The sequence below is a fragment of the Streptomyces sp. NPDC020884 genome, assembly GCF_044333935.1.
GTDB lineage: Bacteria > Actinomycetota > Actinomycetes > Streptomycetales > Streptomycetaceae > Streptomyces.
The window spans coordinates 167,133-280,255 of the sequence record NZ_JBIRRY010000001.1; the positions used below are offsets into that span (position 1 = coordinate 167,133).

Annotated in this window: 98 protein-coding genes, 1 tRNA gene and 2 pseudogenes (2 of these 101 cut by a window edge); 39 read left to right on the plus strand and 62 right to left on the minus strand. The window is 72.8% G+C overall.

All coding sequences use genetic code 11. The annotated features are described in order from the left end of the window. Together ACH4UK_RS00795 and ACH4UK_RS00800 are read left to right on the plus strand one after the other, a co-directional pair. Positions 1-389, plus strand: partial view of a methylated-DNA--[protein]-cysteine S-methyltransferase gene (locus ACH4UK_RS00795; RefSeq protein WP_398353933.1) — the 3' portion only. 169 nt of this gene lie to the left of the window's left edge; 389 of the gene's 558 nt are visible here — the last part of the coding sequence; its start codon lies off the left edge, out of view; the stop codon is at positions 387-389. A 225-nt stretch (positions 390-614) separates the two neighbouring features. Continuing rightward, the gene (locus ACH4UK_RS00800) at positions 615-1,817 is read left to right on the plus strand and encodes an MFS transporter (RefSeq protein WP_398354903.1); all 1,203 of its coding nucleotides are present in this window, start codon (positions 615-617) and stop codon (positions 1,815-1,817) included. Positions 1,818-1,861: 44 nt separating this feature from the next. Here the strand turns inward: ACH4UK_RS00800 and ACH4UK_RS00805 are convergent, their stop codons facing one another. Continuing rightward, positions 1,862-2,224, minus strand: coding sequence for a cupin domain-containing protein (locus tag ACH4UK_RS00805; RefSeq protein WP_398353934.1), 363 nt, complete (start codon positions 2,222-2,224; stop codon positions 1,862-1,864). A 104-nt stretch (positions 2,225-2,328) separates the two neighbouring features. On the opposite strand from ACH4UK_RS00805, the gene ACH4UK_RS00810 reads away from it, so the two are divergent. Then, on the plus strand, positions 2,329-3,300 hold the full coding sequence (locus ACH4UK_RS00810) for a pseudouridine-5'-phosphate glycosidase (protein WP_398353935.1): 972 nt from the start codon (positions 2,329-2,331) through the stop codon (positions 3,298-3,300). Then, positions 3,297-4,208, plus strand: a complete 912-nt coding sequence (locus ACH4UK_RS00815) for a carbohydrate kinase family protein (RefSeq protein WP_398353936.1) — start codon at positions 3,297-3,299, stop codon at positions 4,206-4,208. Before ACH4UK_RS00810 ends, ACH4UK_RS00815 begins: the two co-directional genes overlap by 4 nt. A 79-nt stretch (positions 4,209-4,287) precedes the next feature. On the opposite strand, the gene ACH4UK_RS00820 is transcribed toward ACH4UK_RS00815, so the two are convergent. Together ACH4UK_RS00820 and ACH4UK_RS00825 are read right to left on the minus strand one after the other, a co-directional pair. Further along, positions 4,288-4,935, minus strand: coding sequence for a uridine kinase (locus tag ACH4UK_RS00820; protein WP_398353937.1), 648 nt, complete (start codon positions 4,933-4,935; stop codon positions 4,288-4,290). A 65-nt stretch (positions 4,936-5,000) separates the two neighbouring features. Further along, positions 5,001-5,693 carry a winged helix-turn-helix transcriptional regulator gene (locus tag ACH4UK_RS00825; protein ID WP_398353938.1) on the minus strand — a complete coding sequence of 231 codons (693 nt, stop codon included), beginning with the start codon at positions 5,691-5,693 and terminating at the stop codon, positions 5,001-5,003. An 85-nt stretch (positions 5,694-5,778) separates the two neighbouring features. On the opposite strand from ACH4UK_RS00825, the gene ACH4UK_RS00830 reads away from it, so the two are divergent. Next, complete coding sequence (locus ACH4UK_RS00830) at positions 5,779-6,990, plus strand: pyridoxal phosphate-dependent aminotransferase (RefSeq protein ID WP_398353939.1); 1,212 nt, start codon at positions 5,779-5,781, stop codon at positions 6,988-6,990. Positions 6,991-7,434: 444 nt separating this feature from the next. Here ACH4UK_RS00830 and ACH4UK_RS00835 read toward each other — a convergent pair whose 3' ends face one another. From ACH4UK_RS00835 to ACH4UK_RS00850, 4 genes are all read right to left on the minus strand, one after another. Next, positions 7,435-8,166 carry a hypothetical protein gene (locus ACH4UK_RS00835; protein ID WP_398353940.1) on the minus strand — a complete coding sequence of 244 codons (732 nt, stop codon included), beginning with the start codon at positions 8,164-8,166 and terminating at the stop codon, positions 7,435-7,437. Between the two features lie 42 nt (positions 8,167-8,208). After that, positions 8,209-9,561: an SWIM zinc finger family protein gene (locus tag ACH4UK_RS00840; protein ID WP_398353941.1), complete on the minus strand. Its 1,353-nt coding sequence runs from the start codon at positions 9,559-9,561 to the stop codon at positions 8,209-8,211. Then, a complete protein-coding gene (locus tag ACH4UK_RS00845; RefSeq protein ID WP_398353942.1) occupies positions 9,558-12,581 on the minus strand; it encodes an SNF2-related protein in 3,024 nt (1,007 codons plus the stop codon). Before ACH4UK_RS00845 ends, ACH4UK_RS00840 begins: the two co-directional genes overlap by 4 nt. 169 nt (positions 12,582-12,750) lie before the next feature. Next, positions 12,751-13,638 (minus strand): slipin family protein, encoded by an 888-nt coding sequence (locus ACH4UK_RS00850; protein WP_398353943.1) that lies wholly within the window; start codon positions 13,636-13,638, stop codon positions 12,751-12,753. Between the two features lie 222 nt (positions 13,639-13,860). On the opposite strand from ACH4UK_RS00850, the gene ACH4UK_RS00855 reads away from it, so the two are divergent. Then, the gene (locus tag ACH4UK_RS00855; protein ID WP_398353944.1) at positions 13,861-14,217 is read left to right on the plus strand and encodes a hypothetical protein; all 357 of its coding nucleotides are present in this window, start codon (positions 13,861-13,863) and stop codon (positions 14,215-14,217) included. Between the two features lie 99 nt (positions 14,218-14,316). On the opposite strand, the gene ACH4UK_RS00860 is transcribed toward ACH4UK_RS00855, so the two are convergent. Continuing rightward, a complete protein-coding gene (locus ACH4UK_RS00860; protein WP_398353945.1) occupies positions 14,317-15,015 on the minus strand; it encodes a class I SAM-dependent methyltransferase in 699 nt (232 codons plus the stop codon). A 126-nt stretch (positions 15,016-15,141) separates the two neighbouring features. Here ACH4UK_RS00860 and ACH4UK_RS00865 point away from each other — a divergent pair, with 126 nt between their 5' ends. After that, on the plus strand, positions 15,142-15,507 hold the full coding sequence (locus ACH4UK_RS00865; RefSeq protein WP_398353946.1) for a DUF6343 family protein: 366 nt from the start codon (positions 15,142-15,144) through the stop codon (positions 15,505-15,507). A gap of 51 nt (positions 15,508-15,558) precedes the next feature. Here the strand turns inward: ACH4UK_RS00865 and ACH4UK_RS00870 are convergent, their stop codons facing one another. From ACH4UK_RS00870 to ACH4UK_RS00880, 3 genes are all read right to left on the minus strand, one after another. Beyond that, on the minus strand, positions 15,559-15,927 hold the full coding sequence (locus tag ACH4UK_RS00870) for a tetratricopeptide repeat protein (protein WP_398353947.1): 369 nt from the start codon (positions 15,925-15,927) through the stop codon (positions 15,559-15,561). A gap of 82 nt (positions 15,928-16,009) precedes the next feature. Further along, positions 16,010-16,612: a dephospho-CoA kinase gene (coaE, locus tag ACH4UK_RS00875; protein WP_398353948.1), complete on the minus strand. Its 603-nt coding sequence runs from the start codon at positions 16,610-16,612 to the stop codon at positions 16,010-16,012. A 31-nt stretch (positions 16,613-16,643) separates the two neighbouring features. Continuing rightward, positions 16,644-17,582 carry a PAC2 family protein gene (locus tag ACH4UK_RS00880; RefSeq protein WP_398353949.1) on the minus strand — a complete coding sequence of 313 codons (939 nt, stop codon included), beginning with the start codon at positions 17,580-17,582 and terminating at the stop codon, positions 16,644-16,646. Positions 17,583-17,857: 275 nt separating this feature from the next. Here ACH4UK_RS00880 and ACH4UK_RS00885 point away from each other — a divergent pair, with 275 nt between their 5' ends. After that, on the plus strand, positions 17,858-18,817 hold the full coding sequence (locus tag ACH4UK_RS00885; RefSeq protein WP_398353950.1) for a right-handed parallel beta-helix repeat-containing protein: 960 nt from the start codon (positions 17,858-17,860) through the stop codon (positions 18,815-18,817). Positions 18,818-18,926: 109 nt separating this feature from the next. On the opposite strand, the gene rpsA is transcribed toward ACH4UK_RS00885, so the two are convergent. Continuing rightward, positions 18,927-20,447, minus strand: coding sequence for a 30S ribosomal protein S1 (gene rpsA, locus ACH4UK_RS00890; RefSeq protein WP_398353951.1), 1,521 nt, complete (start codon positions 20,445-20,447; stop codon positions 18,927-18,929). Positions 20,448-20,855: 408 nt separating this feature from the next. Here rpsA and ACH4UK_RS00895 point away from each other — a divergent pair, with 408 nt between their 5' ends. Beyond that, positions 20,856-21,686 (plus strand): class I SAM-dependent methyltransferase, encoded by an 831-nt coding sequence (locus tag ACH4UK_RS00895; RefSeq protein ID WP_398353952.1) that lies wholly within the window; start codon positions 20,856-20,858, stop codon positions 21,684-21,686. A gap of 38 nt (positions 21,687-21,724) precedes the next feature. Then, complete coding sequence (gene hrpB / locus ACH4UK_RS00900) at positions 21,725-24,235, plus strand: ATP-dependent helicase HrpB (RefSeq protein ID WP_398353953.1); 2,511 nt, start codon at positions 21,725-21,727, stop codon at positions 24,233-24,235. Here hrpB and ACH4UK_RS00905 read toward each other — a convergent pair. The 3 genes from ACH4UK_RS00905 to ACH4UK_RS00915 all read right to left on the minus strand — a co-directional run bounded on the left by ACH4UK_RS00905 (position 24,222) and on the right by ACH4UK_RS00915 (position 27,232). Then, on the minus strand, positions 24,222-25,202 hold the full coding sequence (locus tag ACH4UK_RS00905) for a DUF3068 domain-containing protein (protein WP_398353954.1): 981 nt from the start codon (positions 25,200-25,202) through the stop codon (positions 24,222-24,224). The two genes, hrpB and ACH4UK_RS00905, sit on opposite strands and share 14 nt — an antisense overlap. 26 nt (positions 25,203-25,228) lie before the next feature. Then, a complete protein-coding gene (locus ACH4UK_RS00910) occupies positions 25,229-25,366 on the minus strand; it encodes an SPW_0924 family protein (protein WP_103537614.1) in 138 nt (45 codons plus the stop codon). 156 nt (positions 25,367-25,522) lie between these two features. Further along, entirely contained in the window at positions 25,523-27,232 is a 1,710-nt protein-coding gene (locus ACH4UK_RS00915; protein WP_398353955.1) for a lytic murein transglycosylase, read from the minus strand. Positions 27,233-27,420: 188 nt separating this feature from the next. Between ACH4UK_RS00915 and ACH4UK_RS00920 the strand changes: the two genes are divergently transcribed. Further along, positions 27,421-28,299 carry a DUF4184 family protein gene (locus tag ACH4UK_RS00920; RefSeq protein ID WP_398353956.1) on the plus strand — a complete coding sequence of 293 codons (879 nt, stop codon included), beginning with the start codon at positions 27,421-27,423 and terminating at the stop codon, positions 28,297-28,299. A 63-nt stretch (positions 28,300-28,362) separates the two neighbouring features. Here ACH4UK_RS00920 and polA read toward each other — a convergent pair whose 3' ends face one another. Then, complete coding sequence (gene polA / locus ACH4UK_RS00925) at positions 28,363-31,074, minus strand: DNA polymerase I (RefSeq protein ID WP_398353957.1); 2,712 nt, start codon at positions 31,072-31,074, stop codon at positions 28,363-28,365. 120 nt (positions 31,075-31,194) lie between these two features. On the opposite strand from polA, the gene ACH4UK_RS00930 reads away from it, so the two are divergent. From ACH4UK_RS00930 to ACH4UK_RS00960, 7 genes are all read left to right on the plus strand, one after another. After that, positions 31,195-33,477, plus strand: a complete 2,283-nt coding sequence (locus ACH4UK_RS00930) for an FdhF/YdeP family oxidoreductase (RefSeq protein ID WP_398354904.1) — start codon at positions 31,195-31,197, stop codon at positions 33,475-33,477. Positions 33,478-33,572: 95 nt separating this feature from the next. Continuing rightward, entirely contained in the window at positions 33,573-34,043 is a 471-nt protein-coding gene (locus ACH4UK_RS00935) for a PaaI family thioesterase (protein WP_398353958.1), read from the plus strand. 635 nt (positions 34,044-34,678) lie between these two features. Next, a complete protein-coding gene (locus ACH4UK_RS00940) occupies positions 34,679-35,893 on the plus strand; it encodes a branched-chain amino acid ABC transporter substrate-binding protein (RefSeq protein WP_398354905.1) in 1,215 nt (404 codons plus the stop codon). 117 nt (positions 35,894-36,010) lie between these two features. Continuing rightward, the gene (locus tag ACH4UK_RS00945) at positions 36,011-36,940 is read left to right on the plus strand and encodes a branched-chain amino acid ABC transporter permease (protein ID WP_398353959.1); all 930 of its coding nucleotides are present in this window, start codon (positions 36,011-36,013) and stop codon (positions 36,938-36,940) included. A 5-nt stretch (positions 36,941-36,945) separates the two neighbouring features. Next, the gene (locus tag ACH4UK_RS00950; RefSeq protein ID WP_398354906.1) at positions 36,946-38,730 is read left to right on the plus strand and encodes a branched-chain amino acid ABC transporter permease; all 1,785 of its coding nucleotides are present in this window, start codon (positions 36,946-36,948) and stop codon (positions 38,728-38,730) included. Positions 38,731-38,734: 4 nt separating this feature from the next. Then, entirely contained in the window at positions 38,735-39,667 is a 933-nt protein-coding gene (locus ACH4UK_RS00955; RefSeq protein ID WP_398353960.1) for an ABC transporter ATP-binding protein, read from the plus strand. Then, complete coding sequence (locus tag ACH4UK_RS00960) at positions 39,664-40,380, plus strand: ABC transporter ATP-binding protein (RefSeq protein WP_398353961.1); 717 nt, start codon at positions 39,664-39,666, stop codon at positions 40,378-40,380. The genes ACH4UK_RS00955 and ACH4UK_RS00960 overlap by 4 nt, the downstream gene beginning before the upstream one ends. 85 nt (positions 40,381-40,465) lie before the next feature. On the opposite strand, the gene ACH4UK_RS00965 is transcribed toward ACH4UK_RS00960, so the two are convergent. After that, positions 40,466-41,122 carry an ANTAR domain-containing response regulator gene (locus ACH4UK_RS00965; protein WP_398353962.1) on the minus strand — a complete coding sequence of 219 codons (657 nt, stop codon included), beginning with the start codon at positions 41,120-41,122 and terminating at the stop codon, positions 40,466-40,468. 97 nt (positions 41,123-41,219) lie between these two features. On the opposite strand from ACH4UK_RS00965, the gene ACH4UK_RS00970 reads away from it, so the two are divergent. Beyond that, a tRNA-Leu gene (locus ACH4UK_RS00970) sits at positions 41,220-41,294 on the plus strand. 137 nt (positions 41,295-41,431) lie between these two features. Further along, positions 41,432-41,566: pseudogene (locus tag ACH4UK_RS00975) on the plus strand (transcriptional regulator); the annotation flags it as partial. Between the two features lie 6 nt (positions 41,567-41,572). On the opposite strand, the gene pyk reads toward ACH4UK_RS00975, so the two are convergent. Together pyk and ACH4UK_RS00985 are read right to left on the minus strand one after the other, a co-directional pair. Further along, positions 41,573-43,012, minus strand: coding sequence for a pyruvate kinase (gene pyk, locus ACH4UK_RS00980; protein WP_398353963.1), 1,440 nt, complete (start codon positions 43,010-43,012; stop codon positions 41,573-41,575). 120 nt (positions 43,013-43,132) lie between these two features. Then, a complete protein-coding gene (locus ACH4UK_RS00985) occupies positions 43,133-43,852 on the minus strand; it encodes an SIMPL domain-containing protein (RefSeq protein WP_398353964.1) in 720 nt (239 codons plus the stop codon). A gap of 141 nt (positions 43,853-43,993) precedes the next feature. Between ACH4UK_RS00985 and ACH4UK_RS00990 the strand changes: the two genes are divergently transcribed. Further along, positions 43,994-45,814: a bifunctional metallophosphatase/5'-nucleotidase gene (locus tag ACH4UK_RS00990; RefSeq protein ID WP_398353965.1), complete on the plus strand. Its 1,821-nt coding sequence runs from the start codon at positions 43,994-43,996 to the stop codon at positions 45,812-45,814. A 72-nt stretch (positions 45,815-45,886) separates the two neighbouring features. Here the strand turns inward: ACH4UK_RS00990 and ACH4UK_RS00995 are convergent, their stop codons facing one another. Both ACH4UK_RS00995 and ACH4UK_RS01000 read right to left on the minus strand, forming a co-directional pair. After that, positions 45,887-47,314: a lysine N(6)-hydroxylase/L-ornithine N(5)-oxygenase family protein gene (locus ACH4UK_RS00995; protein ID WP_398353966.1), complete on the minus strand. Its 1,428-nt coding sequence runs from the start codon at positions 47,312-47,314 to the stop codon at positions 45,887-45,889. After that, a complete protein-coding gene (locus tag ACH4UK_RS01000) occupies positions 47,311-48,771 on the minus strand; it encodes a pyridoxal phosphate-dependent decarboxylase family protein (protein ID WP_398353967.1) in 1,461 nt (486 codons plus the stop codon). The genes ACH4UK_RS00995 and ACH4UK_RS01000 overlap by 4 nt, the downstream gene beginning before the upstream one ends. Before the next feature lie 376 nt (positions 48,772-49,147). Here ACH4UK_RS01000 and ACH4UK_RS01005 point away from each other — a divergent pair, with 376 nt between their 5' ends. Next, entirely contained in the window at positions 49,148-49,588 is a 441-nt protein-coding gene (locus ACH4UK_RS01005; RefSeq protein ID WP_398353968.1) for a hypothetical protein, read from the plus strand. 320 nt (positions 49,589-49,908) lie between these two features. Here the strand turns inward: ACH4UK_RS01005 and pepN are convergent, their stop codons facing one another. From pepN to ACH4UK_RS01020, 3 genes are all read right to left on the minus strand, one after another. Further along, positions 49,909-52,455 carry an aminopeptidase N gene (gene pepN, locus ACH4UK_RS01010; protein WP_398353969.1) on the minus strand — a complete coding sequence of 849 codons (2,547 nt, stop codon included), beginning with the start codon at positions 52,453-52,455 and terminating at the stop codon, positions 49,909-49,911. Between the two features lie 391 nt (positions 52,456-52,846). Further along, a complete protein-coding gene (locus tag ACH4UK_RS01015) occupies positions 52,847-53,197 on the minus strand; it encodes a chorismate mutase (protein ID WP_398353970.1) in 351 nt (116 codons plus the stop codon). 25 nt (positions 53,198-53,222) lie between these two features. Next, positions 53,223-54,107: an AraC family transcriptional regulator gene (locus ACH4UK_RS01020; RefSeq protein ID WP_398353971.1), complete on the minus strand. Its 885-nt coding sequence runs from the start codon at positions 54,105-54,107 to the stop codon at positions 53,223-53,225. Between the two features lie 154 nt (positions 54,108-54,261). Between ACH4UK_RS01020 and ACH4UK_RS01025 the strand changes: the two genes are divergently transcribed. After that, positions 54,262-56,115 carry a beta-galactosidase family protein gene (locus ACH4UK_RS01025; RefSeq protein ID WP_398353972.1) on the plus strand — a complete coding sequence of 618 codons (1,854 nt, stop codon included), beginning with the start codon at positions 54,262-54,264 and terminating at the stop codon, positions 56,113-56,115. A 70-nt stretch (positions 56,116-56,185) separates the two neighbouring features. Here ACH4UK_RS01025 and ACH4UK_RS01030 read toward each other — a convergent pair whose 3' ends face one another. After that, complete coding sequence (locus ACH4UK_RS01030) at positions 56,186-56,953, minus strand: S1 family peptidase (protein ID WP_398353973.1); 768 nt, start codon at positions 56,951-56,953, stop codon at positions 56,186-56,188. Positions 56,954-57,267: 314 nt separating this feature from the next. Here ACH4UK_RS01030 and ACH4UK_RS01035 point away from each other — a divergent pair, with 314 nt between their 5' ends. Both ACH4UK_RS01035 and ACH4UK_RS01040 read left to right on the plus strand, forming a co-directional pair. Continuing rightward, complete coding sequence (locus ACH4UK_RS01035; protein WP_398353974.1) at positions 57,268-58,170, plus strand: hypothetical protein; 903 nt, start codon at positions 57,268-57,270, stop codon at positions 58,168-58,170. Between the two features lie 38 nt (positions 58,171-58,208). After that, a complete protein-coding gene (locus ACH4UK_RS01040; protein WP_398353975.1) occupies positions 58,209-58,964 on the plus strand; it encodes an ankyrin repeat domain-containing protein in 756 nt (251 codons plus the stop codon). A gap of 19 nt (positions 58,965-58,983) precedes the next feature. Here the strand turns inward: ACH4UK_RS01040 and ACH4UK_RS01045 are convergent, their stop codons facing one another. The 3 genes and pseudogenes from ACH4UK_RS01045 to ACH4UK_RS01055 all read right to left on the minus strand — a co-directional run bounded on the left by ACH4UK_RS01045 (position 58,984) and on the right by ACH4UK_RS01055 (position 61,318). Then, complete coding sequence (locus tag ACH4UK_RS01045; RefSeq protein WP_398354907.1) at positions 58,984-59,562, minus strand: GNAT family N-acetyltransferase; 579 nt, start codon at positions 59,560-59,562, stop codon at positions 58,984-58,986. Positions 59,563-59,955: 393 nt separating this feature from the next. After that, positions 59,956-60,246, minus strand: a pseudogene (locus ACH4UK_RS01050) (VOC family protein); the annotation flags it as partial. 148 nt (positions 60,247-60,394) lie between these two features. Continuing rightward, positions 60,395-61,318: an SDR family oxidoreductase gene (locus ACH4UK_RS01055; protein WP_398353976.1), complete on the minus strand. Its 924-nt coding sequence runs from the start codon at positions 61,316-61,318 to the stop codon at positions 60,395-60,397. 116 nt (positions 61,319-61,434) lie between these two features. Between ACH4UK_RS01055 and ACH4UK_RS01060 the strand changes: the two genes are divergently transcribed. From ACH4UK_RS01060 to ACH4UK_RS01075, 4 genes are read left to right on the plus strand one after another with little or no spacing between them, the layout of a single operon-like run. After that, positions 61,435-62,178: an enoyl-CoA hydratase family protein gene (locus ACH4UK_RS01060; protein WP_398353977.1), complete on the plus strand. Its 744-nt coding sequence runs from the start codon at positions 61,435-61,437 to the stop codon at positions 62,176-62,178. A gap of 3 nt (positions 62,179-62,181) precedes the next feature. Then, complete coding sequence (locus ACH4UK_RS01065) at positions 62,182-63,072, plus strand: CoA transferase subunit A (RefSeq protein ID WP_398353978.1); 891 nt, start codon at positions 62,182-62,184, stop codon at positions 63,070-63,072. Beyond that, positions 63,069-63,818 (plus strand): CoA-transferase subunit beta, encoded by a 750-nt coding sequence (locus ACH4UK_RS01070; protein ID WP_398353979.1) that lies wholly within the window; start codon positions 63,069-63,071, stop codon positions 63,816-63,818. The genes ACH4UK_RS01065 and ACH4UK_RS01070 overlap by 4 nt, the downstream gene beginning before the upstream one ends. After that, positions 63,818-64,888, plus strand: coding sequence for an NAD(P)H-dependent flavin oxidoreductase (locus ACH4UK_RS01075; RefSeq protein ID WP_398353980.1), 1,071 nt, complete (start codon positions 63,818-63,820; stop codon positions 64,886-64,888). The genes ACH4UK_RS01070 and ACH4UK_RS01075 overlap by 1 nt, the downstream gene beginning before the upstream one ends. 380 nt (positions 64,889-65,268) lie before the next feature. Here the strand turns inward: ACH4UK_RS01075 and ACH4UK_RS01080 are convergent, their stop codons facing one another. From ACH4UK_RS01080 to ACH4UK_RS01100, 5 genes are all read right to left on the minus strand, one after another. Then, positions 65,269-66,879 (minus strand): DEAD/DEAH box helicase, encoded by a 1,611-nt coding sequence (locus ACH4UK_RS01080; RefSeq protein ID WP_398353981.1) that lies wholly within the window; start codon positions 66,877-66,879, stop codon positions 65,269-65,271. 185 nt (positions 66,880-67,064) lie between these two features. Further along, a complete protein-coding gene (locus ACH4UK_RS01085) occupies positions 67,065-67,268 on the minus strand; it encodes a cold-shock protein (RefSeq protein WP_003969786.1) in 204 nt (67 codons plus the stop codon). A 277-nt stretch (positions 67,269-67,545) separates the two neighbouring features. Continuing rightward, positions 67,546-68,703 carry an acetyl-CoA C-acetyltransferase gene (locus tag ACH4UK_RS01090; RefSeq protein WP_398353982.1) on the minus strand — a complete coding sequence of 386 codons (1,158 nt, stop codon included), beginning with the start codon at positions 68,701-68,703 and terminating at the stop codon, positions 67,546-67,548. 43 nt (positions 68,704-68,746) lie between these two features. Then, complete coding sequence (locus ACH4UK_RS01095; RefSeq protein ID WP_398353983.1) at positions 68,747-69,358, minus strand: TetR/AcrR family transcriptional regulator; 612 nt, start codon at positions 69,356-69,358, stop codon at positions 68,747-68,749. A 36-nt stretch (positions 69,359-69,394) separates the two neighbouring features. Beyond that, positions 69,395-70,177: an SDR family oxidoreductase gene (locus tag ACH4UK_RS01100; protein WP_398353984.1), complete on the minus strand. Its 783-nt coding sequence runs from the start codon at positions 70,175-70,177 to the stop codon at positions 69,395-69,397. 113 nt (positions 70,178-70,290) lie between these two features. On the opposite strand from ACH4UK_RS01100, the gene ACH4UK_RS01105 reads away from it, so the two are divergent. Both ACH4UK_RS01105 and ACH4UK_RS01110 read left to right on the plus strand, forming a co-directional pair. Then, positions 70,291-71,436 (plus strand): acyl-CoA dehydrogenase family protein, encoded by a 1,146-nt coding sequence (locus tag ACH4UK_RS01105; RefSeq protein ID WP_398353985.1) that lies wholly within the window; start codon positions 70,291-70,293, stop codon positions 71,434-71,436. After that, positions 71,436-72,422 carry an acyl-CoA dehydrogenase family protein gene (locus ACH4UK_RS01110; protein WP_398353986.1) on the plus strand — a complete coding sequence of 329 codons (987 nt, stop codon included), beginning with the start codon at positions 71,436-71,438 and terminating at the stop codon, positions 72,420-72,422. Before ACH4UK_RS01105 ends, ACH4UK_RS01110 begins: the two co-directional genes overlap by 1 nt. Before the next feature lie 25 nt (positions 72,423-72,447). Here ACH4UK_RS01110 and ACH4UK_RS01115 read toward each other — a convergent pair whose 3' ends face one another. From ACH4UK_RS01115 to ACH4UK_RS01140, 6 genes are all read right to left on the minus strand, one after another. Further along, positions 72,448-72,981 carry a pyridoxamine 5'-phosphate oxidase family protein gene (locus ACH4UK_RS01115; protein ID WP_398353987.1) on the minus strand — a complete coding sequence of 178 codons (534 nt, stop codon included), beginning with the start codon at positions 72,979-72,981 and terminating at the stop codon, positions 72,448-72,450. 45 nt (positions 72,982-73,026) lie between these two features. Next, a complete protein-coding gene (locus tag ACH4UK_RS01120; RefSeq protein ID WP_398353988.1) occupies positions 73,027-73,590 on the minus strand; it encodes a HutD family protein in 564 nt (187 codons plus the stop codon). Then, positions 73,587-74,336, minus strand: coding sequence for a vWA domain-containing protein (locus ACH4UK_RS01125; protein WP_398353989.1), 750 nt, complete (start codon positions 74,334-74,336; stop codon positions 73,587-73,589). The genes ACH4UK_RS01120 and ACH4UK_RS01125 overlap by 4 nt, the downstream gene beginning before the upstream one ends. Positions 74,337-74,797: 461 nt before the next feature. Then, a complete protein-coding gene (locus tag ACH4UK_RS01130) occupies positions 74,798-76,258 on the minus strand; it encodes a glutamate synthase subunit beta (RefSeq protein ID WP_398353990.1) in 1,461 nt (486 codons plus the stop codon). Beyond that, positions 76,251-80,819 carry a glutamate synthase large subunit gene (gene gltB, locus ACH4UK_RS01135; RefSeq protein ID WP_398353991.1) on the minus strand — a complete coding sequence of 1,523 codons (4,569 nt, stop codon included), beginning with the start codon at positions 80,817-80,819 and terminating at the stop codon, positions 76,251-76,253. Before gltB ends, ACH4UK_RS01130 begins: the two co-directional genes overlap by 8 nt. Positions 80,820-81,309: 490 nt before the next feature. Continuing rightward, on the minus strand, positions 81,310-82,041 hold the full coding sequence (locus tag ACH4UK_RS01140; protein ID WP_398353992.1) for a VIT1/CCC1 transporter family protein: 732 nt from the start codon (positions 82,039-82,041) through the stop codon (positions 81,310-81,312). Positions 82,042-82,336: 295 nt separating this feature from the next. Between ACH4UK_RS01140 and ACH4UK_RS01145 the strand changes: the two genes are divergently transcribed. From ACH4UK_RS01145 to ACH4UK_RS01175, 7 genes are all read left to right on the plus strand, one after another. Continuing rightward, positions 82,337-83,446 carry an ADP-ribosylglycohydrolase family protein gene (locus ACH4UK_RS01145; RefSeq protein ID WP_398353993.1) on the plus strand — a complete coding sequence of 370 codons (1,110 nt, stop codon included), beginning with the start codon at positions 82,337-82,339 and terminating at the stop codon, positions 83,444-83,446. 137 nt (positions 83,447-83,583) lie between these two features. After that, positions 83,584-85,101 (plus strand): ADP-ribosylglycohydrolase family protein, encoded by a 1,518-nt coding sequence (locus tag ACH4UK_RS01150; protein WP_398353994.1) that lies wholly within the window; start codon positions 83,584-83,586, stop codon positions 85,099-85,101. Next, entirely contained in the window at positions 85,022-86,221 is a 1,200-nt protein-coding gene (locus ACH4UK_RS01155; protein ID WP_398353995.1) for an ADP-ribosylglycohydrolase family protein, read from the plus strand. Before ACH4UK_RS01150 ends, ACH4UK_RS01155 begins: the two co-directional genes overlap by 80 nt. Next, positions 86,218-87,585 carry an ADP-ribosylglycohydrolase family protein gene (locus ACH4UK_RS01160; protein WP_398353996.1) on the plus strand — a complete coding sequence of 456 codons (1,368 nt, stop codon included), beginning with the start codon at positions 86,218-86,220 and terminating at the stop codon, positions 87,583-87,585. Before ACH4UK_RS01155 ends, ACH4UK_RS01160 begins: the two co-directional genes overlap by 4 nt. Next, on the plus strand, positions 87,582-88,466 hold the full coding sequence (rbsK, locus tag ACH4UK_RS01165) for a ribokinase (protein ID WP_398353997.1): 885 nt from the start codon (positions 87,582-87,584) through the stop codon (positions 88,464-88,466). Before ACH4UK_RS01160 ends, rbsK begins: the two co-directional genes overlap by 4 nt. Continuing rightward, positions 88,463-89,674: a CaiB/BaiF CoA transferase family protein gene (locus tag ACH4UK_RS01170; protein WP_398353998.1), complete on the plus strand. Its 1,212-nt coding sequence runs from the start codon at positions 88,463-88,465 to the stop codon at positions 89,672-89,674. The genes rbsK and ACH4UK_RS01170 overlap by 4 nt, the downstream gene beginning before the upstream one ends. Further along, the gene (locus ACH4UK_RS01175; RefSeq protein ID WP_398353999.1) at positions 89,671-90,537 is read left to right on the plus strand and encodes an HpcH/HpaI aldolase/citrate lyase family protein; all 867 of its coding nucleotides are present in this window, start codon (positions 89,671-89,673) and stop codon (positions 90,535-90,537) included. Before ACH4UK_RS01170 ends, ACH4UK_RS01175 begins: the two co-directional genes overlap by 4 nt. Before the next feature lie 56 nt (positions 90,538-90,593). On the opposite strand, the gene lgt is transcribed toward ACH4UK_RS01175, so the two are convergent. From lgt to hisI, 11 genes are all read right to left on the minus strand, one after another. Next, entirely contained in the window at positions 90,594-91,553 is a 960-nt protein-coding gene (gene lgt / locus ACH4UK_RS01180) for a prolipoprotein diacylglyceryl transferase (RefSeq protein WP_398354000.1), read from the minus strand. 98 nt (positions 91,554-91,651) lie between these two features. Then, positions 91,652-92,521 (minus strand): DsbA family protein, encoded by an 870-nt coding sequence (locus ACH4UK_RS01185; RefSeq protein WP_398354001.1) that lies wholly within the window; start codon positions 92,519-92,521, stop codon positions 91,652-91,654. Positions 92,522-92,596: 75 nt separating this feature from the next. Further along, complete coding sequence (gene trpA, locus ACH4UK_RS01190; RefSeq protein WP_398354002.1) at positions 92,597-93,409, minus strand: tryptophan synthase subunit alpha; 813 nt, start codon at positions 93,407-93,409, stop codon at positions 92,597-92,599. Next, a complete protein-coding gene (trpB, locus tag ACH4UK_RS01195) occupies positions 93,406-94,692 on the minus strand; it encodes a tryptophan synthase subunit beta (protein WP_398354003.1) in 1,287 nt (428 codons plus the stop codon). Before trpB ends, trpA begins: the two co-directional genes overlap by 4 nt. Positions 94,693-94,837: 145 nt before the next feature. Then, positions 94,838-95,044, minus strand: coding sequence for a tryptophan biosynthesis modulator TrpM (gene trpM, locus ACH4UK_RS01200; RefSeq protein WP_398354004.1), 207 nt, complete (start codon positions 95,042-95,044; stop codon positions 94,838-94,840). An 18-nt stretch (positions 95,045-95,062) separates the two neighbouring features. After that, entirely contained in the window at positions 95,063-95,872 is an 810-nt protein-coding gene (gene trpC, locus ACH4UK_RS01205; RefSeq protein ID WP_030805722.1) for an indole-3-glycerol phosphate synthase TrpC, read from the minus strand. A 162-nt stretch (positions 95,873-96,034) separates the two neighbouring features. After that, positions 96,035-96,424: a DUF2752 domain-containing protein gene (locus ACH4UK_RS01210; protein ID WP_398354908.1), complete on the minus strand. Its 390-nt coding sequence runs from the start codon at positions 96,422-96,424 to the stop codon at positions 96,035-96,037. 633 nt (positions 96,425-97,057) lie between these two features. Continuing rightward, complete coding sequence (locus ACH4UK_RS01215) at positions 97,058-97,309, minus strand: HGxxPAAW family protein (protein ID WP_398354005.1); 252 nt, start codon at positions 97,307-97,309, stop codon at positions 97,058-97,060. Positions 97,310-97,419: 110 nt separating this feature from the next. Beyond that, positions 97,420-98,106, minus strand: coding sequence for a TIGR02234 family membrane protein (locus ACH4UK_RS01220; protein WP_398354006.1), 687 nt, complete (start codon positions 98,104-98,106; stop codon positions 97,420-97,422). Between the two features lie 14 nt (positions 98,107-98,120). Continuing rightward, a complete protein-coding gene (locus ACH4UK_RS01225; RefSeq protein WP_398354007.1) occupies positions 98,121-99,614 on the minus strand; it encodes an anthranilate synthase component I in 1,494 nt (497 codons plus the stop codon). Between the two features lie 11 nt (positions 99,615-99,625). Then, on the minus strand, positions 99,626-100,003 hold the full coding sequence (gene hisI / locus ACH4UK_RS01230; RefSeq protein WP_398354008.1) for a phosphoribosyl-AMP cyclohydrolase: 378 nt from the start codon (positions 100,001-100,003) through the stop codon (positions 99,626-99,628). Between the two features lie 84 nt (positions 100,004-100,087). Here hisI and ACH4UK_RS01235 point away from each other — a divergent pair, with 84 nt between their 5' ends. Beyond that, positions 100,088-100,720 (plus strand): TIGR03085 family metal-binding protein, encoded by a 633-nt coding sequence (locus tag ACH4UK_RS01235; protein ID WP_398354009.1) that lies wholly within the window; start codon positions 100,088-100,090, stop codon positions 100,718-100,720. A gap of 191 nt (positions 100,721-100,911) precedes the next feature. On the opposite strand, the gene ACH4UK_RS01240 is transcribed toward ACH4UK_RS01235, so the two are convergent. The 12 genes from ACH4UK_RS01240 to ACH4UK_RS01295 all read right to left on the minus strand — a co-directional run. Further along, positions 100,912-102,318 (minus strand): MFS transporter, encoded by a 1,407-nt coding sequence (locus ACH4UK_RS01240; protein ID WP_398354010.1) that lies wholly within the window; start codon positions 102,316-102,318, stop codon positions 100,912-100,914. Positions 102,319-102,375: 57 nt separating this feature from the next. Further along, positions 102,376-102,963: an ArsR/SmtB family transcription factor gene (locus tag ACH4UK_RS01245; RefSeq protein ID WP_398354011.1), complete on the minus strand. Its 588-nt coding sequence runs from the start codon at positions 102,961-102,963 to the stop codon at positions 102,376-102,378. 67 nt (positions 102,964-103,030) lie between these two features. Beyond that, positions 103,031-104,314, minus strand: a complete 1,284-nt coding sequence (locus ACH4UK_RS01250; RefSeq protein ID WP_398354012.1) for a PucR family transcriptional regulator — start codon at positions 104,312-104,314, stop codon at positions 103,031-103,033. A gap of 232 nt (positions 104,315-104,546) precedes the next feature. After that, positions 104,547-107,732 (minus strand): AAA family ATPase, encoded by a 3,186-nt coding sequence (locus ACH4UK_RS01255; RefSeq protein WP_398354013.1) that lies wholly within the window; start codon positions 107,730-107,732, stop codon positions 104,547-104,549. Between the two features lie 145 nt (positions 107,733-107,877). After that, positions 107,878-108,798: an alpha/beta hydrolase gene (locus tag ACH4UK_RS01260; protein ID WP_398354014.1), complete on the minus strand. Its 921-nt coding sequence runs from the start codon at positions 108,796-108,798 to the stop codon at positions 107,878-107,880. A gap of 188 nt (positions 108,799-108,986) precedes the next feature. Then, entirely contained in the window at positions 108,987-109,742 is a 756-nt protein-coding gene (gene hisF, locus ACH4UK_RS01265) for an imidazole glycerol phosphate synthase subunit HisF (RefSeq protein WP_398354015.1), read from the minus strand. Then, positions 109,739-110,149, minus strand: coding sequence for a RidA family protein (locus tag ACH4UK_RS01270; protein ID WP_398354016.1), 411 nt, complete (start codon positions 110,147-110,149; stop codon positions 109,739-109,741). Before ACH4UK_RS01270 ends, hisF begins: the two co-directional genes overlap by 4 nt. Then, entirely contained in the window at positions 110,146-110,871 is a 726-nt protein-coding gene (gene priA / locus ACH4UK_RS01275) for a bifunctional 1-(5-phosphoribosyl)-5-((5-phosphoribosylamino)methylideneamino)imidazole-4-carboxamide isomerase/phosphoribosylanthranilate isomerase PriA (protein ID WP_274029554.1), read from the minus strand. The genes ACH4UK_RS01270 and priA overlap by 4 nt, the downstream gene beginning before the upstream one ends. Continuing rightward, positions 110,871-111,512 carry an imidazole glycerol phosphate synthase subunit HisH gene (gene hisH, locus ACH4UK_RS01280; protein WP_398354017.1) on the minus strand — a complete coding sequence of 214 codons (642 nt, stop codon included), beginning with the start codon at positions 111,510-111,512 and terminating at the stop codon, positions 110,871-110,873. The genes priA and hisH overlap by 1 nt, the downstream gene beginning before the upstream one ends. A 10-nt stretch (positions 111,513-111,522) precedes the next feature. Continuing rightward, positions 111,523-111,690: a hypothetical protein gene (locus tag ACH4UK_RS01285; RefSeq protein ID WP_003969742.1), complete on the minus strand. Its 168-nt coding sequence runs from the start codon at positions 111,688-111,690 to the stop codon at positions 111,523-111,525. Further along, positions 111,687-112,283 carry an imidazoleglycerol-phosphate dehydratase HisB gene (hisB, locus tag ACH4UK_RS01290; protein WP_031122041.1) on the minus strand — a complete coding sequence of 199 codons (597 nt, stop codon included), beginning with the start codon at positions 112,281-112,283 and terminating at the stop codon, positions 111,687-111,689. The genes ACH4UK_RS01285 and hisB overlap by 4 nt, the downstream gene beginning before the upstream one ends. Next, positions 112,280-113,123, minus strand: partial view of a histidinol-phosphate transaminase gene (locus ACH4UK_RS01295; protein ID WP_398354018.1) — the 3' portion only. It continues 284 nt past the right edge of the window; the window shows 844 of its 1,128 coding nt (coding positions 285-1,128); its start codon lies beyond the right edge, outside the window; its stop codon occupies positions 112,280-112,282. Before ACH4UK_RS01295 ends, hisB begins: the two co-directional genes overlap by 4 nt.

A 113,123-nucleotide genomic window follows, 5' to 3' on the forward strand; every position in this document is an offset into this window, starting at 1 on the left:
GCGCGGAGCCGGTGGAGGCGCCCGGCTCGGCCCGGCTCGCCGAGCCCCTGCGGAGACTCGCGGCGTATTTCGCGGGCGAGCGGCAGGATGTGGAGCTGGCGCTGGACTGGTCGCTGACGGCCGGGTTCCCCCGGGAGGTGCTCCGCGAGCTGGCGGCCACCGTGCCCTACGGGACGGTCGTCGGGTACGGGGAGCTGGCCGCGCGGGTCGGCCGCCCGGAGGGCGCGCAGGCGGTGGGGGCGGCCATGGGGTCCAACCCGCTGCCGGTGGTGGTGCCGTGCCACCGGGTGGTGGAGAGCGACGGCGGGCTGGGCGGGTTCGGGGGCGGTCTGGAGACCAAGCGGCAGTTGCTGGCACTGGAGGGGATCCTGCCGCAGCCGCTGTTCTAGGGCGTCGTGGGTTCTTGAGCGCCGTGTGTTCCCGGGCGTCCCCGGTGTTCCCGGGCGTCTCGCGTACGGGGGGGGAGCGTCTCGTTGATCATGCGCAAGGGTCCGGTCACCCACCCGGGTGCACGGCGGCCGGGCGGATGGCACACTGCGCCGGTGACGCGACCCCTCTCCTTCCCCCAGGTCACCGACGCCGACCTGCCCGCCCTGCAGCGCCGTACGTCGGCCGTGCTCATCGTGAGCCAGATACTCGGCGGCCTCGGTGTGGCCATCGGCATCGCCCTGGCGCCGATGCTGGCCGCCGAGGTCAGCGGGTCCGAGGCGCTGTCCGGGCTGGCGCCCACCGCGTCCGTCGTCGGCACAGCTCTGCTGTCGCTGCCGCTGGCCGCCCTGATGACCACCCGGGGCCGCCGGCCCGGCCTGGTGCTCGCCTATCTGATCGGTGCGCTGGGCGGGGGGCTGGTGGTCCTCGCCACGGTGCTGCCCAGCTTCCCGCTGCTGCTGCTCGGCATGGCCGCGTTCGGCGCGGGGTCCTCGGCCGGCCTCCAGGCCCGGTTCGCGGCGGCCGACCTGGTGGGGCCGGAGCGGCGGGGGCGGGCGATCTCCACCGTCGTCTGGGCCACCACGATCGGCTCGGTGCTGGGCCCCAACATCTCGGCCCCGGCCAGCAGGCTGTTCCGCGGTACGCCGGTGCCCGAGGCGGCCGGGCCCTATCTGTGCTCGGCCGCCGTGTTCCTGCTCGCCGGACTCGTCGTGGCGTTCGCGCTGCGCCCCGATCCGCTCCTCACCGCCCGCGCCCTGGCACCGGAGGGCCCGAAGGGGCCGCCGAAGCGGTCCCTGCGCGCCGGGGTCGAGGCCGTCCGGGAGTCGCCGATGGCGCAGCTGGCCCTGGTGACGGTCGCCGTGTCGCACACCGCCATGGTGTCGATCATGGTCATGACGCCGGTCGATCTGGGCCGGCACGGCGCCGATCTCCAGCTGATCGGGCTCGTCATCAGCGGGCACATCGCGGGCATGTACGCCTTCTCACCGGTGATGGGGCGGCTGGCCGACCGGTTCGGCCGGCTGGCCGTGATCGGGCTGGCCGTCGGGCTGATGAGCTTCGCCGCGCTGCTCGCGGGCACCGCGGGGCCCCGGCACGGGCAGACCGCGGTGGGCCTCTTCGTGCTGGGCCTCGGCTGGTCGGCGGGGATGATCGCCGGTTCCGCGCTGCTCACCGACGCGGTGCCGCAGTCCGCCCAGGCGGCCGTGCAGGGGCTGTCGGACCTGACCATGAACGCCGCGGCGGGCGTCGGCGGGGCGGCGGCCGGCGTGATCGTCGCCCAGTGGGGGTACGGCCCCCTGAACGCGATCGGCGCCGCGCTGCTGCTGCCGGTCGCCGCGCTCGCCCTGCGCCGGAGCCTGCGGCGGCCGGGCGCGGTCAGCGGCTGACGCGCGCCGCCGGCCCCGCGCTGCGGCTGCCACGGCCACGGCCGTCAGAGACTGATGTGGTACGCCTTGCGGAGCGTCTCGTGAACGGTCCAGGTCGTCCGGTCGCCCTCGCGCAGGACGCAGGCGTCCCCCGGGCCGATCTCCAGCGTGGCCCCGCCCTCGACCGCGACGGTCGCCCGGCCGCTGACGACCACGAACAGCTCGTTCGCCTCGGTGTCGGTGACCACGCCGGGCGTGATCTGCCAGATGCCCCGGAGCTGCCGGCCGTCGGCCGATTCCCACAGCACCCGGCCCGTCACCACGGGGTCGCCCGAGACGATCTGCGCCGGATCGAGGGGTTCCGGTACGAGCTCGGCATCCGGGATGTGCACGGCGAAGGAGGCGTTGACCTGGTCATGTGTCGTCATGGCCGGTCACCTTAGCGACCGCTTCCGTCCGGTGGGCGACCAGGACCCGCCACCGGACGTCCGCCCGTGGTTTGCGCCCCTCCCGCCCGCGACAGGGATGGGGCATGCCTCAGAACCCACCGGACCAGCGTCCCGCGGAGTCGAGAACCCCGGGACCGAACTCCTACGAGCCGGTGCTCTCGGCGGAGGTGCGCACCGCCCTGAGCGCCGGGCGGCCCGTCGTGGCGCTGGAGTCGACGATCATCGCGCACGGTCTGCCGCGCCCCCGCAATCTGTCCGTGGCCCTGGAGCTGGAGGGGCTGGTCCGGTCCGCCGGCGCCGTCCCGGCCACCGTCGCCGTTCTGGACGGGCGGGCCCATGTGGGCCTGGGGCCGGAACAGTTGGCGCGGATCGCCGGGGATCCGGCGGTGCGCAAGCTCGGGCACCGCGATCTCGCCCCGGCGCTCGCGGGCGGGGCGAGCGGGGCGACGACGGTGTCCGCGACGGCGTTCCTGGCGGCGCGGGCGGGCCTCGGCGTCTTCGCGACCGGCGGGCTCGGCGGCGTACACCGGGGGTGGGCCGAGAGCCAGGACGAGTCGGCCGATCTGCGGCTGCTCGCCCGCACCGGGATCACCGTGGTCTGCGCGGGGGTGAAGTCGATCCTCGACGTCCCGGCGACCCTCCAGCGGCTGGAGACCCTCGGCGTCGGCATCGTCGGCTACCGCACCGAGCACTTCCCCGGCTTCTATCTGAGCAGCTCCGGCGAACCGGTCGACTGGACGGTGCGCAGCCCCGAGGACGTGGTGGAGGTGATCCGGGCGAAGGCGGCGCTGGGCGGCCCGGAGGCCGCGCTGATCGTCGCCAACCCCGTACCGGAGCACGAGCAGTTGGACCCGGTACTGCACGACCGGGTACTCGCGGAGGCGCTGGACGCGTGCCGGGAGCGGGGCATCTCGGGGCAGGGCGTGACGCCGTTCCTGCTGGACCAGCTGATGCGGCGGACCGAGGGCGCGTCGCTGGAGGCGAACCTCGCGGCCGTACGCGGAAACGTGGCCCTCGCGGCGCGGATCGCCGTCGCGGCGGCGGGCGCCCGGTGAGCCGTCCGGCGGGGGGCGGCGGGCTCCTGGTGGTGGGGGACGTGGTCACGGACGTGGTGGCGCGGTACGGATCGGCGCTCGCGCACGGTACGGACACCTCGGCCCGGATCCGGACCCTGCCGGGCGGTGCGGGGGCCAACGTGGCCTGCTGGGCGGTGCGTTCGGGGTGTCCGGACGTCCGGCTGCTGGCCAGGGCGGGGGCGGAGTCCGCCGGCTGGCACCGGGAGGAGCTGGAGCGGGCGGGGGTGCGGGCGTTCCTCGCGGTGGACGACGAGTTTCCGACGGCGACCGTCATCGCCCTGGTCGACGCGGCGGCCGAGCGTACGTTCCTGACCGACGGCGGGGCGGTGCTGCGGCTCGCCGCAGAGGATTTCGCGCCGTCGATGCTGGAGGACGTCGGGCGGCTGCATCTCTCCGGCTATCTCCTGTTCGCCGCGATGAGCCGGGAAGCGGCGCTTCTCGCCCTGCGCACCGCCGTGGAGCGGGGCGTTCCGGTGAGTGTGGATCCGGCGTCGGCCGGTTTCCTCGGCGAGCTGGGGCCGAAGCGGTTCCTGGAGTTGGCGGAGGGGGCGGAGCTGCTGCTGCCGAACGCGGACGAGGCCCGGCTGCTCACCGGGCTGCCCGAACCCGCTGCCGCGGCGGCCGAGTTGAGCCGGTGGTTCCCGCGCGTCGCGGTCACCCTGGGTGCGCGGGGAGCCGTGGTGGCCGCCGGGGGCGAGGTCATCGGCCGCGTTCCCGGCCCGGCGGTGCGTGAGCCGGTCGACTCGACGGGGGCGGGCGACGCGTTCACCGGGGGGTTCCTCACGGCCCTGCTGGCCGGGGCGGACGACCTGGCGGCGGCGGCCGAGGGCTGCCGGGCGGGGGCGGCGGCCGTGGCCACGGTGGGCGGGCGGCCGCCGGTCCGCTGACTGCCGCCGGACGCCTGCGGCCGTGGCGGGACGCCGACAGCCGCCCGTCGGTGACGGCCGGTGTCGCACCGTGCGCGGTTCATCCGCTGCCGGGCAGTCCCGACCAGGCGGGGTGCGAGGGGTCGTCGGCCCGGACGACCACATCCGCCCGCTCCGTGGGCGACGCCTCGTCCTCGTACCGGGCGAAGGCGGGCAGGGTCCAGCGCTCCGACTCCTCGGTGCGCCGGCGCAGCGCACCCGGGGACAGTCGCAGGTGGACGCTGAGCGCGAACGGGAACCAGTGCCCCAGCAGGAACGGGCCGTGCACGACGACGACCCCGCCCTCGGGCAGGGAGTGGTAGGGGGTGCGGGTGGCCCGGTCGGTCGCGGGGTCCCACAGGTCGGGCAGCACCCGGCCGGTGCCGCCCGCCTCCAGCGGGCCGAACACCTCGCGCCACAGCGCCCCGGTGTCGAACCAGCCGTCGGCGTACGCGTCCGGGTCCTGTTTCCCGTACTCGAAGCGCAGGCTCGCCGGGCGCAGGAACCCTTCGGTGGACACCACGAGCACCGCACGCCCGAGCAGCCGCAGCTCCTGGGCCAGACGTTCGGCCGTCTCGCCGGTCCGGGCGGCCGGGGCGCCGTCGACGCCGAGGGCGAGCCAGGGCCCGCCGTCGGCGGCGGACAGCCCGTCGCTGTGCCGGGCCAGCTCACCGGCCAGCCGTTCCCAGGTGATCGCTTCGAGTCGCACGGCTCCATCATCGCCGGATCCGCGCGGAGCCGCTTCCTCGAGGACTCCGGCCGGCGGAACGTGGTTCAGGTCCCCCGCAGTTCGGCGGCGAGCGGGCCTTCGCCGAACACCTCGACGCGGCCGTCCTTCACCGCCTGGGCGAGGGTCGCCCCGCCCTGCGCGAGCTCCAGGCAGACCGCGGCGTCGAGGACGATCCGGGCGTCGGGGCGGTCGGCGGGACCGTACCCGTACACCTCGCCGTACGTCGCGGCGCCCGGCGGCACGGCCCCCGCTCCCCCACCCACATGGAGGTGGAACTCGCCCTCGTCGAGCCGGACTTCTATGACGCCCTCCTGGGTGAGTCCGCCGAGGGCGCCGAGCAGGGGCAGCGCGGACCAGTGGGCCCGCACCGCGTCGGTGGGGCGGCGCTCGGCGAGGGCGGGCGCTCCCCACTCGGCGAGAGCGGCGAGGACGGGCCGCAGGGCGTGGCCCCGCCCGGTCAGCTCGTAGACCGACGCCGCCGACGGGGGCGGCAGCTTGCGGCGCAGGGCCAGCCCGGTCTGTTCCATGTCCTTGAGACGCGAGGCCAGCACGTCCGTGCTGACGCCGGGCAGGTCGGCGTGCAGGTCCGTGTACCGGCGCGGCCCGCCCAGCAGTTCACGGACGATCAGCAGCGTCCACCGGTCGCCGACGGAGTCGAGGGCGCGGGCGGTGGCGTCGAACTGGTCGTAGCTCCGGCGGCGGACGGGGCGTGCTGCTGGCTGCTGCTGACGTGGCATGCGACGCAGTCTAGACATGTTGTTGGACTTTCCAAGCTGAAGCTTGGTAAAACCAAGTATCGCAATTCGGCTCGGGAGGCAGCGCATGGAGTTCCGGCAGTCCAGCAAGCTCAACGAGGTCTGCTACGAGATCCGGGGCCCGGTCATCGAGCACGCCAACGCCCTGGAGGAGGCGGGCCACAGCGTGCTCCGGCTCAACACGGGCAACCCCGCGCTCTTCGGCTTCGAGGCCCCCGAGGAGATCGTCCAGGACATGATCCGGATGCTGCCCCAGGCGCACGGCTACACCGATTCGCGCGGCATCCTCTCGGCCCGGCGCGCGGTGGTCCAGCGCTACCAGGCCATGGGGCTGACCGAGGTGGGCGTGGACGACGTGTTCCTCGGCAACGGGGTCTCCGAGCTGATCTCGATGGCGGTGCAGGCGCTGCTGGAGGACGGCGACGAGGTGCTGATCCCGGCTCCGGACTTCCCGCTGTGGACGGCGGTGACCACGCTCGCGGGCGGTAAGGCCGTGCACTACGTCTGCGACGAGGAGTCCGACTGGAACCCGGATCTCGCCGACATGGCCGCGAAGATCACCGACCGGACCAGGGCCGTCGTGATCATCAACCCGAACAACCCCACCGGCGCGGTCTATCCGCGCGAGATCCTCGAAGGGATTCTCGACCTGGCCAGGCGGCATGGGCTGATGGTGTTCGCCGACGAGATCTACGACCAGATCCTGTACGACGGAGCCGAGCACCACAGTGCGGCCGTCCTCGCCCCGGACCTGGTCTGCCTCACGTTCAGCGGCCTGTCGAAGACGTACCGGGTGGCGGGCTTCCGTTCCGGCTGGATGGTGGTGTCCGGTCCGCGGCAGCACGCCCGCAACTACCTGGAGGGCCTCACCATGCTGGCCTCCATGCGGCTGTGCCCCAACGCCCCGGCGCAGTACGCCATTCAGGCCGCGCTCGGCGGGCGGCAGTCCATCCGGGAGCTGGTCGCGCCGGGCGGCAGGCTGCACGAGCAGCGCGACCGGGCCTGGGAGCGGCTCAACGAGATCCCCGGCGTCTCGTGCGTGAAGCCGAAGGGCGCGCTGTACGCGTTCCCGCGCATCGATCCGAAGGTGCACCCCATCGTCGACGACGAGAAGTTCGTGCTGGACCTGCTGTTGCGGGAGAAGATCCAGGTGGTGCAGGGCACGGGCTTCAGCTGGCCGCGCCCGGACCACTTCCGCATCCTCACCCTCCCGTACGCCGACGACCTCGACGCGGCGATCAGCCGCATCGGCCGCTTCCTGGACGGGTACCGGCAGTGACCCGGGCGCCCGGTGCGGCCGGGGTCGGATCAGCCGGCCGGGAAACGGGAGCGGGCCCGGAGGCGTAGCCGGCCTCCGGGCCCTGAAGGTGCCGCCCATCGGGCACGCCGGCACGTTTAAGGGTTCGGGTCAGTCTGATGTCGTCGCGTCCTGCCTTTGGACCACCGCAGATCGGAGCTCTGCGGGCCGGACTTGAACCGGCATCTCGACGCGCGCGGGCCCGAGCCCGTTCGATCCGGCGATCGGCGGCGAATGCTGAGTCTGGAGCAAGAGTCTGAGATTGACGGCGGTCTGCCTCTGCCTGTTTGGGCTACTCCGGCTCGTGCCGGAGGGAGGAATCGAACCTCCACTGGAACCGCGCCTTCACGACGAACTTCAGTTTCAGCTTTGCGCTCCTCGCGCACCCCGGCCGCCTTGAACGGCGCCCGGGGATTCCATGGTCGGTCACCCGAAGAGGTAACCGAATACCGCATCACCCACCCGCTGGTCGTCGACGTCCACGCCGTTGGCCTCCTCGCGGGCGAACTTCACGGCCTGCTGGAGCTTCTCGATCCGGTCCAGCAGTTCGTTGACGCGCCGCGCGGGCAGCGCACCGGAGAACTTGACGGTCGTCCAGGACCCGATCGGGATGTCCTCGTAGTACACCTCGACCTGCGCCGGGTGCTTCTCGGTGGCCTCCGCCTTCACGTGGTTGCGGGGCACCTTCTTCGTGCGGAGCGTGCGGACCGGCTCGGTCTTCCAGGAGTCGGTCGACGGGTCCTGCACCCAGGCCTCGGCCGCGTCCAGCACCGGCAGCTTGCGGATGAAGGTGTTGAGGTCGGTCAACTGCTTCTCCAGGAAGAGCAGATACGACACCGGCACCTCGCTCACCAGCACCCGGCCGTCCACCTTGACGTCCGCTCGGGCCGAGCAGTTCGCCCAGTCCTTGGTGGCGGTCACATCGAAGAGCCGGGTCAGTGTGGCCGCGGTGTCCCGCAGCACGTCCTCGGCCTTGACCTGGACCAGCGTCGACTCGGGCGGAAGCTGTTCGCCCTCCTCGTCCTTGGGCTGGTAGGTACGGGAGATCCCGGCCAGCAGCCCGGCCTTCTGAAGGCCGTGATGTGCCGCCGTCAGGTCCTGGTGCGCCTTGGACTTGACGCCCTTCTCCACTGCGATGATCTGATTGAGTTTCGCCACGTCGAGGACGCTAGCAGCGGAAACTCCCCCATGGCCAAGGGTTTACCGCACATACAGAGGGTCGGCCCCGGCGGAGTCCGGGACGGCGTCACCGGCCAGCAGGGCTTCGAGGGCGGACACCGGGTCGGCGTCCGGGGCCGCGCGCGGCCACCAGTCGTCGGCGCCGGGGTCGGATTCGTAGCCGTACCAGCGGTGGTCGCGACCGAAGCGGAGCTGGAGCGAACCGACCGGGTGGGTGAGGTGGTTGCGCCAGGGCGTGAAGCGCGGGAAGCCGGCGGCCGCGAGCGCGGGGCGGGCCCGGTCGAACGGCCCGGCGGGCGGGTCCCAGGGCGTCTCCAGGACCGCGAGGCCCTCGGCTTCGCCCTGCCGCCAGGCGGCGACGGCGCGGGCGAGGTCGGTGGTGGTGCGGCCGGTGGCGTACGCCAGCTCCCGGTAGAGCGCGCGGGTGGTGGCGGTGAGCCCGGCGGTCGGCCGTGCGGCGGCGAGACGGACGGCGTCCTGCCACGGGGTGAGTCCGGCCAGCGGATCGCGGCCCGTGGTCAGCAGGGCGTGGGCGCGGACGGCCGCGTCGGTGGCGAGGTGGTCCAGGCCCAGCGGATCGCGGGCGCCGGGCAGATCCGGATAGGACGGCGGCTGGCCGGGGTGCGGCAGGACCGGCAGGGGCGCCGGGAGCGGGGGCAGGAAGCGGGCGGCGAGGGCCTCCGCCGCCGGAACCGAGGGGACCGCGGGGGCGGCGGGGCGCTCCCGGGCGGAGTGTTCGGCGTTGCGGCGGCCCAGTTCGCCCAGCAGTTCGCGCTCGCCCCGGCCGCGCATCAGCAGCAGGACGAACGGGTCGCTGTCGAGCAGCCGGGCCGTCTGGAAGCAGAGGGCGGCGACGTGCTTGCAGGGCCGCCCGTGGTCGGGGCAGGTGCAGCTGGGGTCGAGGTCGCCGGCGGCGGGCAGCAGCCGGACACCGGCCTCCTGGGCGGTGTCGGCCAGTGAGTGCGGCATCTCCTTGGCCAGCAGCGCGGACAGGTGTCCGGGGTGGGCGGCGACCGCGTCGAGCAGCGTGTTCCAGCCGGGGTCGGCGAAGGTGCGCAGCCGCAGTTCGGCGCGGTAGGGGCGGGCCCGGCTGCCGTGCACATAGGCGATCACGCGGCCGGGGGTGACGGTGATCGCGGCGACCTGGCCGCCGTCCGCGTACGTACGGCCGCGGGCGAGCCGGGACTCGTCCATCGACAGCGACTCCAGCGCGTCCACCCAGGCCCGGCCCCACCAGCTGTCCGCGAACGGCTCGCCCTCGGCGGAGGTGCGGGCCGGCACCGCCTCGAAGGTGCGCCGAAGATCGTCCGGGCCGGGCCGGGCGCGGGGGGCCGATCTCCGGGCGGCCGGGCCGGTGGTCGGGCGCGGGCTCATGCGGGCCTCCGCAGCGATACGAGGTCGGCGAGGTCACGGTCGCTGAGCTCGGTCAGCGCGCTCTCCCCGCTGCCGAGCACCGCGTCCGCCAGGGCCCGCTTGGACTCCAGCAGTTCACCGATCCGGTCCTCCACCGTGCCCTCGGCGATGATCCGGTGGACCTGCACGGGCTGGGTCTGGCCGATCCGGTACGCCCGGTCGGTGGCCTGCTCCTCCACGGCCGGGTTCCACCAGCGGTCGAAGTGGACGACATGGGCGGCGCGGGTGAGGTTCAGTCCGGTGCCGGCCGCCTTGAGGGAGAGCAGGAAGACGGGGACCTCGGCGGACTGGAAGCGGTCCACCATCCGCTCCCGCTCGGGCACCGGCGTGCCGCCGTGCAGCAGTTGGGAGGAGATCGCACGGGCGGCGAGGTGCGCGGAGAGGAGCTTCGCCATCGTCACGTACTGGGTGAAGATCAGGACCGAGCCGTCCTCGGAGAGGATCGTGTCGAGCAGTTCGTCGAGGAGGGCGAGCTTGCCGGAGCGGCCCGTGAGCCGGGTGGGCTCCTCCTTCAGATACTGGGCGGGGTGGTTGCAGATCTGCTTGAGCGAGGACAGCAGCTTCATGACGAGTCCGCGGCGGGCGATGCCCTCCGCCGCCTCGATCTGTGCCATCGTCTCGCGCACGGCCGCCTCGTAGAGCGTGGCCTGCTCGCGGGTGAGGGAGACGGGGTGGTCGGTCTCCGTCTTGGGCGGCAGCTCGGGGGCGATGCCGGGGTCGGACTTCTTGCGCCGCAGGAGGAAGGGGCGCACCAGCCGGGACAGCCGCTCCACCGCCTCCTCGTTGCCCAGCCCCGCGGCGGTGTCGGTGTTCTCCACGATGCGGGCGTGCCGGGCCCGGAACGCCTTGAGCGGGCCGAGCAGTCCGGGCGTGGTCCAGTCGAGCAGCGCCCAGAGCTCGGAGAGGTTGTTCTCGACGGGGGTGCCGGTGAGGGCGACCCGGGCCGGGGCGGGGATGGTGCGCAGTGCCCTGGCCGTGGAGGAGTGCGGATTCTTCACGTGCTGCGCCTCGTCGGCGACGACCAGGCCCCAGCGCTGGTCGGCCAGCTGGGCCGCGCTGGAGCGCATGGTCCCGTAGGTGGTGAGGACGAAGCCGGCGTCCGGATCGCTCAGGGTCCGGTCCGTGCCGTGGAAGCGGCGCACCGGGACGCCGGGGGCGAAGCGGTTGATCTCGCGGTGCCAGTTGCCGAGGAGGGAGGCGGGGCAGATCACCAGGGTGGGCGAGGAGTGCGCCCGGTGCAGGTGAAGGGCGATGAGGGTGATCGTCTTGCCGAGCCCCATGTCGTCGGCGAGGCAGCCGCCGAGCCCGAGCGAGGTCATCCGGTCCAGCCAGGCCAGTCCGCGCAGTTGGTAGTCGCGCAGGGTCGCGTCGAGGCCCGGCGGCGGCGCGATCGTCATGTCCTGACTGAGGATCCGCGTACGGAGGGCGGCCAGCGCCCCGGCGGGGACGGCGGCCACGCGCTCGCCGTCCACCTCCGCGCTGCCGGTGAGGGCGACGGCCAGCGCGTCCACCGGGTCCAGCAGCCCCAACTCCCGCTTGCGCGCCTTGCGTACGAGGTCGGGGTCGACGACCACCCACTGATCGCGCAGCCGCACCACCGGGCGGTGGGCCTCGGCCAGGGTGTCCATCTCGGCCTCGGTCAGCCGCTCGTCCCCCAGGGACAGCTGCCAGTCGAAGGCGAACAGCTGCTCGGCGTCGAAGAACGAGGTGCCGTCGGTGGCCGATCCGGGCGCGGGCCGCACGACGGCGGCAGCGGTGAGCGAACGGGCCAGCTCACGCGGCCAGTGCACACCGACTCCGGCGGCGGCCAGCCGGGATCCGGCGTCGCTCAGCAGCTCGTAGAGCTCGTCCTCGGTGATCGCGAGGACATCGGGGACGGGCTGATCCAGGAGTCGTTCCAGCGGAGCCCAGACGCGGGCCGCGCGGCGCAGCGCCAGCACCGCGTCGACCCGGGCGCGCGGCCCGAACGGCTCGCCCGCCCCGCCGTTCCACAGGGCGATCGCGTCCACGACATACGTCGGGTCGGCGAGGCTGTGCACCTGCACGACGGCCGCTGCGGCATGGCGGACCGCCGGGTCGTCGGGGTGCTCGGGCCGCGCGGGTCCGTCGGCGGCCTCGGCCTCCTCGCGGGCGGCCGTGACCGCGTAGGTGTCGGCGGTGTCGAACAGCTCGTACGCGGAGAGGTCCAGGCGCAGCGACACCCGCACGCCCGCGTCCTGGCCCGAGGCCACCTCCACGGCCCAGGCCGCGGCATGGGGCAGATGCTGGGCCTCGCGGGCGGCGAACGGCGCGCCCATCGCGAACGCGGCGGCGGGAGTGCGCGGCAAGGTGTCGGCGACGGCGTCCAGGAACGACCCGATCAGGGCCTCGGGGTCGGGCAGCCGGGGCGGCTCGGACGCCGGGACCGGCACCGCGTGCCCCTCGGGCGGCAGGGCGGCCGCGACCGCCCGCAGATGCGCGATGTCCTCGGCGTCCCGCGGGCCCGCCCGCCAGGCGTCGTGGCCGTCCGCCGTGAGTCCGGGCAGGAGCCTGCCGCGGGCGACGAGCTGGAGGGCGTGCAGCGCGGCCGCGCCCCAGCAGCGGGTGGCGGAGTGGGCGGGCGCGTGCTGACGCGCCCGGACGAGCACGGGCAGCGCGTCGGTCACGGACAGCAGGGCGGCGGGCGTCGCGGCGGTGCGGACGCCTCCGGGGCCCGCGGCCGGATCCGGCCGGACAACGGTGAGCCGGGCAGGGGTGTACGGGACGGAGTCGGGCGACGCGGGGACGTCCGCGTACACGAAGGACGTGCCGTCGCGTCCGGGCGCGCTCTCGTCGCGCCACGGGTCACCGTCCGCGTGCGGGTCCCAGAAGGCGATGCGGCCGTCCCTGGGCACCGGGCCCGGCAGGAAGACCGCCGCGCAGCGCAGCAGGCGGCCGACGTCGGCCGTCCGGGGCGCGCCCTCGGTGTCCCACGCCTCGCCCTCGCGCGTCCGTGCCGTCATCTCCGCTGCCCCCTCCCACCCGATCCACGGTCTCTTGCCCACGGAATGTGCTGACTCCGTGAGTCTAGGCGGGAGCTCTGACACTGCGGTCTCCGGTCGCATCACCGCAGCTCAGCGGCGGCGAGATCGGCCAGGCACCGGTCCCTTCCGGCGCGCGGACCCGCCACGCTCAGTGATGGGCGAACGGCTGCTCGGAGACGGCGGCGCCGTTCGCCGACGGCTGCTGTCCCGTCCGGCCCGGCCTCGTCTCCGCCGGCGGCTGCTGTCCCGCCCGGCCCGGCCCCGCCTCCACCGGCGGCTGCTGCGCGCGCTCCAGGAACCGGAGCAGTTCCACCGGGAAGGGCAGCACCAGGGTGGAGTTCTTCTCCGCCGCGACCGCGACCACCGTCTGCAACAGCCTCAGCTGGAGGGCCGCGGGCTGGGCAGACATCTCTCCGGCCGCCTGCGCCAGCTTCTTCGAGGCCTGGAGCTCCGCGTCGGCGTTGATCACCCTGGCGCGCCGCTCCCGGTCCGCCTCGGCCTGGCGGGCCATGGAACGCTTCATGGTCTCCGGCAGCGAGACGTCCTTGATCTCCACCCGGTCGATCTGCACGCCCCAGCTGACCGCCGGGCTGTCGATCATGACCTCCAGCCCCTGGTTCAGCTTCTCGCGGTTGGACAGCAGATCGTCCAGGTCGCTCTTGCCGATGATCGACCGGAGCGAGGTCTGGGCCATCTGCGAGACGGCGAACCGGTAGTCCTCCACCGCGATGACGGCGTTCGTCGGGTCGACCACCTTGAAGTAGATGACGGCGTCCACGCGGACGGTGACGTTGTCCCGGGTGATGCCGTCCTGGGCGGGCACCGGCATCGTGACGATCTGCATGTTGACCTTGCGCAGCCGGTCGATCCCCGGCACGACCATCGTGAAGCCCGGCCGCCGCACGTCCTCCCTCAGCCTGCCGAGCCGCAGCACGACGCCTCGCTCGTACTGCCGGATCACCCGCGCCGCCGAGGCCACGTACAGCGCTCCGGCGCAGAGCACCGCCACCAACGCGATCACTAGTTCCTGAGCCATCACGGCCCCCTGACGGGAAGGGGAACGGACACACGCGCATCCCATTAACACCTTTTACGATTTTATGCCCCATTTGGCCGCAGGGGGAACCTCCGTCGAACGGCGGCTCGCCCGGTCGGCCGCGTACGGGATGCCGGGGCGGTCCCGGGCGGGCAGGGTGGCCAGCGCCGGCACGTCCTCCCGACGTACCGATTCGCCGGACGAGCAGACGAGGACCCGACCATGTCCGTGACCGCTACCGCTCACCGCCGCCGACGCCGCCTCCGGATCGCCGCCGGAGCCTCGCTGCTCGCCCTCGCCGTCTCGGGCTGCTCCGGGCTCGGCCGCACCGCGGTCGGCCCGGTGACGTACACGACGGAGCGCGAGGCGGTGCTGCAGGTGAACAGCCCCTCCGTGCGCGGCTGCCACCGGATCGCTCCGGCGGGAGCCCACGAGGTGGAGAACGGGACGCTGGTCGACGTCATCCTCTACCGCACGCGCGACTGCACCGGCGGCGGCACGACCTATGTGGCCACCCGGTTCAGCGATGTGACGGCGCCGGGCAGCGAGCCGTGGCGCAGCTACAGCTTCGTGCACTGAGAGCGCTCGGGGCGCTGAGAGCACCGAGAGCACCGAGGGACGGGGAGCCGCGACCGGCGGCGGGGGCCACCGGGCAGCCGGTCGCCCGGCCCCGGCCGGTCAGAGCACCGGGCGGGCCAGCAACCAGGTGCCGTCGTCGGTGAGGGCCCGGTCCACCGCGAGTCCGGCCGCCGCGAGATACCGGGCGAGATCCTCGTCGGACAGCTCCCGCGACAGGAAGGTCTGCGTCCACCGCGCGTCGTCGAAGTGATACTCCGCGCGCACCGAACGCACGCCGTCACCCACCGGGTCCGCGGAGACGATCCGGATCAGGCCGCCGGACGGGTCGGTCCGCTCCCACGGCAGCTCCGAGCGGTGCGCCACGCCCTCGCGCTGGATCAGGACGATCCCGTCGTCCCGCACATGGGCGCGGCAGACGCGCAGCATCCCGTCGCGCACCCGGTGCTCGCCCGCGTGGACCAGGAACGAGCCGAGCAGCACCACGTCGAACCGCTCGTCGCCCAGGTCCAGCGACTCGATGGAGCCGCGCACCGTGCGCGCCCCGACGATGGCCTCCAGCATCTCCCGCGACTCGTCCACCGCCGTCACGGCGAACCCGCGCCGCACCAGCGGGTGCGTCACCCGGCCCGCCCCGCAGCCCAGTTCGAGGATGCTCGCACCGGCGCGGGCCGCGCCCGCGATCACGTCCGGCTCCTCGCCGACGGACAGCCGGCGATACAGCTCCACCGCGCAGCCGTCCGGAGTGATGGCTCCGGGACCGGTCCCCTCATACCCCTCGCGTACCAGTGATTCGCTCATGAAGGACGAACGAGCCGCCGCCGAACGCGGTTCCCCGCCCCTCACACCGGGTCAGCGCCGGGGCCCGCAGCGTAGTGGCCGCCCGCCGGGCACCGTGCCCCGTTCCGTCCGTCGCCGGGCGGGTCCATGCTGGTGAGTGAGGTGATCTCGATGCGTACCGGCAGTGAGCCCGCGACCGCCCGCAGTCCGCTGCGGATGCGGCTCTGGCTGAGCCTGTGGGGGATGCTCTGGGCCCTCTTCGGTCTGGTGGCCTTCTCGCTGACCGGACGGCCGGGGTGGGCGGCGGCCTGTGCGGTGGTGCTGCTGCTCGCGCTGGTGGACCTCGGCGTGGTCACGTACCGCATGCGCCAGGGGCCGCACTACCAGCCGGGGCGTGACGTCCCGCCGTACGAGCCGGACCACGGCGACGGCCGCCCCCGCCGGCCGAGGCCCGGCGCGGACGGCCGATGGAAGAACGGGGACCGGGCAGGCCCCTCGGCCGGGCCGCCCTAGCGGCCCGGCCGAGGGCCCCTCAGGCCCGCGCGTACGCCGCGTGCTCGGCCCTCAGTCCCGCTCGTCGAACTTCGCGGCCCGGAGGTACTCCGGCTTCGGGTCGAGCGCCGCCGCCAGCCGGAAGTGCCGGGTCGCCTGCTCCGGGCGGCCGGCCCGCTCGAAGGTGCGGGCCAGTGCGAAGTGGGCGAAGGCGTTGTCCGGCTCGCGCTCCAGCACCAGCTCGAATTCCAGCTCGGCGGGGCGCAGTTGCGCGGAGGCGAAGAAGGCGCGGGCCCGGAGCAGCCGGGCGGCGGTGTTCTCCGGGTGGGCGGCGATCACCGAGTCGAGGAGCTTGACGGCACCCCGGGGGTCCCGGGCGTCGAGCAGTTGCTCGGCCGCACGGAAGTCGATGACGTGGGTCTGCGGATTCCTCTCGGGCACGGTCGCATCCTTCCCTTCCCTCACGCGTTTCCAACATCCGCCCCGGCTCCGGCATTCCGGCCGGACCCTCCCGTGCGCGGGCTCAGCGGGCGGCGGCCCTGCGGACCAACTCGTCCCAGACCGTGCGGACCTGCGGCTCCAGCGCCTCCAGCGGCCCGTCGTTGTCCACGATCAGGTCGGCGATGGCCCGGCGCTGCTCGCGGGTCGCCTGGGCGGCCATCCTGGCGCGGGCGTCGGACTCCGCCATTCCCCGCAGCGTCACCAGCCGGTCGAGCTGGGTCTCGGCGGAGGCGTCGACGACCACGACGAGGTCGTAGAAGGGGGCGAGCCCGTTCTCCGTGAGGAGGGGGACGTCGTGGACGACGACGGCGTCCTCGGGGGCGGCCCGCTCCCGCTCGGCCGCGCGGGCGCCGACCAGCGGGTGGACGATCGCGTTGAGGGCGGCGAGGCGCTCGCCGTCGGCGAAGACCAGCGCGCCCAGCGCCGGACGGTCCAGGGTGCCTTCGGCGGTGAGGACGCCCGGCCCGAACTCCTCGACGACGGCCGCGAGTCCGGGCGTCCCGGGCTCGACGACCTCGCGGGAGATCCGGTCGGAGTCGATCAGGACCGCGCCGTACTGGACGAGCAGCCGCGACACTTCGCTCTTGCCGGCGCCGATGCCGCCGGTCAGGCCCACTTTCAGCATGGGCCGCAGCCTACGGGCCCGGCGTACGTCCTCAGCCTTCGCCCTCCCGCTCCGCGAGGAACCGCTCGAACTCGCGGCCGATCTCGTCGGCGGACGGCAGGTCGACCGGCTCGGCGACGAGGTTGCCGCGCGTCTCGGAGCCGGCGATGGCGTCGTACTGGTGCTCGAGGCCCTCGACGAGGGAGACCAGTTCCTCGTCGCCCTGGCCGATCTGCCGGTCGATCTCGGTCTGGGTGCGGTGCGCCTCGGTGCGCAGGGAGTGCGCGAGAGCGGGCAGCACCAGACCGGTCGCGGCGGTGATCGCCTCCAGCGCGGTCAGCGCCGCGTCCGGGTAGGAGGACCTGGCCACGTAGTGCGGGACGTGGGTGGCGACCCCGAGGACGTCGTGACCGGACTCCATCAGCCGGTACTCGACGAGGGCCTCGGCGGAACCGGGGACCTGGGCCTCGTCGAAGGGGCTGCGGTGGCCCGGCATCAGATCGGTGCGGTTGCCGTGCGGGGTGATACCGACGGGGCGGGTGTGCGGGACGCCCATCGGGATGCCGTGGAAGTTCACCGCGAGCCGGACGCCGAGGCGCTCGACGATCTGCTCGACGGCGGCGGCGAACCGCTCCCACTCCACGTCCGGCTCCGGGCCCGACAGCAGCAGGAAGGGGGCCCCGGTGGCGTCCTGGACCACGCGGACCTCCAGGGTCGGGGCCTCGAAGGACGACCAGCGGTCGCGCCGGAAGGTGAGCAGGGGCCGCCGTGCGCGGTAGTCGACGAGCCGATCGTGGTCGAAGCGCACGACGACCTGGTGGGGCAGCGTCTCGAGCAGACCGTCGACGATCTGCTCGCCGGTCTCGCCCGCGTCGATGTAGCCGTCGAAGTGGTAGAGCATGACCAGGCCGGCCGACTCCTGCGCCAGCGCCATGTCGACGACGGCCAGGCCCTTCGGCTCCCATTCGTACAAACTCTGCGGATCAGGCACGGTTACCGCTCCTCCTCGTGTTCCTCAGCAAGAACACGAGCGGCCGCACGAGCATTCCCCACGCCCTGATCTTTCCCGGGCGAGAGCGGGGCAAGGCACGTCAGTTGCCGGTGCCGGGGGGATGCTTCACCCCTTCCGGCACCACCCGCCGATCCTGGTCCAGACCTTGACGCGCCCCGCCGCCGTCCCTACCGTCACTGGGCAACACGTTCAGACACACGGCTCACGTTCATGTACGGGAACATCCTGGACCCCTACGACGGGAAGGCACCCCCATGCGCACCCGCTCCCCCCTCGCCGCCCTGCTCACCGCCGCCCTGGCCGCCGGTGGCCTCACCCTGGCCGGCGCAGGACCCGCGAACGCCGCGGTCATCGACGTGAGCACCGCGGCCCAGCTCAAGTCGGCGCTCACCACCGTCTCCCCCGGCGACACGATCCGGCTCGCCGACGGCACGTACACCGGGAACTTCAAGGCCACCCGGCCCGGCTCCTCCGGGGCCCGGATCACCCTCACCGGCTCCAGCGGGGCCGTGCTGACGGCGGGCGGCGGCTACGGGCTGCACCTGAACGGCGCCTCGTACTGGACCGTCCAGGGGATCACGATCAAGGGCGGCCAGAAGGGCATCATGGCCGACGCGGCGAACGGCGTCGTCATCGACGCGGTGACCGTGCACGACCTCGACATGGAGGGGGTCCACTTCCGCAAGTCCAGCAAGGACGGCGTCCTCAAGAACTCCCGGATCTACGACACCGGGCAGAACGGACGGGGCATGGGCGAGGGCGTGTACGTCGGTTCGGCGGGCGACCTCTCCGACCGCAGCGACAACGCGCAGATCATCGACAACACGATCGGCCCCGGTGTCGGCGGCGAGAGCATCGACATCAAGGAGGGCACGACCGGCGCGAGGATCATCGGCAACACCTTCGACGGCGACGGGCTGACCGGCGCCAACTACGACGACTCCTGGGTCGACGTGAAGGGCAACAACGTCCTGGTCGAGGGCAACAGGGGCTCGCGCACCACCAACAACGGCTACGAGACCCACACCCAGCAGAGCGGCTGGGGCTGCGGCACCGTCTTCCGCGGCAACTCCTCGAACCTCTCCGGGGCCACCGGCGACAAGCAGCTCGCCATCAACGTCACCAACAACAGCTCGGGTTGCCGCACCACCGTGTATGCGAGCAACACCGTCACCGGCGGCAAGGGCCTCACCAACATCGCCGTCACCCCGTAGGGGATGTCCGGCCGCCCCCGGACGCGAGTGAGGCCCGCCCCCCGAGGGGGACGGGCCTCACTTACCGCTCTACAGCAATCGCAGCCGATGAGCCGCCGGGGTCAGAGCGTCAGCTCTGGCCGCCCGCGAGCTTCTCGCGCAGCGCCGCCAGGGCCTCGTCCGACGCCAGGGCGCCGGAGTTGTCCGCCGACTCCGAGGAGTACGAACCGCCGCCACCGCCGCCACCGGTGCCACCGGAGGCAGCCGGAGCCGCGCCGGCCGGGGCAGCAGCGCCCTCGGCCGCAGCAGCCTCGTCGGCCTCGCGGGACTTGATGACCTGGGCCTGGTGCTGCTCGAAGCGCGTCTGCGCCTCGGCGTACTGGGTCTCCCAGACCTCGCGCTGCGCCTCGAAGCCCTCGAGCCAGTCGTTGGTCTCGGGGTCGAAGCCCTCGGGGTAGATGTAGTTGCCCTGGTCGTCGTACGACGCGGCCATGCCGTACAGCGTCGGGTCGAACTCGACCGAGGCCGGGTCGCCACCGAAGGACTCGTTGGCCTGCTTCAGCGAGAGGCTGATGCGACGGCGCTCGAGGTCGATGTCGATGACCTTGACGAAGATCTCGTCGTTGACCTGGACGACCTGCTCCGGGATCTCCACGTGGCGCTCGGCCAGCTCGGAGATGTGGACCAGACCCTCGATGCCCTCGTCGACGCGCACGAACGCACCGAAGGGAACGAGCTTGGTGACCTTACCCGGGACGACCTGACCGATCTGGTGCGTCCGGGCGAACTGCTGCCACGGGTCTTCCTGCGTCGCCTTGAGCGACAGGGAGACGCGCTCGCGGTCCATGTCGACGTCGAGGACCTCGACGGTGACTTCCTGGCCGACCTCGACAACCTCGGAGGGGTGGTCGATGTGCTTCCAGGACAGCTCGGAGACGTGCACGAGACCGTCGACGCCACCCAGGTCCACGAAGGCACCGAAGTTGACGATCGAGGAGACGACGCCGGAGCGGACCTGACCCTTCTGCAGGGTCGTGAGGAACGTCTGGCGAACCTCGGACTGGGTCTGCTCGAGCCAGGCACGGCGGGACAGGACCACGTTGTTGCGGTTCTTGTCCAGCTCGATGATCTTGGCCTCGAGCTCCTTGCCCACGTAGGGCTGGAGGTCGCGGACACGACGCATCTCGACGAGGGACGCCGGCAGGAAGCCACGGAGGCCGATGTCGAGGATGAGACCACCCTTGACGACCTCGATGACGGTACCGGTGACGATGCCGTCCTCTTCCTTGATCTTCTCGATGGTGCCCCAAGCACGCTCGTACTGAGCGCGCTTCTTCGAGAGGATCAGGCGGCCTTCCTTGTCCTCCTTCTGGAGAACCAGGGCCTCGATCTCGTCGCCGACCTTGACGACCTCGTTCGGGTCGACGTCGTGCTTGATCGAGAGCTCGCGGCTCGGGATGACACCTTCGGTCTTGTAACCGATGTCGAGGAGGACCTCGTCGCGGTCAACCTTGACGATGACGCCATCAACGATGTCGCCGTCGTTGAAGTACTTGATCGTCTCGTCGATCGCCGCGAGGAACGCGTCCGCGTCGCCGATGTCGTTGACCGCAACCTGCGGCGTGGTGGTGGTCTCGGTGCTGCTCGTCATGTGGGAAAGGGCTCCGGTACGGACAGAGAGTCGTAGGTACTGCCACGCCGAAAGCCCGTATCGCCTCTGCAGAAGCCGGACAGCCTGGAAAGCACGCAATCCGTTTCCGGAGAGACGCTCTCGACAACCGAGGGGACATGCAACAGACGCGAGCGCGGCCTGCTAGGTCTGAGGCGCGCAGGCTCGCAGCGCAACTTGTAGCATACGGGGGCAGCCGGACAGGGTCAATGCGCGAAGGCGCACACCCGGGGCACATCGCCCCGATCCCGGCACAACTCGTGTTCTCCGAGGCCATATCGGCCCGAACACACTACGGCACCGCGCCGCGGACACGTCCCTGTGCACACGACGTGCACCCGGGTACGGACCGCGTGCGGCGGGTGAAGGCAAACTACAACGACGGGCACAATGAGCCAAGAGATCCACGGGCCCCACTCCGCAGAACCGGCAGAACCCGAGGCCACACGGCGCGCGGCCGGCGTCGCGGAGAGCAGCCGGGCCAACCGCGGCTGGTGGGACCGGAACGCCGACGACTACCAGACGGACCACGGCAGCTTCCTCGGCGACGACCGCTTCGTCTGGGGTCCCGAGGGGCTGGACGAGGCGGAGGCCGCCCTGCTGGGGCCGGCCTCCTCCCTCCAGGGCCTCGACGTCCTGGAGATCGGGGCCGGGGCCGCCCAGTGCTCACGCTGGCTGGCCGGCCGGGGCGCCCGCCCGGTCGCGCTCGATCTCTCCCACCGCCAGCTCCAGCACGCCCTGCGGATCGGCGAGGGCGTCCCACTGGTCGAGGCGGACGCGGGCCGGCTCCCGTTCCGCGAGGGCGCCTTCGACCTGGCCTGTTCCGCGTACGGGGCGGTGCCGTTCGTCGCCGACCCCGTGCAGGTCTTCCGCGAGGTCCGCCGGGTGCTGCGGCCCGGCGGGCGCTGGGTGTTCTCCGTGACGCATCCGATCCGCTGGGCGTTCCCGGACGAGCCCGGACCCGAGGGGCTTTCCGTCGCCGCCTCCTATTTCGACCGTGTCCCCTATGTCGAGCAGGACGAGGACGGCGACGCCGTCTATGTGGAACACCACCGCACGCTGGGCGACCGGGTCCGGGACGTGGTCGCGGGCGGTTTCCGGCTGATCGATCTGGTCGAACCGGAATGGCCCGCCTGGAACAACCAGGAGTGGGGCGGCTGGTCCCCGCTGCGCGGCAACCTGATCCCGGGCACCGCGATCTTCGTCTGCGAGCGGGACTGACCGCTCGCCGACGGGAGCACCCGTACGACACTGGGGACGTGATCCGTACCGAAGCCCTGGAAAGCCTGCCCGTCCGCACCACCGTGCCCGCCCTGCGACGCGCGCTCGATGACCGGGGCGTCGCCGTGCTGTGCGCCCCTCCCGGCACCGGCAAGACGACGCTCGTCCCGCTGGTGCTGGCCGGGCTGACCGGCGAGGGCCCGGCCCGCCGGGTCGTGGTCGCCGAGCCGCGCCGGATCGCCGCGCGGGCGGCGGCCCGGCGGATGGCCTGGCTGCTCGGGGAGCGGCCGGGCGGCCGGATCGGGTTCACGGTGCGCGGCGAGCGCCTGGTGGGGCGGGACACGGTGGTGGAGGTCGTGACCACCGGGGTGCTGCTCCAGCGGCTCCAGCGGGACCAGGAGCTGGCCGGGGTGGACGTGGTGGTCATCGACGAGTGTCACGAGCGGCATCTGGACGCCGACACGGTCGCCGCCTTCCTCCTGGACGTACGCGAGACGATCCGGCCCGATCTGCGGCTGGTGGCGGCGTCCGCGACGACGGACGCGGAGGGCTGGGCGCGACTGCTCGGGGACGCCCCGGTGATCGAGGCGCAGGGCGTCTCGCATCCGGTGGAGGTGGTCTGGGCGCCGCCCGCCCGTCCGGTGAGGCCCCCGCACGGGATGCGCGTCGATCCGGCGCTGCTGACCCATGTGACGGCCACCGTGCGGCGGGCGCTCGCGGAGCGGGAGGGGGACGTGCTCTGCTTCCTGCCCGGCGTCGGGGAGATCGGCCGGGTGGCCGGGCAGCTCGCGGGGGTGGACGCGGAGGTGCTCCAGGTGCACGGGCGCGCTCCGGCGGCCGTGCAGGACGCGGTGCTGGCCGGCTCGTCGGGGGGCCGGCGGGTGGTGCTGGCGACCTCGGTGGCGGAGTCGTCCCTGACGGTGCCGGGCGTGCGGGTCGTCGTCGACTCGGGTCTCGCCCGGGAGCCGCGTACCGACCATGCCCGGGGCCTGAGCGCCCTGACGACCGTACGGGCCTCGCAGGCGGCCGGGCGGCAGCGCGCCGGGCGGGCGGGGAGGGAGGCCCCGGGGGCGGTGTACCGGTGCTGGGACCAGGCCGAGGACGGGCGGCTCGCGCGCTTCCCCTCCCCCGAGATCAAGGTCGCCGACCTCGCCGCCTTCGCGCTCCAGGCGGCGTGCTGGGGCGATCCGGACGCCTCATCGCTGGCGCTGCTGGACGCGCCGCCCGCCGGGGCGATGGGCGCGGCCCGGGAGGTACTGGAGGCGATCGGCGCGGTGGACGGCGGGGGCCGGGTCACCGAGCGCGGCGTACGGATGTCCCGGCTCGGGCTGCATCCCCGGCTGGCGCGGGCGCTGCTGGACGGCGCGCGGGAGGCCGGGGCGCGGCGGGCCGCGGAGGTGGTGGCGCTACTGAGCGAGGAGCCGCCGAGGGAGTACGGGGACGATCTCGCGGCCGCGCTGCGGACCGCCCGCCGGGGCCAGGACGGGTATGCGGCGCGCTGGAAGCAGGAGGTGCGGCGGCTGTCGTCGTCTCTGGGCGGCGGCTCGTCGGGCGGGAAGGACGGCGGCCGTTCCGATGACGCCGTCGTCGGCCTGGTCGCCGCGCTGGCGTTTCCGGAGCGGGTGGCGCGGGCCCGGGGCGACGGGGCCTTTCTGATGGCGTCGGGCACGGGCGCGGAGCTGCGGGACTCCTCGCGGCTGCGCAGCGCGCCCTGGCTGGCCGTGGCGGTCGCGGACCGGCCCTCGCACGCGGCTTCGGCGCGGGTGCGGCTGGCGGCGGTGGTCGACGAGTCCACCGCGCTGCTGGCCGCCGGGCATCTGCGGGTGCGGGGCGAGGAGGTCCGCTGGGTGGACGGTGCGGTGGTGGCCCGGTCCGTGGACCGGCTGGGGGCGGTGGAGCTGGCGGTACGCCCGCTGCGGCAGCCCGATCCGGCGCTGGTGCGCGGGGCCCTGCTGGAGGGGCTGCGGCGGGAGGGGCTCGGGCTGCTGCGGTGGAACCGGGACACCGGGCAGTTGCGGCTGCGGTTGGCGTTCCTGCACCGGGTGCTGGGGCCGCCGTGGCCGGACGTCGGGGACGAGGCGCTGCTGGCGGATCCGGACGCGTGGCTGGAGCCCGAGCTGTCGCGGGCGCGGCACCGTTCCGACCTGGGCCGGATCGACGCGGGCCAGGCGTTGCGGCGGCTGCTGCCCTGGACGACCGGGGAGGCGGCCCGGCTGGAGGAGCTGGCGCCGGAGCGGATCGAGGTGCCGAGCGGTTCGCGGATCCGGGTGGAGTACGGCGGGGAGCAGCCCGTACTGGCGGTGAAGGTCCAGGAGTTGTTCGGGCTGCGGGAGACGCCCCGGGTGGCCGGGGTGCCGGTGCTGGTCCATCTGCTCTCCCCCGCGGGGCGGCCCGCCGCGGTCACCGCCGACCTGGCGTCGTTCTGGCAGGACGGCTACCAGGCGGTGCGGGCGGAGCTGCGCGGCCGCTACCCGAAGCATCCGTGGCCGGAGGATCCGGCGACCGTAGCGGCGACGCGGTTCACCTCGGCGCGGCTCAAGCGTTCGTAGCGTCTGCCGGCCGCGGACTCGCCGGCTGCCGGGAGCGGGCCTCCAGCCACAGGGCGAGCGCGAGCAGTCCGACGCCCAGGCCCAGGAAGCCCCAGGGCAGGTACGAGGTGAGGAGGAGGACCAGGACGCGCTGGGACTTCACCAGGTCGACGGTGTCCACGATGTAGTCCTCGCGCATCTTCACATGGCCGGAGAACGCGGTGACGGTGTCCTTGGACATGCCCATCTTCTTGGCGTTGCGCAGCTCTTCCCGGTGGATCTCCTCGCCGTTGACGGGGGCTCCGGTGACGGGGTCGACCCAGAACATGCGCTGGGTGGTGTACCAGCGGGTCATGCCGGTCTGCGCGACCTGTTCGGCGGTGATGCCCTTGATGGGCATCTTCTTCGGCATCGGGACCTTGGTCCACGGGATGGTCTGCTCGAAGTAGTAGACCTCCAGGCCGCGGAAGGTGCGGGTGCCCCGGTAGTGGATGGGGGCGGTGGTGCGGCTCTGGGCGTCGAAGTACTCGTAGTCCCGTTTCTCGGTGAGGAAGGGCCACTTGAACTCGATGCCCTCGCGCCGGACCGGGTCGCCGTCGACCATCTCGCCGGTGGCGTTGACGGGGGCCTGGCTGTGGGCGTCGAAGATGTAGCGCTCGGGGATCTCGGAGACCATCTTGCCGTCGGGGCCCTCGATGTAGGAGAGCGCGTCCCAGACGACGACGTCGCGTCCGGCGCTGCGTTCGATCTTCTCGGACTCCTCCACGTTGCCCTTGAGCGTCTGGACGATGGTGACCTTCTCGACCTTTCTGGCCTTGAGGGTGGTGTAGTCGAGGAGGGTCGCCGGGGACGCCTCCAGGACGACTTCCTGGTACTGGCCGGGCGGGACCTTGGCCAGGCGCGGGAAGGCGTACCACCGCAGCAGCGGCGACAGGGCGGCGAAGAACACGGCGAAGGCCAGGAGTACGAGACCGGCTCGGCGGCGCATGGTGGTGACCTCTCCCTCTGCGGCGGCTATCTCTTCGGGCCCGGGACGGTGGTCAGCAGGGGTTCGGGCGAGGTCTCCCCGGCCGGGGAGCCGACGGCGGAGAGGGTGAACACGAGCGCGAGGGCGGCGGCCAGTCCGATGGCGGCGGCGACGAGGGCACGCATGCTCGGCCTCCCGGGACGGTGATCCGATGACGGCGACCTGATGGGTCGTCAGGGCTGGGGCACCGTAGCAACCGGGGCGCGAGATGAGAACACAGCGGACAGCCCCTCCGCCGGGTGGCGAAGGGGCTGTGCGGTGGCTGTGCGGTGCGGCGGGGGTCAGGCTTCGGGGGTTTCCGTCTCCTGCGGGGCCTTGACGGTGAGCTCGATGACGACCGCGGCGCCGCCCTCGGTGGTGAGGCGCAGCAGATAGGTGCCCTCGGCGTCGTCGGCGAAGATCTCCGGGAGCCGGAGCACGCCCTCGCCGTCGGTCGTCAGCGTGGTGAGGGTGCGGACCGGCTTGCCGTCCGCGTCCTTGAAGTACGGGCCCTTGTCGTTGTCGAAGAGCCCCAGGGGGTCCTTGACCATGGTGGCGGTGACCGCCACTCCGGCCGCGGGCGCGTCCTTGAAGGTGGTCTTGACGGTGACGGCGTCCGCGAACTTCTCGCCGGGTGCGGCGACGAGCTCCTTCTCGTCGGTCCGGGCGATCGCGTCGGCCTGGCGGGCGGTGACGGTCGCCGCGTAGGTCAGGGTGCGCGGCCGGCCGGTGCCGGCGACGGCGGTCACCGTGAACTCCCCGGCCTTCTCGCCCGCCTGGAGCTCCGGAGCGGTGGCGGTGCCGTCGGCCCCGGTCCGCACCGTGACGGTCTTCTTGCCGCCGGTGAAGAGCGTGCCGGTACTCCCGGTGACGGTGAACGTGACAGGCACCTTGGCCAGCGGGGCGCCGAGCGCGTTGCGGGCGCGGACGGAGACGCGCTCCTCGAACGCGTCGCCCGCGGTGGCGCGCAGCGGGCCGGTGCCCGCGTTCTCCAGGGAGCCGAAGGTCTCGGACGGCGTGGGCTTGGGCGTGGGCGGCTTCGGCGTCGGGCTGGTCGAACCGCCGTCACCGGGCTTCGAGGGGCCCGGGGTCGGCTTGCCGCCCGGCTTGGACGGGGAGGGCTTGGGGCTCGGGGTCCCGCTCGGGCTGGGCGTGGGGCTCGGGGAGGAGCCGGAGGGGATGCTCGGGGCGGTGGGCAGCGCGCCGGTGCCGTCGGGGATCTCGTGCGTACCGCGCTGGTAGTAGGAGTACCAGGAGCGGACCGTACGCAGATACTCCGTCGAGCGGTTGTAGCTCAGGACCGCCCGGTCGAGGTCGGCGCCGACGGCCAGGTCACGGTCGTTCGCGCAGAGGTAGCGGCCGGCGGCGAGCGCCGCGTCGTAGATGTTGTTGGGGTCCTTGCGTCCGTCGCCGTTCGCGTCCTGGCCCCAGGTGGCCCACGTCGACGGGATGAACTGCATGGGGCCGACCGCGCGGTCGTGGACCGCGTCGCTGTCGTACGCCCCGCCGTCGGTGTCCTTGATCAGCGCGAAGCCCTGGCCGTTGAGGGCCGGGCCGAGGATCGGGGGGCTGGCGGTGCCGTTGGCGTCGACGCGTCCGCCGCGGGCCTGGCCGGACTCGACCTTGCCGATGGCCGCGAGGAGTTGCCAGGGCAGCCGGCAGGCGGGGTCGGTGGTGCCGACGGTCTGCTCGGCCTGCTTGTACGCGGCCAGGATCGATGCCGGAATGCCCGCTTCCGCGCTCCCGGTCACCGGCAGATTGCTGGACGATCCGGGCTTGTCGGGCGTGACCAGGGGCGGGAGGTCCGTGTAATAGGGCGAGTTGCCGGTCGCGGCGCCGTCCTCGGCGCCCGCGGTGTCCTCACCCGCCGCCGCCTGGTCCCCGCCGCCGGCGGGTCCTTCGGCCAGGGTCGCCGCTGGTGCCTGCGAGGCCGCGAGCGCCGCCACGGCGGCCGCCGCCACCGCGGTGGTCGTGGCCCCCTTGCGCAGACGTCGGCGAATGTGCGCTGCCATACGTTCCGGTCCCTCCCCCTCGAAGGCTGCTCGCGCTCCCCAGCGCAAGGACTCAGGCGACCCTACGGCACCTTCCGCCGCCCGAACACCGAGGGCTGACCGCTTCTTACGGTTTTCTCACGTTCCCCGGCGCATGGTGTCCCGTCGGTCACCCGGGGGTGCCCGAACGGTCGCGCATACTTGCCGCCATGCCGTTCACGCTCAGTCATGCCGCCGCCGTGCTCCCGGCGATCCGCCGGAACGGGACCGCCCGGTGGCCGCTGTTCCCCTCGGCTCTCGTCGCCGGTTCGTTCGCGCCCGACATCACCTACTTCGCGGACACGGTGGTCCCCGGGGCGATGGAGTTCGGGTCGTTCACCCACACCTTCCTCGGGGTGGTCACGGTGAACGTGGCCATCGCCGCGGCGCTGGTGGCGGTGTGGGCGCTGCTGCGGGAGCCGCTGGTGGCGCTGTTGCCGGTACGCCTGCGGGGCCGCGTCCACGCCTTCGTCCGGGGGCAGCGGTGGACGCGGGCCTCCTTCGGGCCGTCCGCCTGGGCGTGGTTCGCCGCCTCCGGCGCGCTGGGCGCGGCCACCCATGTGGTGTGGGACGCGTTCACCCACCACAGCCGGTGGGGCACCGAGCTGCTGCCGGTCCTCAGCCGGAGCGTCGGCGGCATCCCGGTGTTCCAGTTCGTCCAGTACGGCAGTTCGGCCCTGGCCCTCGGGGTCATCGGCTGGTTCGCCGTCACCGGGCTGCGGCGGACCGCGGCGGCCCCAACGCCCGCGGAGGTCCCGGTGCTCGGCCGCCGGGAACGGTGGGCCGCGCTCGGTCTGCTGGCCCTGTGCCTGCTGCTGGGCGTCGCCCATCGGTGCGCCCGCTGGTACACCCACTTCGGCGGGGTCGAGAGCCCGCTCGACATCATCCCCACGGCCTGCTTCGGCGCGGGCGCCGGGCTGGCGGCCGGACTGTTGCTGTACGGGGTGGCGATGCACCTGCCGCCGATCCGGCGGAGGACGCAGGGCCCGGGGCGGGGAGCGGGCGTACCGGAGGAGTCCCGTAAGCGGGTCACCACCGGCCGGAAGTAGCGGAAAAAGCAAAGGGCCGGCCCGGGACCGTGATGCGGTCCGGGCCCGCCCTTTCGCCGTCGCTCAGTGCGCGGCCGACTCCCAGTCCTTGCCGACGCCCACCGAGACGTCGAGCGGGGCGCGCAGCTCGACCGCGTGCGCCATCTCGTGGCGCAGGATCTCCTCCACCCGCTTCCGCTCGCCCTTCGCGATCTCCAGGACGATTTCGTCGTGGACCTGGAGCAGCATCCGCGAGGTCAGCTCCGCCTCGGTCAGCGCCCGGTCCACCCGCAGCATCGCCACCTTCACGATGTCCGCGGCGGTGCCCTGGATCGGGGCGTTGAGCGCCATCCGCTCGGCGGCCTCGCGGCGCTGGCGGTTGTCGCTGTTCAGGTCGGGGAGATAGCGGCGGCGGCCGAGGATCGTCTCGGTGTATCCGGTGGCCCTGGCCTCCTCGACGACCCGGTGGAGATAGTCACGCACCCCGCCGAACCGCTCGAAGTAGGTGTCCATCAGCACCCGGGCCTCGGCGGGGTCGATGTTCAACTGCTGGGAGAGGCCGAACGCGGAGAGCCCGTAGGCCAGGCCGTAGGACATGGCCTTGATCTTGCGGCGCATCTCCGCGTCGACCGCGTCCTTCTCGACGCCGAAGACCTGCGAGGCGACCGTGGTGTGCAGGTCCTCGCCGGAGGCGAACGCCTCGAGGAGACCGGCGTCCTCGGAGAGGTGCGCCATCACCCGCAGCTCGATCTGGCTGTAGTCCGCCGTCATCAGCGTCTCGAAGCCCTCGCCGACGACGAAGCCCCGGCGGATCGCCCGGCCCTCGTCCGTGCGGACGGGGATGTTCTGCAGATTGGGGTCGGTGGAGGAGAGCCGGCCCGTCGCCGCCACCGTCTGGTTGAACGTGGTGTGGATCCGGCCGTCGGCCGCGACGGTCTTGATCAGCCCCTCGACGGTGACCCGCAGCTTGGCCTGCTCACGGTGGCGCAGCATCAGGACCGGCAGCTCGTGCTCGGTCTGCGCGGCCAGCCACGCCAGCGCGTCCGCGTCCGTCGTGTATCCCGTCTTGGTCTTCTTCGTCTTCGGCAGGCCCAGCTCGCCGAAGAGGATCTCCTGGAGCTGCTTGGGCGATCCGAGGTTGAACTCGCGGCCCACCGCCGCGTGCGCCTCCTTGATCGCCTGCTGCACGGTCCCGGCGAACTGCTGCTCCATGGACTCCAGATGGGCCCGGTCCGCGGCGATCCCGTGCCGCTCCAGACGGGCCAGGAGGATCGAGGTCGGCAGCTCCATGTCATGCAGCAGCTCCGCCGCCCCCACCTCCTTCAGCCGGGTGGTGAACGCGTCGCCCAGGTCGAGCACGGCACGGGCCTGCGCCATCAGGGCGTCCGCCTCGGCCCGGTCGTCCGCGCCGAAGGCCAGCTGCCCGTCGGAGGCGGCGGCCGGGGCCAGCTCCCGGCCCAGATACTCCACGGCCAGGGCGTCCAGGGCGAAGGACCGGCGCCCCGGCTTCACCAGATACGCGGCGAGCGCGGTGTCCATCGCGACGCCCTCGAGCCGCCAGCCCTGCTCGGGGAAGACCCGCATCACGTTCTTCGCGTTGTGCAGGACCTTCGGCCGCGCCGGGTCCGACGCCCAGGCGGCGAACGCCCGCTCGTCGGCCTCCTCCAGCTGGGTCGGGTCCAGCCAGGCGGCGGCCCCGTCGGCGGCGGCGAGCGCCACCTCGGTGACCGTGCCGGCCCCCAGCGACCAGGTGTCCACCGTCATGACGCCGAGCGGCTGCGCGCCGTGCGCCTCCAGCCAGGGGGCGACCTCGCCGGAGCCGAGCACCACCCCGTCCAGCTCGATGCCCGCGGCGGGCGCGGGCGGCTCGGCCTCCGCCGCCCCCGGGTCGACGGCCAGGAGCCGCTCGCGCAGGCTCGGGTTGCGGATCTCCAGTATGTCCAGGACACCGGTGACCGCCGTGCGGTCGTACGGGGCGCGCTCCAGCTCGGCCGGGGCCTTCGGGAGCTCCACGTCACGGACCATCTCGGTCAGGACCCGGTTCATCTTCACCGCGTCCAGATGGTCCCGGAAGTTCTGCCCGGCCTTGCCCTTGACCTCGTCGGCCCGCTCCACGAGCTCGGTGAACGAACCGAACTGGTTGATCCACTTCGCGGCCGTCTTCTCGCCGACCCCGGGGATGCCCGGGAGGTTGTCCGACGGGTCGCCGCGCAGGGCCGCGAAGTCCGGATACTGCCGCGGGGTGAGCCCGTACTTCTCGACGACCTTCTCCGGAGTGAACCGGGTCAGCTCGGAGACCCCCTTGGTGGGGTACAGCACGGTCACGTTCTCCGTGATGAGCTGGAAGGAGTCCCGGTCACCGGTGACGATCAGCACCTCGAAGCCCGCCGCCTCGGCCTGGGTGGCCAGCGTCGCGATGACGTCGTCCGCCTCGAACCCGTCCACCGCGAACCGGTCCGCGTGCATCGCGTCGAGCAGCTCCCCGATCAGCTCGACCTGCCCCTTGAACTCGTCGGGGGTCTTGGAGCGGTTCGCCTTGTACTCCGGGAACTCCTGCGCGCGCCAGGTCTTGCGGGACACGTCGAACGCCACCGCGAAGTGCGTGGGCGCCTCATCACGCAGGGTATTCGCCAGCATCGACATGAAGCCGTACACGGCGTTCGTCGGCTGCCCCACCGCCGTCGTGAAATTCTCCGCGGGCAGGGCGAAGAACGCCCGGTACGCCAGGGAGTGCCCGTCCATGAGGAGCAGGCGCGGTCGGTTGTCTGCCGTCTTCTTCGATGCCGTCTCAGCCACGCCCCCGATCCTGCCACGGCCCACTGACAATCCGGACCGGCACGACTCCGCGGGGCCGTGACAGGATCGATGGCGAGGAAGCACGACCCGTGGAAGAAGCGCTCGAAGGGGAGCAGCATCATGGCCACCAAACCGCCGACCGGTGACCCGGTCCAGGACGCCCCGCAGGTCGAGGCGGCCCCGCACGCCGCCGCCGGCCTGCCCGCCGTCGCCCACTCCCTGCTCATCGCCCAACAGCAGATGGGGGTGCGCCGCACCGCCCAGACCCTCCTCAAGGTCAACCAGAAGAACGGCTTCGACTGCCCCGGCTGCGCCTGGCCGGAGGGCGACAAGCGGCACACCGCCGAGTTCTGCGAGAACGGCGCGAAGGCCGTCGCCGAGGAGGCGACGCTGCGCCGCGTCACCCCCGACTTCTTCGCCGAGCACTCCCTGGCCGACCTCGCCGAGCGCAGCGGCTACTGGCTCGGCCAGCAGGGCAGGATCACCCAGCCGGTGTACCTCCCCGAGGGCGCCGACCGGTACGAGGCGGTGACCTGGGAACGGGCGTTCGCGATCATCGCCGAGGAGCTGACCGCCCTCGACTCCCCCGACGAGGCCCTCTTCTACACCTCGGGGCGCACCAGCAACGAAGCCGCCTTCCTCCTCCAGCTCTTCGCCCGCGAGTTCGGCACCAACAACCTGCCGGACTGCTCCAACATGTGCCACGAGTCGTCCGGCTCGGCGCTCACCGAGACCATCGGCGTCGGCAAGGGCAGCGTCTCCCTGGAGGACCTCCACCAGGCCGACCTGATCATCGTCGCCGGACAGAACCCCGGCACCAACCACCCCCGGATGCTCTCCGCCCTGGAGAAGGCCAAGAACTCCGGAGCGAAGATCATCTCGGTGAACCCGCTCCCCGAAGCCGGGATGGAGCGGTTCAAGAACCCCCAGACCCCGCAGGGCATGATCAGGGGCACCGCGCTCAACGACCTGTTCCTCCAGATCCGCATCGGCGGCGACCAGGCGCTCTTCCGCCTCCTCAACAAACTGATACTCGCCACCGAGGGCGCGGTCGACACCGCCTTCGTCGCCGAGCACACCCACGGTTACAAGGAGTTCGCCGAAGCCGCCGAAGCCGCCGACTGGGACGAGACCCTCACCGCGACCGGCCTCACCCGCGCCGAGATCGAGCAGGCCCTCGCCCTGGTCCTCGCCTCCCGACGCACCATCGTCTGCTGGGCGATGGGACTCACCCAGCACAAGCACTCCGTGCCCACGATCCGCGAAGTCGTCAACTTCCTCCTGCTGCGCGGGAACATCGGCCGCCCCGGCGCCGGGGTCTGCCCGGTCCGCGGCCACTCCAACGTCCAGGGCGACCGCACCATGGGCATCTTCGAACGGCCCGCGCCGGCCTTCCTGGACGCCCTCGACAAGGAGTTCGGCATCACCTCGCCGCGCCACCACGGCTATGACGTGGTGCGCTCCATCCAGGCGCTGCGCGACGGCGAGGCGAAGGTCTTCTTCGCCATGGGCGGCAACTTCGTCGCGGCCACCCCGGACACCACCGTCACCGAGGCCGCGATGCGGCGCGCCCGCCTCACCGTCCACGTATCGACCAAGCTCAACCGCTCGCACGCGGTCACCGGCGCCCGCGCGCTGATCCTGCCCACCCTGGGCCGCACCGACAAGGACGTCCAGGCGGGCGGCAAGCAGTTCGTCACCGTCGAGGACTCCATGGGCATGGTCCACGCCTCACGCGGCAACCTCACCCCCGCCGGCCCCCACCTGCTCTCCGAACCCGCCATCGTCGCCCGCCTCGCCCGCGCCGTCCTCGGCCCCGGCTCCCGTACGGACTGGGAGGCCTTCGAGCGCGACTACGCCACGATCCGCGACCGCATCTCCCGCGTGGTCCCCGGCTTCGAGGACTTCAACACCCGCGTCGCCCGCCCCGGCGGCTTCACCCTCCCCCACGCCCCCCGCGACGAGCGCCGCTTCCCCACCGCCACCGGCCGCGCCAACTTCACCGCCGCCCCGGTCGAGTTCCCCGAACTCCCCGACGGCCGGCTCCTGTTGCAGACACTGCGCTCCCACGACCAGTACAACACCACCATCTACGGCCTGAACGACCGCTACCGGGGTATCAAGGGCGGCCGCCGCATCGTCATGGTCAACCCCGAGGACGCCGCCGCCCTCGGCCTCGCCGACGGCGCGTACACCGACCTCGTCAGCGAGTGGAAGGACGGCGTGGAACGCCGCGCGGACGGCTTCCGCGTCGTCCACTACCCCACCGCACGGGGCTGCGCCGCCGCCTACTACCCGGAGACCAACGTCCTGGTCCCGCTCGACTCCACCGCCGACACCAGCAACACCCCGGCCAGCAAATCGGTCGTCGTCCGCTTCGAGAACCCACGGGCCCCCCGCTGAGACCGGCACCCCCATCCCCCTAAGCGTTCGCTCAGCCGTCTGATAAGAACAGTGCAGACAGCAACGAACCAGCGCAGACGATCGGAGCCGGACCCATGGGCGAGCCCACCGCACCCCTCCTCCCGCAGGAGGTCATCGACGAGTACGCGGCACTCGGCGTCGACCTGCCCGCCCTGTTCTCCGCCGGCAGCCTCGGCGAGCGCATGGGCGTGACCATCGTCGAGGCCGCGGCCGACCGCGTGGTCGGCACCATGCCCGTCGAGGGCAACACCCAGCCCTACGGACTCCTGCACGGAGGCGCCTCCGCCGTCCTCGCCGAGACCCTCGGGTCCGTCGGCTCCATGCTCCACGGCGGAAGCTCCAAGCTCGCCGTCGGCGTCGACCTGAACTGCACCCACCACCGCGGCGCCCGCGACGGCCTCGTGACCGGCGTCGCCACCCCCGTACACCGGGGCCGCTCCACCGCCACGTACGAGATCGTCATCACCGACGAGCAGGACCGGCGCGTCTGCACCGCACGCCTCACCTGCCTGCTCCGCGACGTCCCCCGCCCCGAAGCCGGCTGAGCCCCGGCCCGGACCAACCCCCTCGCCCCCACGGCGAAACCCCGCCTGCCCGACCGGAGTCGCACCACGCGCATTCCGGCCGGGCAGTGCCATATCTCCACCAAAGAAAGGGTGTTGACCAACACACTCGGTCAACACCCTTGACGTCACAGCGCGTTCCATGAGCCACTCAGCAGCCACATCGGCCTCGACAGCCCCGAGGGACCCGGAGACCGATGTAACACTGCGTAACAGGCGAGCATGAGGGGATCCCGCTGCGCACCCCGGCCCGAGGCGCCCGGCACGCTTCGCCGCGCCCTCCCCGACCGCTGAACCGCGTCAGCACCAAGATCACCTCAAGCCCCTTAGCAGAGCTGCGCGTTCTCAGCATGTGGTCCTTTCACACTCCGGGCGAAACCCGCACATGTCCTCACAGGAACCTCAAGCCTTGCTCAAGGGCATAACAAGAGAGTCACATCCGCCGCCGACCTGTCCCGGTGGCCCCCGGCTGCGCTTAGAGTCACCGCCAGTCACCGCGCCGCCGGGCGCGTCTGCTGCACGGCCCTGTACCAACCCAGTACGGCCCGGCGATCGACACGGCACCTCAAGCAGAGGAGGCCGCGCCAGGGAAAGGACTTTTCGTGCGACACCGTTCTTTGCTCATACTCACCGCAGTGCTCACCACCGGAGCACTCACCCTCACCGCCTGCGGTTCGCGCGACGACAGCAACAGCAGCAGCGGCGACGGCGGAGGCAACCAGACGGTCGTCATCGGCCTCGACGCCCCGCTCACCGGTGACCTGTCCGCCCTCGGCCTCGGCATCAAGAACTCCGCCGAGCTTGCCGTCAAGACGGCGAACAAGGACAAGACCGTTCCCGGCGTCACCTTCAAGCTGCAGGCCCTCGATGACCAGGCCCAGCCCTCCGTCGGCCAGCAGAACGCCGTCAAGCTCATCGGCACCAAAGAGGTCCTCGGTGTCGTCGGCCCGCTGAACTCGGGCGTCGCCCAGTCGATGCAGAAGCCGCTCAACGACGCCAAGCTGACCCAGGTCTCCCCCGCCAACACCGGCACGGAGCTGACCCAGGGCAACGACTGGAAGACCGGCGACAAGAAGCGCCCGTACGCGTCCTACTTCCGTACCTCCACCACGGACCAGATCCAGGGCGCCTTCGCGGCGAAGTACCTGTTCGAGACCGCGAAGGTCAAGAACGTCTACCTCATCGACGACCAGAAGCCCTACGGCGCCGGCCTCGCCGCCTCCTTCAAGGCGAAGTACACCGAGCTCGGCGGCAAGATCGTCGGAAACGACCACATCAACCCCGAGGACCGCGACTTCAACTCCGTCGCGACCAAGGTCAAGAGCTCCGGCGCCAAGGCCGTCTACTACGGCGGCGAATACCCCGCCGGCGCCCCCCTGAGCCAGCAGATCAAGGACAGCGTCAAGATCCCCTTCATGGGCGGCGACGGCATGTACAGCGCCGACTTCATCTCGCTGAACAAGAAGGCCGAAGGCGACATCGCCACCTCGGTCGGCAAGCCCGTCGAAGAGCTCGAGTCCGCCAAGAAGTTCATCGCGGACTACAAGACGGCCGGCTACAAGGACGCCTACGAGGCCTACGGCGGCGGCACCTACGACGCCGCCTGGTCCATCATCGAGGCCGTCAAGATCGTCGCCGCCGAGAACGACGGCAAGATCCCCGCGGACGACGGCCGCGCCAAGGTCCTCGCGGCCATGGACAAGGTCAAGTTCGAGGGCGTCACCGGCCCCGTCTCCTTCGACGAGTTCGGCGACACCACCAACACCCTGATGACCGCCTACCAGGTCACTGGCGGCAAGTGGGTCTCCAAGGTCAGCGGCACCGTCGAGTAGTCACCACCGGCCGGGCCACGACCCCGCCACCGTCACACAAAGCAACCAGACCGCGCGGGAGCGCTACGAGCCCTCCCGCGCGGTGCCATATCCGAACCACTCCACGGAGGCCCTGCGGTGAACGAACTGCCGCAACAGCTGGCCAATGGACTCATCCTCGGCGCGATGTACGGTCTCATCGCGATCGGTTACACGATGGTCTACGGAATCATCCAGCTCATCAACTTCGCGCACGGCGAGATCTTCATGATCGGGGGCTTCGGAGCCCTCACGGTCTACCTCGGGCTTCCGTCCGGATTCTCCCTCATAGCCGCGATACCCCTCATGATCGTCGGCGGCGTCATCTCCGCCGTCGCCATCAGCATGGCCGCCGAACGCTTCGCTTACCGGCCCCTGCGCGGCGGGCCACGACTGGCACCACTCATCACCGCCATCGGGCTCTCCCTCGCCCTCCAGCAAGCGGTATGGATGTGGTACCCCAACGCGACGAAGGATCGTTCCTTCCCCCAGTTCGAAGGCGAATCCTTCGACGTCCTCGGCGCCACCATCCAGCGCGGCGACATCTTCGTCCTCGTCGCGGCCCCCCTGTGCATGCTCGCCCTCGGCTTCTTCGTCTCCAAGACACGAGCCGGCCGGGGCATGCAGGCCACCTCGCAGGACCCCGACACCGCCAAGCTCATGGGCATCAACACCGACCGCATCATCGTCATGGCCTTCGCCATCGGTGCCGCGTTCGCCGCCGTCGCCGCCGTCGCCTACGGGCTCAAGAACGGCCAGATCGGCTTCCGCATGGGCTTCATCATGGGCCTCAAGGCCTTCACCGCAGCCGTCCTCGGCGGCATCGGCAACATCTACGGCGCCATGCTCGGCGGCATCGTCCTCGGCGTCGCCGAAGCCCTCGCCACCGGCTACATGAGCGAAGTCCCCGGCATGGAACTCTTCGGCGGCGGCGCCTGGAAGGACGTATGGGCCTTCGCCCTCCTCATCATCGTCCTCCTCGTACGCCCCCAGGGCCTGCTCGGCGAACGCGTCGCGGATCGGGCGTGATGACCATGACCACCAAGACCACACCCACCAACAGCGCCCTCATCGCGCTGCCCGCCGCCCGCCACCTCACCACCGCCGGCGCGGCCATCGCCCTCATCGGCACCTTCCTCGCCTGGACCTGGACCGCCGAGTTCCCCGGCGACCTCACCGTCACCGGCTACCCCGGCGGCCTCCAGGTCCTCACCCTCGTCGGCGCCGTCCTCACCCTCCTCTTCGCCCTCTCGGGCTACGGGATCAAGGGCCTCGGCTGGCTCACCCCGGGCGGCGCCAACAGCCCCGTCCGGCTCGCCGCACTCGGCGTCCTCGGCACCACCGGCTTCACCATCGGCGCCATCGCCGTCAAGCTCGGCGGCGTCGTCAACCTGGAACCCGGAGCCTGGGTCAGCCTCACCGGCGCCATCATCGCCACCGTCGCCGCCCTCGGTCTCCCCAACGACCAGGAACTCGACGACACCACCCGCCCCACCCCGCTCAACCGGCTCGTCAACAGCCTCCGGGCCCCCGCGCCCACCCGCGCCAAGGAACTCCCCAACTGGGCCGAGATCCTCATCATCGCCGGAGCCTTCGGCGTCGCCCTCTACGTCTTCACGTACGGCATCGACACCGAGTACGCCGAACTCTTCCTCGGCTACATCATCAGCGTCGCGTTCGGCTTCACCGCGCTCACCCGGGCCGGACTCATCGCCCGGATCACCCGGCTGACCACCAAGCACCGCAACGTCACCCTGGTCGCCGCGCTCGTCGCCGCGTTCTGCTTCCCCTTCACCCAGCAGAACGAGCAGTACGCCCTCATCGGCGCGAACATCCTCATCTTCGCGACCGTCGCACTCGGCCTCAACGTCGTCGTCGGCCTCGCCGGCCTCCTCGACCTCGGATACGTCGCCTTCCTCGGCGTCGGCGCCTACGCCGCCGCCCTGGTCTCCGGCTCCCCGCTGTCCCCCGTCGGCGTCCAGTTCCCCTTCTGGGCCGCCGTCCTCACCGGCGCCGCAGCCTCACTCGTCTTCGGCGTCGTCATCGGCGCCCCGACCCTGCGACTGCGCGGCGACTACCTCGCCATCGTCACCCTCGGATTCGGTGAGATCTTCCGGCTCACCGTCAACGCCCTCAACGGCGTCAGCGGCCCCGACCTCACCAACGGCTCCCAGGGCATCCCGAGCATCCCCGACCTCAACCTCTTCGGCTTCGACTTCGGCATCAGCCACGACATCGCCGGGTTCACCCTCGGCAGGTCGGCCAACTACTACCTGCTGATGCTCGTCTTCACCGCCGTCGTCGTCCTGGTCTTCCGACGCTCCGGAGAATCCCGCATCGGCCGCGCCTGGGTCGCCATCCGCGAGGACGAGACCGCAGCCACCGCCATGGGCATCAACGCCTTCCGGCTCAAGCTGCTCGCCTTCGCCCTCGGCGCGACCCTGGCCGGACTCGCCGGCACCGTCCAGGCCCACGTCTCCTACACCGTGACGCCCGAGCAGTACCAGTTCGCCGGCTCCGTGCCTCCCAACTCCGCCTTCCTCCTCGCCGCCGTCATCCTCGGCGGCATGGGAACCCTCAGCGGACCCCTCGTCGGCGCCGCGCTGCTCTACCTCATCCCGGCCAAGCTGCAGTTCATGCAGGACTACCAGCTCTTCCTCTTCGGCATCGCGCTCATCCTCCTGATGCGCTTCCGCCCCGAGGGACTCGTCGCCGACCGCAGGAAGCAGCTCGAGTTCCACGAGACCGGCCAACTCGACGTCCCACCGGACGTCCCACTCACCGACCAGGCCGCCGGCATCACGAAGGCGGGGGCGTGATCACATGACCACCGAAACGACCACCCCGGCCACCACCACGGTCCTCGACGCCAGCGGCGTCACCATGCGATTCGGCGGACTCACCGCCGTACGCAACGTCGACCTCACCGTCAACAGCGGCGAGATCGTCGGTCTCATCGGCCCCAACGGCGCCGGCAAGACCACCTTCTTCAACTGCCTCACCGGCCTCTACATCCCCACCGAGGGCAAGGTCAGCTACAAGGGCACGGTCCTGCCGCCCAAGCCCCACCTCGTCACCAAGGCCGGCATCGCCCGCACCTTCCAGAACATCCGGCTCTTCTCCAACATGACCGTCCTGGAGAACGTCCTCGTCGGACGCCACACCCGGACCAAGGAAGGCCTCTGGTCGGCCCTCCTGCGCCTCCCCGGCTACCACAAGGCAGAAGACGCCAGCCGCGAACGCGCCATGGAACTCCTGGAGTTCATCGGCCTCCAGGACAAGGCCGACCACCTCGCGCGCAACCTCCCCTACGGAGACCAGCGCAAGCTGGAGATCGCCCGCGCCCTCGCCAGCGACCCCGGACTCCTCCTCCTGGACGAGCCCACCGCCGGCATGAACCCCCAGGAAACCCGCGTCACCGAAGAGCTCATCTTCGCCATCCGGGACCAGGGCATCGCCGTCCTCGTCATCGAGCACGACATGCGGTTCATCTTCAACCTCTGCGACCGCGTCGCCTGCCTCGTCCAGGGCGAGAAACTGGTCGAAGGCACCCCCGGCGACGTCCAGGCGGACGAACGCGTCGTCGCCGCCTACCTCGGCACCCCCTTCGAAGGCGCCCCCGGCGCCGAAGAGGTCGCCGAGGTCGAAGCAGCCGAAGCGGAAGCCGCGGCCCACGCCACTCCGGCCCCTGCCACCGGCACCGCGAAGGACACCACGCCCGACACCACCAGCACCGATGAGGAGGGCACCCGATGACCGCACTGCTAGAGGTCGAAGACCTCCGGGTCGCCTACGGCAAGATCGAAGCCGTCAAGGGAATCTCCTTCACCGTCGACGCCGGCCAGGTCGTCACCCTCATCGGCACCAACGGCGCGGGCAAGACCACCACCCTGCGCACCCTCTCCGGGCTGCTCAAGCCGCTCGGCGGCCGCATCCTCTTCGAGGGCAAGCCGCTGGCCGACATCCCCGCCCACAAGATCGTCTCCCTCGGCATCGCCCACTCCCCCGAGGGACGCCACATCTTCCCCCGGCTGACGATCACCGAGAACCTCCTCCTCGGCGCCTACCTCCGCAACGACAAGGCAGGCATCGAGAAGGACGTCCAGCGCGCCTACGACCTCTTCCCCATCCTCGGGGAACGCCGGAAGCAGGCCGCGGGCACCCTCTCGGGCGGCGAACAGCAGATGCTCGCCATGGGACGGGCCATGATGTCCCAGCCCAAGCTGCTCATGCTCGACGAGCCCTCCATGGGGCTCTCCCCGATCATGATGCAGAAGATCATGGAGACCATCGTCGAGCTCAAGGCGTCGGGCACCACGATCCTGCTCGTCGAGCAGAACGCCCAGGCCGCCCTGTCCCTCGCGGACCACGGCCACGTCATGGAGGTCGGCAAGATCGTCCTCTCCGGCGCGGGCTCGGACCTGCTCCACGACGAGTCGGTCCGCAAGGCCTACCTCGGCGAGGACTGACGTCCCTGCCGTACGCGAGAGGCCCGCACTCCCGATCTTCCGGGGTGCGGGCCTCTCGCGTGACCTCTCGTCGTCGCGTACGCGGCTACTCGGCCGACTTCTTCTTCTCCTCGGCGTCCTCGATCAGCGCCTCCGCCAGCTGCTGCATCGACATCCGGCGGTCCATCGACGTCTTCTGGATCCACCGGAAGGCGGCCGGCTCGGAGAGCCCGTAATCCGTCTGCAGAATGCTCTTCGCCCGGTCCACCAGCTTCCGGGTCTCCAGCCGCAGCGAGAGGTCCGCGATCTCGCTCTCCAGCGCCTTCAGCTCCGCGAACCGGGAGACGGCCATCTCGATGGCCGGCACCACGTCGCTCTTGCTGAACGGCTTCACCAGATACGCCATCGCCCCGGCGTCCCGAGCCCGCTCGACGAGGTCGCGCTGCGAGAACGCGGTAAGCATCAGGACCGGGGCGATGGACTCCTCGGCGATCTTCTCGGCGGCCGAGATGCCGTCGAGGACCGGCATCTTCACGTCCAGGATGACCAGGTCCGGCTTGTGCTCCCGGGCCAGCTCGACGGCCCGCTGCCCGTCGCCCGCCTCACCGACGACGGAGTAGCCCTCCTCCTCCAGCATCTCCTTGAGGTCGAGGCGGATGAGCGCCTCGTCCTCGGCGATGACGACGCGGGTCGTCAGCGGCGGGACGTGCGACTTGTCGTCGTCGGCGGCGTCTACGGGCTGGGGCGACTCGGGGGTGGTCACGGGGCTCCTTGTTATGGGGCAGATACTGCTGCCACGAGCCTACCTAGCTCCTGTAAGGTAGTGACGCGCAGGGCAGCAATGACCCTTCCTTTCTAAGGCCCCAGTACTCCAACTGGTTAGAGAGGCCGCTCTCAAACAGCGGACAGTGTGGGTTCGAATCCCACCTGGGGCACTTTTCCTTGGATTCCAAGGCGTAGGGCGATTCAGCTAACTTCACTTGATCTGAGTACTCGCGTGCCATTCCGCGCCGGACCGTCTCGTGCGCGACGAAACTCGGCAGCACGTACGACGTGGGAACCCATGAGCGAGCTCTTCAGCGACACTCTCACCGCCGTGGGCGTCGCGTGGACGACCCTGGCCCGTGGCAACGATCCGTTCAACATCTCCGTAGCCCGACGGGCATCCGTCGCCCTCATGGATGCGCACGTCGGGCCGAAATACTGAGCCGCCCTACTTCGGGCTGTCGTCCTCGCCGATGTGGTGGACGCGGACCAGGTTCGTCGAGCCCGCGACGCCGGGCGGGGAGCCGGCCGTGATGACCACGACGTCGCCCTTCGCGCAGCGGCCGATGCGCAGGAGTTCCTCGTCGACCTGGGCGACCATCGCGTCGGTGGAGTCGACCTTCGGGCCGAGGAAGGTCTCGACGCCCCAGGTGAGGTTGAGCTGGGCGCGGGTGGCCTCGTCGGGGGTGAAGGCGAGGAGCGGGATGGGTGAGCGGTAGCGGGAGAGGCGCTTGACCGTGTCGCCGCTCTGGGTGAAGGCGACGAGGAACTTCGCGCCGAGGAAGTCGCCCATCTCGGCGGCGGCCCTCGCGACGGCGCCGCCCTGGGTGCGGGGCTTGTTGCGCTCGGTGAGGGGCGGGAGGCCCTTGGCGAGGAGGTCTTCCTCGGCGGCCTCGACGATGCGGGACATGGTGCGCACGGTCTCGATGGGGTATTTGCCGACGCTGGTCTCGCCGGAGAGCATGACCGCGTCGGTGCCGTCGATGATGGCGTTGGCGACGTCGGAGGCTTCCGCGCGGGTGGGGCGGGAGTTGTCGATCATCGAGTCGAGCATCTGGGTGGCGACGATGACCGGTTTGGCGTTGCGCTTGGCGAGCTTGATCGCGCGCTTCTGGACGATCGGGACCTGTTCCAGGGGCATTTCGACGCCGAGGTCGCCGCGGGCGACCATGATGCCGTCGAAGGCGGCCACGATGTCGTCGATGTTGTCGACGGCCTGGGGCTTCTCGACCTTGGCGATGACGGGGAGGCGGCGGCCCTCTTCGTCCATGATGCGGTGGACGTCGTCGATGTCGCGCCCGGTCCGGACGAAGGAGAGGGCGATGATGTCGGCGCCGATGCGCAGGGCCCAGCGGAGGTCGTCGATGTCCTTCTCGGAGAGGGCGGGGACGGAGACGGCGACGCCGGGGAGGTTGAGCCCCTTGTTGTCGGAGACCATGCCGCCTTCGATGACGGTGGTGTGGACGCGGGGGCCGTCGACGCCGGTGACTTCGAGGGTGACGCGGCCGTCGTCGACGAGGATGCGCTCGCCGCTGGTGACGTCGGCGGCGAGGCCGTCGTAGGTGGTGCCGCAGATGTCGCCGGTGCCCTGGCCTTCGAGGGGTTCGACGGTGATGGTGAAGGTGTCGCCGCGTTCAAGGAGTACGGGGCCTTCACGGAAGCGTCCGAGGCGGATCTTCGGGCCTTGAAGGTCGGCGAGGATGCCGACGCTGCGGCCGGTCTCCTCGGACGCTTTGCGCACGTGGTGGTAGCGCTCTTCGTGTTCGGCGTAGCTGCCGTGGCTGAGGTTGAAGCGGGCGATGTCCATTCCCGCTTCGACCAGGGCTTTGATCTGGTCATATGTGTCGGTTGCGGGTCCCAGGGTACAAACGATTTTCGCTCTGCGCATGGTTCGAGCCTAAACCTTACCTACGGGTAGGTATTTGGCTCCGCATGACACCTCAACAACCTTTGGATGAAGGGTTATTGACAAGTGTTGAATTGTGCGGCGGGGTGCTCTGATGAGCGTTTATCCGAGGTTCGGCGGGACGAGCGTGAAGGAGGCCTCGACCTGGGCGTCGACGGTCTGGCGTACGGGTTCGAGGTCGACGGGTGCGGCGTCGGCCGCCGCTTCCGTGCCGGCGCCGCCGTAGGACACGGCCTGGGAGGAGAAGGCGGCGCGGGCCATGAAGGGGCTGCCCTGGGTGCCGGTGTCGCTGAGTTCGAGGAGGGCGCCGATGCGGGTGTCGAGGGCTTCGGCGTATTCGCGGGCGCGTTGCAGGGCCCCCTGGACGGCTTGGCGGCGGGCGGCGGCGTGGTGGGGGGAGGTGGGGCGCAGGGCCCACCAGGGGCCGTCGAGGCGGGTGAGGTCCTGGTCGGCGAGGCGGGTGACGAGTTCGCCGAGGGTGGTGAAGTCGTTGAGGGTGGCGGTGAGTTGGATGCTGCCGTGGTAGGCGCGGATGCGTTCCGCGCGGCCGTGGCGGGTGAGTTCGGGGCGGATGGTGAGGGTGCCGGTCTCCAGTTTTTCGACCGTGTCGCCGTAGCTCTTGATGAGGTCGAGGGTGGTGGCGTTGCGGCGGGTGAGGTCGTCGAGGGTGGTGCGGCGGTCGGTTCCGCGGGCGGTGAGGGTGAGGGTGATGTGGGCGATTTCGGGGTCGACTTCGAGGTGGGCTTCGCCGCGGACGGTGACGCGGGGGGTGGCGGGGGTTCCGTAGGGGTGGTGGGTTGCGGGGGTGGGGGTTTCGGTCATGCGTTCACTGTGGCACGGGGGGGTGGCGTGTCGTGGTGTGTGTCGCGTGGTCATCAGATCGAAACCTGGGTGGGGTGTTGTGCGGGGTGGTGGCTGGGCCAGAATCTACGCGCGTTGCCCTACTGAACGAGGAGTGAAGAGATGCCGTTGAACCGTAGGACGTTTCTGGGCCGTTCGGCTGCTGCCGGTGCGGGTGTGGCGATGGCGGGCGGGGCGGTCGCGGGGTCGGCCGGGGCGGCGGAGGCGAAGGGGCACGGCCACGGTCACGGGCGGCCGGCCAAGCGGTACTCGTTCACGGTGATGGGCACGACCGATCTGCACGGGAACGTCTTCAACTGGGACTACTTCACGGACAAGGAGTACGACGACTCCGCCCACAACGATGTCGGTCTGGCGAAGATCTCGACGCTGGTGGACCAGGTGCGCCGGGAGAAGGGCCGCCGGAACACGCTGTTGATCGACGCCGGTGACACGATTCAGGGCACGCAGTTGTCGTACTACTACGCGAAGGTCGACCCGATCACGGCTCGTCGTGGTCCGGTGCATCCGATGGCGCAGGCGATGAACGTGATCGGTTACGACGCGGCGGCGCTCGGGAACCACGAGTTCAACTACGGCATTCCGGTGCTGCGGAAGTTCGAGGAGCAGTGCGACTTTCCGCTGCTGGGGGCGAACGCGCTGGATGCGAAGACGTTGCGGCCGGCGTTCGCTCCGTATGTCATCAAGCGGATGCGCACGCCGTGCGGGCGTGATGTGCGGGTGGCGGTGCTGGGGCTGACGAATCCGGGTATCGCGATCTGGGACAAGGCGAACGTGGGCGGGAAGATGGTGTTCCCGGGGCTGGAGGAGCAGGCGGCGAAGTGGGTGCCGAAGCTTCGGTCGATGGGTGCGGACGTGGTGCTGGTCTCCGCGCATTCGGGGTCTTCGGGGACGTCGTCGTGGGGGGACCAGTTGCCGTACGTGGAGAACGCGGCGGCGCTGGTGGCGGAGCAGGTGCCGGGGATCGACGCGATCTTGGTGGGGCACGCGCATGTGGAGATCGCCGAGCACTTCGTGACGAACAAGGAGACGGGGAAGCAGGTCGTGCTCTCGGAGCCGGCGAAGTGGGGTCAGCGGCTGACCTTGTTCGACTTCGATCTGGTGTGGGAGAAGGGCCGCTGGACGGTGGAGAAGGCGGGTTCGCGGGTGCTGAACTCCAATACCGTGCCGGAGGACCGGAAGGTCACGTCGCTGCTGCGGTCGGAGCACCGCAAGGTGGTGGAGTACGTCAACCAGGTCATCGGTACGTCGGTGGTGGCGATGTCGACGGCGGACGCGCCGTGGAAGGACGAGCCGATCATCGATCTGATCAATCAGGTGCAGACGGAGACGGTGCAGGCGGCCCTGGCGGGTGGGGAGTACGCGGCGCTGCCGGTGCTGTCGCAGGCCTCGTGCTTCTCCCGGACGGCGGGGATTCCGGCCGGCGAGGTGACGATCAAGGATGCGGCGGGGCTGTATCCGTTCGAGAACACGCTGGAGGCGCGGCTGCTCACGGGTGCACAGTTGAAGGACTATCTGGAGTATTCGGCGCGGTATTACGTGCAGACCCCGGCGGGTGGTCCGGTGGACACGGCGAAGCTGACGAATGCGGACGGAATTCCGGATTACAACTATGACGCCGTGTCGGGCGTGACGTATGACATCGATATCGCGAAGCCGGTGGGTTCGCGGATCGTGGGGTTGTCGTTCGAGGGGAAGGCGATCGATCCGGCGGCGCGGTTCGTGTTCGCGGTGAACAACTACCGGGCGAGCGGTGGGGGGAATTTCCCGCATGTGCCGGGTGCCGAGCAGTTGTGGGCGAATTCGGACGAGATCCGGAACACGATGATCGGGTGGGTGCGGGAGAAGGGGTCGGTGGATCCGGCGGCGTTCGCTTCGGTGGGGTGGCGTCTGACGCGTGATGGGGCGCCGGTGTTCCCGTAGTCCTTGTCCGGTGTGTCGGTGGCCCGGGGCTCTGTTGTTCGGAGTCCCGGGCCGCTCTGCGTTCCGGGGCGGTCAGATGGATTGGCTGAGGGGGACGAGGGCGGGGGCCTGGGCGGGGATTCTGGGGGGTTGGGGGGCGAGGCCGAAGGTGGTGAAGGCGGTGCGGTCGGGGAGGGGGTAGGGGTTGGCGCCGGTGAGGTTGTTGAGGATGGTGGCGCTGCGCCAGGCGGCGAGTCCGAGGTCGGGGGCGCCGACTCCGTGGGTGTGGCGTTCGGCGTTCTGTACGTAGACGTGTCCGGTGACGGAGCGGTCGAGGATCAGGCGGTACTGGTCGTCGATGCGGGGGCGGTGGGAGGTGTCGCGGCTGAGGTAGGGGTCGAGGCCGCCGAGGATGGCGTCGAGGGGGCGTTCGCGGTAGCCGGTGGCGAGGATGACGGCGTCGGTGGTGAGGCGGGAGCGGGTGCCTTGCTGGGTGTGTTCGAGGTGGAGTTCGACGCGGGTGTTGGCGACGCGGCCGGCGGTGCGGACGTGGACGCCGGGGGTGAGGGTGGTGTCGGGCCAGCCGCCGTGGAGGGTGCGGCGGTAGAGCTCGTCGTGGATGGCGGCGATGGTGTCGGCGTCGATGCCTTTGTGGAGTTGCCATTGGCGGGGGACGAGTTCGTCGCGGGCGGATTCGGGGAGCGCGTGGAAGTAGCGGCTGTAGTCGGGGGTGAAGTGTTCGAGGCCGAGTTTGGAGTACTCCATGGGGGCGAAGGCCTCGGTGCGTGCGAGCCAGTGGATCTTCTCGGCGCCTTCGGGGCGGGCGCGCAGGAGGTCGAGGAAGATCTCGGCGCCGGACTGGCCGGATCCGATGACGGTGATGTGTTCGGCGGTGAGGAGCCGTTCGCGGTGGCGGAGGTAGTCGGCGGAGTGGAGTACGGGGACGGACTCGGCTTCGGCGAGAGGCTTGAGGGGTTCGGGGACGAAGGGTTCGGTGCCGATGCCCAGGGCGATGTGGCGGGTGTAGGCGCGGCCCAGGGCTTCGGCTTCGCCGTCGTGGTCGAGTTGGGTGAAGTCGACTTCGAAGAGGGCGCGGTCGGTGTTCCAGCGGACGGCGTCGACCTGGTGGCTGAAGTGGAGGTCGGGGAGCTGTTCGCTGACCCAGCGGCAGTAGGCGTCGTATTCGGCTCGTTGGATGTGGAAGCGCTCGGCGAAGTAGAAGGGGAAGAGCCGGTCGCGGGTGCGGAGGTAGTTGAGGAAGCTCCAGGGGCTGGAGGGGTCGGCGAGGGTGACGAGGTCGGCGAGGAAGGGGACTTGGAGGCTGGCGCCGTCGAGGAGGAGGCCGGGGTGCCAGTGGAAGGCGGGGCGTTGTTCGTAGAAGGTCGCGGCGAGGGGGCGGGGGTCGTCGGGCGCTGCGGGGATGGCGTGGGCGAGCGCGGCGAGGGAGAGGTTGAAGGGGCCGATGCCGATGCCGACGAGGTCGTGTGGCTGGTCGGGTTCGGGGGCGGGCCGGTCGGTCATCGCGGGGTGTCGCCTTCCGTGGGGTGAGGAGTGGGGTGGGGTGTCGCGTCGGCGGGGGCCGGTGCGGCCGGGTGGGTGAGCAGGTCGGCGGTGGTGCGGGTGACGAGGTCGAGGAGGGCTTGGAGGTCCTCGGGGGTGGTGTGGGGGTTGAGGAGGGTCGCCTTGAGCCAGAGGCGGTCCTCGGCGCGGGCGCGGCCGAGGACGGCGTGGCCGCGTTGGAGGAGGGTGCGGCGGACGGTGGCGACGGTGTGGTCGTCGGCTCCGGTGGGGCGGAAGAGGACGGTGCTGATGGTGGGGCGGTCGTAGAGGTCGAGGGTGGGGGTGCGGGTGATGAGGTCGGCGAGGTGGTGGGCGCCGGCGAGGGTGCGGTCGAGGAGGTCGGCGAGTCCGGTGCGGCCGAGCGCCTGGAGGGTGACGGCGATCTTGAGGGCGTCGGGGCGGCGGGTGGTGCGCAGGGAGCGGCCGAGGAGGTCGGGGAGGCCGGCTTCGGTGTCGTCGTCGGCGTTGAGGTAGGGGGCGTGGTGGTGCAGGGGGGTGAGGTGGTGGTGTTCGGGTACGGCGAGGAGGCCGGCGGACGCGGGCTGCCAGCCGAGTTTGTGCAGGTCGAGGGTGACGCTGTGGGCGCGGTCGAGGCCGCGGAGGAGGGGGCGGTGGGTGGGGCTGAAGAGGAGGGGCCCGCCGTAGGCGGCGTCGATGTGGAGTTCGGCGCGGTGGGTGGTGCAGAGGTCGGCGATGGCGTCGAGGGGGTCGATCTCGCCGGTGTCGGTGGTTCCGGCGGTGGCGATGACGAGGAGGGGGCGGTGCAGTTCGGTGAGGGCGTCGTCGAGGGCGGCGAGGTCGAGCGTTCCGGTGGGGGCGGGTACGACGACGGGTTCGGGGAGGCCGAGGAGCCAGGCGGCGCGGGCGATGCTGTGGTGGGCGTTGGCGCCGCAGATGGTCTGTACGGGTCCGTGGCGTTCGCGGGCGAGGAGCAGGGCGAGTTGGTTGGCCTCGGTGCCGCCGGTGGTGATGACGGCGTCGGGTGAGGGGGTGTGCGGGTAGATCTCGGCGGCCAGGGCGCTGGTGAGGTCGGCTTCGAGGGCGGAGGCGGCCGGAGCCTGGTCCCAGGAGTCCATGGAGGGGTTGAGGGCGCTGGCGGCGAGGTCGGCGGCAGCGGCCAGGGCGAGGGGCGGGGTGTGCAGGTGGGCGGCGCAGTGGGGGTGGGCGGGGTCGGCCGCACCCGCGGCGAGGGCGGTGACGAGGGAGCGCAGGGCGTGGTGGGGGCCGGTGCCGTGGTCGGGGATCAGGGGGTGGGTGGCGGTGCGGGTGCGGGGGGTGACGGTGTCGGGCCCGCCGGCGGGGAGGGGCCCGCCGCGGAGGGCCGCTCCGTCGTGGAGGGCGGTGAGGACGGTGTCGATGAGGGGGCGCAGGGCGGCGGGGCCTGCGGTGCCTCCGGCGAGGGGCGGCGGGGTGGGCATGGGTGGGGTGGTCCTTCGGGGGCGCGGGGGTGGACGTGCCAGCTTGTCCCGGGTTTCGGGTGGCGCGGCCGAAGAGCCCAACGATCTGAACTCGAAAGGGGTACTGGCGGCCGGTGTGGCCCGGTTGGGGAGGGACCGGATGGTATGGGTGTGCGGGCGTTGAATGGGCGTGCGGGGGTGGGGGCGGACGGGACGGGGACGGGCGACGCGTTGGGATGCGGTGGTGTCGGCGCTGACGCTGACGGGGGTGGCGCGGCCTTGGACCAGGCGCTGGCGGTGGCGGGCCTGGTGCCGGAGCGCTCACGGTGGCCGCGGCCTTGGTGCCGGAGCCGGCGCTCACGGGGGTGGCGGCCCTGGTTCCGGAGCGCTCACGGGGGTGGCGGCCTTGGTGCCGGAGGCGGCGCTCGCGGCCGTCGCCGCCCTAGTGCCGAACCCGGCGCTCACAGTGGCCGCGGACCGGGTGCCGGAGCTAGCGCTCACGGCCGTCGCGGCCCTGGACCCGGAACCGGCGCTCACGGCAGTCGCCGCCCTAGTGCCGAACCCGGCGCTCACAGTGGCCGCGGACCGGGTGCCGGAGCTAGCGCTCACGGCCGTCGCGGCCCTGGACGCGGAACCGGCACTCGCGGTCGTGATGGGGCCGGCGGTGGCAGGGTCCTGGCCGGGGCGGATGGATCCGTACGGCGGCACTGCTGCGGAGCTGCCGGGCTCGGGCGCGTACGGCGGAGTGGACGGTGTCGTGCGCAGTGCGCGATGCCCGGTGCCAAGTGCCCGGTGCACGGGCGGTACCGGGTGGCGAAGGGCAGGAGCCGCGCGGTGAGCGGCAGCCCCGTGCGGGTCTGGACGAGGCGGCCCTCTCTCGTACCGGCCGGCCGTGCTGCGCCGTGCGCCGGGCTGGTGACGCCTGGCGGGGGGAGGTTTGGGCGGCCGCGCCCGCTGTGGGCCGACCCGGGGGTTGGCGGTGCTGCTGCGGGTGGCCCCGGGGGCGACGCCCCGGACGGCGACAGCCGTGTCGGGGGTGGCAGCGGTGGCGGCTGGTTGGTTCTCGTGCCGCCCGTGGTGCGTGTAGCCGGTGGTCCGTACGGCCGTGGGGGTGGGGCCCGGGTCCTCGTCCCCTCCCCCGCGGCCGTACGCGTCGGGTCAGCCGGTCGGGGTGGTGGCCGTGCGTACCGCGAGGGCGCGGCGGAGGTCGTCGAGTTGGTCGACGAGCTTGCGGCGCAGGGCGGGGGTGAGGGCCGGGTCTTCCAGGGCTCGGGCGCCGGTGGCGAGGCTCTCGGGGTCCACCGCGTACGCGGGGAAGGCGTAGCGTCCGGCGGCCTCGGCGATGGCGGGGCCGCGGCGGGCGGCGAGTGCGGTGGCCTCCGGGTAGAAGCGGGGCACGTACCCGGCGAGGAGCTCTTCCTGGCCGGGCTGCCAGAAGCCCTGGGCGGTGGCCGTGAAGAGGTAGTTGGACAGGCTGTCGTCGGTGAACAGCGCGGTCCAGGCGGCGGCCTTGGCCTCGGGGGTGGGCAGGGCGGCGCGGCAGCGGGCGGCCCCCTCGCGGCCGGTGGCGCTGGGGTCGGCCTCGAGGGCTGCGGCGATGGCGGTCTCGTCGGTGGCGCCGAGAACGGCGAGGCGGGTGAGGATGCGCCAGCGCAGCTCGGGGTCGAGCTCGGGTCCGCCGTGGACGGTGCCTTCGTCGAGCCAGCTGAGCAGGGTGTCGGGCTGGGTGGCGGCGTCGATGAAGTGGCGTACGGCGATGAGGCGCAGGCCGGGCTGTGAGCCGTCCTCGGTGCGGCGGATGAGGTCGCGGCAGAGGTCGGTGAGGGTGGCGAGGGCGGCCGGGCGGTCTTCGGGGGTGACGTAGCGGGCGGCGATCTGGCCGACGGCGAAGGTGAGGACGCCCTGGACGAGGGCGAGGTCGCTCTCGTGCGGGAGGTGGGTGCGGGCGGTCGCGAGGTAGGCGGCGGGGTCGAGGTCGCCGTCGCGGACCATGTCGCGGGCGGTGTTCCAGACGACGGCCCGGGTGAGCGCGTCGGGGATGCCGGACAGGCCGGTCAGGACGGTGTCCCAGGAGGCGGTGTCCAGGCGCACCTTGGCGTACGTGAGGTCGCCGTCGTTGAGGACGACGAGGGCGGGGCGGCGGCCGGGGCGGACGACGGGCTCCCCGTCGCCGGGTACGTCGATCTCGAAGCGGTCGCGCAGGGCGAGGTGGCCGGGGCCCGCCTGGGTGTTGAGGGCGTGGTCGTAGGCGCCGACGGTGATCCGGTGGGGGCGGGAGCCGTCCCGGGTGACGGTGAGGGACCAGGACTGTCCGGTGGCGGTGCCGGTGGGCTCGGTGGGCCCGGCGGCGCCGATGCCGGCGGTGAGGGTGTCGATGCCGGTGGTGCGCAGCCACTGCCGGGCCCAGGCGTGGACGTCGCGGTCGGTGGCGGAGGCGAGGTTGTCGATGAAGTCGGCGAGGGTGGCGTTGGCGAACTTGTGCCGGGCGAAGTGGGCGTTGATGCCGGCCAGGAAGTCCTTCTCGCCGAGCCAGGCGACGAGTTGGCGCAGCGCGGAGGCGCCCTTGGCGTAGCTGATGCCGTCGAAGTTGAGGAGGGCGGACGCGGTGTCGGGGACGGCGTCGGGGTCCGGGGCGACGGGGTGGGTGGAGGGGCGCTGGTCGGCGTCGTAGCCCCAGCCCTTGCGGGCGACGCCGAAGTCGACCCAGGTGTCGGTGAAGCCGGTCGCTTCGGTGAGCGTCTGGTAGCCCATGTACTCGGCGAAGGACTCGTTCAGCCAGATGTCGTCCCACCAGGTCAGGGTGACAAGGTCGCCGAACCACATGTGGGCCATCTCGTGGGCGATGACCATGGCGCGGGTCTGGCGCTCGGTGTCGGTGACGGCGGAGCGGTAGACGAATTCGTCGCGGAAGGTGACGAGTCCGGGGTTCTCCATGGCGCCCGCGTTGAACTCCGGGACGAAGGCCTGGTCGTAGGAGTCGAACGGGTAGGGCTCGTCGAACTTCTCGTGGTAGCGGTCGTAGCAGGCGCGGGTGATGTCGAGGATCTCGTCGGCGTCGGCGTCCAGATGGGGCGCGAGGGAGCGACGGCAGTGGATGCCGAAGGGCAGTCCGGCGTGCTCGGTGGTGATGGAGTGCCAGGGGCCTGCGGCGACCGCGACGAGGTAGGTGGAGATGGGGGGCGTGGGGGCGATGCTCCAGCGGCCCTCCCCCGTGGGTTCGGCGACGCCGTTGCCGAGGACGGTCCAGCCTTCGGGGGCGGTGACGTCGATGGCGAAGACGGACTTCAGGTCCGGCTGGTCGAAGGCGGCGAAGACGCGTTGCACGTCCTCCATGAACAGCTGGGTGTAGAGGTAGGTCTCGCCGTCGGTCGGGTCGGTGAAGCGGTGCATGCCCTCGCCGGTGCGCGAGTAGTGCATCGCGGCGTCGACGTGCAGCTCGTGGGAGCCGGCGCCGAGCCCGGTGAGGGGGTAGCGGTTGCCGTCGAGGAGGGCGGGGTCCAGGGACTGTCCGTCGAGGCTGATCGAGCGCAGGGTGGCGGGCTTGACCTCGACGAAGGTGTCTCCGGCCGCGTGGGCGGTGAACCGGATGACGGTGCGGGAGTCGAAGGTCTCCTCGCCGGTGGTGAGGTCGAGGGCGATCGTGTACCGCTCCACGTCGAGGATCTGGGCTCGGGTCTGCGCTTCGTCGCGCGTCAGTACGGACATGGACCCATGCTGCCGTACGGGGGACGGCGGGCGCAGCGGGGTTCTCCCTGGGCGGACGGGACGTCTCGCGGGGACGCTGGGCGCGGGCGCCGGGCGGGGCTCGGGGCCGGTGGGGCCGCGGCGGTGGTCCCGGGCGGTGGTCCGGTCAGGCCCCGGCAGTGGTCCCGGTCGGGTCCCGGCAGTGGTCCCGGTCAGGCCTTGGTGGTGGCCCCGGCGGTGGTCCTGCTCAGGCCCCGGCGGGGGCCCCGGCGGGGGCCGGTCAGGCCCCGGCGGTGCTCCGGACCCGGGGGTGGTCCCGGTCGGGTCCCAGCAGTGGCCCCGGTCAGGCCTTGGTCGTGGCCCCGGCGGTGGTCCTGCTCAGGCCCCGGCGATGGCCCCGGCGGAGGCCGGGTCAGGCCCCGGCAGTGGTCCCGGTCGCGCCCGTGTCGCCGTTCTCCGCCTCGTCGGCGATGCGCTCGTGGTGGCGGATCACCTCGGCGATGATGAAGTTCAGCAGCTTCTCGGCGAACGCCGGGTCCAGGTTCGCGTTCTGCGCCAGTTGCCGGAGCCGGGCGATCTGGCGGGTCTCGCGGGCGGGGTCGGCGGGCGGCAGTTTGTGGTCCGCCTTGAGGCGGCCGACCTGCTGAGTGGCCTTGAAGCGCTCGGCCAGCATATGGACGACGGCGGCGTCGATGTTGTCGATGCTCTCGCGCAGCCGGTTCAGCTCGGCCTGGACGGACGCGTCGATCTCGCTCGTACTCATGGTCAGCGAGCTTAGACGTCCGCCGTCACGGCCTGATCATCGGCGGGTCGTCCGGGTCGGGCACCCGGTCGCTCCAGCCGCCGGGCACGCTGCGGCCCTGCTGTTCGCGGAAGCGGACGGGGGCGGTGCCGACGCGGCGGGCGAAGAGCCGGGAGAAGTAGGCGGGGTCGTCGTAGCCGACGCGGCGGGCGACGGCGGCGACGGGGAGATCGGTGGCGGCGAGGAGTTCCTTGGCCCGGCCCAGGCGGATGCCGAGCAGGTAGTCCTTGGGGCTGCATCCCGCGCCGCGCCGGACGGCGGTGCGCAGTTCGGCGGGGGTCATGCCGTGCCGGGAGGCGTGCTCGGCGACGGTCAGTGGCTGAAAAGCGTCGCGGGCCAGGGCCTGGAGCACCGGGTCGCCGTCGGGGCCGATGTCGGCGCGGGCACGGCGCAGGGAGACGAGGAGTTCGTGGACGGCGGCCCCGGTCTCCACCTCCAGGAGGGGGTTGCCGCGCCGGGCGGCGCGCACGATGCGGCCGATGGCGGCGCGCGGGGCGGCGGTGTCGGAGAGCGGGACGAGGGGGCGCTCGGGCTCGATGTAGCCGAGCTCGGTGTAGGTGGTGGTGGCGGGGCCGGTGAAGTCGACGAAGCTCTCGTCCCAGCCGGTGCCGGGGTCGGCGCCGTAGTGGTGGGGGGTGCCGGGGGTCAGCCAGATGAGGCTGGGGCCGGTGACGGGGGTGCGGCGGCCGTCGGGGCCCTTGAACCAGCCGGTGCCGGAGTTGACGATCACCGCGACGTGGTGGTCGAGGGTGCGGGGGCCGACGGTGGGCAGCGCGCCGTGCTGGAGGCCGACGCCGAGGCAGACGAGGCCGAGGCGGTGGTGGAGCGGGCTGGGCGTGAAGAAGCGCATCCAGGTGTGGTAGGTCGGCATTCCGGTCCTCCTTTCCGCGCATCGGCTCCTACGCGTTGCGTCCAATCAGCAGCGATCTTTGTCCATGGACCGGGTGCGCGCCAGAGGTGAAGGTGGTCGGACCAATTCACCTCGGGGCCGCCGGTGCGGCCGAGCACAGGAGCGTAACTGCGCGATGACCGACTTCACCGTGGGGGACGACTCCTTCCGGCTCGACGGGAGGCCCGTACGGCTGCTGTCGGGCGCCCTGCACTACTTCCGGGTGCACGAGGAGCAGTGGGAGCACCGGCTCGCGATGCTCGCCGCGATGGGGCTGAACTGCGTCGAGACGTACGTGCCGTGGAATCTGCACGAGCCCCGGGAGGGCGACTGGCGGGACGTGGGGGCGCTCGGCCGGTTCCTGGACGCGGCGCGGCGGGCCGGGCTGTGGGCGATCGTGCGGCCGGGTCCCTACATCTGCGCCGAGTGGGAGAACGGCGGGCTGCCGGTGTGGGTGACGGGTCGGTTCGGGCGGCGGGTGCGCACCCGGGACGCGGCGTACCGGGCGGTGGTGGAGCGGTGGTTCCGGGAGCTGCTGCCGCAGGTGGTGCAGCGGCAGGTGTCCCGGGGCGGTCCGGTGATCCTGGTGCAGGCGGAGAACGAGTACGGGAGTTACGGCAGTGACGCCGCGTATCTGGAGTGGCTGGCGGGGCTGTTGCGGCAGTGCGGGGTGACGGTGCCGCTGTTCACGTCGGACGGCCCCGAGGACCACATGCTGACCGGGGGTTCGGTGCCGGGGCTGCTGGCGACGGCGAACTTCGGTTCGGGGGCGCGGGAGGGCTTCGAGGTGCTGCGCCGGCACCAGCCGAGGGGCCCGTTGATGTGCATGGAGTTCTGGTGCGGCTGGTTCGACCACTGGGGGGCCGAGCCGGTGCGCCGGGATCCGGAGCAGGCGGCCGGGGCGCTGCGGGAGATCCTGGAGTGCGGGGCGTCGGTGAACATCTACATGGCGCACGGCGGGACGAACTTCGGGGGCTGGGCGGGGGCGAACCGGTCCGGCCCGCACCAGGACGAGTCGTTCCAGCCGACGGTGACGTCGTACGACTACGACGCGCCGGTCGACGAGTACGGGCGGGCCACGGAGAAGTTCCGGCTGTTCCGGGAGGTCCTGGAGGCCTATGCGGAGGGCCCGTTGCCCGCGCTGCCGCCGGAGCCGGCCGGGCTCGCCGCGCCGGTGCGGGTGGAGCTGGCGGAGTGGGCCGGGCTCGGGAGCGTACTGGAGGTGCTGGGCGATCCGGAGACGCCGGAGTCGGGGGTGCCGCCGACCTTCGAGGAGCTGGGCGTGGACCGGGGCCTGGTGCGCTACCGGGTGGCAGTGCCGGGGCCGCGTCAGGCGTATCCGCTGGGCGTCTCGGGGCTGCGGGACCGGGCGGTGGTGCAGGTGGACGGGGTCCGGGCGGGGGTGCTGACCGAGGAGAGCGGCACGCTGCCGGATCCGGTGGCGGGTCCGGCGGAGGTCGAGCTGTGGGTGGAGTCGCTGGGCCGGGTCAACTACGGGCCGCGCCTGGGCGAACCGAAGGGCGTCACGGGCGGGGTGCTGCACGAGCGGCAGTATCTGCACGGGGTGCGGGCGCGGGCGCTGCGGCTGGACGCCTTCGAGGCGGCGGGCGCGGTGGCGGCGGTGCCGTTCGGGCCGGTGGAGGGCGCCGCGGGGGCGGGTGACGCGGGGCGGACGGGCCTGTTCCGGGGGACCTTCGCCATCGGGGGGACGGCGGGGGTGGATCACGCGGGGCTCGAACTGCCTGGCTGGACGCGCGGGTTCGTCTGGGTGAACGGCTTCTGCCTGGGCCGGTACTGGTCGGCGGGCCCGCAGCGGACGCTGTACGTGCCGGGTCCGGTGCTTCGCGAGGGCTCCAACGAGGTGTGGGTGCTGGAGCTGGAGGACGCGGGTGAGCCGCGGGTGGAACTGGGTCCGGGAGCGCCCGTGGTCGTGGAACTGGGTCCGGGAGCGCCCATGGTCAGGGACGCTCCCGGAGCGGTTCAGTTGTGATCACCGGCCGGACGCGCGGTGACCTGCGGCCGGGCCCGGACCGGAGTCGGGGCCGGCCGGCCGAGCGGGGTCAGAGCGAGTCGGCAGCGGAGGCGATGTCGGCCGCGAAGTGCGAGACCTGGGTGTAGACGCCGGGGTAGTTCGGCCGGGCGCAGCCCTGGCCCCAGCTGACGATGCCGACCTGGACCCACTCGTCGGAGTCGTCCTTGCGGAACATCGGGCCGCCGGAGTCGCCCTGGCAGCTGTCGACGCCGCCGGTGTCGAGAAGGCCGGCGCACAGCTCCTCGTCGGCGACGAGGTCGCCGTACGCGCCCTGGCAGTCGGAGTCGGAGACGAACGGGACGTCGGCCTTGAGCAGGTAGCGCTGCTGGCTGCCGCCCTCACGGTCGGCGCCCCAGCCCGCGACGGTGAAGGTGCCCTCGTCGTAGGCGCCGTCGGTGGCGATCTTCAGGGTGGGCTGGTCGATCGGCTGGGCGAGCTTGATCAGGGCCCAGTCCTTGCCGGTGCCGTTGTAGCCCGGGGCCTGGAGGACCTTGGTGGACTGGACCTCGACGGCGTCGGACGACTGGAGGTCGACGACACCGCCGGTGACGGTGATCGAGGTGTCGTCGCCCGAGCCGTCGACGCAGTGGGCGGCGGTGAGGACGATGTCCTGCGCGTAGAGCGCACCGCCGCAGCCCATGGAGAGCCGGACCATGAAGGGGAACTCGCCCTGGGAGGCGCGTTCTCCGCCGACGATCGGCTGGGGGGCCGCGGCGGCGGGCTGGAGGCTGACGGTCGCGAGGGCGACGGCGGCTATGGCGACGGAACACCTTTTCAGCGCGCTCAGAAGCTTCACGGAGGCCTTCTTTCGTGGGGGGATTTCGTGTGGGGGGTTGCTGTGGGAGGTTGCCGTGCTGCGTTGCGGTGCAGGAATGCCTGTACGGGTTGCGGGGTTGCGCGGTCCGGCACGCATGTCCGGCCGGGCGGGGACTTCCGGCACCATGGCCGGTTTGGTCATGCACCCGACAAGACCATCCGATTATCGGTAGCCGGTGACCGCTCCCACAAGGTGCACTTTTCAGCCAAGATCATCCAGGCCTGTTCCGGACCCCGTTCCCGCACCGGCATACAGTGGAGGTCCGTCGACCGTCGCGGATGGGGGATTCCGACGTGGCGAACAGTCCTCCGGGCGCACCCGTCGCCCATGGTTTTCCGCATCTGGACACGGTCCGCTCCGCCGTCACCGCGCTCTACCGGCGGCTCTCCGCGGACGGTGTCCACACCTATGCCACCAGCCTCGCGCCCGTCGACGCCGCGTTCGCGGACGATGACGATCTGCACCTGGGAGCCCAGCGGGTGGCGCGTTCCCTGGTCCAGCACCTCCATCTGCCCGACGCCCGCATGATCGTCGGCTTCCGGACGATGGAGCACGCGGCGAGCGTGGAACTCACCGCCGGCCCGGAGTACTTCATCGAGCTCAACGACCGTTTCCGCACGCACCGCAGGGACATCGGGGCGGCGCTCGCGCACGAGGTCACCCATGTGCTGCTGCACCGGCTCGGCCTGGAGTTCCCCGGCACCCGCGCCAACGAGATCCTGACCGACACGACGACGGCCTACCTCGGCGCGGGCTGGCTGCTGCTGGACGCGTTCCGCGAGGACGCCACGTCCCGCCAGAAGCTCGGCTATCTCACCCCGGAGGAGTTCGGATACGTCCTGGCCAAGCGGGCGTTCGCCTTCGACGAGGACCCCTCCCCGTGGTTCACCAGCCCCCAGGCGTACACCGCGTACACCAAGGGGCGTCAGCGGGCGCTGGAGGATCTGCGCAGGCCTCCGCTGGCCGCCGCCGGCTGGGCGGGCCGCCGCCGCTACGCCAAGGACCGGCGGTACGCCCAGGACCACCCCGGCACCGGCCCGGCCCCCGACGTTCCGTACGCCTTCGAGGCCGACGACCAGGGACCGCGGGTCTCCTTCCCCTGCCCCACCTGCCACCAGCGCATCCGCGTTCCGGTCCGGGGCCGGCTCACCGCGCGCTGCGGTCTGTGCCACACCCGCCTGGAGTGCGACACCTGAGCACGGGGACTGTCGGCGGCCCACCGTAGGGTCGAAGCATGACGAACGAGCCGATCAGGGACGAACCAAGCCTGTTCGACGCGCTGTACGAGGATGAGAACGCGGTCGTACGGGCGCTGCGCGCGGGTGCGCGGGCCGAGGCGAGCGACGAGGAAGACACGACGGCGCTCTATCTGGCGTCGGTCCACGACCGCCCGGGGACGGTCCGGCTGCTGCTCGCGGCCGGAGCCGATCCGGACCGCGCGAGCGGGCCCGAGGCGGGTGATCTGCCGCTGTGCGGAGCGGCGTGCGGCGGACACACCGAGGTGGTGGCGGCGCTGCTGTCCGCCGGGGCGCGGCCGGATCTGCGCGAGCAGTTCGGCTTCACCGCGCTGCGCTGGGCGGTGGGCCTGGGCCACGCCCCGACGGTGGAGCTGCTGCTCGCCCACGGCGCGGACCCGCTGCTGCCGGGCCCGCAGGGCGAGGCGATGCTGGTGCCGGCGACGCAGCGCGGCTCGGTGCGGACGGTACGGGCGCTGCTCGCGCACGGTGCGGCGGCGGACGGACAGGAGTCCGCGGTGGCGCTCGCGCTGGCCGAGGCGCGGCGCATCGCCGGACTCGATCCGGAGCGGGAGCTGTTGCGGCGGCTGGAGGAGATGTACGGCTCCGGGCTCGACACGGTGGTGCTCCGCGACCGGCGGGACGGCGAGGAGACCGTGGCGGTGGAGCTGCTCCGGGACGGGGTGCCGTCGGCGGGCGTGGAACAGCACACGGGGCACGGGGAGATCGTGGCGCTGCTGGAGGGGCGGACATGAGCCGGACCGCCCTTCGCCGTCACCGTCCGCGCTGCCACGCCTCCCGCGTCAGCCCGTATTCCACGTCGCCGTGCTCGGAGCCCTCGATGACCTCCGGCCAGTCCTCGGTGTAGGCCCGCAGGAAGGTCAGGCCGGCCTTCTCCATCACGCGCCGGGATCCGGTGTTGACCGCCATGGTGTTGGCGGTGACCCGCTGGACCCCGAGGTCGGTGAACCCCTTCTCGACCAGGGCGCGTGCGCCCTCGGTGGCATATCCGCGGCCCCACGCGGCCCGGTTCAGCCGGTAGCCGAGTTCGACGACGGCGGGGTCGTGGTCCTCCAGCGGCCGGAGTCCGAACCAGCCGAGGAACGCTCCGGTGTCCTTCCGCTGCGCGGCCCAGTAGCCGCGGGTCCCGGTGCACGGGTAGTGGTGAAGGAGCCTCGGCAGGGTCCGGTCCACGATGTCCTCGGCGCTCGTGGGCCGGCCGCCGTTGATGTGGCGCATCACGGCGGGGTCGTTGTCGAGGGCGAGCAGCTCGGGGGCGTCGGCGGCGGTGACCGGGCGCAGGAGAAGCCGGTCGGTCTCCAGGAAGGCGCGCGTGGGGCGATCCGCCTGGATCAGGAACGTCAGCCCTTCGGGGCCGCGCAGCCGCACGGGACGACGATCGCCCTCCCCGGCGAGGGTGACGGGGTCCTGCCCGTGGGCGCGGGCCCGGCCGATCACACCGTCCAGGTCGGCCACGCCGAGGACCAGTTCCCACCGCGGCGCCGATCCGGTGGCGGTGGGGGCCGCAGTGTGGAAGGCGGCCCGGCCCAGGGGCGCGCCCGCCGCCCTGGCGTAGAACCGCCGGGCCCGCTCCGGCCGGTCGCAGGCCAGGACCATCCGGAGGGGCACGGCAGCGGTCGCGCCGTCCGGAGCGGCGGGCCATCCCCCGGGCCGGGGGGACCGCAGGAGGGAGAAGGCGGCGCCGAACGGGTCGATCAGCGTGGCGATCCGGTCCTGGTCCCCCGTGTCGAAGGGCGGCACGACGACGCGCGCGCCGTCCGCCGTCGCCGCCGAGGTGCGGGCGTCGACGTCGTCGACCGCGAGGTAGTAGGCGATGTGCGGCGGCGTCCCGGGCGGGTGGACGGGCTGGGCGAGGTCGCTGAGCCCGCCGATCCGGTGGCCCCCGGCGGAGAACTTCACAGCCCGGCGCGAGTCCTCCTCGTCCACGGCGAAGTCCCAGCCCAGCACCGAGGAGAAGAAGGCGGCGGTGCCGGACGGATCGTGGGTCCTGAGATCCATCCAGCAGAAGTCGTTCATCGGTTCGGGACCTGTCCTGTCGTCGTGGGCGCCGCGGGTGTCCCCTGCTGGATATCCGGTGCCTGGCGGCCCCGGCAAGCGGGTTTCCCGGCCCCGCACGCGACCGGCCGGGCATCGCGCGCGTCCTCCCGGATCTACGGGACGGTTCTCAGGGCGCCCCGTAGACCCGCCCCGGCTCCGCCGCGTCCGCCAGCAGCCGGCGTACCGTCTCGCCCGCCTCGGCGGGGGACCTGCGCGCGCCCCGGTCGTCGGTGGGGCCGGGGCGCCAGCCCTCCATGACGGTGATGCGGCCCGCCTCGGCCTCGAAGACGCGGCCCGTCACCCCCTCGCACGCGGGGGAGCCGAGCCAGACGACGAGGGGCGAGACGTTCGCGGGGGCCATCGCGTCGAACTCCCCCTCCCCCGGGGCCGCCATCGCCTCGGCGAAGGTCTGCTCGGTCATCCGGGTGCGGGCGGCGGGGGCGAGGGCGTTGACATGAACCCCGTACCGGCCCAGTTCGGCCGCCGCGACCAGGGTCAGCGCGACGATTCCGGCCTTGGCGGCCGCGTAGTTGCCCTGGCCGACGCTGCCGAGGAGTCCGGCGCCGGAGCTGGTGTTGATCACCCGGGCGACCGGCGGGCGGCCCGCCTTGGCCTCGGCCCGCCAGTGGGCGGCGGCGTGCTTCAGCGGCAGGAAGTGGCCCCTGAGGTGGACCCGCAGCACCGCGTCCCAGTCGTCCTCGTCCAGGTTGACGAGCATCCGGTCGCGCAGGAATCCGGCGTTGTTGACCAGGGTGTCGAGCCGGCCGAACGCCTCCACGGCGGTGGCGACCAAGGAGGCCGCGCCCTCGGCGGTGGCGATGTCGCCGCCGTGGACGACGCCTTCGCCGCCCGCCGCCACGATCGCGTCGACGACCTCCCGGGCCGGGCCGGTGGAGCCTCCGCCGCCGTCCGGTCCGACGCCGAGGTCGTTGACGACGACCCGCGCCCCTTCGGCGGCGAAGGCCAGCGCGTGGGCCCGGCCGAGCCCCCGCCCGGCGCCCGTGACGGCGACGACCCGGCCCGCGCAGAGTCCCCCACGGTGTGCGGTCATCTCATCTCCCCTTGATCGGTGGCTGGTTCACGGTGGGCGGTACCGGTTGGCGGGCGGCGGCGTGACTGCTACTTTCCACCTAACAAACGTTTGGTGGAAAGGTAGCCGATCCTCCGATGAGTGTCTCCACCTCCTGCCCCTTCGAGGGCGTCCGCGTCGTCACCGTGGACCGCCCACCCGTCAACGCGCTTCCCGTGCAGGGCTGGTACGACCTGGCCGACGCCGTCCGGGCGGCGGGCCGCGACCCCGAGACGCGCTGCGTGGTCCTGGCCGCCGCCGGGCGCGGCTTCAACGCGGGCGTCGACATCAAGGAGTTGCAGCGCGACACCGGGCACGACGCCCTGCTCGGCGCCAACCGGGGCTGCGCCGAGGCGTTCGCGGCGGTGTACGCGTGCGAGGTCCCGGTCGTCGCGGCGGTGCGGGGCTTCTGCCTCGGCGGCGGCATCGGCCTCGTCGGGAACGCCGACGCGATCGTCGCGAGCGAGGACGCGGTCTTCGGCCTGCCGGAGCTGGACCGGGGCGCGCTCGGCGCCGCGACCCACCTCGCCCGGCTGGTGCCGCAGCACCTGATGCGCACGCTGTACTACACCTCCCGCACCGTCACCGCGGCCGAGCTGCTCACCCACGGTTCGGTCTGGCGCGTGGTTCCGGCAGCGGAACTGCTGGACGCGGCACTGGAGTTGGCGCGGGAGATCGCCGCCAAGGACGGTCATCTGCTGCGGCTGGCGAAAGCCGCGCTGAACGGCATCGACCCCGTCGACGTACAGCGCAGCTACCGCTTCGAGCAGGGGTTCACCTTCGAGGCGAACCTCGCCGGGACCGCCGCCCGGGTCCGCGACACCTTCGGCAAGGAGGCCTGACCCATGACCGCTGCACCCCCTGTGCGCGACAAGACGATGACGCCCGAGGAGGTCGTCGACCGGCTGAGCAGCGGCATGACGATCGGGATCGGCGGCTGGGGGTCGCGCCGCAAGCCGATGGCCCTGGTCAGGGCGTTGCTCCGGTCGTCCGTCACCGATCTCACCGTGGTCTCCTACGGCGGCCCGGACATCGGACTGCTGGCCGCGGCGGGCCGGATCCGCCGCCTGGTCACGGCGTTCGTGACGCTCGACTCCATTCCGCTGGAGCCGCACTACCGGGCGGCCCGGCAGCGCGGGGCGTTCGCGCTGACGGAGATCGACGAGGCGATGTTCATGTGGGGGCTGCACGCGGCGGCGAACCGGCTGCCGTTCCTGCCGGTGCGCGCGGGCATCGGATCGGATGTGATGCGGGTCAACCCCGATCTGCGCACGGTGACTTCGCCGTACGAGGACGGCGAGGAGTTCGTGGCGATGCCCGCCCTGCGGATGGACGCGGCACTGGTCCACCTCAACCGGGCCGACCGGCTCGGCAACGGCCAGTACCTGGGCCCCGACCCGTACTTCGACGACCTGTTCTGCGAGGCGGCGGACACGGCGTACGTCTCCTGCGAACGCCTCGTGGAGACCAGGGAGTTGACCGCCGGCTCGACGGCTCCGCAGACCCTCCTCGTCCAACGGCACTCCGTCACCGGTGTCGTGGAGACGCCGGGCGGGGCGCACTTCACCTCCTGCGTCCCCGACCACCCGCGCGACGAGCCGTTCCAGAAGGCGTACGCGACCGCGGCGGCGGACCCGGTCGCCTGGGCGGAGTTCGCGGCCCGTTTCCTGCCGCCGGACGGCGACGAGAAGGGCTACCGACAGGCGGTCCGCACCTGGCACGAGGAGCAGAAATGAACGCGTCCGCGACCGGAAGCACCACCCGTGCCGAGCACTGCGTGATCGCGTGCGCGGAGGCATGGCGGGGCGACGGCGAGATCCTGGCCAGCCCGATGGGCGCGATCCCCTCCGTGGGCGCCCGGCTGGCCCGGCTGACCTTCGCCCCCGGGCTCCTCCTCACCGACGGCGAGGCGACGCTCGTCGGCCCGGACGGCGAGGCGGAGGGCTGGCTCCCCTACCGCAGACATCTGGCCCTGGTGACCGGGGGGCGGCGGCACGTGATGATGGGCGCGAGCCAGATCGACCGCTTCGGCAACCAGAACATCTCCTGCATCGGCGACTGGCAGCAGCCCTCCCGGCAACTGCTGGGCGTCCGCGGAGCTCCGGTCAACACCCTCAACAACCCGGTCAGTTACTGGATCCCCCGGCACTCCCCGCGGGTCTTCGTCGAACGCGTCGACATGATCTGCGGGGTCGGCCACGACAGCGCGCGGGCGGCCGGCCCGTCGGCCACCCGCTTCCACCGCATCCCCCGGGTCGTCAGCGACCTCGGCGTCTTCGACTTCGCGACGCCCGACCGCTCGATGCGACTGGCCTCGGTCCACCCCAGCGTCACGGTGGACCAGGTCCGCGAGGCGACGGGGTTCGCGCTCACGGTCCCGGACGACGTCCCGTGCACCCGCGCCCCCTCCCCCACCGAACTCGCCCTGATCCGCGAGGTCATCGACCCCGCCCGCACCCGGGACCGGGAGGTCCGGTCCTGATGCGCACCGCCCTGACCGACCTCGTCGGAGTCCGGCACCCGATCGTGCAGACCGGCATGGGCTGGGTGGCGGGCCCCCGCCTGGTCACCGCGACCGCGCGGGCCGGGGCGCTGGGCATCCTGGCGTCGGCGACCATGACGCCGGACCAACTGCGTTCGGCCGTACGGGAGGTGAAGTCCCGGACGGACGAACCGTTCGGGGTGAATCTGCGGGCGGACGCGGGGGACGCCCGGGAGCGGGTGCGGATCATCGTCGAGGAGGGGGTGCGGGTGGCGTCGTTCGCGCTCGCCCCGTCCAGGGAGCTCATCGCGGAGCTGAAGGACGCGGGGGTGGTGGTCGTCCCGTCGGTGGGGGCCCGGCGGCACGCGGAGAAGGTGGCGGCGTGGGGCGCGGACGCGGTGATCGTGCAGGGCGGCGAGGGGGGCGGCCACACCGGTGAGGTCGCCACCACGGTGCTGCTGCCGCAGGTGGTCGACGCGGTGGACATCCCGGTGGTCGCGGCGGGCGGCTTCCACGACGGCCGGGGCCTGGTGGCGGCGCTGGCGTACGGGGCGGCGGGCGTCGCGATGGGCACCCGGTTCCTGCTGACCTCGGACTCGACGGTCCCGGACGCGGTGAAGGCCCGCTACCTGGCGGCGACCGTCAAGGACATCACGCTGACCCGGGCGGTGGACGGGCTCCCGCACCGGATGCTCCGTACGGAGATGGTGGCGGAGCTGGAGGGCGCGGGCCGGGTGCGCTCCCTGTACGCGGCGCTGCGCCGGGCGTCCCGCTTCCGCCGGCTCTCCGGCCTGAGCTGGCCGGGTATGGTCCGCGACGGTCTGGCGATGCGGCGCGGCAAGGACCTGGGCTGGGGCCAGGTGCTGCTGGCGGCGAACACCCCGATGCTGCTGAGGGCGTCGATGGTCGACGGCCGCACGGACCTCGGCATCATGGCGTCGGGCCAGGTGGCCGCCCTGATCGAGGACCTGCCGAGCGTGGCGGAGCTGGTGTCCCGCATCCTGACCGAGGCGGAGGAGACCCGCACGACCCTGAACGGGACGGCCGCGTCCGGCGCGCCCGGCGCTTGAGGACGACCCTGCGGCCGAGGCCGAGCGCCTTCCAGCCCGTCCGGCGCTTGAGGACAATCTTTCGGCCGAGGCCGAGGCCGGGGCAACCGGACCGCCCCATCCAGCCCGTCCGGCGCTTGAGGACAGTCCTTCGGCCGAGGCCGAGGCCGACAACCCGACCGCCACATCCAGCCCGTCCGGCGCTTGAGGACAAAGCCCCGGCCCACATCGCCCGCACCCGGCGACCGGTCCGGGGCCCTTCGGGGCTCTGCCCCGGACCCCGGTCCTCAATCGCCGGACGGCTGGAAGTGGCCCTACACCGCCCAGCGCACCCAGGCCGGAGGCTGGAAGTGGCCCGGAGCCCCAGCGCGGGCGCGGGCGCCCCGAGAGCGGAGGTGGTCCTACGCCGCCCGGCGTCCCCGCGCGGGCGCGCCGGAGCGACCCGTGCCACCGGAACGCCCCGCACCGGCCCCCTGGGCGCCGCCACCGGCACCGGTGCCACGACGTCCACGCCCCCGGCTCCCGGACCGCACCGCGCCCCCGCCGGAGCCACCCGCCGCGCCGCCCGACCGAGCCCGCTGCTTCGGCGGGGTCGGCTGCGGCACCTCGATGACGATCGCGATGCCCGAGGGCTCACGGGCCCCCGTGATCCGGCCCAGCTCCGCGTCGCTGGAGGTGACCCGCGTGGTGCGCGGCGCGATGCCCGCGTCCTGCATCAGCCGGGTCATCTCCCGCTTCTCCTCGGGCAGCACCAGCGTGACGACGCTGCCGGACTCCCCGGCGCGCGCCGTGCGCCCGCCGCGGTGGAGGTAGTCCTTGTGGTCGGTCGGCGGGTCCACGTTGACGACCAGGTCGAGATCGTCGACGTGGATGCCGCGGGCCGCGACGTTCGTCGCGACGAGCGCGGTGACCTGCCCGTTCTTGAACTGGTCGAGCGTCCGGTTGCGCTGCGGCTGGGAGCGCCCGCCGTGCAGCGCGGCCGCCCGTACACCGCTGGCGAGCAGTCGCTTGGCGAAGCGGTCGGCGGCGCGCTTGGTGTCGACGAACATGATCACCCGGCCCTCGCGGGCGGCGATCTTCGTGGCGACGGCCTTCTTGTCGGTCTCGTCCAGGACGTGGAGCACGTGGTGCTCCATCGTGGTGACCGCACCGGCGGACGGGTCGACGGAGTGCACGACCGGGTCGGTGAGGAACATCTTGACGAGCCGGTCGATGTTCTTGTCGAGGGTCGCGGAGAACAGCATCCGCTGCCCGTCCGCCTCGACCTGCTTGAGCAGGGCGACGACCTGCGGCATGAAGCCCATGTCGGCCATCTGGTCGGCCTCGTCGAGGACGGTGATGGCGACCTCGTCCAGGCGGCAGTCGCCGCGCTCGATGAGGTCCTTGAGCCGGCCCGGGGTGGCGACGAGCACTTCGGCCCCGCGCCGCAGGGTGGCGGACTGCTTGGTGATCGACATGCCGCCGACGACGGTGGCCATCCGCAGGTTCACGGCGGTCGCGTACGGGGTCAGCGCGTCGGTGACCTGCTGGGCCAGCTCACGCGTGGGCACCAGGACCATGGCGAGCGGAGCGCGCGGCTCGCTGCGGCGTCCGGCGGTGCGGGCCAGCAGCGCCAGGCCGAAGGCGAGGGTCTTGCCGGAGCCGGTGCGCCCGCGGCCGAGGATGTCCCGGCCGGCCAGCGAGTTCGGCAGGGTCGCGCCCTGGATCGGGAACGGCTCGGTGACACCCTGCGCGGCGAGGGTCTTCAGCAGCGCGGCGGGCATGTCCAGGTCGGCGAAGGCGTCCACGGACGGCAGCGCGGGGGTCACCGTCTCCGGCAGGGCGAACTCGCCCTGCGGCGGGGTGGCGCGGCGACGGGCCGGAGCCTTGGAGCCCTGGGCCTTGGAGCCGGGCGCCTTGGAGCGGGGAGCGCCGCCCCGGCCGTTCGACGGTGCCTGGGCTGCGGCGCCCTGGCCGCGGCCTCGGGCCGGTCGCGAGCGGGGGGTGCGGTCCTGGTGTTCGGAGCGAGTCATACGGAATTGCCCTCCTGGGGGATTCCTGGGCAACTGCCGAGTGGGTTTACTGCGATGTGCCGGCCCGACCGTCTGTGATGCGCCCCCAGGATGTGCGCACGAAACGGGTTGTTGCTCGGACAGCACAAACCGGGGCCCGCACCTTCACGGTGCGGGCCCCGGTCAGCGAGGTACGCGTCCGGCAATTAGGCCGGGACGATGTTCTCCGCCTGCGGGCCCTTCTGGCCCTGCGTGACGTCGAAGGAGACCTTCTGGCCCTCCTGGAGCTCACGGAAGCCCGAGGTGGCGATGTTGGAGTAGTGGGCGAAGACGTCGGCGCCGCCGCCGTCCTGCTCGATGAAGCCGAAGCCCTTTTCCGAGTTGAACCACTTCACGGTTCCAGTAGCCATGTCATTCTCCTAAAAGAGGTGCAGTGCCGAGAACCCGCACTTTACGGATTCCAAGTCGCCGCATTGAGCCCCACCCGGAGAAAGCCGGAAAACAATAAAGCGCCTGAGGAAGCATTCCCGTCAGGCGCACATAAAGTTCATGGGTACCAAAACTGCAACGGGAAACACCCTAGCACGTCCTCTCCTCCAGCGGCGGATCGCACCACCCCGTCAGAGGGAAAACTTGGCTGACCAGAGGGCGTACGGGCGGTGCCGGGCCGGGATCCGGGCGGTGGCCTCAGAGTCGCTCGACGATGGTGACGTTGGCCTGCCCACCGCCCTCGCACATCGTCTGGAGCCCGTAGCGGCCGCCGGTGCGTTCCAGTTCGTGCAGCAGCGTCGTCATCAGCCGGGCGCCGGTCGCGCCGAGCGGGTGCCCCAGGGCGATGGCCCCGCCGTTGACGTTGACCCGCTCGGGGTCCGCACGGGTCTCTTTCAGCCAGGCGAGCACGACCGGGGCGAACGCCTCGTTGATCTCGACGAGGTCGATGGCGTCGATGGTGAGACCGGTTCGCTTCAGGGCGTACGCGGTGGCGGGGATCGGGGCGGAGAGCATCCGGATCGGGTCCTCGCCCCGTACGGACAGGTGATGGATGCGGGCACGCGGGGTGAGGCCGTGTTCGGCGACGGCCCGCTCCGAGGCGATGAGCAGGGCGGCGGCCCCGTCGGAGACCTGGGAGGAGCAGGCGGCGGTGATGGTGCCGCCCTCGACGACGGGGCGCAGTCCGGCCATTTTCTCCAGGGTGGTGTCGCGGCGCGGCCCCTCGTCCGCGGTGACGTCCCCGTACGCGACGGTCTCGCGGTCGAAGCGGCCCTCGTCGATGGCGCGGAGTGCCCGGTGGTGGGAGGTGAGGGCGAACTCCTCCATGTCCCGGCGGCCGATGCCCCACTTCTCGGCGATCAGCTGGGCGCCGTGGAACTGGTTGACGGGGGCGTCGCCGTAGCGGGCGCGCCAGCCCTCGCTGCCCGCGTAGGGCCCCTGGGTGAGGCCGAGGGGTTCGGCGGCCTGCCGGGAGGCGAAGGCGATCGGTATCTGGGTCATGTTCTGGGTGCCGCCCGCGACGACGAGGTCCTGGGTGCCGGAGAGGACGCCCTGGGCCGCGAAGTGGACGGCCTGCTGGGAGGAGCCGCACTGCCGGTCGATGGTGACGCCGGGGACCTCCTCGGGCAGTCCGGCGGCGAGCCATGACGTACGGGCGATGTCGCCGGCCTGCGGGCCGACGGTGTCCAGGCAGCCGAAGACGACGTCCTCGACGGCCGCCGGGTCCACCCCGGAGCGGGCGATCAGCTCTTTGAGCACCTGCGCGCCGAGGTCGGCGGGGTGGACGGCCCCGAGGCCTCCTCCGCGCCGCCCGACGGGGGTGCGTACCGCTTCGACGATGTAGGCCTCGGCCATGGCTGCTGCTCCTCGGTGCGCTCGGGGTGGACCGGGTTCCGGCTTACGTACGCAGGGCGATGCCGTCGAGCACCATCGAGAGGTACTGACGGGCGATCTCCTCGGGGCTGTGGTGTCCGCCGGGCCGGTACCAGGAGGCGGCGACCCAGACGGTGTCGCGGACGAAGCGGTAGGTGAGGCGGATGTCGAGGTCGTCGCGGAAGACGCCTTCGGCGACGCCGCGTTCCAGGGTGCCGAGCCAGGCCTTCTCGAACTTGGTCTGCGAGTCGGCGAGGTAGGCGAAGCGCGGCTGGGTGGCGAGGTGTCGGGACTCCTTCTGGTAGATCGCGACGGCGGGGCGGTGCCGGTCGATCTCCCGGAAGGACTCGGTGACCAGGGCCTCGATGGTCTCGCGCGGTCCGAGGCCGGCCTCCAGGACCGCGTCGTAGCCCTGCCAGAGCTCGTCGAGGAAGGAGGAGAGGATCTCGTCGACCATCGATTCCTTGGAATCGAAGTGGTAGTAGAGGCTGCCCGCGAGCATCCCCGCCTCGTCCGCGATCCGGCGGACGGTGGTGGCGTTGTATCCCTGGGCGGCGAAGACCTCGGCGGCGGTGGCGAGCAGTTCGCGGCGCCGTTCGGGGGTGGGGGTCACCTGGGGCTTCTTCTTGGTAGGCACCCGGCCATTGTCCGCCCGCCGCCGCCTCCCGACGCCTCACGCATGCTGACTGCTGACGGGGACGACCTCGCCGGTCATGTACGAGGAGTAGCCGCTGGCGAGGAAGACGATCACGTTGGCGATCTCCCAGGGTTCGGCGTACCGGCCGAAGGCTTCCTTCTCGGTGAGTTCGGCGAGGAGTTCGGCGGAGGTGACCTTGGCCAGGTGCGGGTGCAGGGCGAGGCTGGGGGCGACGGCGTTGACGCGCACCCCGTAGTCGGCGGCCTCGATCGCGGCGCAGCGGGTGAGGGCCATGACGCCGGCCTTGGCGGCGGCGTAGTGGGCCTGGCCGCGCTGGGCGCGCCAGCCGACGACGGAGGCGTTGTTGACGAGGACCCCGCCGGTTCCGGCGGCCTTGAGGGAGCGCAGGGCGGCGCGGGTGCAGCGGAAGGTGCCGTTCAGGGTGACGTCGAGGATCTTCGTCCACTGGTCGTCGGTCATCTCGGTGAGTTCGGCGGTGCCGCCGAGGCCCGCGTTGTTGACGACGATGTCGAGGCCGCCGTGGGCGCGTTCGGCGTGCGCGAAGAGGGCCCCGACCTGGTCCTCGTCGGTGACGTCGCAGGTGAGGGCGGTGACCCGGTCGGCGCCGAACGTGTCGGCGAGGGCGTGTGCGCTCTCCCGCAGTCGGCGGGCGTGGGCGTCGCTGATGACGACGCGGGCGCCCTCCTCCAGGAAGCGGCGGGCGGTCGCTCCGCCGATCCCGGATCCGGCGGCGGCGGTGACGACGGCGGTGCGGCCGGCCAGCAGCCCGTGTCCCGGCAGGTACGGCGGTGCGCTCATGGCCCGTTCCCCCGACTTCTCGACGGCTTGTGGGGCGTACGTTAACCTACCAAACACTTGTTAGGGAACACTCTCGGTGATGGCGCCGACGACGTGGGGAAGGCGGGCGGGTCATGGATCTGGCGCGGACAGCACGGACCGAAGCGCTGCGGGCCGAGGCCCGGACCTGGCTGCGGGAGCATGTGCCGGCCCGGCCGCTGCCCTCCCTGGAGACCGGGAAGGGGTTCGCCGCGCACCGCGCGTGGGAGGCGCTGCTGCACACCGGCCGGTGGTCGGCCCCCTCCTGGCCCGAGGAGTACGGGGGCCGGGGCGCGGACCTCTTCGGCTGGCTGGCGTTCGAGGAGGAGTACTGGGCCGCGGGCGCGCCGGGCCGGGTCTCGCAGAACGGGATCAGCCTCCTCGCCCCGACCCTTCTCGCCCACGGCACGGCGGAGCAGCGGGCCCGGGTGCTGCCGCCGATGGCGAGCGGCGAGGTGATCTGGGCGCAGGCCTGGTCGGAGCCGGAGGCCGGGTCGGACCTGGCGGCGCTGCGCTCGCGGGCGGTGCGCACGGACGGCGGCTGGCTGTTGTCGGGGCAGAAGACCTGGTCCTCGCGGGCGGCGTTCGCCGACCGGGCGTTCGGCGTCTTCCGTACGGACCCGGGGACCGCGAAGCCGCACCAGGGGCTCACGTACCTGATGTTCGGGCTGTCGGAGCCGGGCGTCACCGTGCGTCCCATCGGGCGGCTGGACGGGAAGCCCGCGTTCGCCGAGATCTTCCTGGACGAGGTCTTCGTACCGGACCGGGACGTCATCGGGGAGCCGGGGCGGGGCTGGCGGATCGCGATGTCGGCGACCGGCGACGAGCGCGGCCTCACGCTCCGCTCCCCCGGCCGCTTCCTGGCCGCCGCCGACCGGCTGAGGGAGCTGTGGCGGGAGGCGGGCGATCCGGCGGACACGGCGCTGCGGGAGCGGGTGGCGGACGCGGTGATCGGGGCGCGGGCCTATCAGCTGTTCACGGCCGCCTCCGCGGCCCGGTTCGCGGCGGGCGCGGCGCTCGGTCCCGAGTCCAGCCTGAACAAGGTGTTCTGGTCGGGCTACGACATCGCGCTGCACGAGACGGCGCTCGACCTGCTGGGCCCGGACGCGGAGCTGGCGGACACCGCGTGGGCGGAGGGTTACGTCTTCGCGCTCGCCGGCCCGATCTACGCCGGGACCAACGAGATCCAGCGCGACATCATCGCCGAGCGGCTCCTCGGCCTGCCGAAGGGACGGCGCTGATGGGATTCCTCCTCGACGACGAGCAGCGGGAGTTCGCCCGGTCGCTGGACGCGCTGCTGAGCGCGGCCGGCACGCCGTCGGTCCTGCGGGCGTGGGCCGCCGGGGAGCACGGGCCGGGGCGCGCCCTGTGGGGGCGGCTCGCGGACGCGGGGGTGTTCGCGCTCGCGGTGCCGGAGGCGTACGGAGGTCTCGGGCCGCTCCCCGTGGAGCTGGCCGTCGCCTGCGTCGAGCTGGGGCGGCACGCGGTGCCCGGACCGGTGGCGGAGACCCTGGCGGCCGGGGCGCTGCTGAGCGGGACGGGCGGCCCGGTGGCCGAGGAGTGGCTGCCGAGGATCGCATCGGGTACGGCGGTGGTGTCGCTGGTCCTGGAGGGGCACGGGCCCTACGCCCTGGACGCGGACGCGGCGGACGCGGTGTTCACGGTGACCGGGGACGAGCTGCGGCTCGCGGCGGGCCCCGGGGCGCTGTCGGCCTCGGCGGATCCGGCGCGGCGGCTGTTCCGGCCGGAGCCGGGCGGCGAGCCGGTCGCCACGACCCCGGCGCTACGTCCGTCGGCACGGGCGGCGGGCGACTGGGCCTCCTTCGCCACGGCGGCCCTGGCGCTGGGCTGCGGGGAGGAGCTGCTGCGGGCGACCGTGGCGTACGTCAAGCAGCGCACCCAGTTCGGGGTGCCCGTCGGGTCCTTCCAGGCGGTCAAGCACCGGCTGGCGGACACCCTGCTCGGCCTGGAGTTCGCGCGCCCGCTGGTGTACGGGGCGGCGGTGGAGCTGTCCGGGGGATCGCCCGGGGCGGGGGCCGCGGTCGCGGCGGCGAAGGTGTCGGCGGGCGAGGCGGGGTACGCGGCGGCCCGCACCGCGCTCCAGTCGCACGGCGCGGTGGGCTACACCGAGGAGCTGGACCTGGCGTGGTGGCTGCGCCGGGCCCGGCCGCTGCGGGACGCGTGGGGGACGCCGTCGGCCTGCCGGGCCCGGGTACTGGCCGGCTGAACCGCCCCGGGCCCCGGCCCCGCGCTCAGACGGCCTCGGTCGGCGGGGCGTCGTCGCCGGTGCGTCGCACGGTGCGCAGCGGCTGTCCGGGACGCCAGGACCGGATGACCAGGGCCTCGCCGTCCAGCCCGATCCGGACCACCTCGGTCAGCTCGGCCCGGAAGAGGTGGAACGGCTCCGGCGGGCTCGCCTCCTCGATGAAGCGGGCGAGCAGCTGCGGGTCCGTGATCTCCACGGCCCGCCCGCTGACGCGGACGTCCCCGTCGTTCATCTCGGCGTCGGGCCCGGGGTTGGCCTGGAGCGCGAAACGCGGATCGCGCCACAGGTCCAGGGCCTTGCGGGAGTTCGGCATCATGCCGAGCAGCAGCTCACCGAAGCGGAAGTCGGCCTCCAGGCCGGTGACCCGGGGCGAGCCGTCCTTCCGCAGAGTGGCCAGGACATGGTGCTTGTAGAGCCGGAAGCGCCGCTGCACGGTGTCGGCGAAGTCGGGCTCGGCGGCGGCGAAGCCGTCCCAGGAGACCGGTGCGGGCGAAGGCGATGAAGAGGTCATGGGCGCCATGGAACACCGGATACCCGACATCCTCCGTCCGGATTGGCCGGGCGATCACACGTCCGAGAAGGTGATCAGCACCGCCTGGCCCATCGTCCGCAGGACGCCGGGCGACGCCCCGGCCGCCAGCACCGCGTCGTACCGGTCCAGCCGGACGCCCGCGCCCTCCAGCTCCGCGCCGTCGTCCAGGGAGACGGCCAGCACCGCACCGCCCGGGGGCGGCAGCAGGCGGACCGTGCCGCAGAGGACCGCGGCCTCCGCCCGGGTGGCGGCCCTGCGGTACATGACGTTGAGGTTGACGACGGGGCCGCCCAGCAGGAAGCCCTCGGTGGGCCGGTCACCGGGAAAGCCGTGCGGCCACAGCGGCTCGTCGACGATGTGGTGCTCGCCGCCGACGACCAGGTCCATGCCCGCGCCCTCGACCACGGTCAGGATGCGCTCCACGCCCGGGAACGCGGAGAACGGCCCGTCGGCGGTGACGTCCGCGAGGCTCACCCGCCAGTCGAAGTCGTCCGTCCCCGCGTCCTCGGGGCCGGTGGCGATCTCGCGGACGGTCCCGCCGCCGTTCTTCCACGGGACGGGCGCGCGGTCGGCGGCGCGCAGGATCCGTAGCGTCATCGGACGATCCCCTGCTCCCGGGCGGCGGCCAGCCAGAGCGGGAACTCGGCGACGAGCCGGTCGTACAGCTCGGAGTCCGGGACCTTGCGGGGGTCCTGGCCCGCGTGGAAGTACCCGGCGTTGTCGACGATCCGCTTCTCCGGGACGGCCAGCTCGTCGAGCCTGCGCAGGAAGTCGAACTGACTGCTGCGGGTGTTGCCGAAGCCGACGAACTGCCAGAACAGGGGCAGCTTCGCGGCCTTGCAGACGTAACGCTCGGCCGCCTGCTTGTTGATCGGCCCGCCGTCCGTCTGGAAGACGACCAGGGCGGGGGCGGTGGAGCCGCTGTCGAGGTAGTGGTCGATGACCGCGTCCATCGCCAGGTGATAGCTGGTCTTCCCCATGTGTCCGAGGCCCGCCACGATCGCGTCGATGCGGCCGTGGTGGTTGTCGAGGGCGATGTCGGTGACCGCGTCGACGTCGGTGGAGAAGAAGACGACGGGCACCGTGCCGTCGTCGTCGAGGTTGGCCGACAGGCCCAGGACCCGGTCGGCCAGCGCCTGGACGCTGCCGTCCTTGTAGTAGGGCTTCATCGAGCCGGAGTAGTCGAGGACGAGGTAGACCGCCGCGCGGTGGCCGCCCAGTCCGTGCTTCTCCAGCGAGACCCCGGCGCTGCGGTAGAGGCTGACCAGGGCCGGAGCGCTCTCCTGCACCTTGGTCAGGCTGATGGCCGGGCCGCTGCCCACGGCCGTGTTCAAGCCGTGCATGACGACCCCCCTGTTCTGCGTCTGCGGACCTCGAGCGTAGGCCACCGCCCGACCCCCGGGCACACGGTCCGCCGCACCGGTTCGCCATCTTGATCGCCGCCGCCCCCACCGGCCCCGTTGCCCGTCCCCAGTGAAGGAGCCGGCCATGGAGGCCGCTGCCACCGCGTGTTACCGCCATCCGTCCTACGAGACGTATGTCCACTGCACCCGTCCTGGGCGGGCTGCTGACCGGGGCGCTGGTGACGTACGGACTCGCCTTCGCGCCGGCGAAGCTGCGGGTCTGGCCGGTCCAGCTCGCGGGCAGGGGGCGGGGCGCGAAACCGGCCCCGGACGCGCCACGGCGCCCGCTGGTGTCCGGTCGGGGACGGGCAGGCGCCGCGTTCAGTTCCGTACGCCGTTGTACGGGACGTGTGGTGGGGGCTCCCCCGGGCCGCGTGGCCCAGGGGGAACCCGGGTGGTGCTCAGACCAGCAGGGACCGGTCCGTCGGGCGGATCGGCGCGTGCAGAGCGCTGGTCCCGGTCAGGAAGCGGTCCACTCCGCGGGCGGCGGAGCGGCCCTCGGCGATGGCCCACACGATCAGCGACTGGCCGCGTCCCGCGTCACCGGCGACATAGACGCCGTCGACATTGGTCGCGTAGTGCTCGTCGCGGGCGACGTTGCCGCGCTGGTCGAGCTCCAGGCCGAACTGCTGGACCAGGCCGTTGGACTGGTCGGTTCCGGTGAAGCCCATGGCCAGGGTGACGAGCTGCGCGGGAAGGCGCCGCTCCGTGCCGGGCTTCTGCTCCAGCTTACCGTCCTTGAACTCGACCTCCACCAGGTGGAGGGCCGCGACATTGCCGTCCTCGTCGCCCTCGAAGTGGGTGGTGGAGACGGAGTAGACCCGCTCGCCGCCCTCCTCGTGCGCGGAGGTGACCTTGTAGAGCATCGGGAAGGTCGGCCACGGCTGGCCCGGGTTCCGCTCCTCGCCCGGCTTCGGCATGATCTCCAGCTGGGTGACGGAGGCGGCGCCCTGACGGTGGGCGGTGCCCACGCAGTCGGCGCCGGTGTCGCCGCCGCCGATGACGACGACGTGCTTGCCGCCGGCGTGGATCGGGGCGACCGTCAGGTCGCCCTCCTGCACCTTGTTGGCGAGCGGCAGGTACTCCATCGCGAAGTGGATGCCACCCAGCTCACGACCGGGGGCCGGCAGGTCGCGGGAGACGGTGGCACCGGCCGCGATGACGACCGCGTCGTAGCGGCGGCGGAGCTTCGCGGCGTCGATGTCCTTGCCGATCTCCACCTCCGTACGGAACTTGGTGCCTTCCAGGCGCATCTGCTCGATGCGTCGGTTGATGTGCGACTTCTCCATCTTGAACTCGGGGATGCCGTAGCGCAGGAGGCCCCCGATCCGGTCCGCGCGCTCGTAGACGACGACGGTGTGGCCGGCCCGGGTCAGCTGCTGGGCGGCGGCGAGTCCCGCCGGGCCCGAGCCGACGACCGCGACGGTCTTGCCGGAGAGGCGCTCGGGCGGCTGCGGGGTGACGTCGCCGCTGTCCCACGCCTTGTCGATGATGGAGACCTCGACGTTCTTGATGGTGACGGCGGGCTGGTTGATGCCGAGCACGCACGCCGACTCACAGGGGGCCGGGCACAGCCGCCCGGTGAACTCCGGGAAGTTGTTCGTGGCGTGCAGCCGCTCGGAGGCGGCGGTCCAGTCCTCGCGGTAGGCGTAGTCGTTCCACTCGGGGATGAGGTTTCCCAGCGGACAGCCGTTGTGGCAGAACGGGATGCCGCAGTCCATGCAGCGGCCGGCCTGCTTGCTGATGATCGGGAGCAGCGAGCCCGGAACGTAGACCTCGTTCCAGTCCTTGACGCGCTCGGCCACGGGGCGGGTCTGGGCGACCTCGCGTCCGGTGGTCAGGAAGCCCTTGGGGTCAGCCATTGGTCGCCGCCTCCATCATCTTCTCGGTGGTCTCCTGCTCGGAGAGACCGGCGAGCTCAGCGGCGTCCTTGGCGGCGAGCACTGCCTTGTACGTGGACGGGATGATCTTGCTGAAGCGGGACGCGGCGCCGTGGGCGCCGTCCCACTCGGCGAGGAGCTTCTCGGCGACGGTGGAGCCGGTCTCCTCCTGGTGGCGGCGCACGACGTCGTGCAGCCACTGCCGGTCGGTGTCGTCCAGCTCCTCGACCGCGCCGAGGTTGCCGACGTTGACGTTGTCGCGGTTCAGGTCGATGACGTACGCGACACCGCCCGACATGCCGGCGGCGAAGTTGCGGCCGGTCTCGCCGAGGACGACGGCCTGGCCGCCGGTCATGTACTCGCAGCCGTGGTCGCCGACGCCTTCGGAGACGACGAGCGCCCCGGAGTTGCGGACGCAGAAGCGTTCGCCGGTGCGGCCGCGCAGGAAGACCTCGCCGCCGGTCGCGCCGTAGCCGATGGTGTTGCCGGCGATGGTGGAGTACTCGGCGAGGTGGTCGGCGCCCCGGTCCGGGCGGACGATCACCCGGCCGCCGGAGAGGCCCTTGCCGACGTAGTCGTTGGCGTCGCCCTCCAGCCGCAGGGTCACGCCGCGCGGCAGGAACGCGCCGAAGGACTGGCCGGCCGAGCCGGTGAAGGTGATGTCGATGGTGTTCTCGGGCAGGCCCGCACCGCCGAACTTCTTGGTCACCTCGTGGCCGAGCATGGTGCCGACGGTCCGGTTGATGTTGCGGATCGCGACCTGGGCGCGGACCGGCTGGGCGGCCTCGGGGCTGGTCGCTCCGAGCGCGTCGGCGGCCAGCTTGATCAGCTGGTTGTCGAGCGCCTTCGTCAGGCCGTGGTCCTGCTCGATGATCCGGTGGCGGACCGCGCCCTCGGGCAGCTCGGGCACGTGGAAGAGCGGGGCGAGGTTGAGGCCCTGCGCCTTCCAGTGGGTGATCGCCCGGTCGGTGTCGAGGAGCTCGGCGTGGCCGACGGCTTCTTCGATGGTGCGGAAGCCCAGCTCGGCGAGGATCTCGCGGACCTCTTCGGCGATGAACTGGAAGAAGTTGACGATGTACTCGGCCTTGCCGGAGAACCGACTCCGCAGGACCGGGTTCTGGGTGGCGATGCCGACCGGGCAGGTGTCCAGGTGGCAGACGCGCATCATGACGCAGCCGGAGACGACGAGCGGCGCGGTCGCGAAACCGAACTCCTCGGCGCCCAGCAGTGCGGCGATGACGACGTCGCGGCCGGTCTTGAGCTGGCCGTCGGTCTGCACGACGATGCGGTCGCGCAGGCCGTTGAGCAGCAGGGTCTGCTGGGTCTCGGCGAGGCCGAGCTCCCAGGGGCCGCCCGCGTGCTTGAGCGAGGTGAGCGGGGAGGCGCCCGTTCCGCCGTCGTGGCCGGAGATGAGGACGACGTCCGCGTGCGCCTTGGAGACACCGGCGGCGACCGTGCCGACACCGACCTCGGAGACCAGCTTCACGTGGATCCGCGCCTGCGGGTTCGCGTTCTTCAGGTCGTGGATCAGCTGGGCGAGGTCTTCGATGGAGTAGATGTCGTGGTGCGGCGGCGGCGAGATGAGGCCGACGCCGGGCGTCGAGTGACGCGTCTTGGCGACCCACGGGTACACCTTGTGGCCGGGCAGCTGGCCGCCCTCGCCGGGCTTGGCGCCCTGGGCCATCTTGATCTGGATGTCGTCCGCGTTGACCAGGTACTCGCTGGTCACCCCGAAGCGGCCGGAGGCGACCTGCTTGATGGAGGAGCGGCGCGCCGGGTCGTACAGGCGGTCCGGGTCCTCGCCGCCCTCGCCGGTGTTGGACTTGCCGCCGAGCTGGTTCATCGCGATGGCGAGCGTCTCGTGCGCCTCGCGGGAGATCGAGCCGTAGGACATGGCGCCGGTGGAGAAGCGCTTGACGATCTCGGAGGCGGGCTCGACCTCGTCGAGGGAGATCGGCTCGCGGCCGGAGTCGAAGCCGAAGAGGCCGCGGAGCGTCATCAGACGCTCGGACTGCTCGTTCACCCGGTCCGTGTACTGCTTGAAGATGTCGTAGCGCCGGTTGCGGGTGGCGTGCTGGAGGCGGAAGACCGTCTCGGGGTCGAACAGGTGCGGCTCGCCCTCGCGCCGCCACTGGTACTCGCCGCCGATCTCCAGCGCGCGGTGCGAGGCCGCGATGCCGGAGGCGGGGTACGCCTTGGTGTGCCGGGCGGCGACCTCCTTGGCGACGACGTCCAGGCCGGCGCCGCCGATCTTGGTGGCGGTGCCGTTGAAGTACGTCGCGACGAAGGCCTCGTCCAGGCCGACGGCCTCGAAGACCTGGGCGCCGCGGTAGGAGGCGACGGTGGAGATGCCCATCTTGGACATGACCTTCAGGACGCCCTTGCCGAGCGCGTAGATCAGGTTCCGGATGGCCTGCTCGGACTCGATGTTCTCGATGAACGTGCCGGCGCGGACCAGGTCCTCGACGGACTCCATGGCGAGGTACGGGTTGACCGCGGCGGCGCCGTAGCCGATGAGCAGCGCGACGTGGTGGACCTCGCGGACGTCCCCGGCCTCGACCAGCAGGCCCACCTGGGTGCGCTGCTTGGTGCCGATGAGGTGGTGGTGGACGGCCGAGGTGAGCAGCAGCGAGGGGATCGGTGCGTGCTCGGCGTCGGAGTGCCGGTCGGAGAGGACGATGAGGCGGGCGCCGTCCTCGATGGCGGCGTCGACCTCGGCGCAGATCTCCTCGATCCGCGCGGCCAGCGCGTCGCCTCCGCCGCCGACCCGGTAGAGACCGGCCAGCGTGGCGGCCTTCATGCCCGGCATGTCGCCGTCGGCGTTGATGTGTATGAGCTTGGCGAGCTCGTCGTTGTCGATCACCGGGAAGGGCAGCGTGACGCTGCGACACGCGGCGGCGGTCGGTTCCAGGATGTTGCCCTGGGGTCCGAGCGAGGAGCGCAGCGAGGTGACGAGCTCCTCGCGGATGGCGTCCAGCGGCGGGTTGGTGACCTGGGCGAAGAGCTGGGTGAAGTAGTCGAAGAGCAGCCGGGGGCGCTCGGAAAGCGCGGCGATCGGCGAGTCGGTGCCCATGGAGCCGAGCGGCTCGCCCGCGGTGCGGGCCATCGGCGCGAGGAGGACGCGGAGCTCTTCCTCGGTGTAGCCGAAGGTCTGCTGGCGGCGGGTGACCGAGGCGTGGGTGTGCACGATGTGCTCACGCTCGGGCAGGTCGCCGAGGCCGATCTCACCGGTCTCCAGCCACTCCTGGTAGGGCTGCTCGGCGGCGAGGGACGCCTTGATCTCGTCGTCCTCGATGATGCGGTGCTCGGCGGTGTCGACGAGGAACATCTTGCCGGGCTGGAGGCGGCCCTTGCGGACGACCTTCGCGGGGTCGATGTCCAGGACGCCGACCTCGGAGGAGAGCACGACGAGGCCGTCGTCGGTGACCCAGTAGCGGCCGGGGCGCAGACCGTTGCGGTCGAGGACCGCGCCGACCTGGACGCCGTCGGTGAAGGTGACGCAGGCCGGGCCGTCCCAGGGCTCCATCATCGTGGCGTGGTACTGGTAGAAGGCGCGCCGCGCCGGGTCCATCGAGTCGTGGTTCTCCCACGCCTCGGGGACCATCATCAGCACCGAGTGCGGCAGCGAGCGGCCGCCGAGGTGGAGCAGCTCCAGGACCTCGTCGAAGGAGGCCGAGTCGGAGGCGTCCGGGGTGCAGACGGGGAAGATCCGGTCGAGCTGCGCCTGGCCGAAGAGCTCGGAGGCGAGCTGGGACTCGCGGGCCTTCATCCAGTTGCGGTTGCCCTTGACCGTGTTGATCTCGCCGTTGTGCGCGACGAAGCGGTACGGGTGGGCCAGCGGCCAGCTGGGGAAGGTGTTGGTGGAGAAGCGGGAGTGGACCAGCGCGACCGTGGAGGCGAAGCGGCGGTCGGAGAGGTCCGGGAAGAACGGCTCCAGCTGCCCGGTGGTGAGCATGCCCTTGTAGACGATGGTGCGGGCGGAGAGCGAGGGGAAGTACACCCCGGCCTCACGCTCGGCACGCTTGCGCAGGACGAACGCCTTGCGGTCCAGGACGATGCCGGTGGACTCGCCGTCGGCGACGAAGACCTGGCGGAACTCGGGCATCGTGGCGCGGGCGCCGTTGCCGAGAAGTGCGGGGGTGACCGGGACGTCGCGCCAGCCGAGGACCTTCAGGCCCTCCTGCGTGGCGATCTTCTCGATCGTCCGGACGGCCTCGGTGGAGTCGTCCGCGGGGAGGAAGGCGATGCCCACGGCATAGGAGCCGGCCTCGGGAAGCTCAAAGGGGGTCTCGGCGCGCAGGAAGGCGTCGGGGACCTGGCAGAGAATGCCGGCGCCGTCGCCGGAGTCGGGCTCGGAGCCGGTGGCGCCGCGGTGTTCGAGGTTGCGCAGTACGGTCAGCGCCTGCTCGACCAGCTCATGGCTGGCCACACCGGTCAGAGTGGCCACGAACCCGACGCCACAGGCGTCGTGCTCGTTACGGGGGTCGTACATCCCCTGCTGGGCGGGGCGACCGTCCATGGGCGACCAGGCGTCGATACGCATCGGCTCTCCCGTCGTCGTCGTGGCATTTGCGGTGCCGAGGGACGACGTTGGCCCTCTGCGAAATTTCGTGCAGGTTACATGATGGGGCGCTTCTCAAGAAGCGGAAGACTTGTTCCAACATACGGACACCGTGATGACCGGAAGTGACTGGCTGACCAGCGGTGACCGGATGACCAGGGGGTGGGTCGCTGTCGGAACGATCGGCGCCCGGGGACCCGCAGAGAGCAGGCGTCGTTGCCTGCGGTGCCTACGGCTCATGCCCGGCGGCAAAGGAAACGAAACCACCGAGTAACGGCTACTTATGTGCAGCCCTGCATAGAGTCTCATTTTACGGCCGGAGTGCCCGTTCCGCCCAGTGGGTGGCGCCAAGACGTACGTCACACGGATTTCCGGGCGATTGCGCCGTTCGGGCGACCCGGTTACGCCGCCCCGCCCCGGCTCCCCGCCGGCCGCGTCGTCAGCCGACCGCCACCCCCGAACAGGGTGGCCGTCAGCCGACCGCCACCCCGAACAGGGTGCCCAGTCCGTATGTCAGCGCCGCAGCCGTGCCGCCCAGGACGAGCTGGCGCAGCCCGCTGAACCACCAGCTGCGGGCCGTCACCCGGGCGACGACCGCGCCGCAGGCGAAGAGTCCGACCAGGGCGAGGAGCACCGCGGGCCACAGGGCGCTCGCGCCCAGGAGGTAGGGCAGGACCGGCAGCAGGGCGCCCAGCGCGAACGCGCCGAACGACGAGACGGCGGCCACGAGCGGCGAGGGCAGGTCGCCCGGGTCGATGCCGAGCTCCTCGCGGGCGTGGATCTCCAGCGCCTGCTCCGGGTCGCGCGACAGCTGCCGGGCGACCTCGCGGGCCAGCGGGGCGTCGACGCCCCGGGACTCGTAGAGCGCGGCCAGCTCCGCCATCTCGTCCTTGGGGTGCTTACGGAGCTCCCGGCGCTCGACGTCGAGCTCGGCCTCGACCAGTTCGCGCTGCGAGGCGACGGAGGTGTACTCGCCCGCGGCCATGGAGAAGGCCCCGGCCGCGAGCCCCGCGAGGCCCGTGATCACGATGGTCTGCTGGGAGACCGCGCCGCCCGCGACCCCGGTCATCAGGGCGAGGTTGGAGACCAGGCCGTCCATCGCGCCGAAGACGGCGGGGCGCAGCCAGCCGCCGTTCACATCCCGGTGGGTGTGGTTGTCCCGGTGTGCCTCGTGCAGGACGGCTTCGGTCTCGATGATGGCCACGGCGCGCTTCTCCCCTTTGCCTCGGTCTTCGCTCCGGCGGGCTGTCACCCCGCGGATCCCCGCTGAGTACAACTTTCGACAATGTCCAAACTACGCCGTTCGAGCGACCGCCGCCAGCAAGGCAAGGCTGCCCTACCACCCCCTCTGACCTGCGAAGAAAGGCCAGCCTCAGCTACCTCGGCCATCATCCGGCTGGCCCCTTTCGCGGCGTTTCCCGCCTCCCTTCGCCCTCCGCGTGGCACAGATGCGGACAGGGCCCGGAAACGGACTCGCCGGACGAGCGAAGGGCGACGCGATGAACACGGCCGTCGGCAATGACCGGGCCAGGGGTGCGCTGCTGGGGCTTGCGGTCGGGGACGCGCTCGGCGCCCCGGCGGAGAATCTGCGGCCCTCCGAGATCCGCCGCCGCTGGGGGCGGATCGAGGGCTTCGTGAGCGACGACCCGGCGGGCACCGACGACACGGAGTACGCGATCTTCTCCGGGCTGCTGCTGGCCCGGCACGGCTCCGCGCTCGACGTCTCCCATGTGGAGCGGGCCTGGCACCACTGGATCGCCGATCTGGACGAGGGCCCCTTCCGGGGGGCCGGGTTCAGCGAGCGCGGCACCCTGGAGAACCTGCGCCGGGGCCTGGCCGCACCGATCTCGGCCCAGCACCGGCACGCGTGGAGCGACGGGCTCGCGATGCGGGCGGCCCCCTTCGGCGTGTTCGCGGCGGGCCGCCCCGCCGAGGCGGCCCGGCTGGTCGCGGTGGACGGCCGGGTCAGCCACGAGGGCGAGGGGATCTACGGGGGCCAGGCGGTGGCGGCCGGGGTCGCGGCCGCCATGGTCGGCTCGGGCCTCGCCTCGGTGATCGCGGCCGCGCTCTCGGTGGTCCCGATGGACTCCTGGACGGCCCGGTCGCTGCGCCGGGCGGTGGCGGCGGCCCAGCGGCCCTACCCCGACCGGCTCACGATGGAGCGGGCGGTGCGCTCGGCGGTGGTGATCGCCGGCTACCCGTGGACGGACCTCGCGCCGGAGGCGGTGGGCCTGGCGTTCGGAGCGTTCACGGCGGCGCGCGGGGACTTCCGGACGGCGGTGCTGACGGCCGTCAACATGGGCCGCGACGCCGACACGACGGCGGCGGTGGCGGGGGCGCTGGCCGGGGCGCTGCACGGGGAGAGCTCCATCCCGCCGGACTGGGCGGGCGCAATCGGCCCGGTCCGGGGCAGCTGCCTGCCCTCGATGCGCGGCTATCACGTCCTGGACATCGCGGAACTGCTGACCCCGGACGACCCGGGAACGGCCGAGCCGACCGGGGCGACGGAAACCGCACAGGAGCGGGGCGGCGGTCGCGAGCCTTCGGCCGTACGGGACATGGCGTCGGTGGCGGCTTCCTTCGAGCCCGTACGGGAGGAGCGGCGATGACGACGGCACGCGAAGCAGCCGGGGGCGGCAGGACGGCGACGGCCCCGGCCACAGCCACAGCCACAGCCACGGACGAAACCGCGGAACGCGGTGCGGGGACGACGGCCGCAGGCGGGACTGCCGCGGGCGGTACGGCGATGACTGCCGTAGGCGGTACGGCGGTGACGGCCGCAGGCGAAACCGTCGCCCGCGCCACGGCGGCAACGGCCACAGGCGGGAGGGCCGCACGCGGCAGGTCGGCGACCGCCACAGCCGACCCCACCGCTCGCGGCACGCAGACGACGACCACGGGCCAAGCCCCCGCACGCCACACACCCACGACCGCCCCCGCACCCGACACCCCGACAACCACCACCGGCGAAGCCCCCACACGCCACACACCCACGACGGCCACAGGCGAAGCGCCCCGCGCGTCCGTCGCCCCCGGCCACCCCGTCCCCTCCCGCCGTGCCCGGATCGAGGGCCTGCTGCTCGGGCTTGCCGCGGGCGACGCCGCCGGGTGGCCCGCCGCGCGGCACCGGGCGGCCCGGATGCCCGAGTGGACCCGGCGGCTCACCCGGGAGCTGGACACCTTCGCGGAGCAGAACGCCACCACCACGCTCCCGGTGCCCATCGCCCTCAACCAGCCGCCCGAGCCGCTGCGGCTCGGGCCGTCCGACGACGCCGAGTGGGCCGCGTTCGCCGCCCGTACGGTGTTGGCGGCGGCGGCCGACGACGCGGTGGGGCTGGCCTCCGGCCGGCGGATGCGGGACGCGGTGGACCGGGCCTGGAACGCGCTGGCCGCCACCGTCGCCGCCGCCAGCGCGCGGGCCCCCGAGGTCGAGGCGGCGGTGCTCCCGCTGCGAGCCCGTATCTCCGTGCGGGCCGGGCTCGGCAATCTGGCCGCCGGGCTGCGGCCGCCCGCCACCGGGCACGACAACCCGCACTACTTCGACGACGCCGCCTGCGTACGGGCCGCCGTGCTCGCCGTGGCCCACCCGGGCGACCCGGAGGAGGCGGCGGCCCTCGCGGAGTTCGATGCCCGCTACACCCAGGACGGCGACGGGGTGCACGGGGCGCGGGCCGTGGCCGCCGCGGTCGCCGTGGCGCTGGCCGGGGCGGACGTCGACACCGTGGTGAACGCCGCCCTCGCCCAGCTCCCCGAGGGCACCGAGATCGCCCGCAACGCCGCGCACGCGGTCCGTCTGGCCCGGGAGTTCGCCGACGAGCCCGCAGGGGCGTTCGCCCTGGTCCCGGTGTTGGAGCACCAGATCGTGGACCACGTCTACAGCTACGGGATCGCGGCGGCGGAGACCGTACCGGTCGCGCTCGCCCTCACCACCGCCGCCCGGGGCGAGATCGCCCAGGCCATCCCGGCCGCCGCCTGCCTCTCCCGGGTCGCGGACTCCGCGCCCGCCCTGGCCGGGGCGCTGACCGGGGCGATCGGCTCGGTCAGCACCGTACCGGCGGGCTGGCGCGAGGCCTGCCGGACGCTCGCCGGCTGCGCGCTGCCCCGGCTCGCGGGCACGGACCTGATCGAACTCGCCGGGCTGCTGGCAGCCACGGAACCGACCACCCCGGGTGGACAATTCCGGCATGACGCCCACAACGGCCACGGCAGCCGCACCCGCCTCCCCGACTCCCCAGCCCCTCCCGCCCACGCCCGGACTCGATGAACGCATCACCCGGGCCCTCGTCGGAGCCGCCGTCGGCGACGCGCTCGGCGGCCCGGTCGAGGGCTGGACCCCCGAGCAGATCGCCGAGCGCCACGGCGGCCGGGTGACCGGGATCGTCGGCCCCTGGTACGGCGAGGACTGGCGCACCGCGCGCCCCATCGCCCCGTACCACAAGGGCGACGGGCACGTCACCGACGACACCCTGATGACCCATGCGCTGATCCGGGTCTACGAGCGGGTCCGCGACCACCTCGACGCGTACGCCGTCGCGGACCACCTCGTACCGGACCTGCTGTCGCCGCGCTGGATCCCGGAGCTGGAGGCCGAGGCGCTGCCGCTCCAGCGGATCTTCCTGGCGGAGAAGTGGATCGTGGCCCGGCTGCACTACGGGCACATCGACCCGCGCGAGGCCGGTACGGGCAACATCGTCAACTGCGGGGCGGCGATGTACATGGCCCCGGTCGGCCTGGTCAACGCCGGCCACCCGCAGGCGGCGTACGCCGAGGCGCTGGAGATCGCCGCGCCCCACCAGTCCTCGTACGGGCGGGAGGCCGCCGGAGTCTTCGCTGCCGCCGTCGCCGCCGCCTGCCGCCCGGGGGCGACTCCCGACGCGGTGGTCGACGCCGCCCTCGCCGTCGCCAAGGACGGCACCCGGTCCGCGATCGCCGCCGTCTGCGAAGTGGCCGCGCGACACGACGACTTCGAGTCGGCCCTGATCCCGCTGCGCGCGGCCGTCGAACCGTTCGACACCGTCGGCCCCGACTACCGCAGCCCCTCGCTCGGCGCGCGCCGCCCCTCCCGGCTGCACGCCATCGAGGAACTGCCCATCGCCCTGGGGATGTTGCTGGTCGGGGGCGGCGACTACCGGCGTACGGTGCTCGGTTCGGTCAACTACGGACGGGACTGCGACTCCATCGCGACGATGAGCGGGGCGATCGTGGGCGCGCTGGGCGGCGAGGTCCCGGCCGACTGGGCCGCCACCGTCGCGGAGGCGAGCCGGCTGGACCTGCACGCCCCGGCGGGGGCGCTGGCGCAGGTGGCCCGGGAGGTCTTCGCCCGGGACCTGGAGCGCCGCCGGGCCCACCAGGAGGCCTTCACCGCGCTGGCCGGTGAGCGGTGAACGTCCGTCTCACCTGGGTGCAGCCCGAGGACCTGGTCGGGCACGAGCTGCGGCAGGCCGCGCAGGACGGCCGGGACGCCCGGGAGATCGAGGAGCGGTGGTACGCGGCCGGGGGCTCCCCCGCCCCGGACCGCGCGGGCGCCTCCGAACCGCCGGCACCGCCCCGGCTGCGCGAACTGGCCGGCCGTCTCCTCGACGAACTCGCCCTGCTGGAATCGCCGTTGGCCGCCGACGAGCCGACCGGTCTGGCGGACATCGTGGCTGCCTGCCCGCACTGGCCGGGCCCGCCCGAGGCCGCGCCCGTCGGCGGGCAGGACCGGCTGCACGCCGCCTGGCTGGGCCGGGCGGCGGGCTGTCTGCTCGGCAAGCCGGTGGAGAAGCTGCCGCTGGACGGCATCCGCGCGCTGGCCCGAGCCACCGGCAACTGGCCGCTCGCCACCTGGTTCACCGCGCACGGAGTGCCCGCCGAGCTGCTCGCCGCCCACCCCTGGAACCGCCGATCGGCCCCCACGTCCCTGGCCGAGAACATCGACGGCATGCCGGAGGACGACGACCTTAACCACCCGCTGCTCACCCTGCTGTTGCTCCAGCGGCACGGGCGCGCCTTCACCACCGCCGACCTGGCCCGGCTGTGGCTGGACGAGCTGCCGGCCGGGCGCGCCTTCACCGCCGAGCGCGTCGCGTACGGCAATCTCCTGGCGGGCGTCGAGCCCCCGGAGACGGCCCGCCGCCGCAACCCGTTCCGGGAGTGGATCGGCGCGCAGATCCGGGCCGACGTGCACGGCTGGACCCACCCCGGCGACCCGGCCGGGGCCGCCGCCCAGGCCCACCGCGACGCGGTCCTCACCCACACCGGCAACGGAGTGTACGGGGCGATGTTCACCGCCGCCGCGCTCGCCGTGGCGGCCGGGGGCGAGAGCGATGTGCACGGCTGCCTGGCCGCCGGGCTGCGGGTGGTGCCTCCGCACTCGCGGTATGCGCGTGCGGTCCGGCTCGGCATCGAAACCGCCCGTGCGCAGGAGGAGTTCGACGTGGTGGTGGACCGGCTGCACGCCGCGTACGCCGACACCCACCACTGGGTGCACGTGCTGCCCAACGCCGCGCTGCTGGCCGCCGCCCTCACCCACGCCGACGGCGACTTCACCCGGTCCATCGGCCTCGCGGTCTCCGGCGGCTGGGACACCGACTCCAACGGGGCGACCGCCGGTTCGCTGGCCGGACTGCTCGCGGGCGGGCCGGACGCGCTGCCCGAGCACTGGACGGCTCCGCTGAAGAACCGCCTCGCCACCTCCGTACCCGGCTTCGACCGGACCGGGTTCGACACCCTCGCCGCACTGACCCACCAGGAGGCTCTGCGCCCATGACCCGCATCGCGGTGCTCGGCAGCACCAACATGGACCTCGTCGCCTACACGGCCCGCGCCCCCGCGCGCGGCGAGACCGTCACCGGACGGGAGTTCCGCACGGTCCCCGGCGGCAAGGGCGCCAACCAGGCCGTCGCCGCCGCCCGCGCGGGCGGGGAGGTGGCCATGATCGGCGCGGTCGGCGACGACGTGTACGGGCCCCTGCTGCGCGACGGCCTCGAACACGCCGGGGTGGACACCGACCTCCTGCACACCGCGGAGGGACCCAGCGGCACGGCGCACATCGTGGTGGACGAGGCCGGGGCCAACTCGATCGTGGTGATCCCCGGCGCCAACGGCGTGGTGACCGCGCTCGGACCCGGGGAGATCGCCGCCATCGCCGCCGCCGACCTGCTGCTCATGCAGCTCGAACTCCCGTTGTCCGCCGTCGTCGAGGGAGCCCGCGCGGCCCGATCCCAAGGCGTGCGGACCATCCTCACCCCCGCCCCCGTGCAGCCCCTGCCCGACGAACTCCTCGACCACATCGACCTGTTGGTCCCCAACGAGCACGAAGCCGCCGAGCTGTCGGGGCGGGCCGAACCGCACGCCGCCGCCCAGATCCTGCTGCGCCGGGTGCCCGAGGTCATCGTCACGCTCGGCGCGAAGGGCTGCCTGTACGCGGCCCGGGGCGGCGAGCCGGTGCTCTTCGAGGCCCCCGCGGTGACCGCCGTCGACACGACCGGGGCCGGGGACACCTTCGTCGGCACGCTGGCCGTGGCGCTCGGCGAGGGGCGGCCGGTGGCCGAAGCCGTCGCCTGGGCGTCGGCGGCGGCCGCCCTGTGCGTCCAGAAACCCGGCGCGTCCACGTCCATGCCCTACCGCAGCGAGATCGAGGCAGCATGACCCCCACCACCGAATCCGTCGGCGCAGGACCCCTGACCGGTCTCAAGGTCATCGACCTGGCCACCCTCTTCGCCGGACCGCTCGCGGCCACCATGCTCGGGGACTTCGGCGCCGATGTGATCAAGGTCGAGCACCCCCGTAAGCCTGACCCCTCGCGCGGGCACGGGCCCGCCAAGGACGGGGTCGGCCTGTGGTGGAAGCTGCTCGGCCGCAACAAGCGCACCCTCACCCTGGACCTGTCCGCGCCCGGCGGCCGGGACGTGCTGCTCCAACTGGCCGCCGAGACCGATGTGATCGTCGAGAACTTCCGGCCCGGGACCCTGGAGCGCTGGGGTCTCGGCCCCGAGGAGCTGCACGCCGTCAACCCCCGTCTGGTGCTGGCCCGGGTCACCGGCTTCGGCCAGTTCGGCCCGTACGCCCACCGCCCCGGCTTCGGGACGCTGGCCGAGGCGATGAGCGGCTTCGCGGCGATCACCGGGGAGCCGGAGGGGCCGCCGACGCTGCCGCCGTTCGGGCTCGCCGACTCCATCGCGGCGCTGGCCACGGCGTACGCGGTGATGGCCGCGCTCGCCGGGCGGGAGAAGACGGGCCGGGGCCAGGTGGTGGACCTGGCGATCATCGAGCCGATCCTCACCGTGCTGGGCCCGCAGCCGCTCTGGTACGACCAGCTCGGTTACGTCCAGCCGCGCACCGGCAACCGCTCCCGCAACAACGCCCCGCGCAACACCTACCGCACGGCCGACGGCCACTGGGTGGCGGTCTCCACCTCCGCCCAGTCCGTCGCCGAGCGGGTGATGCGGCTGGTCGGCCGCCCGGACCTGATCGAGGAGCCCTGGTTCGGCGCGGGCACCACCCGGGCCGAGCACACCGAGGAGCTGGACGGGGCGGTCGGCCACTGGATCTCCCGGCACAGCCGGGAGGAGGTGCTCAACGGCTTCGAGAAGGCGGAGGCGGCGGTCGCGCCGATCCATGACGTACGGGAGGTGATGGAGGACCCGCAGTACCGGGCGCTCGGCACCATCGCCGAGGTCGACGACCCGGAGCTGGGGCCGCTGCGGATGCAGAACGTCCTCTTCCGGCTCTCGGAGACCCCCGGCGGGATCCGGTGGGCGGGCCGCCCGCACGGCGCGGACACCGAGGAGATCCTGGCCGGGCTCGGCCTCCCGGAGAACCGGATCGCGGCCCTGCGCGACCAGGGGGCCCTGTGACCGGCCGCCCGGTCCCGGTCCCGCCGCTGCCGGACGGCCCGCCGCCGCCCGTCGGCCGACCGCCACTGACCTGGCTGTACGTGCCCGGGGACCGGCCGGAGGTGGTGGCCAAGGCACTGGGCTGCGGGGCCGACGTGGTGATCGTCGACCTGGAGGACGCCGTCGCCCCGGACCGTAAGGAGTACGCGCGGTCGGCCACCGCCGAACTCCTCGCCGACCCGGTGACCGCCTCCCCCGACGCCGTACCGGTGCATGTCCGGGTGCACGGCGAGCAGGACATCCGGACGCTGATGAAGCTGCCGGGGCTCTCCGGCTTCCGGCTGCCCAAGATCACCCACGCCGTCTCGGTGCACCATGTGGCGGCGGTGGCCCCCGGCGTACCGCTCTATCCGCTGCTGGAGTCGGCGCTCGCCCTGGAGCACGCGTACTCGATCGCCTCGGCCGACACGTCGGTGCGGGGCATCGCGCTGGGCGAGGCGGATCTGCGGGCCGATCTGGGCGTACGGGAGGACCGCGGGCTCGACTGGTCGCGCAGCCGGCTGGTGGTGGCGGCGCGGGCGGCCGCGCTGCCACCGCCCGCCCAGTCGGTGTTCCCGGACGTCCGGGACCTGGACGGGCTGTGGACGTCGTGCGGGCGGGGGCGGGCACTCGGGATGCTGGGCCGGGCGGCGATCCACCCGCGCCAGCTGCCGGTGATCGAGCGGGCGTTCCGTCCCACGGCCGAGGAGATCGAGGCGGCCGAGGAGATCGTCACGGCCTCGGCGGTGGAGGCCGGGGCGCTGGCGCTGCCGGACGGGAGGTTCGTGGACGCGGCGGTGGTGGCGTCGGCGCGTCGCACACTGGCGATCGCCGGGCGGTCCTGAGGTCTCTCAGGTCCGCCCGGCGATCGGGGGCATGCGAAGTGCGGGGCGCGAGCCGGTCAGCTCTTGTCGGCTGCCTCGGGGGCGGAGTCCTTCTTCAGCGGGTCCTTGTCCGCGCTGTCGGCCTCCGGGGCGTCCGGGTCCTCGGCGCCGTCCTTCTTCTCGGCGGCCTCGGCGGCCTCGGCGGTCTTCGCGGCCTCCGCGTCCCGGTCCGGCTCGACGATCTCCTCGCGTCCCGGACGGATCTTCGCGGAGATCACGATGTAGACGACGGCGAGGACGAAGACGATGATCGCGGTCCACACGTTCAGGCGGAGACCCAGGATGTGATGGGCCTCGTCGACCCGCATGTACTCGATCCAGCCGCGTCCCGCGCAGTAGGCCGCGACGTAGAGCGCGAACGCCCGTCCGTGGCCGAGCTTGAAGCGGCGGTCGGCCCAGATGACCAGCAGCGCGACGCCGAGGCACCACAGCGACTCGTACAGGAAGGTCGGGTGGTACGTCCCGGCGACCCGGTTCGGGCCGTCGCTGATCTCCAGCGCCCAGGGGAGGTCGGTGGGCTTGCCGTACAGCTCCTGGTTGAACCAGTTGCCCCAACGGCCGATGGCCTGGGCGATCACCAGGCTCGGGGCCATCGCGTCGGCCCAGGCGGGCAGCGGGATGCCCCGGCGGCGGCAGCCGATCCAGGCGCCGACGGCGCCGAACGCGACCGCACCCCAGATGCCGAGGCCGCCCTCCCAGATCTTGAAGGCGTCGACCCAGTTCTCACCGTCGCTGAAATACAGCTGGTAGTCGGTGATCACGTGGTAGAGCCGACCGCCGACGAGACCGAAGGGCACCGCCCAGACGGCGATGTCGGCCACGGTGCCGGCTTTGCCGCCCCGGGCGATCCAGCGCTTGTTGCCGAACCAGACGGCGACGAAGACACCGATGATGATGCAGAACGCGTAGCCGCGGAGCGGGATCGGGCCGAGCTCGATCACGCCGGTCGACGGGCTGGGAATGAAGGCAAGGTTCATGGCGAGGTCGACGCTACCTTGCCGGGCGGTGGGTACGGCAAGCCACCCGGCAACGTCTGGGTAACGAGGGCCGCGTCACGGACGGGTGCGGGACGCGGTCAGGAACCGGGGGCGGACGAGGGGACGGCCGGGTCGGAGGACCCGCCGGCCGGGGCGGACGGGGCGGCGGTGCCCGGCTTCTTGCCCTGGTTGGCCTCGGCGACCCACTTCTTCAGGTTCTCCGGGGAGATCTGCTCGTCGCCCTTGCTCGGGAAGACGGACTCCCCGTTGAGCAGCACCGTCGGCGTGCCCTGGAAGCCGCCCTCGCGGAAGGCCGTGTCGGACTTCTTCACCCAGCTGTCGTGCTCGCCGTCCTCCACACAGCTGCGGAAGGCCGGTGTGTCGAGCCCCTCGACCTCCCCGGCCAGCTCGATCAGCCGGCTGTTCTTGCCGAAGGCGTCGTCCGGCTCGGGAGGCTGGTTGCTGAAGAGCGCGTCGTGATACGGCGCGAACTTGCCGGCGTCCTGGGCGCAGGCGGCGGCGTTGGCGGCGCGCAGCGATCCGGTGCCGCCGAGATTGCCGTCGATGATCGTGGCCAGGTGGTACTCCACCCTGATCCGGCCCTCGTCCGCCAGCTCCGTGATGGTGTCCCGGAAGGCGTTCTCGAACTGGGCGCAGACGGGGCAGCGGAAGTCCTCCCAGATCGTGAGGGTGGACGGGGCGTCGGCGGCGCCGACCGGCAGGGTGAGGGCGTCCTCACCGATCGCGCCGGAAGGGGCGACCGCCGGGCCGGAGGCGGTGTCGCCGCCGTCGTCCTTGCCCGCGTTGGCCGCGATCAGTCCGACCACGGCGGCCAGGGCGAGCACCCCGACCACCGCCGAGGCGACGATCAGCGTCCGGCGGCGCTTCTCGCGCCCCTTCTCCCGCTCGCGCTGCTGGGCCAGGCGCTCGCGCGCGCTTCTGTTTCCCTCAGGGATCTTGTCGCTCACACCCGGGGAACGAACCGGGGAGGCGCCTACGCGTCTCCCCGGTCCACAATCCACCCATTCGGGTGATTCCAGGGCTCAGCCCTTTCGAACACCTTCGGCCAGTTCGCCCGCCAGGGATCGGACGGCGGCGAGGCCGGCGGCCTCGTCGGGGGCGTCCAGCATCGCCTTGACGAAGGCCGAGCCGACGATCACGCCGTCCGCGAACCCGGCGACCTCGGCGGCCTGCGCCGCGTTGGAGACGCCGAGGCCGACGCAGACCGGGAGGTCGGTGGTGGCGCGGGTGCGCTCCACCAGGTCCTGGGCCTGGGCGCCGACGGAGGCGCGGGTGCCGGTGACGCCCATCAGGGACGCGGCGTAGACGAAGCCGCTGCCGGCCGCCGTGATGGTGGCGAGGCGGGCGTCCTGGCTGCTGGGGGCGACGACGAACACGGTGGCCAGACCGTGCTTCTCGGCGTGCTCGCGCCACAGCGCGGACTCCTGGACCGGCAGGTCGGGCAGGATGCATCCGGCGCCGCCCGCCTCGGCCAGCTCGGCGGTGAAGCGCTCGACGCCGTAGCGGTCGACGGGGTTCCAGTACGTCATGACCAGGATCGGGACGCCGGTGGCCCGGTGCGCCTCGCGGACCGTGCGCATCACGTCGGCGATCCGGACGCCGCCGCGCAGGGCGATGTCGTCGGCGGTCTGGATGACCGGCCCGTCGAGCACCGGGTCGCTGTGCGGGAGTCCGATCTCGACGACGTCAGCGCCGCCCTCGACGACGGCCTTGACCGCCTCGATGCCGCCGTCGACGGTCGGGAAGCCCGCCGGGAGATAGGCGATGAGCGCCGCCCGGTCCGCCGCCTTCGTGGCGGCGAGGGTGGTGTTCAACAGCTCGATGTTGCCGCTCACTTGGCGTCCCCCTCGATCTCGGCGCGGTCGCTGTCGGCATCCGCTTCGACGACGGCGTCGGCCTCGTAGAGCCCGAAGTAGCGGGCTGCGGTGTCCATGTCCTTGTCGCCGCGGCCGGACAGGTTGATGAGGATCAGCCCGTCCTCGCCGAGCTCCTTGCCGAGGTCCAGGGCTCCGGCGAGCGCGTGGGCGCTCTCGATGGCCGGGATGATGCCCTCGGTGCGGGACAGCAGGCGCAGGGCCTGCATGGCGGCGTCGTCGGTGACCGCGCGGTACTCGCCGCGGCCGGTGTCCTTGAGGTAGGAGTGCTCCGGGCCGATGCCCGGGTAGTCCAGGCCCGCCGAGATGGAGTACGGCTCGGTGATCTGGCCCTCGTCGTCCTGGAGGACGTAGGAGCGCGAGCCGTGCAGGATGCCCGGCTCCCCCGCGGTCAGGGTGGCCGCGTGCTCGCCGGTCTCGACGCCGTGTCCGGCGGGCTCGCAGCCCACCAGGCGGACCCCGGAGTCGGGGATGAAGGCGTGGAAGAGACCGATGGCGTTGGAGCCGCCGCCGACGCAGGCGACCGCAGCGTCCGGGAGGCGGCCCGCGCGCTCCAGGATCTGGCGGCGGGCCTCGACGCCGATGACGCGGTGGAAGTCGCGGACCATTGCCGGGAAGGGGTGCGGACCGGCGACGGTGCCGAAGAGGTAGTGGGTGCGGTCCACGTTGGCGACCCAGTCGCGGAACGCCTCGTTGATGGCGTCCTTCAGGGTCCGCGAGCCGGACTTCACGGCGACGACCTCGGCGCCGAGCATCCGCATCCGGGCCACGTTCAGCGCCTGGCGCTCGGTGTCGATCTCCCCCATGTAGATGGTGCAGTCGAGGCCGAAGAGGGCACAGGCGGTCGCGGTGGCGACACCGTGCTGGCCGGCCCCGGTCTCGGCGATGACGCGGGTCTTGCCCATGCGCTTGGTGAGGAGGGCCTGGCCCAGCACGTTGTTGATCTTGTGCGAGCCGGTGTGGTTCAGGTCCTCGCGCTTGAGGAAGATCCGGGCGCCGCCCGCGTGCTCGGCGAAGCGCGGGACCTCGGTCAGCGCGCTGGGACGGCCCGTGTAATGGACCATGAGCTCGTTGAGCTCGGCGGCGAAGGCCGGGTCGGACTTGGCCTTGTCGTACTCGACGGCGACCTCGTCCACGGCGGCGACGAGCGCCTCCGGGATGAACTTGCCGCCGTACGCGCCGAAATAGCCCTCGGCGCTGGGGATCAGACCCTCGGGGTCCGGAATGAAGAAGTCGGACGACATGCGACGTGCTCCTTGGCGTGGCAACGGATGGATGCACCGTGGGCGCGGAGCGGCGAGCGCCACCGCGACCGGCGTGCGGTCGTGGCGGTGCGGTCGTACGTACGGGAGGAGACGAGGGGTGGTGCGGTACGTCGGCCGGGGCTCGCTACAGCGCGGACCCCGGGCGCCATCGCATGCCGTTCACCTGGCCAGGTTCGTCGCCGATCACATACCGCACCCGCCGGCCGTGCACGCGCCGGGCGGGGGCGCGGCAGCCGCGGGGGCGGCAGCCACGCGCCAGCGGGGCGTGCGGGTCCCGGGCCGGAGCCCCGGCGGGGCTGGGCCGGGTGCGGGGCGCGGGACGTCCGGTCATGGTCGCTGCGTCCCCGGGTCAGCCGCGGCCGTGGCGGAGCGCCGGGTGGGCGCCCGCGGCGACGAGGTCGGCGACGGCGGCGCGCGGGTCGCGGCCGGTGACCAGGGACTCGCCGACCAGGACGGCGTCGGCGCCGGCGTTGGCGTACGCGATCAGGTCGTGCGGGCCCCGGACGCCGGACTCGGCGACCTTGACGATGTGGTCGGGGATCTCGGGGGCGACCCGCTCGAAGGTGGAGCGGTCGACCTTGAGGTCCTTCAGGTTACGCGCGTTGACACCGATGATCTTGGCTCCGGCGTCCACGGCTCGCTCCGCCTCCTCCTCGTCGTGCGCCTCGACGATCGGGGTGAGCCCGATCGACTCGGCGCGCTCGATCAGCGAGACCAGGGCCTCCTGGTCGAGGGCGGCGACGATCAGCAGGGCGAGGTCGGCGCCGTAGGCGCGGGCCTCCCACAGCTGGTACGAGGTGACGATGAAGTCCTTGCGCAGGATCGGGGTGTCGACCTTGGCGCGGACGGCCTCCAGGTCCGCGAGCGAGCCGCCGAAGCGGCGCTCCTCGGTGAGGACCGAGATGACGGACGCGCCGCCCGCCTCGTAGTCCGCGGCGAGCGCGGCCGGGTCGGCGATGGCGGCAAGGGCCCCCTTGGAGGGGGACGAGCGCTTGACCTCGCAGATGACGGTCACGCCCTCGCCACGCAGGGCGGCGACTCCGTCCTTGGCCTGGGGAGCGCGGGCTGCGCGCTCCTTCAGCTCGTCGAGGCTGACGCGCGCCTGCCGCTCCGCGAGGTCGGCGCGAACGCCGTCGATGATCTCGTCGAGCACACTCACGCGAGCGGCCCCCTTCCGGAACGGTTGACAGTGAACAGGATCAGCCATACCGATGGTATCCGCAGGATGCCCCGGGGCCCGCATCCGGCCACGCCGCGTCCCACTTCCTGGTCATTCGGGGGACCCGGCCTTCCTGGCCGCGCGGGGCACCGGGCTGGTCGTTCAGGGGGCGAGCGCCGAGCCGAAGGGCAGGTTCCGGACCACGGTGAAGATCAGCAGGACGGCCCCCACCCCCCACCACCGGGCGGGTGCCAGAGCGATCCGCAGGGGCTGTCCACGCCAGGCCCTGACCAGCCAGAGGACCCAGACGGCGGCGAAGAGGAAGTAGCCGGCGGTGGCGACCGCGTTGGCGGAGAACGCCGCGCCGAGATCTCCGTGGATGAAGGCGTGGGCGCTGCGCAGTCCCCCGCAGCCGGGGCAGAAGACCCCGGTCAGCTTGAGCAGCGGGCAGACGGGGTAGTGGCCGGACTCGTTCGGGTCGACGGTGCCGACGTATGCGAAGGCGCCCGCGACGGCGCCGAGAATGCCGACCGGCGTGGCCAGCCGGCCCATCGGGCCCGGCGGGCGGCCTGCCCAGCCCGTGGGGCGGCCCACCCGGCCTGTCGGGCGGCCTACCCAGCCCGTCCGGCGTTTGAGGACGGAACCGTGGCCGTGGGGGCCGGGTGCCTGCGAGGGTCCCTCGCCCGAGGGCCCTGTGCGCTCCGGGCCCACCCCGGCGAGGGTTCCGTCCTCAAACGCCGGACGGGCTGGAAGGGCGGGGGGTCCGTCCTCAAGCGGTGGACGGGCTGAAGAGGCGGGGGGTCCGTCCTCAAGGGGTGGGCGGGCTGGAAAGGCGGGGGGTCCGTCCTCGAACGCCGGGCGGGCTGAAGAGGCGGGGGGTCCGTCCTCGAACGCCGAGCGGGCTGAAGAGGCGGGGGGTTCGGGCTCGAGGGGTGGGGGGGCCAGGTCCGGGGTCGGGCAGACCGTTAGTGGCAGGTTCCAGGGGCCGACGCCGGGCGGCGCGGCTTCCGGGGGGGTCGGGTCGGGGCCCGGCCGAGGGGCGGATTCGGGGTCCGGCGGCGGGGCTGCGGCGGGGGTAGGCGAGGCGTCCACCCGCCGATTGTCCCCCGGCGATGCGAAAAGGCGCAGCCCCGGTGGGGCTGCGCCTGTCTGCGTGTCGGCCGCCGGGACGGTCCGGCGTCCGGGTCAGTGGGAGATCTGCGCCTGTCCGGCCCGCGCCCTGGCGTCGGCCATCTCGGCCGACTCCTTCGGCATGCCGAGGCCGGCGACCTTCATGGCGAGGCCCACGAGACCGCCGGCGAAGATGACGGCGATGCCGGCCCAGAAGCCGAGCGGGTTGGCCGCGACCATGAAGACGCCGGCGACGCAGAAACCGATGAACGCGATGATGACACCGGTCCAGGCGGCCGGGGTGTGTCCGTGGCTGTTGCCCGCCATGAGCTGCTCCTCGTGGTGTTGCGCTGTGGGTGACGCTGCAGATGTGGCCGCCGCCCGGGGACGGCTCGGGTCCATTGTCCCGTACGGGGCTGCGGGAGGTGAGCGTGGGGTCACGCCTCGCGCGTCGGGTCCTCGCCGCGGTCCAGGGCCTTCCAGAGGTCCTCGGGCCGGTCCGGGTCGGGGGCGGTGCGGGGCGCCTTGCCGGGGCGGGGGGTGCCGTCGCGCTCGTACTTTCCGGACATGGCGGGCCAGCGGCTGCCGTAGCGCAGCGCGAGGAGTCCGGCCAGCAGGATCAGCAGGCCGCCGGCGGCCGTGACGTAGGGCCAGGCGGTGTGGCTGAGGGCGTGGATGGTGGCCGCCGCGTCGCCGGTGGTCCTGGCGGCCTCCTCGTCGAGGGCCGTGCTGTCGGACCCGCCGGCCCAGGCGCTGAGCATGGCTCCCAGACCGCTGAGGGCGAGGAGGGCGGCGACGATCCGGCGGCCGGCGCCGCGTACGGCGAAGACCGCGACGAGGGCGGCGAGGCCGACGACGGCCAGGGCGGCCGGGACACCGGTGACGGCCTGGCCGTCGACGGTCAGCGGGAGGGCCCCGCCGCCGGTGGCCGCGTCGCCCTCGGCCCAGGTCTGCCCGGAGGCGAGGAGGACGACGGTGGCGCCGACCGCGCCGAGCAGCAGACCCGCCGCGAGACTGCGACGGCTCCCTGCGGAGTCGGGCGCGGAGTCGGGCACGGCGCCGGGCGCGGAGTCGGCGGTTCGGGCACGGGGCTGGGGTACGGGGACAGCACTCACGCCCTCCACTATCCCCTACCGGTTCAGCGGTCGTGGAGCCGGTTGGCCGTATGGACGGCGCGGAGCACCGCCGCCGCCTTGTTGCGGCACTCGGTGTCCTCCGCGACCGGGTCGGAGTCGGCGACGACCCCGGCTCCGGCCTGGACGTACGCGGTGCCGTCGCGGAGCAGGGCCGTGCGGATGGCGATGGCCGTGTCGGAGTCCCCGGCGAAGTCGAGGTAGCCGACGCAGCCCCCGTACAGTCCGCGGCGGCTCGGCTCCAGCTCCTCGATGATCTGCATGGCGCGGGGCTTGGGGGCGCCGGAGAGGGTGCCCGCGGGGAAGCAGGCGGTCAGCACGTCGAAGGCGGTGCGGTCGTCGGTGACCCGGCCGGTGACGGTGGAGACGATGTGCATCACATGGGAGTAGCGCTCGATCGACATGAAGTCGACGACCTCGACGCTGCCGGGTTCGCAGACCCGGCCCAGGTCGTTGCGGCCGAGGTCGACGAGCATGAGGTGTTCGGCGCGCTCCTTGGGGTCGGCGAGGAGCTCATCGGCGAGCGCCTGGTCCTCCTGCGGGGTGGCGCCGCGGTGCCGGGTCCCGGCGATCGGGTGGACCATGGCCCGGCCGTCCTCGACCTTGACCAGGGCCTCGGGACTGGAGCCGACGACGTCGAACCCGTCGAAGCGGAGCAGGTACATGTACGGGGAGGGGTTGGTGGCCCGCAGCACCCGGTAGACGTCCAGGGCGCTCGCCGTGCACGGCGTCTCGAACCGCTGGGAGGGGACGACCTGGAAGGCCTCGCCCGCCCGGATCCGCTCCTTGATGTCCACGACGGCGTCCCGGTAGTCCGCGCCGCCCCACAGTGCGGTGTACGGGGGCAGCTCGGACGGAGGAAGGGCGGCCGGGGCGTTCTCGACCGGGCGGCGCAGGTCGCGCTCCATCGCGTCGAGGCGGGCGACGGCATCCGCGTGGGCCTCGTCGACGCCGGTGGAGAGGTCGTTGTGGTTGATCGCGTTGGCGATCAGCAGGACGGTGCCGTTCTGGTGGTCGAGGACGGCGAGGTCCGAGGTGAGGAGCATGGTCAGCTCGGGCAGCTTCAGGTCGTCGCCGCCGTGATCGCCGATCTTCTCGAGGCGGCGTACGACGTCGTAGCCGAGGTAGCCGACCATGCCGCCGGTGAACGGCGGCAGACCCGCGTCGCCGACCAGGTCGCGCGGGGTGTGCAGGGTCTCGACGGTGGCCCGCAGCGCGTCCAGCGGGTCGCCGCCCGCCGGGACGCCGACGGGCGGGGTGCCGAGCCAGTGGGCCTCGCCGTCGCGGACGGTGAGGGTGGCGTCGCTGCGGACGCCGATGAACGAGTAGCGCGACCAGGTCCGGCCGTTCTCGGCGGACTCCAGCAGGAAGGTGCCGGGGCGCTCGGCCGCGAGCTTGCGGTACAGGCCGACCGGGGTGTCGCCGTCCGCGAGGAGGCGGCGGCTGACGGGGACGACGCGCCGGTCGACGGCCAGCTTGCGGAAGGTGTCGAGGTCCATGGCCGGTGACCTTACTGGGAGATCGGGAGGGCGTCGGCGTCGAAGCAGGTGCGGTCGCCCGTGTGACAGGCGGCGCCGGTCTGGTCGACCTTGACGAGGACGGTGTCGGCGTCGCAGTCCAGGGCCACGGACTTCACGTGCTGGACGTGCCCGGAGGTGTCGCCCTTGACCCAGTACTCCTGGCGGCTGCGCGACCAGTAGGTGCAGCGGCCCGTGGTGAGGGTGCGGTGCAGCGCCTCGTCGTCCATCCAGCCGAGCATCAGCACCTCGCCGGTGTCGTACTGCTGGGCGATGGCCGGGACCAGGCCGTCCGCGCCGCGCTTGAGGCGGGCGGCGATGGCGGGGTCGAGGCTGCTGGCGGGCGGCGGGGCGCCGGGCGTGCTGGTCATGGGCCCATTGTGCCGTGACGGCGGGGTCGTTCCGGGCTGCCGTCCACTGGGCGGACCCGGGGTGGCGGTCGTACGCTGGCGAGCATGTCGACCCATGCGAAGCGTGAACGTCTTCTGCTCGCCGATCTGTTGGAAGCGGCCGGTCCCGAGGCCCTGACCCTGTGCGACGACTGGAAGACCCGCGATCTGGCCGCCCATGTGGTGGTCCGCGAACGCCGGGCGGACGCGGCGGGCGGGCTGCTGGTGAGCGCGCTGAAGGCCCGGCTGGAGCGGGTGCAGGCGGAGTTCGCGGCGAAGCCGTACGAGGAACTGATCCAGCTGATCCGCACCGGTCCGCCGAGGTTCTCCCCGATGTCCCTCAAGCAGATCGACGAGGCGGCGAACACCGTCGAGTTCTTCGTGCACGCGGAGGATGTGCGCCGGGCCCAGCCCGACTGGTCGCGCCGCGAGCTGGACCCGGTCTTCTCCGATGTGCTCTGGTCGCGCACGGAGCGGACGGCCCGGCTGCTGGGCCGCAGGTCCCCGGTGGGCCTGGTGCTGCGCCGCCCGGACGGCCAGACGGCGGTGGCCCACAAGGGGACCCCGGTGGTGACGGTGACCGGGGAGCCCGCCGAGCTGCTGCTGTACGCGTTCGGCCGGCAGGACGCGGCGGACGTCGAGGTGGAGGGCGACCAGGCGGCGGTGGAGCGGCTGAGGGCGGCGGAGCTCGGGATGTAGGGCCCGGGGCGGGCCGGCATTCAGGGCCCGCGGACCCGGGCCCGGCCTGCGTGGTCTGCGGACCCGGGCCCGGCGGCCTCGGGGACGGCCCGCGTGGTCTGCGGACCCTGGCCCCGGACCCGGTCCCCCGGCGGACGGCGAACCCCGGCCCCGGCGGTCGGCGGACGCGGGCCTCGACTGGAGCGGCCCGGTCAGCCGGGCAGTTCGGCGCGGCGCAGCGCGGTGATCGTCAGGCCTATCGCGCCGCCGGCCGCGCACACGGCCGCGCTGCCCGCGAAGACCGGCCCGGTGCCCCAGAGGGCGACGGCGGCCCCGGTGGCGGGGTAGCTCAGCGGGGCGATGGCGTAGGTGAAGAACGTCGATACGGACGTGACCCGGCCCAGGTACGCGGGGTCGGCGGCGGTCTGGATGAGGGCTCCGCACAGCGCACCGGCCAGGCCGGCCGTGAGGCCGACGAACCCGGCGATCGCGGCGGCGAGGGCCACCGAGGGGGTCTGCGCCAGGCCGGCGATGCCCGTCGCGCCGACGAGCACCATCAGGCACATCACCAGCCCGGCGCGCGGCACCCGGCCCCGGACGGCGAGGAGGAGGGCGGACCCGGCCGCCCCTCCGGCGAATCCGGCGACGATCCAGCCCATGCCGGCCGCACCCCAGCCGCGCTGCTCGGAGAGCAGGATCAGGCCGAGGTTGAGCGGTCCGACGAAGCCGAGCTCGCTGAGGGCGATGACGAGCATGAGCGGTCCGAGCAGGGGGTGGCGGCGGATGTACCGGAGCCCGCCGACGAGGTCGTGCCAGGCGGTCGGCGTCTTCGCGGGGGCCGCCGGAGCCCGACCGGTTCCGTTCGGCGCCTCTCCGGTGGCCGCTGGAGCCTTGCCGGTTCCGTTCAGCGTCTCTCCGGTGGCCGCCGGAGCCTTGCCGGTTCCGTTCGGTATCTCTCCGGTGGCCGCCGGAGAGATACCGGTCTCGGCCGATGTCCCGCCGGGCGTCGCCGGCTCGGGCAGCGGTCCGATCCGCAGGCGCAGGAGCAGTGGCAGGGAGAGGGCGAAGAGCACCCCGGCGGCGGCGAAGGCGAGCGAGGGGCCGCCGACCGCCACGGCGACCCCGCCCATCGGCGCGCCGACGATCGAGGCGCCGCGCGCGGCCAGTCCGCGCAGTCCCTGGATCCGAGCGAGTTGGCCCGGAGGGCTGATCCGGGGCGGCAGCGCTCCGACGGCGGGCAGGAACAGGGCGTCGACCGCGCCGAAGAACAGGGCGACGACCACCAGGACGCCCACGGTGGGTGCGGTGAGGACCAGGGTGGCGGCGAGCGAGAGGACCAGGAGCGCGCGGGCGGCGTCGCTGCCGATGACGACGCGGCGGGGCCCGAGCCGGTCGGCGAGCACTCCCCCGCCGAGCATCAGGAGCGCCCGGGGCAGGGAGCCGGCCGCGAGGACCAGGCCGGTACCGGAGGCGCTGCCGGTGCGGGCGGCGGCCCAGGCGAGGGCCATGAAGTAGATGCTGTCGCCGATCATCGACGCGGTGTACGCGCCGAGCCAGCGCAGGACGTTCGGGTCCCGGTGCGCGGGGCGTTCGGGGGCTTCCACGGCGGTGACGGTCACGCGTGCGTCCTTCCGGGAGGGGCGGCGGGCCGGGGGCGGAGGTCTGCCGGACACGTCTCAGGGGCGGAAGGGGAATCCGTAGGTGTGCAGGGCGACGCTCTCCCGGCCCTGGGTGTCGCCCGCCTCCTCGCGGGCGCGGCCCGCTTCCTCGTAGCGGTCGATCAGCGCGCCCATCTCCCGGCCGAGTGCGGCCAGTTCCTCCGCGGTGAGCCGGAGGAGGTTCTCCGCGCTCCAGGAGGCGCTGCGCCATTGCGTGTCCCAGGTGTGCCGTGTGTCCTGGTGGGCCCGGTAGAGCTCGACGTGCTGGTCGAAGGACATCCGGCCGGCGGCGGCGTAGACGGCCGCCCTGTCCGGTGCGTCGTCGAAGTCCTCGTCGCTGAAGGTCAGCCCTCGCGAGGACGGCTGCCACCAGCGTTCCCGGCCGTCGGCGCCCTGGCCCTCGGCGGGTTCGATCAGGCCGTGGTCGGCGAGTTTGCGCAGGTGGTAGCTGACGAGGGAGACCGCCTCGTCGACCTGGTCGGCGAGCTGGGAGGCGGTGGCGGTGCGCTTGATGTGCAGGGCCCGGTAGAGCTTCAGGCGCAGGGGGTGGCCGATCGCCTTGAGGGTGTCGAGGTCGGAGACGCGGCGTCGTTCTTCACTGGGCATGACACGACCGTAGATGCACAGGAAAAGTTGCGCAAGAATAATTGCGCAATATTTGTTGCGGGGTTTTTCAGGCGCCCAGCAACCTTCGCGCCGCCAGGGCCAGGGACACCTCGACCGCATCCCGGGGGCGGGTGAGGCAGCGGCCGGTGAGCTGTTCGAAGCGGCGGAGGCGGTTGAGGACGGTGTTGCGGTGGCAGTAGAGCCGCGCGCCCGCCCGCTGCGCCGAGCCGTCCGCGTCCAGCCAGGCCGTGAGGGTCTCCACGATGACGTCGCGGTCTGCGGGGTCCAGCCGGTCCAGCGCGCCCAGCACCCGGTCGGCGAGCGCCCCGGCGAGGGCCGGGGAGGACACGACCAGGGCGTCCGGGAGGTGCTCGTCGAGCAGGACGGCGCCCCCGGGCGCGGGGCAGGCGCGCAGCGCGGTCTCCGCGAGCCGGCGGGCGTCGCCGAGGGCGGCCAGCCCTTCGACGGCGGAGCCGATCCCGGCCCGGACGCCGGGCGGAACGTCCAGCGCGGCGGCCAGCTCGCCCAGTTCGCCGGGCGGACCCGCCAGCGGCAGGATCGCGAACTCGGCCTCCGGGCCCGGGTGCCAGAGCACCGCCGCCCCCGGGAACGCGGCGGGCAGCGCCAGCGGCGGGCGGGCGGCGGACTGCGGCCCGCGCGGGGCGGCGGCCACCGCGAGCACCGCGTACCGGCCCTGCTCCGGCAGCCCCAGCATCGCGGCCGCCTCGGCGAGGTCCGCGATCCGGGCGGTCCCGTCCAGCAGGGCGGCGACCATCAACCGCTGCCGGTTCTCGCGCCGCCAGGACAGCCGCCGCTCGGCCTGCCGGTAGGCGTCCGCGACGATCCCGCAGTGCTCGTCGACGAAGTTCCACACGTCGGCGGCGACATGGACGAGCAGCCGTACGTCGTCGGGGTCGCGCCGGGCGGTCGCGTCCACCAGGTCCTGCCAGACCATCGCCCCGCCCATCCGGAAGGCGTGCAGGACCGCGTCGAGCGGTACGCCCTGCTCGGCCCGGATCTCGCCGATCCAGCGGGAGGTGCGGTGGGCGGACTCGCGGAACTCCCGGGGCTGGATCAGGGAGCCCACGTTGTGCCGCAGCGAGTGGTGGACCTCCTGCCAGACCTCGGCCCGGTCGGAGTCGATCGCCGCCCGGTAGCCGGGCTCCTGGGCGTACAGGGCCTCGACGAGCCGGTCGGTGAGGGCCGGCAGTGACGCCACGAGGACCCGGGCGGCCCGGTGCAGCGCCTCGACGGCCTCGCGATCGGCCAGGGAACGCAGGCGCTGCGGCAACGGCGCCGCGGAGGGCGCGCCGTGCAGCTCCCCGATCCGCGAACGTACGACCTGTGGCATGGCGGCCTCCACCGGGAATCGGCCCACCGCGCGAGCGGCGGGCCGCTCGCACCCGGCCCGGCAGGGCGCGAGCGCGGCGACAGGATCCTGACGCCCGCAGAATGACATACCGCCCAGTCGGTACCTAGAGGTCTGCGCGGAACTCGTCATCACGGTCTCGCAACCTCCCGGCGTTCACCCCCTCAGGAGCCGCCCCCGGGAGCACCCCCGGAGCCGCCGCCGGGAGCCGCCCCTAGGAGCCCAGCAGCCGGGCCAGTTCGGTGCGGGAGCGGATGCCCAGGGCGGCGAAGACGTTGCGGAGGTGGTGGTCGACCGTGCGCGGGCTCAGCGACAGCCGCAGCGCCACCTCGCGATTGGTGGCCCCCTCGGCGACGCAGCGGGCGATGCGCTGCTGCTGGGGAGTGAGCGCCGCCAGCGGTGCGCCCGCCGTCTCCCGCCGGGCCTCGACCGGCTCCCCCGCCGCCCGCAGTTCCCCGGCCGCCCGCTCCGCCCAGGCGCGGGCCGAGCAGCACTGGAAGGCGACCAGGGCGTCGCGCAGCGGGCCGCGGGCTTCGCGGGTACGCCGACGGCGGCGCAGCCACTGGCCGTACAGCAGCTGGGTACGGGCCCGCTCGAAGTCGCCGCCCGCCCGTTCGTGGTGGGCCAGGGCCTCCGCGTAGCGGGCGTCGGCCTCCTCGGCCGGGGCCAGCAGGGCCCGGCAGCGGGCCAGTTGGGCGGGGGCCTGCGGGTCGGCGGTCCGGGCGGCCCATGACGCGAACTCGTCGACAGCGGCGTGGAGTTCGCGGGTCTCCCCGGGCAGCCGGCCGCCCAGGACGGCGGCTTCGACCCAGCAGGGCACGGCGAGCATCCGGGCGGCGAAGTGGCCCCGGCCGGGGCCGGTCCCGACCAGCGGGGCCAGCCGGGCGGCCGCCTCCCCGGGCCGCCCGGAGGCCAGGTCCGCGCGGGCGCGTGCCCAGGTGGCGAGGGTGACGGCCTGGGCCAGTCCGTGCGGCCCCGCCCCGGCCAGCGCGGCGTCGCCGTGCGCGGCGCACGCCTCGGCGGGCCCCTCCACGGAGGCCGCGAGGGCGAGCACGGCGTGCAGATGGGCGGAGCCGTTGGGCTGTCCCGTCCGGCGGGCGGCGTGCAGCCCCTCCAGGGCGTGGGCCCGCGCACCGGCGTGCCGCCCGGCCCGCAGTTCGGCGTAGGCGAGGTGTTCGAGGGCCTGCGGCAGCAGCGCGTCGGGCCCCCGGGTCCGTACGGCGGCGAGCGCGCGGGCGCCCGCGCGGCGGGCGGCGGCGACTTCCCCGAGCACCAGGGCCGCGACCCCGGACCGGAGCAGCGCGGCCGGGGCGCCGGGGTCCCCGGCGGGGTCGAGGCAGTGGCGGAGGAGGGCGTGGCCCTCGGCGGTGCGACCTTCGAGTACGGCGCACATGCCGGCCCGGTAGTGCTCCAGGTCCTCGTCCGGCGCGGTGCGGGCGAGGCGGTTCATGGCGTCGAGGTAGCCGGGCGCGTCCCCGGCCGCCCAGGCTGCCTCGGCCGCGCCGAGTAAGGCGTCGAGGGCCCGGCGGGGGTCGTGCGGGCCGAGCAGCGCGGCCGCGGCGAGCAGCGCTTCGTGGGCGTCGGCCGCGGGCCCGGAGCGCAGGGCGAGCATGCCGTGGACGTAGGGGGCGAGGCCCCGCGCGGGCTCGCCGGCCGGCCCCGCGGCGACGGCCGTACGGGGTCCGGTGCGGGCCAGCAGCGCTCGGGCCAGGGACGGGTCGCCCGCCAGCCCCGCCTGTTCGGCCGCCGCGGCGAACCGGGCCGCCCGCAGCACCGGTTCGGTGGAGAGCAGGGCGGCGCGGGCCAGGGCGGCGGAGCGTTCGGCGTGCGGGAAGGGAGCGACGGCGGCCTCCTCGATCCGGGCGGCCAGCCCGGCGTCCGGCCCGGGTGCGGCACAGGCCCACTGGACGAGGGCGGCGAGCGGGACGGACGGGGACGCGGCACCCCGGACGCCCGGAGAAGCCGGGGAGGGCCCGCCCGGGGGGACCGCCGTGACCGGGCCCCCCGCAGAGGCCGCGGGACCTCCCCCCGCAGCCCCCCTGTCACCCGCCCCCGTCGCGGTCCCCGTCCCCGTAGCGGAAGGCCCAGGGGCCCCGCCCGAAGCCAGCTCGGCACCCCGGCCCCCCGCAGAAGACACAGGACCTCCCCCCGCAGCCCCCCTGTCACCCGCCCCGGTCCCCGTACTCGTACCGGCCCCCGTCCCCGTCCCAGTCCCAGTCCCCGTCCCCGTCCCCGTCCCCGTCCCCGTCCCCGTCCCCGTCCCCGTCCCCGTCCCCGTCCCCGTCCCCGTCAGCAGGGTGGCGAGCAGTTCGTGGGCCGCGCGGCGCTGGGCCCAGGGGGCGTGGTGGAGTACGGCGCGGGCGACGAGGCGGTGGGTGAAGTGCACCCGGCTGCCCGCCCGTTGGAGGAGACCATCGGTGGCGGTGACGCCGAACAGGGCCCGGTCCAGGAAGGCCCGGGGCAGTCCGCTGCGGGTGCTCGCGCGGAGCAGGAGCAGGGCGTCCGCCCCGGCGCCGTCCGGCTCGTGCTCCTGGGCCGCGGCGGCGAGCAGGAGCAGGGCGCGGGTCCGGTCGGGGAGGCCGTCGAGGCGGTCCGCGTGGGCGGCCAGCACCGCTTCGCCGCCGGGCAGGGGCCAGGGCAGCGGGGTGCGGCCCGCGAGCTGGTCCGGGGTGAGGCGGCCGGTGAGTCCGGCGAGCAGACGGGGGTTTCCGACCGCCTCGCGGAGGAGTTCGGCGCGCACCACCGGATCGAGGCCCCCCGGGCCGGGGGTCAACCGGTCCAGGAGCGCCGAGGCCGCGTCCTCGTCCAGGGGGGCGAGGTGGAGCGTGGGCAGTCCGGCGAAGGCGGCGCCGTCGGCGGCCGAGAGGAGGAAGGCGGTCCGGCTGCCCGCGCCCGCCCCCCGGGCCACGAAGGCGAGGACGGTCCGGGACGCCGGGTCCCAGGCGTGCGCGTCGTCGGCGCAGACCAGCAGGGGCCGCCCGGCGCCGAGTTCCCGCAGCCGGGCGGCCAGTGCGTCGGGGCTGATGGCGGCGGGCGGGGAAACGGGCGGAGAGGCCGGCGGGCGGCCGGTGCGGGCGGGGACCGATCCGAGCTGGGTCCGGGCAGGGACCGATCCGAGCTGGGTCCGGGCAGGGACCGATCCGAGCAGGGCGTGGAGCCCGCTGTAGGGCACGGAGCGCATCGCGGGGACGGCCGTGGCGTACAGCACCGGGCCCCGGTCGCGGTGCGCGTCGGCCGCCTCGCGCAGCAGCGCCGTACGGCCGAGACCAGGCGCCGCGGCCAGCACGAGCGCACCTCCGTCGCCCCGCCTCAGTCGCTCCAACAGGCTTTTCAGGGTGGCGAGTTCATCGCTCCGGCCGTACAGCCGGAGCGGACTGCGCACGGTCGTCGATGAGGTCACACCGGCACGGTACGTTCGCGTCGGCGCGGGTGAAAGCGCCGCGTCCGGGTTCCGCACGGGGAGGGCGCGGTGCGGTGCGCGCTCCCAGCCGGAGCCCTGCCGCGCTGTGCCGGAGCACAGCGCGGCAGGGCCCGGAGCGCAGGGATCAGCCGGTGTGCGGGCAGTTGCCCCGGTACTCCGCGATGGTCAGGCTCGGCTGCGGGAGCGGGCAGAGGAACTGCTCGTAGCGGGTGTCGTTGTCGATGAATCGCTTCAGCCAGGAAATGCTGTACTTCGCGATCGTCGTGTTGGAGGTGTTCGGCGTGAAGTGCGAGGCGCCGCGCAGCTCCAGGTACGCCTTGTCCAGGGAGCCGGGCAGCGACTGGTAGAAGGGCTCGGAGTGCGTGGCGACGGGGGCGACCGTGTCACCGTCCGCACCCACCACGAGGGTCGGCGTGCGCAGTTCGGGCCAGGTCTTGTCGGTGTTCCAGCCGGTCAGCGGGATCGCCGCCTTCAACGAGGTGCGGCTCTTGGCGGCCTCCAGGCTGCCGCCGCCGCCCATCGAGTGGCCCATCACGCCGAGCCGGGAGGCGTCGACCCGGGTCCGCGCCGAGCTGCGCTGGGTCAGGTAGTCCAGCGCGGCGAGGAGTTGGCGGCCCCGGCTGTCGGGCTGGTCGAGCGTGGTGATGGTGTCGATGGTGAACACGACGAAGCCCTGGGAGGCCAGGCGCGGTCCGAGCCAGGCGATGGAGGACTCGTAGGCGGTGAATCCGGGCGAGATGACGACCGCGCCGAACGTGCCGTCGGCGGTGGAGGTCGGGTAGTGGATCGTGCCGCCGCCGAACCCGCTCACGGCGAGCGAGGAGACGGAGGTCTGCGAGGTGGCGTAGGAGCCGCGGCTCGCCTCGATGGAGGCGTTCGTGGGGGCCGGGCCGCGCTCGTACGGGTTGTCGGCGGCCTGGGCGCCCGGGACCAGGGCGGTCATCAGGAGGCCGGCGGTGGCCGCGGCGGCGGTCAGCAGACCCGCGAGCGTACGGGGGCGGCTCGGACGCGGGGGGATGGTGCCGGAGGGGAGGTGCTGCTGCACGGGGGGATCCTCTCGGTGGTGGCAGAACCGCACCACGCGGGGACCTTCGACCCGTCGTCCGGGGCCTCGGGATGCGCCGCGTGGCTCGGCCGGCGTCGTTCGCCGGCGTTCGCCACTCTCACGGTGCGTCCCGGGGGCACGCATCGGCGGTATCACCGGCCTTGGCGGACCGGTGATACCGCCGGGACTCAGCGGACCGGGTGTCCCGCTTCCCGGAGGGCGCCCTTGACCTCGGAGATCCGCAGGTCGCCGAAGTGGAAGACGGACGCGGCGAGCACCGCGTCGGCCCCCGCCTCGATCGCCGGGGCGAAGTCCGCGAGCCGGCCCGCGCCGCCGGAGGCGATGACGGGGACGGTGACGTGCTTGCGGACCGCCTCGATCATCTCCGTGTCGTAGCCGTCCTTCGTGCCGTCGGCGTCCATCGAGTTGAGCAGGATCTCGCCCGCGCCCAGCTCGGCGGCGCGGTGGGCCCACTCGACGGCGTCGATGCCGGTGCCCTTGCGGCCGCCGTGCGTGGTGACCTCGAAGGTGCCGTCCGGGGTGCGGCGGGCGTCGACGGAGAGCACCAGGACCTGGCGTCCGAAGCGCTCGGCGATCTCGCGGACGAGGTCGGGGCGGGCGATGGCGGCGGTGTTGACGCCGACCTTGTCGGCCCCGGCGCGCAGCAGCTTGTCGACGTCGTCGGGGGTGCGGACGCCACCGCCGACGGTGAGCGGGATGAAGACCTGCTCGGCGGTGCGGCGGACCACGTCGTACGTCGTCTCGCGGTCGCCGCTGGAGGCGGTGATGTCGAGGAAGGTCAGCTCGTCGGCGCCTTCGGCGTCGTACAGCTTGGCCATCTCGACGGGGTCGCCCGCGTCGCGCAGGTTCTGGAAGTTGACGCCCTTGACGACCCGGCCCTTGTCGACGTCCAGGCAGGGGATGACGCGTACGGCGAGGCTCACTGCGCGCCTCCCCGGTAGGCCTCGACCTCGACCTCGACGACCAGGCTCGGGTCCACGAAACCGGACACGATGACCATGGAGGCGACGGGGCGTACGGCGTCGAACAGCTCCTTGTGGGCGCGGCCGATGTCCTCCACGTCCCGGGCGTGCGTGAGGTACATCCGGGTGCGGACGACGTCCTCGCGGGTGAGGCCCACCTGCTCCAGCGCCGCGAACGCGACGTCGAAGGAGGTGATCGCCTGCTCGTACGGGGAGCCCGCGGAGATCTGGCCGTTGACCACGGAGGTGCAGCCGGCCACCAGGACGAGCCCGTTGGGGAGCTCGACCGCGCGGGAGTAGCCGAACTTCTCCTCCCAGGGGGCGCCGGTGGAGATCCGGCGTACTGAAGAAGGGGCAGCGTCCGTCATGCGGCGACCGCCTTGAGCGCCTCTTCCAGCGTGAACGCCTTCGCGTACAGCGCCTTGCCGACGATCGCGCCCTCGACGCCTTCGGGGACGAGGAGGGAGATCGCGCGCAGGTCGTCGAGGGAGGAGACCCCGCCGGAGGCGACGACCGGGCGGTCGGTGGCGGCGCAGACGTCCCGCAGCAGGCCCAGGTTCGGGCCCTGGAGGGTGCCGTCCTTGGCGATGTCGGTGACGACGTAGCGGGCGCAGCCCTCGGCGTCGAGGCGGGCGAGGGTCTCGTAGAGGTCGCCCCCGTCGCGGGTCCAGCCGCGGCCGCGCAGGGTGGTGCCGCGGACGTCGAGGCCGACGGCGATCTTGTCGCCGTGCTCGGCGATGACCTTGGCGACCCACTCCGGGGTCTCCAGGGCGGCGGTGCCGAGGTTGACGCGGCGGCAGCCGGTGGCGAGGGCGGCGGCGAGCGAGGCGTCGTCGCGGATGCCGCCGGACAGCTCGACCTTGATGTCCATGGCCCCGGCGACCTCGGCGATCAGGGCGCGGTTGTCGCCGGTGCCGAAGGCGGCGTCCAGGTCGACGAGGTGCAACCACTCGGCGCCGGCCCGCTGCCAGGCGAGGGCCGCTTCCAGCGGGGAGCCGTAGGAGGTCTCGGAGCCGGACTCGCCGTGCACGAGGCGGACGGCCTGGCCGTCGCGGACGTCGACGGCGGGGAGCAGTTCAAGCTTCGGCATTACAGCGTCTCGATCCAGTTGGTCAGCAGCTGGGCGCCGGCATCGCCGGACTTCTCGGGGTGGAACTGCGTGGCCCACAGGGCGCCGTTCTCCACGGCGGCCACGAACCGTTCGCCGTGCGTGGCCCAGGTGATCCTGGGGGCACGGATCTTGGCGTTGGTCACTTCGAGGGACCAGTCGTGCGCCGCGTAGGAGTGCACGAAGTAGTACCGGGCGTCGGCGTCCAGGCCGGCGAAGAGCCGGGAGTCCTCGGGGGCCTCGACGGTGTTCCACCCCATGTGCGGGACGATGTCGGCCTTCAGGGGTCCGACCGTACCGGGCCATTCGTCCAGGCCCTGGGTCTCCACGCCGTGCTCGATGCCCCGCTCGAACAGGATCTGCATCCCGACGCAGATGCCCATGACGGGACGGCCGCCGGAGAGCCTGCGGCCGATGATCCAGTCGCCGCGGGCCCGCTTGAGCCCGTCCATGCAGGCGGAGAACGCGCCGACGCCGGGGACGAGCAGCCCGTCGGCGTTCATGGCGCGGTCGTAGTCGCGGGTGATCTCGACGTCCGCGCCGACGTGGGCGAGGGCCCGCTCGGCGGAACGGACGTTGCCGAAGCCGTAGTCGAAGACCACGACCTTCTTCGTGTCAGTCACAGCGTGCCTCTCAGTCCCACAGTCCCTGGATCCGCAGGATGCCCGCCACCAGGCACATCACGGAGCCGATCGACAGCAGCACGATGACGCCCTTGGGCATCCCCTGCTTGGCGAAGGAGTAGACGCCGCCGGCCAGGAAGAGGCCGACGACAATCAGGATGGTGTTGAGGCCGGTCACAGGGCGCCCTTCGTGGAGGGCAGGATGCCGGCGGCGCGCGGGTCGTGCTCGGCGGCGTACCGCAGGGCGCGGGCGAGGGCCTTGAACTGGCACTCGACGATGTGGTGGGCGTTGCGCCCGTACGGCACGTGGACGTGCAGGGCGATCTGCGCCTGGGCGACGAAGGACTCCAGGATGTGCCGGGTCATCGTCGTGTCGTACTCGCCGATCATCGGCGCCATCTTCTCGGGCTCGGTGTGCACGAGGTAGGGGCGGCCGGAGAGGTCGACGGTGACCTGGGCGAGGGACTCGTCCAGCGGGACCGTGCAGTTGCCGAAGCGGTAGATGCCGACCTTGTCGCCCAGCGCCTGCTTGAAGGCGGCGCCGAGCGCGAGGGCGGTGTCCTCGATGGTGTGGTGGCTGTCGATGTGCAGGTCGCCCTCGGTCTTGACCGTGAGGTCGAAGAGGCCGTGGCGGCCGAGCTGGTCGAGCATGTGGTCGTAGAAGCCGACCCCGGTGGCGACATCGACCTTTCCGGTGCCGTCGAGGTTGATCTCGACCAGCACGGACGTTTCCTTCGTGGTGCGTTCCACGCGGCCTACGCGGGGGCTCATGCGTCGTGCTCCTTCTTCAGTTCGCGTACCGCATCGAGGAACGCGTCGTTCTCTGCCGGGGTTCCCGCGGAGACCCGCAGCCATCCCGGTACGCCGTTGTCCCGGACCAGGACGCCCCGGTCGAGGATCTGCTGCCAGACGGCGTGGCTGTCGTCGAAGCGGCCGAACTGGACGAAGTTGGCGTCCGAATCGGTGACCTCGTAGCCGGTGGCGCGCAGCTCGGCCACCAGCCGGTCGCGCTCGCTCTTGAGCTGCGCGACGTACCCGAGCAGCGTATCGGTGTGCTCCAGGGCGGCGAGCGCGGTGGCCTGGGTGACGGAGGAGAGGTGGTACGGCAGCCGCACCAGCTGGACCGCGTCGACCACGGCCGGGTCGGCGGCCAGGTAGCCCAGGCGCAGCCCGGCGGCGCCGAACGCCTTGGACATGGTCCGGGAGAGGACCAGGTTGCGGCGGCCCTCGATGAGCGGGAGCAGCGAGGGGTGGTGGCTGAACTCGCCGTAGGCCTCGTCGACGACGACCATCGAGGGGCCGGCGGCCTGGGCCGCGTCGTACAGGGCGAGGACGGTCTCCGCGTCGACGGCGGTGCCGGTGGGGTTGTTGGGCGAGGTGATGAAGACGACCGCGGGGCGGTGCTCGGCGATGGCGGCGCGGGCGGCGGCCACGTCGATGGTGAAGTCGTCGTTGCGCGGCCCGGAGATCCAGCCGGTGCCGGTACCCCGGGAGATCAGGGCGTGCATGGAGTACGAGGGTTCGAAGCCGATCGCGGTGCGGCCGGGCCCGCCGAAGGTCTGGAGCAGCTGCTGGAGGACCTCGTTGGAGCCGTTGGCGGCCCACACGTGG

What these genes read in the sequence shown, in the direction of transcription:
- ACH4UK_RS00805 (WP_398353934.1), bottom strand. Translation starts at nt 2,224, where the DNA reads ATGACGACACATGACCAGGTCAACGCCTCCTTCGCCGTGCACATCCCG.
- ACH4UK_RS00810 (WP_398353935.1), top strand. Translation starts at nt 2,329, where the DNA reads ATGCCTCAGAACCCACCGGACCAGCGTCCCGCGGAGTCGAGAACCCCG.
- ACH4UK_RS00825 (WP_398353938.1), bottom strand. Translation starts at nt 5,693, where the DNA reads ATGCCACGTCAGCAGCAGCCAGCAGCACGCCCCGTCCGCCGCCGGAGC.
- ACH4UK_RS00830 (WP_398353939.1), top strand. Translation starts at nt 5,779, where the DNA reads ATGGAGTTCCGGCAGTCCAGCAAGCTCAACGAGGTCTGCTACGAGATC.
- ACH4UK_RS00840 (WP_398353941.1), bottom strand. Translation starts at nt 9,561, where the DNA reads ATGAGCCCGCGCCCGACCACCGGCCCGGCCGCCCGGAGATCGGCCCCC.
- ACH4UK_RS00845 (WP_398353942.1), bottom strand. Translation starts at nt 12,581, where the DNA reads ATGACGGCACGGACGCGCGAGGGCGAGGCGTGGGACACCGAGGGCGCG.
- ACH4UK_RS00850 (WP_398353943.1), bottom strand. Translation starts at nt 13,638, where the DNA reads ATGGCTCAGGAACTAGTGATCGCGTTGGTGGCGGTGCTCTGCGCCGGA.
- ACH4UK_RS00855 (WP_398353944.1), top strand. Translation starts at nt 13,861, where the DNA reads ATGTCCGTGACCGCTACCGCTCACCGCCGCCGACGCCGCCTCCGGATC.
- ACH4UK_RS00860 (WP_398353945.1), bottom strand. Translation starts at nt 15,015, where the DNA reads ATGAGCGAATCACTGGTACGCGAGGGGTATGAGGGGACCGGTCCCGGA.
- ACH4UK_RS00865 (WP_398353946.1), top strand. Translation starts at nt 15,142, where the DNA reads ATGCTGGTGAGTGAGGTGATCTCGATGCGTACCGGCAGTGAGCCCGCG.
- coaE (WP_398353948.1), bottom strand. Translation starts at nt 16,612, where the DNA reads ATGCTGAAAGTGGGCCTGACCGGCGGCATCGGCGCCGGCAAGAGCGAA.
- ACH4UK_RS00885 (WP_398353950.1), top strand. Translation starts at nt 17,858, where the DNA reads ATGCGCACCCGCTCCCCCCTCGCCGCCCTGCTCACCGCCGCCCTGGCC.
- rpsA (WP_398353951.1), bottom strand. Translation starts at nt 20,447, where the DNA reads ATGACGAGCAGCACCGAGACCACCACCACGCCGCAGGTTGCGGTCAAC.
- ACH4UK_RS00895 (WP_398353952.1), top strand. Translation starts at nt 20,856, where the DNA reads ATGAGCCAAGAGATCCACGGGCCCCACTCCGCAGAACCGGCAGAACCC.
- ACH4UK_RS00905 (WP_398353954.1), bottom strand. Translation starts at nt 25,202, where the DNA reads ATGCGCCGCCGAGCCGGTCTCGTACTCCTGGCCTTCGCCGTGTTCTTC.
- ACH4UK_RS00910 (WP_103537614.1), bottom strand. Translation starts at nt 25,366, where the DNA reads ATGCGTGCCCTCGTCGCCGCCGCCATCGGACTGGCCGCCGCCCTCGCG.
- ACH4UK_RS00915 (WP_398353955.1), bottom strand. Translation starts at nt 27,232, where the DNA reads ATGGCAGCGCACATTCGCCGACGTCTGCGCAAGGGGGCCACGACCACC.
- ACH4UK_RS00920 (WP_398353956.1), top strand. Translation starts at nt 27,421, where the DNA reads ATGCCGTTCACGCTCAGTCATGCCGCCGCCGTGCTCCCGGCGATCCGC.
- ACH4UK_RS00930 (WP_398354904.1), top strand. Translation starts at nt 31,195, where the DNA reads ATGGCCACCAAACCGCCGACCGGTGACCCGGTCCAGGACGCCCCGCAG.
- ACH4UK_RS00935 (WP_398353958.1), top strand. Translation starts at nt 33,573, where the DNA reads ATGGGCGAGCCCACCGCACCCCTCCTCCCGCAGGAGGTCATCGACGAG.
- ACH4UK_RS00950 (WP_398354906.1), top strand. Translation starts at nt 36,946, where the DNA reads ATGACCACCAAGACCACACCCACCAACAGCGCCCTCATCGCGCTGCCC.
- ACH4UK_RS00955 (WP_398353960.1), top strand. Translation starts at nt 38,735, where the DNA reads ATGACCACCGAAACGACCACCCCGGCCACCACCACGGTCCTCGACGCC.
- ACH4UK_RS00960 (WP_398353961.1), top strand. Translation starts at nt 39,664, where the DNA reads ATGACCGCACTGCTAGAGGTCGAAGACCTCCGGGTCGCCTACGGCAAG.
- pyk (WP_398353963.1), bottom strand. Translation starts at nt 43,012, where the DNA reads ATGCGCAGAGCGAAAATCGTTTGTACCCTGGGACCCGCAACCGACACA.
- ACH4UK_RS00985 (WP_398353964.1), bottom strand. Translation starts at nt 43,852, where the DNA reads ATGACCGAAACCCCCACCCCCGCAACCCACCACCCCTACGGAACCCCC.
- ACH4UK_RS00990 (WP_398353965.1), top strand. Translation starts at nt 43,994, where the DNA reads ATGCCGTTGAACCGTAGGACGTTTCTGGGCCGTTCGGCTGCTGCCGGT.
- ACH4UK_RS00995 (WP_398353966.1), bottom strand. Translation starts at nt 47,314, where the DNA reads ATGACCGACCGGCCCGCCCCCGAACCCGACCAGCCACACGACCTCGTC.
- ACH4UK_RS01000 (WP_398353967.1), bottom strand. Translation starts at nt 48,771, where the DNA reads ATGCCCACCCCGCCGCCCCTCGCCGGAGGCACCGCAGGCCCCGCCGCC.
- pepN (WP_398353969.1), bottom strand. Translation starts at nt 52,455, where the DNA reads ATGTCCGTACTGACGCGCGACGAAGCGCAGACCCGAGCCCAGATCCTC.
- ACH4UK_RS01015 (WP_398353970.1), bottom strand. Translation starts at nt 53,197, where the DNA reads ATGAGTACGAGCGAGATCGACGCGTCCGTCCAGGCCGAGCTGAACCGG.
- ACH4UK_RS01020 (WP_398353971.1), bottom strand. Translation starts at nt 54,107, where the DNA reads ATGCCGACCTACCACACCTGGATGCGCTTCTTCACGCCCAGCCCGCTC.
- ACH4UK_RS01025 (WP_398353972.1), top strand. Translation starts at nt 54,262, where the DNA reads ATGACCGACTTCACCGTGGGGGACGACTCCTTCCGGCTCGACGGGAGG.
- ACH4UK_RS01040 (WP_398353975.1), top strand. Translation starts at nt 58,209, where the DNA reads ATGACGAACGAGCCGATCAGGGACGAACCAAGCCTGTTCGACGCGCTG.
- ACH4UK_RS01055 (WP_398353976.1), bottom strand. Translation starts at nt 61,318, where the DNA reads ATGACCGCACACCGTGGGGGACTCTGCGCGGGCCGGGTCGTCGCCGTC.
- ACH4UK_RS01060 (WP_398353977.1), top strand. Translation starts at nt 61,435, where the DNA reads ATGAGTGTCTCCACCTCCTGCCCCTTCGAGGGCGTCCGCGTCGTCACC.
- ACH4UK_RS01065 (WP_398353978.1), top strand. Translation starts at nt 62,182, where the DNA reads ATGACCGCTGCACCCCCTGTGCGCGACAAGACGATGACGCCCGAGGAG.
- ACH4UK_RS01070 (WP_398353979.1), top strand. Translation starts at nt 63,069, where the DNA reads ATGAACGCGTCCGCGACCGGAAGCACCACCCGTGCCGAGCACTGCGTG.
- ACH4UK_RS01075 (WP_398353980.1), top strand. Translation starts at nt 63,818, where the DNA reads ATGCGCACCGCCCTGACCGACCTCGTCGGAGTCCGGCACCCGATCGTG.
- ACH4UK_RS01080 (WP_398353981.1), bottom strand. Translation starts at nt 66,879, where the DNA reads ATGACTCGCTCCGAACACCAGGACCGCACCCCCCGCTCGCGACCGGCC.
- ACH4UK_RS01085 (WP_003969786.1), bottom strand. Translation starts at nt 67,268, where the DNA reads ATGGCTACTGGAACCGTGAAGTGGTTCAACTCGGAAAAGGGCTTCGGC.
- ACH4UK_RS01090 (WP_398353982.1), bottom strand. Translation starts at nt 68,703, where the DNA reads ATGGCCGAGGCCTACATCGTCGAAGCGGTACGCACCCCCGTCGGGCGG.
- ACH4UK_RS01100 (WP_398353984.1), bottom strand. Translation starts at nt 70,177, where the DNA reads ATGAGCGCACCGCCGTACCTGCCGGGACACGGGCTGCTGGCCGGCCGC.
- ACH4UK_RS01105 (WP_398353985.1), top strand. Translation starts at nt 70,291, where the DNA reads ATGGATCTGGCGCGGACAGCACGGACCGAAGCGCTGCGGGCCGAGGCC.
- ACH4UK_RS01110 (WP_398353986.1), top strand. Translation starts at nt 71,436, where the DNA reads ATGGGATTCCTCCTCGACGACGAGCAGCGGGAGTTCGCCCGGTCGCTG.
- ACH4UK_RS01115 (WP_398353987.1), bottom strand. Translation starts at nt 72,981, where the DNA reads ATGGCGCCCATGACCTCTTCATCGCCTTCGCCCGCACCGGTCTCCTGG.
- ACH4UK_RS01120 (WP_398353988.1), bottom strand. Translation starts at nt 73,590, where the DNA reads ATGACGCTACGGATCCTGCGCGCCGCCGACCGCGCGCCCGTCCCGTGG.
- ACH4UK_RS01125 (WP_398353989.1), bottom strand. Translation starts at nt 74,336, where the DNA reads ATGCACGGCTTGAACACGGCCGTGGGCAGCGGCCCGGCCATCAGCCTG.
- ACH4UK_RS01130 (WP_398353990.1), bottom strand. Translation starts at nt 76,258, where the DNA reads ATGGCTGACCCCAAGGGCTTCCTGACCACCGGACGCGAGGTCGCCCAG.
- gltB (WP_398353991.1), bottom strand. Translation starts at nt 80,819, where the DNA reads ATGCGTATCGACGCCTGGTCGCCCATGGACGGTCGCCCCGCCCAGCAG.
- ACH4UK_RS01145 (WP_398353993.1), top strand. Translation starts at nt 82,337, where the DNA reads ATGAACACGGCCGTCGGCAATGACCGGGCCAGGGGTGCGCTGCTGGGG.
- ACH4UK_RS01150 (WP_398353994.1), top strand. Translation starts at nt 83,584, where the DNA reads ATGACTGCCGTAGGCGGTACGGCGGTGACGGCCGCAGGCGAAACCGTC.
- ACH4UK_RS01155 (WP_398353995.1), top strand. Translation starts at nt 85,022, where the DNA reads ATGACGCCCACAACGGCCACGGCAGCCGCACCCGCCTCCCCGACTCCC.
- rbsK (WP_398353997.1), top strand. Translation starts at nt 87,582, where the DNA reads ATGACCCGCATCGCGGTGCTCGGCAGCACCAACATGGACCTCGTCGCC.
- ACH4UK_RS01170 (WP_398353998.1), top strand. Translation starts at nt 88,463, where the DNA reads ATGACCCCCACCACCGAATCCGTCGGCGCAGGACCCCTGACCGGTCTC.
- lgt (WP_398354000.1), bottom strand. Translation starts at nt 91,553, where the DNA reads ATGAACCTTGCCTTCATTCCCAGCCCGTCGACCGGCGTGATCGAGCTC.
- trpB (WP_398354003.1), bottom strand. Translation starts at nt 94,692, where the DNA reads ATGTCGTCCGACTTCTTCATTCCGGACCCCGAGGGTCTGATCCCCAGC.
- trpM (WP_398354004.1), bottom strand. Translation starts at nt 95,044, where the DNA reads ATGACCGGACGTCCCGCGCCCCGCACCCGGCCCAGCCCCGCCGGGGCT.
- ACH4UK_RS01210 (WP_398354908.1), bottom strand. Translation starts at nt 96,424, where the DNA reads ATGGGCCGGCTGGCCACGCCGGTCGGCATTCTCGGCGCCGTCGCGGGC.
- ACH4UK_RS01215 (WP_398354005.1), bottom strand. Translation starts at nt 97,309, where the DNA reads ATGGCGGGCAACAGCCACGGACACACCCCGGCCGCCTGGACCGGTGTC.
- ACH4UK_RS01225 (WP_398354007.1), bottom strand. Translation starts at nt 99,614, where the DNA reads ATGGACCTCGACACCTTCCGCAAGCTGGCCGTCGACCGGCGCGTCGTC.
- hisI (WP_398354008.1), bottom strand. Translation starts at nt 100,003, where the DNA reads ATGACCAGCACGCCCGGCGCCCCGCCGCCCGCCAGCAGCCTCGACCCC.
- ACH4UK_RS01235 (WP_398354009.1), top strand. Translation starts at nt 100,088, where the DNA reads ATGTCGACCCATGCGAAGCGTGAACGTCTTCTGCTCGCCGATCTGTTG.
- ACH4UK_RS01245 (WP_398354011.1), bottom strand. Translation starts at nt 102,963, where the DNA reads ATGCCCAGTGAAGAACGACGCCGCGTCTCCGACCTCGACACCCTCAAG.
- ACH4UK_RS01250 (WP_398354012.1), bottom strand. Translation starts at nt 104,314, where the DNA reads ATGCCACAGGTCGTACGTTCGCGGATCGGGGAGCTGCACGGCGCGCCC.
- ACH4UK_RS01270 (WP_398354016.1), bottom strand. Translation starts at nt 110,149, where the DNA reads ATGACGGACGCTGCCCCTTCTTCAGTACGCCGGATCTCCACCGGCGCC.
- priA (WP_274029554.1), bottom strand. Translation starts at nt 110,871, where the DNA reads ATGCCGAAGCTTGAACTGCTCCCCGCCGTCGACGTCCGCGACGGCCAG.
- hisB (WP_031122041.1), bottom strand. Translation starts at nt 112,283, where the DNA reads ATGAGCCCCCGCGTAGGCCGCGTGGAACGCACCACGAAGGAAACGTCC.